Source organism: Imperialibacter sp. (genome assembly GCF_040222385.1).
In the GTDB taxonomy this organism is placed as follows: Bacteria; Bacteroidota; Bacteroidia; order Cytophagales; family Cyclobacteriaceae; genus Imperialibacter.
In genome coordinates this window covers 1-115,343 of the sequence record NZ_JAVKDF010000027.1, presented here as the reverse complement: position 1 = coordinate 115,343, position 115,343 = coordinate 1, and the positions used below count along the sequence as shown (strand labels likewise).

Annotated in this window: 73 protein-coding genes (1 of these 73 running past the window's edge); 41 read left to right on the top strand and 32 right to left on the bottom strand. The window is 46.8% G+C overall.

Translation table 11 applies throughout. The features are described from left to right. The 7 genes from RIG68_RS13575 to RIG68_RS13545 form a co-directional block, all read left to right on the top strand. Nucleotides 1-33, top strand: the 3' portion of a protein-coding gene (locus RIG68_RS13575; RefSeq protein WP_350123063.1) for a LamG-like jellyroll fold domain-containing protein. Its footprint begins 17,754 nt before the window's first position; 33 of the gene's 17,787 nt are visible here — the last part of the coding sequence; its start codon lies beyond the left edge, outside the window; the stop codon is at nucleotides 31-33. 131 nt (nucleotides 34-164) lie between these two features. Then, nucleotides 165-4,151, top strand: a complete 3,987-nt coding sequence (locus tag RIG68_RS13570) for an ATP-binding protein (RefSeq protein ID WP_350123060.1) — start codon at nucleotides 165-167, stop codon at nucleotides 4,149-4,151. 151 nt (nucleotides 4,152-4,302) lie between these two features. Further along, entirely contained in the window at nucleotides 4,303-5,436 is a 1,134-nt protein-coding gene (locus tag RIG68_RS13565) for a hypothetical protein (RefSeq protein WP_350123057.1), read from the top strand. A 21-nt stretch (nucleotides 5,437-5,457) separates the two neighbouring features. Next, complete coding sequence (locus RIG68_RS13560) at nucleotides 5,458-10,896, top strand: T9SS type A sorting domain-containing protein (protein ID WP_350123054.1); 5,439 nt, start codon at nucleotides 5,458-5,460, stop codon at nucleotides 10,894-10,896. A 169-nt stretch (nucleotides 10,897-11,065) separates the two neighbouring features. Then, the gene (locus tag RIG68_RS13555) at nucleotides 11,066-15,658 is read left to right on the top strand and encodes a beta strand repeat-containing protein (protein WP_350123051.1); all 4,593 of its coding nucleotides are present in this window, start codon (nucleotides 11,066-11,068) and stop codon (nucleotides 15,656-15,658) included. Between the two features lie 11 nt (nucleotides 15,659-15,669). Further along, nucleotides 15,670-18,177 (top strand): T9SS type A sorting domain-containing protein, encoded by a 2,508-nt coding sequence (locus RIG68_RS13550; RefSeq protein ID WP_350123049.1) that lies wholly within the window; start codon nucleotides 15,670-15,672, stop codon nucleotides 18,175-18,177. Between the two features lie 37 nt (nucleotides 18,178-18,214). Then, nucleotides 18,215-18,799: a nitroreductase family protein gene (locus tag RIG68_RS13545; RefSeq protein WP_350123047.1), complete on the top strand. Its 585-nt coding sequence runs from the start codon at nucleotides 18,215-18,217 to the stop codon at nucleotides 18,797-18,799. 4 nt (nucleotides 18,800-18,803) lie between these two features. Here RIG68_RS13545 and RIG68_RS13540 read toward each other — a convergent pair whose 3' ends face one another. The 3 genes from RIG68_RS13540 to RIG68_RS13530 are packed head-to-tail and all read right to left on the bottom strand — an operon-like array spanning nucleotide 18,804 to nucleotide 21,552. Continuing rightward, nucleotides 18,804-19,712, bottom strand: coding sequence for a cation diffusion facilitator family transporter (locus RIG68_RS13540; protein ID WP_350123044.1), 909 nt, complete (start codon nucleotides 19,710-19,712; stop codon nucleotides 18,804-18,806). 9 nt (nucleotides 19,713-19,721) lie between these two features. Further along, nucleotides 19,722-20,435 (bottom strand): methyltransferase domain-containing protein, encoded by a 714-nt coding sequence (locus tag RIG68_RS13535; protein ID WP_350123041.1) that lies wholly within the window; start codon nucleotides 20,433-20,435, stop codon nucleotides 19,722-19,724. Continuing rightward, nucleotides 20,428-21,552 carry a type III polyketide synthase gene (locus RIG68_RS13530; RefSeq protein WP_350123038.1) on the bottom strand — a complete coding sequence of 375 codons (1,125 nt, stop codon included), beginning with the start codon at nucleotides 21,550-21,552 and terminating at the stop codon, nucleotides 20,428-20,430. The genes RIG68_RS13535 and RIG68_RS13530 overlap by 8 nt, the downstream gene beginning before the upstream one ends. A gap of 54 nt (nucleotides 21,553-21,606) precedes the next feature. Here RIG68_RS13530 and RIG68_RS13525 point away from each other — a divergent pair, with 54 nt between their 5' ends. Further along, the gene (locus tag RIG68_RS13525; protein WP_350123035.1) at nucleotides 21,607-22,473 is read left to right on the top strand and encodes a UbiA family prenyltransferase; all 867 of its coding nucleotides are present in this window, start codon (nucleotides 21,607-21,609) and stop codon (nucleotides 22,471-22,473) included. Here the strand turns inward: RIG68_RS13525 and RIG68_RS13520 are convergent. Then, nucleotides 22,470-23,585, bottom strand: a complete 1,116-nt coding sequence (locus tag RIG68_RS13520) for an NAD(P)/FAD-dependent oxidoreductase (protein ID WP_350123032.1) — start codon at nucleotides 23,583-23,585, stop codon at nucleotides 22,470-22,472. The two genes, RIG68_RS13525 and RIG68_RS13520, sit on opposite strands and share 4 nt — an antisense overlap. A gap of 131 nt (nucleotides 23,586-23,716) precedes the next feature. Here RIG68_RS13520 and RIG68_RS13515 point away from each other — a divergent pair, with 131 nt between their 5' ends. The 3 genes from RIG68_RS13515 to RIG68_RS13505 all read left to right on the top strand — a co-directional run bounded on the left by RIG68_RS13515 (nucleotide 23,717) and on the right by RIG68_RS13505 (nucleotide 28,314). Next, entirely contained in the window at nucleotides 23,717-26,143 is a 2,427-nt protein-coding gene (locus tag RIG68_RS13515) for a heavy metal translocating P-type ATPase (RefSeq protein ID WP_350123029.1), read from the top strand. Nucleotides 26,144-26,146: 3 nt separating this feature from the next. Further along, entirely contained in the window at nucleotides 26,147-26,317 is a 171-nt protein-coding gene (ccoS, locus tag RIG68_RS13510; protein ID WP_152001522.1) for a cbb3-type cytochrome oxidase assembly protein CcoS, read from the top strand. A gap of 77 nt (nucleotides 26,318-26,394) precedes the next feature. Then, nucleotides 26,395-28,314 carry an LTA synthase family protein gene (locus tag RIG68_RS13505; RefSeq protein ID WP_350123026.1) on the top strand — a complete coding sequence of 640 codons (1,920 nt, stop codon included), beginning with the start codon at nucleotides 26,395-26,397 and terminating at the stop codon, nucleotides 28,312-28,314. On the opposite strand, the gene RIG68_RS13500 is transcribed toward RIG68_RS13505, so the two are convergent. After that, nucleotides 28,311-29,552 (bottom strand): aspartyl protease family protein, encoded by a 1,242-nt coding sequence (locus RIG68_RS13500; RefSeq protein ID WP_350123023.1) that lies wholly within the window; start codon nucleotides 29,550-29,552, stop codon nucleotides 28,311-28,313. The genes RIG68_RS13505 and RIG68_RS13500 overlap by 4 nt on opposite strands. A gap of 199 nt (nucleotides 29,553-29,751) precedes the next feature. On the opposite strand from RIG68_RS13500, the gene ccoN reads away from it, so the two are divergent. The 6 genes from ccoN (at nucleotide 29,752) to RIG68_RS13470 (ending at nucleotide 36,248) form a co-directional block, all read left to right on the top strand. After that, entirely contained in the window at nucleotides 29,752-31,902 is a 2,151-nt protein-coding gene (gene ccoN / locus RIG68_RS13495; protein WP_350123020.1) for a cytochrome-c oxidase, cbb3-type subunit I, read from the top strand. 189 nt (nucleotides 31,903-32,091) lie between these two features. Next, nucleotides 32,092-33,021 (top strand): cbb3-type cytochrome c oxidase N-terminal domain-containing protein, encoded by a 930-nt coding sequence (locus RIG68_RS13490; RefSeq protein WP_350123017.1) that lies wholly within the window; start codon nucleotides 32,092-32,094, stop codon nucleotides 33,019-33,021. A 28-nt stretch (nucleotides 33,022-33,049) separates the two neighbouring features. After that, nucleotides 33,050-34,480 carry a cytochrome c oxidase accessory protein CcoG gene (gene ccoG / locus RIG68_RS13485; protein WP_350123014.1) on the top strand — a complete coding sequence of 477 codons (1,431 nt, stop codon included), beginning with the start codon at nucleotides 33,050-33,052 and terminating at the stop codon, nucleotides 34,478-34,480. After that, nucleotides 34,477-34,911 (top strand): FixH family protein, encoded by a 435-nt coding sequence (locus RIG68_RS13480; RefSeq protein ID WP_152001528.1) that lies wholly within the window; start codon nucleotides 34,477-34,479, stop codon nucleotides 34,909-34,911. Before ccoG ends, RIG68_RS13480 begins: the two co-directional genes overlap by 4 nt. Nucleotide 34,912: 1 nt before the next feature. Next, entirely contained in the window at nucleotides 34,913-35,617 is a 705-nt protein-coding gene (locus tag RIG68_RS13475) for a sulfite exporter TauE/SafE family protein (protein WP_350123011.1), read from the top strand. A gap of 52 nt (nucleotides 35,618-35,669) precedes the next feature. Continuing rightward, nucleotides 35,670-36,248, top strand: a complete 579-nt coding sequence (locus tag RIG68_RS13470) for a Uma2 family endonuclease (RefSeq protein WP_350123008.1) — start codon at nucleotides 35,670-35,672, stop codon at nucleotides 36,246-36,248. Between the two features lie 6 nt (nucleotides 36,249-36,254). Here the strand turns inward: RIG68_RS13470 and RIG68_RS13465 are convergent, their stop codons facing one another. Further along, on the bottom strand, nucleotides 36,255-38,648 hold the full coding sequence (locus RIG68_RS13465; protein WP_350123005.1) for an ABC transporter permease: 2,394 nt from the start codon (nucleotides 38,646-38,648) through the stop codon (nucleotides 36,255-36,257). Nucleotides 38,649-38,884: 236 nt separating this feature from the next. Here RIG68_RS13465 and RIG68_RS13460 point away from each other — a divergent pair, with 236 nt between their 5' ends. Beyond that, a complete protein-coding gene (locus tag RIG68_RS13460) occupies nucleotides 38,885-48,841 on the top strand; it encodes a leucine-rich repeat domain-containing protein (protein ID WP_350123002.1) in 9,957 nt (3,318 codons plus the stop codon). Nucleotides 48,842-48,937: 96 nt separating this feature from the next. On the opposite strand, the gene RIG68_RS13455 is transcribed toward RIG68_RS13460, so the two are convergent. Then, nucleotides 48,938-51,835: a PAS domain S-box protein gene (locus RIG68_RS13455; protein WP_350122999.1), complete on the bottom strand. Its 2,898-nt coding sequence runs from the start codon at nucleotides 51,833-51,835 to the stop codon at nucleotides 48,938-48,940. A gap of 231 nt (nucleotides 51,836-52,066) precedes the next feature. On the opposite strand from RIG68_RS13455, the gene RIG68_RS13450 reads away from it, so the two are divergent. After that, nucleotides 52,067-52,783, top strand: a complete 717-nt coding sequence (locus RIG68_RS13450) for a hypothetical protein (RefSeq protein WP_350122996.1) — start codon at nucleotides 52,067-52,069, stop codon at nucleotides 52,781-52,783. A 10-nt stretch (nucleotides 52,784-52,793) separates the two neighbouring features. Further along, on the top strand, nucleotides 52,794-53,720 hold the full coding sequence (locus RIG68_RS13445; protein ID WP_350122994.1) for a carbon-nitrogen hydrolase family protein: 927 nt from the start codon (nucleotides 52,794-52,796) through the stop codon (nucleotides 53,718-53,720). Between the two features lie 3 nt (nucleotides 53,721-53,723). Here RIG68_RS13445 and RIG68_RS13440 read toward each other — a convergent pair whose 3' ends face one another. Continuing rightward, complete coding sequence (locus RIG68_RS13440) at nucleotides 53,724-54,050, bottom strand: DUF6249 domain-containing protein (RefSeq protein ID WP_152001535.1); 327 nt, start codon at nucleotides 54,048-54,050, stop codon at nucleotides 53,724-53,726. Between the two features lie 114 nt (nucleotides 54,051-54,164). Between RIG68_RS13440 and RIG68_RS13435 the strand changes: the two genes are divergently transcribed. After that, nucleotides 54,165-54,740 carry an RNA polymerase sigma factor gene (locus RIG68_RS13435; RefSeq protein WP_350122991.1) on the top strand — a complete coding sequence of 192 codons (576 nt, stop codon included), beginning with the start codon at nucleotides 54,165-54,167 and terminating at the stop codon, nucleotides 54,738-54,740. Nucleotides 54,741-54,761: 21 nt separating this feature from the next. Beyond that, nucleotides 54,762-55,265, top strand: a complete 504-nt coding sequence (locus tag RIG68_RS13430) for a hypothetical protein (protein WP_350122988.1) — start codon at nucleotides 54,762-54,764, stop codon at nucleotides 55,263-55,265. A gap of 56 nt (nucleotides 55,266-55,321) precedes the next feature. Here the strand turns inward: RIG68_RS13430 and RIG68_RS13425 are convergent, their stop codons facing one another. The 4 genes from RIG68_RS13425 to rbfA all read right to left on the bottom strand — a co-directional run bounded on the left by RIG68_RS13425 (nucleotide 55,322) and on the right by rbfA (nucleotide 60,273). Then, entirely contained in the window at nucleotides 55,322-55,498 is a 177-nt protein-coding gene (locus RIG68_RS13425; protein ID WP_193218038.1) for a hypothetical protein, read from the bottom strand. A gap of 12 nt (nucleotides 55,499-55,510) precedes the next feature. Then, on the bottom strand, nucleotides 55,511-58,456 hold the full coding sequence (locus RIG68_RS13420; protein ID WP_350122985.1) for a DEAD/DEAH box helicase: 2,946 nt from the start codon (nucleotides 58,454-58,456) through the stop codon (nucleotides 55,511-55,513). A 197-nt stretch (nucleotides 58,457-58,653) separates the two neighbouring features. Further along, the gene (locus RIG68_RS13415; RefSeq protein WP_350122982.1) at nucleotides 58,654-59,877 is read right to left on the bottom strand and encodes an FtsX-like permease family protein; all 1,224 of its coding nucleotides are present in this window, start codon (nucleotides 59,875-59,877) and stop codon (nucleotides 58,654-58,656) included. A gap of 12 nt (nucleotides 59,878-59,889) precedes the next feature. Then, nucleotides 59,890-60,273, bottom strand: coding sequence for a 30S ribosome-binding factor RbfA (rbfA, locus tag RIG68_RS13410; RefSeq protein WP_350078819.1), 384 nt, complete (start codon nucleotides 60,271-60,273; stop codon nucleotides 59,890-59,892). Between the two features lie 130 nt (nucleotides 60,274-60,403). Between rbfA and RIG68_RS13405 the strand changes: the two genes are divergently transcribed. Next, the gene (locus tag RIG68_RS13405) at nucleotides 60,404-61,768 is read left to right on the top strand and encodes a hypothetical protein (protein ID WP_350122979.1); all 1,365 of its coding nucleotides are present in this window, start codon (nucleotides 60,404-60,406) and stop codon (nucleotides 61,766-61,768) included. Here RIG68_RS13405 and rpiB read toward each other — a convergent pair whose 3' ends face one another. Genes rpiB through glyA form a run of 3 tightly spaced genes read right to left on the bottom strand, consistent with a single transcriptional unit; the run spans nucleotide 61,769 to nucleotide 64,318 of the window. Then, nucleotides 61,769-62,203 carry a ribose 5-phosphate isomerase B gene (rpiB, locus tag RIG68_RS13400; protein ID WP_350122976.1) on the bottom strand — a complete coding sequence of 145 codons (435 nt, stop codon included), beginning with the start codon at nucleotides 62,201-62,203 and terminating at the stop codon, nucleotides 61,769-61,771. Further along, entirely contained in the window at nucleotides 62,200-63,006 is an 807-nt protein-coding gene (gene tatC / locus RIG68_RS13395; protein WP_350123380.1) for a twin-arginine translocase subunit TatC, read from the bottom strand. Before tatC ends, rpiB begins: the two co-directional genes overlap by 4 nt. Nucleotides 63,007-63,046: 40 nt before the next feature. Further along, entirely contained in the window at nucleotides 63,047-64,318 is a 1,272-nt protein-coding gene (glyA, locus tag RIG68_RS13390; protein WP_350122973.1) for a serine hydroxymethyltransferase, read from the bottom strand. A 263-nt stretch (nucleotides 64,319-64,581) separates the two neighbouring features. Here glyA and pheA point away from each other — a divergent pair, with 263 nt between their 5' ends. Together pheA and RIG68_RS13380 are read left to right on the top strand one after the other, a co-directional pair. Continuing rightward, nucleotides 64,582-65,646, top strand: a complete 1,065-nt coding sequence (pheA, locus tag RIG68_RS13385; RefSeq protein WP_152001544.1) for a prephenate dehydratase — start codon at nucleotides 64,582-64,584, stop codon at nucleotides 65,644-65,646. Nucleotides 65,647-65,788: 142 nt separating this feature from the next. Further along, nucleotides 65,789-66,304 (top strand): hypothetical protein, encoded by a 516-nt coding sequence (locus tag RIG68_RS13380; RefSeq protein ID WP_350122970.1) that lies wholly within the window; start codon nucleotides 65,789-65,791, stop codon nucleotides 66,302-66,304. Between the two features lie 47 nt (nucleotides 66,305-66,351). Here RIG68_RS13380 and RIG68_RS13375 read toward each other — a convergent pair whose 3' ends face one another. From RIG68_RS13375 to RIG68_RS13350, 6 genes are all read right to left on the bottom strand, one after another. Beyond that, nucleotides 66,352-67,878, bottom strand: coding sequence for a GH3 auxin-responsive promoter family protein (locus RIG68_RS13375; protein ID WP_350122967.1), 1,527 nt, complete (start codon nucleotides 67,876-67,878; stop codon nucleotides 66,352-66,354). A 12-nt stretch (nucleotides 67,879-67,890) separates the two neighbouring features. Beyond that, nucleotides 67,891-68,622, bottom strand: a complete 732-nt coding sequence (gene lptB / locus RIG68_RS13370) for an LPS export ABC transporter ATP-binding protein (RefSeq protein WP_317488809.1) — start codon at nucleotides 68,620-68,622, stop codon at nucleotides 67,891-67,893. Nucleotides 68,623-68,637: 15 nt separating this feature from the next. After that, on the bottom strand, nucleotides 68,638-70,338 hold the full coding sequence (gene recJ / locus RIG68_RS13365) for a single-stranded-DNA-specific exonuclease RecJ (RefSeq protein ID WP_350122964.1): 1,701 nt from the start codon (nucleotides 70,336-70,338) through the stop codon (nucleotides 68,638-68,640). A 160-nt stretch (nucleotides 70,339-70,498) separates the two neighbouring features. Beyond that, nucleotides 70,499-70,720, bottom strand: coding sequence for a hypothetical protein (locus RIG68_RS13360; protein ID WP_350078804.1), 222 nt, complete (start codon nucleotides 70,718-70,720; stop codon nucleotides 70,499-70,501). A 142-nt stretch (nucleotides 70,721-70,862) separates the two neighbouring features. Then, nucleotides 70,863-71,978 carry an SO2930 family diheme c-type cytochrome gene (locus RIG68_RS13355; protein ID WP_350122961.1) on the bottom strand — a complete coding sequence of 372 codons (1,116 nt, stop codon included), beginning with the start codon at nucleotides 71,976-71,978 and terminating at the stop codon, nucleotides 70,863-70,865. Beyond that, on the bottom strand, nucleotides 71,975-73,258 hold the full coding sequence (locus RIG68_RS13350) for a parallel beta-helix domain-containing protein (RefSeq protein WP_350122958.1): 1,284 nt from the start codon (nucleotides 73,256-73,258) through the stop codon (nucleotides 71,975-71,977). The genes RIG68_RS13355 and RIG68_RS13350 overlap by 4 nt, the downstream gene beginning before the upstream one ends. A gap of 132 nt (nucleotides 73,259-73,390) precedes the next feature. Here RIG68_RS13350 and RIG68_RS13345 point away from each other — a divergent pair, with 132 nt between their 5' ends. Further along, a complete protein-coding gene (locus RIG68_RS13345) occupies nucleotides 73,391-74,071 on the top strand; it encodes a hypothetical protein (RefSeq protein WP_350122955.1) in 681 nt (226 codons plus the stop codon). 46 nt (nucleotides 74,072-74,117) lie between these two features. Here RIG68_RS13345 and RIG68_RS13340 read toward each other — a convergent pair whose 3' ends face one another. Beyond that, nucleotides 74,118-74,537 (bottom strand): MOSC domain-containing protein, encoded by a 420-nt coding sequence (locus RIG68_RS13340; protein WP_350122952.1) that lies wholly within the window; start codon nucleotides 74,535-74,537, stop codon nucleotides 74,118-74,120. Nucleotides 74,538-74,696: 159 nt separating this feature from the next. Between RIG68_RS13340 and RIG68_RS13335 the strand changes: the two genes are divergently transcribed. After that, nucleotides 74,697-75,170 (top strand): hypothetical protein, encoded by a 474-nt coding sequence (locus tag RIG68_RS13335; protein WP_350122949.1) that lies wholly within the window; start codon nucleotides 74,697-74,699, stop codon nucleotides 75,168-75,170. Continuing rightward, nucleotides 75,170-75,949, top strand: coding sequence for an alpha/beta fold hydrolase (locus tag RIG68_RS13330; protein WP_350122946.1), 780 nt, complete (start codon nucleotides 75,170-75,172; stop codon nucleotides 75,947-75,949). The genes RIG68_RS13335 and RIG68_RS13330 overlap by 1 nt, the downstream gene beginning before the upstream one ends. On the opposite strand, the gene RIG68_RS13325 is transcribed toward RIG68_RS13330, so the two are convergent. After that, nucleotides 75,933-79,055 carry a tetratricopeptide repeat protein gene (locus RIG68_RS13325; protein WP_350122943.1) on the bottom strand — a complete coding sequence of 1,041 codons (3,123 nt, stop codon included), beginning with the start codon at nucleotides 79,053-79,055 and terminating at the stop codon, nucleotides 75,933-75,935. The two genes, RIG68_RS13330 and RIG68_RS13325, sit on opposite strands and share 17 nt — an antisense overlap. Further along, nucleotides 79,048-80,256: an ATP-binding protein gene (locus RIG68_RS13320; protein WP_350122940.1), complete on the bottom strand. Its 1,209-nt coding sequence runs from the start codon at nucleotides 80,254-80,256 to the stop codon at nucleotides 79,048-79,050. Before RIG68_RS13320 ends, RIG68_RS13325 begins: the two co-directional genes overlap by 8 nt. Before the next feature lie 210 nt (nucleotides 80,257-80,466). On the opposite strand from RIG68_RS13320, the gene RIG68_RS13315 reads away from it, so the two are divergent. Then, nucleotides 80,467-81,030 (top strand): YqaA family protein, encoded by a 564-nt coding sequence (locus RIG68_RS13315; protein WP_350122937.1) that lies wholly within the window; start codon nucleotides 80,467-80,469, stop codon nucleotides 81,028-81,030. Between the two features lie 7 nt (nucleotides 81,031-81,037). On the opposite strand, the gene RIG68_RS13310 is transcribed toward RIG68_RS13315, so the two are convergent. Continuing rightward, a complete protein-coding gene (locus tag RIG68_RS13310) occupies nucleotides 81,038-81,808 on the bottom strand; it encodes a hypothetical protein (RefSeq protein ID WP_152001559.1) in 771 nt (256 codons plus the stop codon). Nucleotides 81,809-81,890: 82 nt separating this feature from the next. Here RIG68_RS13310 and hemH point away from each other — a divergent pair, with 82 nt between their 5' ends. Further along, nucleotides 81,891-82,934, top strand: a complete 1,044-nt coding sequence (gene hemH, locus RIG68_RS13305; protein ID WP_152001560.1) for a ferrochelatase — start codon at nucleotides 81,891-81,893, stop codon at nucleotides 82,932-82,934. Here hemH and RIG68_RS13300 read toward each other — a convergent pair. The 3 genes from RIG68_RS13300 to RIG68_RS13290 form a co-directional block, all read right to left on the bottom strand. Further along, nucleotides 82,924-84,066, bottom strand: a complete 1,143-nt coding sequence (locus tag RIG68_RS13300; RefSeq protein WP_350122929.1) for a cysteine desulfurase family protein — start codon at nucleotides 84,064-84,066, stop codon at nucleotides 82,924-82,926. The genes hemH and RIG68_RS13300 overlap by 11 nt on opposite strands. Nucleotides 84,067-84,070: 4 nt before the next feature. Then, nucleotides 84,071-85,462, bottom strand: a complete 1,392-nt coding sequence (gene glmM / locus RIG68_RS13295; protein ID WP_350122926.1) for a phosphoglucosamine mutase — start codon at nucleotides 85,460-85,462, stop codon at nucleotides 84,071-84,073. A gap of 120 nt (nucleotides 85,463-85,582) precedes the next feature. After that, nucleotides 85,583-85,825, bottom strand: coding sequence for a hypothetical protein (locus RIG68_RS13290; RefSeq protein WP_350122924.1), 243 nt, complete (start codon nucleotides 85,823-85,825; stop codon nucleotides 85,583-85,585). Between the two features lie 99 nt (nucleotides 85,826-85,924). On the opposite strand from RIG68_RS13290, the gene mazG reads away from it, so the two are divergent. The 4 genes from mazG (at nucleotide 85,925) to RIG68_RS13270 (ending at nucleotide 88,455) form a co-directional block, all read left to right on the top strand. Next, nucleotides 85,925-86,737, top strand: coding sequence for a nucleoside triphosphate pyrophosphohydrolase (gene mazG / locus RIG68_RS13285; protein ID WP_350122921.1), 813 nt, complete (start codon nucleotides 85,925-85,927; stop codon nucleotides 86,735-86,737). 52 nt (nucleotides 86,738-86,789) lie between these two features. Then, nucleotides 86,790-87,203: a DUF1761 domain-containing protein gene (locus RIG68_RS13280; RefSeq protein WP_350090084.1), complete on the top strand. Its 414-nt coding sequence runs from the start codon at nucleotides 86,790-86,792 to the stop codon at nucleotides 87,201-87,203. Between the two features lie 9 nt (nucleotides 87,204-87,212). After that, nucleotides 87,213-87,980: an AraC family transcriptional regulator gene (locus RIG68_RS13275; RefSeq protein WP_350122918.1), complete on the top strand. Its 768-nt coding sequence runs from the start codon at nucleotides 87,213-87,215 to the stop codon at nucleotides 87,978-87,980. 79 nt (nucleotides 87,981-88,059) lie between these two features. Further along, complete coding sequence (locus RIG68_RS13270) at nucleotides 88,060-88,455, top strand: VOC family protein (RefSeq protein WP_350122915.1); 396 nt, start codon at nucleotides 88,060-88,062, stop codon at nucleotides 88,453-88,455. Between the two features lie 3 nt (nucleotides 88,456-88,458). On the opposite strand, the gene RIG68_RS13265 is transcribed toward RIG68_RS13270, so the two are convergent. After that, nucleotides 88,459-90,726, bottom strand: coding sequence for a xanthine dehydrogenase family protein molybdopterin-binding subunit (locus RIG68_RS13265; protein ID WP_350122912.1), 2,268 nt, complete (start codon nucleotides 90,724-90,726; stop codon nucleotides 88,459-88,461). A gap of 341 nt (nucleotides 90,727-91,067) precedes the next feature. Here RIG68_RS13265 and RIG68_RS13260 point away from each other — a divergent pair, with 341 nt between their 5' ends. The 7 genes from RIG68_RS13260 (at nucleotide 91,068) to RIG68_RS13230 (ending at nucleotide 104,937) form a co-directional block, all read left to right on the top strand. Beyond that, complete coding sequence (locus tag RIG68_RS13260; RefSeq protein ID WP_350122910.1) at nucleotides 91,068-91,652, top strand: RNA polymerase sigma-70 factor; 585 nt, start codon at nucleotides 91,068-91,070, stop codon at nucleotides 91,650-91,652. 175 nt (nucleotides 91,653-91,827) lie between these two features. Beyond that, entirely contained in the window at nucleotides 91,828-92,871 is a 1,044-nt protein-coding gene (locus tag RIG68_RS13255) for a FecR family protein (RefSeq protein WP_350122908.1), read from the top strand. Nucleotides 92,872-93,015: 144 nt separating this feature from the next. Then, nucleotides 93,016-96,552 carry a TonB-dependent receptor gene (locus RIG68_RS13250; protein WP_350122906.1) on the top strand — a complete coding sequence of 1,179 codons (3,537 nt, stop codon included), beginning with the start codon at nucleotides 93,016-93,018 and terminating at the stop codon, nucleotides 96,550-96,552. A gap of 11 nt (nucleotides 96,553-96,563) precedes the next feature. Continuing rightward, nucleotides 96,564-98,426, top strand: a complete 1,863-nt coding sequence (locus RIG68_RS13245; RefSeq protein ID WP_502880642.1) for a RagB/SusD family nutrient uptake outer membrane protein — start codon at nucleotides 96,564-96,566, stop codon at nucleotides 98,424-98,426. A gap of 88 nt (nucleotides 98,427-98,514) precedes the next feature. Continuing rightward, complete coding sequence (locus RIG68_RS13240; protein ID WP_350122904.1) at nucleotides 98,515-101,871, top strand: VCBS repeat-containing protein; 3,357 nt, start codon at nucleotides 98,515-98,517, stop codon at nucleotides 101,869-101,871. A 16-nt stretch (nucleotides 101,872-101,887) separates the two neighbouring features. Next, nucleotides 101,888-103,237, top strand: a complete 1,350-nt coding sequence (locus RIG68_RS13235; protein WP_350122902.1) for a vanadium-dependent haloperoxidase — start codon at nucleotides 101,888-101,890, stop codon at nucleotides 103,235-103,237. Beyond that, nucleotides 103,222-104,937: a CRTAC1 family protein gene (locus RIG68_RS13230; RefSeq protein ID WP_350122900.1), complete on the top strand. Its 1,716-nt coding sequence runs from the start codon at nucleotides 103,222-103,224 to the stop codon at nucleotides 104,935-104,937. Before RIG68_RS13235 ends, RIG68_RS13230 begins: the two co-directional genes overlap by 16 nt. A gap of 202 nt (nucleotides 104,938-105,139) precedes the next feature. On the opposite strand, the gene RIG68_RS13225 is transcribed toward RIG68_RS13230, so the two are convergent. From RIG68_RS13225 to RIG68_RS13215, 3 genes are all read right to left on the bottom strand, one after another. Further along, nucleotides 105,140-109,639 (bottom strand): T9SS type A sorting domain-containing protein, encoded by a 4,500-nt coding sequence (locus RIG68_RS13225; protein ID WP_350122897.1) that lies wholly within the window; start codon nucleotides 109,637-109,639, stop codon nucleotides 105,140-105,142. Next, the gene (locus tag RIG68_RS13220; protein ID WP_350122894.1) at nucleotides 109,599-114,353 is read right to left on the bottom strand and encodes a T9SS type A sorting domain-containing protein; all 4,755 of its coding nucleotides are present in this window, start codon (nucleotides 114,351-114,353) and stop codon (nucleotides 109,599-109,601) included. The genes RIG68_RS13225 and RIG68_RS13220 overlap by 41 nt, the downstream gene beginning before the upstream one ends. 182 nt (nucleotides 114,354-114,535) lie before the next feature. Then, on the bottom strand, nucleotides 114,536-115,343 hold an 808-nt coding region (locus RIG68_RS13215), incomplete at its 5' end, for a T9SS type A sorting domain-containing protein (RefSeq protein WP_350122891.1).

Here is a 115,343-nt window from a genome sequence, read left to right as displayed (position 1 = left end):
ATAGCCTCATTCAGGTTGATCGTGAAGAAATAGCCCGCCACTCTGATTGGCACGTAAAAAGAGGTGTTAGCAAATAATTGTATTTCAACAGATTATGCGTTAATTTCTAAGCTTTTATAGTCGCTCCGTCTACAATTTGCACCTACAGCCTAACCTTCGATCATATGAAACTTGCTTTCAGAGGTCTCATGGTACTCATCATTTTTTTTAGCTGGCAAAACCTATTTGGGCAAAGCCGCAATGAGATAGGAACACCACTAACAAAGAACTTTAGCCATAAAGAAACAGAAGGGCACGCTCAAAACTGGGCCACGATTCAGGACGAAAACGGAGTGCTATACTTCGCCAACACTAATGGAATTCTGGAATATGATGGGGTGAGGTGGAGGTTGATCGAATCAAAGACTGGTCTGTTTTTCTCTTTGGCAAAAGACGACAGCAACAGAATTTTTGCTGGAGGGTACGATGAAATTGGCTACCTGGCACCAGATTCAATCGGGCAAATGCAGTTTGTGTCCCTCAAGTCCAAAGTGGGGGAGGAAAATGAGGACTTTCGAAACATGAGAAGAGCTTTCTCGACTCCCGAAGGGGTTTATTTTGGTGGGTACAGTCACATTTTCCGATGGAATGGATCGAAAATGAAGGCCTGGCAGTCAGGCGAAAACACATTTGGCATTTCATTTTTTATAAACAATGATTTCTATGTGCAGCAGCGAAATGTCGGTCTTCTTAAGCTTGTCGCAGACTCTTTGCAGGTTGTACCAGGGAGTGAGAAACTGAAGGGCAAGCGATTCTATTTCATGCTGGAGGATAAGGCTGGCAGTGGCCTGGTCATTGGGACAGCAAATGATGGTCTTTACCACTTCGACGGGACAGAATTTTCAGCGTTTCCCACTGAAGTAGACACTTTTCTTAAGGAAAGCCTCCTTTATCATGGCATTAGGCTTGATGATGGAAGCTTTATGCTAAGCACCATTATGGGGGGAGCCGTAGTAATTACGGGCGGCGGTGAGTTAAAATACAGACTTAATTCTGGGAATGGGCTTCAAAATGACGCAGTTCACGCTGCATTTCTTGATAGTGGTAGTGCCGTATGGCTGGCGCTCGACAACGGAATAAGTAAGGTTGACATTGCCTCTCCAATTACTCGTTTTGACCGAAAAAATGGTGTTCGTGGCATTGTGAATTCCATTACTAGGTATGATGATGAACTCTATGTGGCAACGGGCCATGAAGTCTCAAGACTGCGGCGAGATCAGGATGGTTTAATGTTCAAGGGTGTTGAGGGTGCCAATAGTGCCTGGTCTTTTTTAACGATCGATAGTTCTTTAGTAGTTGCCACCGACTTTGGCCTTAAGGTATTGACTAAAAGTGGCTTCGAGCAGGTACCAGGAGCCCCTCAGGGGTATCGTCAACTTTATCAGTCCCCGCAAAACCCAGGCATTGTTTATGGCGGCACCACGGATGGCGTAGCGGTGTTCGAAGTGAGGAGAGGAAAATGGGAGAACCTGGGTAAGTTACCTGAAGTTGGAGGGGAAATCCGCCGTATGTTAGTCGAGGATAGTGTTCTTTGGCTAAGCACCTTTCATCGTGGTATTTATCGACTGAAAACGGATCCAAATTCCCCACTTGAGATTCAAGAGGCAGCGCTGTATGATACGCTGGGAGGCCTTCCCTCCATGGTTGAAAATTTCGTTTATCCATTCGGTGGAGGTAAAGTCATTGTCACCCACCGAGGTATTTTTCAGTTTGATAGCGGGCTGAATAAATTTCGACCTGATTCTACTTTTGGAGACATGCTGGCCAACGGTTCTCATGCCGCCTATAGCTTTGAGGAAGGGGCTGATGGTAGAGCTTGGATACACCTATACAATCGTGATAAGAAGGTTCGGGATACTGGCTATGCAAAAAAAGTGGAAGGTGGAAAGTATGCCTGGGTGAATAGCGCCTTTGCTGGATTGGAAGACATCAACCTTTTTTATATTTATTCTGAGTCAAATGGTATTACCTGGCTGGGCGGCAACGATCTTTTACTGAGGCATGACAATAGCGTCGAAATTGACTATAACAGACCATTCAATACACTCATAAGGAAGGTTATCAGCAAAAATGATTCCTTGATTTTTGGAGGTAACCAGGCTGAACACACAATGATGGTTCCCGAATTGGAGTTTCCGAACAACTTCATACGGTTTCAATTTGCGGCAACTAGCTTCAATTTCGCTGAAAAGAACGAATATCAGACAAAGCTTGAGGGTTATGATGAAGACTGGTCGGCATGGACAACGGAGACACAAAAAGACTTTACAAACCTATCTGAGGGGACTTATTCTTTTTATGTACGAGGGAGAAACATTTATGGTGTACAGGGCAAGACAGACTCCTATACTTTTTTGATTCTTCCACCGTGGTACCGCACCTGGTGGGCATTTATCATTTATCTCGTGTTGTTTGTGGGAACGATCCAAGGGGTTATTCGTTGGCGCTCCAAACAACTTAAGGAGGAAAAACTAGTGCTTGAGCGTCTGGTTGCACAGCGCACACAAGAAATCGAGCAAAAGAATGCACAGCTTGAGGTGCAAGCCAACCAACTTCAGGAAATGGACAAAGTAAAATCTAACTTCTTTGCTAATATTTCGCATGAATTTAGAACCCCGCTCACTCTGATACTGGGGCCGCTAAACGACCGAGCGGATGGAAAGGATGCAGTGATGCCGAGTAGCTTGCTAAGCATGATGAAGTCGAACGCAGATCGACTTTTGCGCTTGATCAACCAGCTTTTGGATCTTTCGAAGCTGGAAACTGGCTCGCTGAAGATAGAGGCTGGAAAACATGATTTTGTATCGTTTGTGAAAGGGTTGACCCGATCATTTGAATCGCTGGCGGAGAACAGGGGATTAAAGCTCTCTATTTACTCGGAGGTAGATTCTCTGGACATTTTTTTTGATACCGATAAAATTGAAAAGGTCTTTTTTAATCTCATCGCTAACGCAATTAAGTTCACAGAAGACGGTGGAACCATCAGTTTGACCATAAGAGACTTACAAGAATCCGTCGAAATTGATGTGGCTGATTCAGGCATAGGAATTCAGGAAGATCAACTGACAAATATTTTTGAAAGGTTTTATCAGGTAGATAGCTCAACAACAAGATTTCAGGAGGGTTCTGGGATCGGGTTGGCCCTGACCCGGGAGCTTGTTGAACTTCATCATGGGTCAATTAGAGTGAAAAGCGCAAGAGACAAGGGTACAGTCTTTACGGTGACGCTGCTTAAAGGAAGCGCTCATTTCGGGGCAGGCGACATTGCGACGGAAAAAGTGACCATCGATGTTGCCACGAAGCCAGTCAAAGCCAAAGTTTTGACTGAAAATAGCATAGTGGCTGACGATGACCGCCTCGTCGTGCTGGTAGTTGAAGACAACCCGGATGTGAGAGCCTATATCAAAAGTCAACTCGAGCGACAGTTTAGAATTATTGAAGCAGGCGACGGAGAAGAGGGGTTTGCTATGTCCAGAGAACAGGTACCCGATTTAATCATCAGCGATGTAATGATGCCAGTCATGGATGGGTATACGTTGACGAAGAAATTGAAGGAACATGTTGGCACTTCACATATTCCCGTTGTGCTTTTGACCGCCCGGGCCGACAGTAAAGATAAAATTGAAGGGCTAGTAACAGGAGCTGACGACTATTTAACCAAGCCATTTGACGGGAAGGAGCTGGCCGTGCGGATTGACAACCTAATTAGTATCAGGCAGAAGCTGAGGGAAAGAATTCGCCAACAGGTCTTGTTGGAGCCGAGTTCAGCAGAAGCCATGTCGATGGACGAAGCTTTCATTAAAAAGGCGGTGGCGTTAGTGGAGAATCATTTGGCAGATTCCGAATTAAACGTTGAATGGCTGAGTGAAGAAATGGCCATGAGCCGGATGCACCTCCACCGTAAATTGAAGGCACTTACTGACCAATCGCCCAGCGAGTTCATCAGATCTATCCGATTGAAGCGAGCTCACCAGCTCATCGGGCAGAGGAGCGCCACCGTGACAGAAATTGCCTTTGAGGTGGGCTTCAATAACCTTTCTTATTTTTCGAAATGCTTCAAAGAAGAGTATGGTCTGCTGCCCTCGGAACTTGAGGAAAAATCAAGCAACTAGGAACTCCTGAGATTTTTTAGGCAATATGTTACACCTGTGTGAGTCCGAGTTACATGGCTGTTAGCATGCCGGTACCTAAGGGTCGAACTTGTAGTTGTGAAAGGCCGAAAGGTTGATCATCAGCTCAAATGTTTAACTAACTCTCAGGATCATGAAAACATTTTTTAATCAAAAAAATAGGCTTGCCTTTCTTTTGGCAATGCTTGTGACGCACTACGGAACTGCGCAAAATATTTTAACAGCCGATAGAAACCCAGGGGCAGTCGCTGTTGCTGGTTCCGTTTTTGTTGGAGCAACGGCTTTACAGGACGCCATTGCGGCGGCAGTGGATGATGACATTATTCACGTAATACGGAGCTCTACCAGTTATGGAGCAATCATTGTTGACAAGCGGCTTAACATTTTTGGAATTGGGCTTTTTCCAGACACTGATGGCTCCAACAGATCCTACGTAACCACGGTCGAGATAGCCGATCCGGTAGCAAGCGGCACCCGGATATCGGGAATGGTTATTTCCACCTCAGTTACCCTTGGCGGCATCGCTGGCGCACTTAATAATTTGCTCATCGAAAACAGCCAGATACTAAGAATTCAGCATGAAGGAAGCACAACTACACTCAACAACATCATAATTAGAAATAATTTGCTAGGCAATGGAATTGGCGCTTCAACCGAGGAAACAATAGATTTTTTGGTTGGGTATGTTTCCAACGTGGTTATTGCAAACAATGTCATTTATGGCTCAAGTGCTCTCGCTGATTGTTGTAACGCATCACAAGGAACTCTGACGACAGATTTCAGTACCATAGAAAACAATTTGTTCATACACACGGACGTGGTTTCTGGTGGGTGGTTTGCTTTCGAAGAGCTAAGAAACAGCATAGTGAAAAACAACATTTTTTACGGCATTGGCCCAAGGGGAAAGTTGGTACTTTCCAACAACACTTTTGAAAACAACTTGAGTTTTACCAGCAAGCCTACTCAAGGGTTTCTCACTACAGGCGGCAACACAAGCGTCAATAATATTACCGGTCAGAATCCTCTTTTTGTTAATGTGTCATTTGGAACCGGGGTTCCCTCTCTTTCAACGTTTGACCCTACCCTGGATACGGGCTCACCTGCTCTTGGCTCAGGCACCAGTGGCACCGATATGGGCGTGTATGGAGGCCCAATCCCTTTTAATTTGGAAGGCACATTAATACCCACCATTCAAGTGCTCGACGTTCCTTCTATGGTGATTGAAGGCAATGACCTGAATGTGCACATCCAGGCCAAAGGAAACTAGTACAGCTCATCTAAAAAAAGGATGAAAAGGCTTCTTTCCTTTCTGGGGTTGATGTGCTGTGCGCAATTTGGGCTGGCACAAGCGCCGCAAATAGCGGCCATGGAATACTATGTGGATACCGATCCAGGTTTTGGGGGAGGTACCAGCATTGTCTTCACACCTGGCACTCAGGTGGATTTTAACTTCACCGTGCCCACTGGCTCGCTTACGACAGGCATGCACACCTTGTACGTTCGCTCAATGGATGAGAACAACGTATGGAGTCATTTTGAAAGAAGAGCTTTTTTTATCAGTCAATCCACAACCGAAACTCGCAACAACATAGTAAGTATGGAGTATTACCTTGACACTGATCCTGGCCAAGGTAATGGGACGCCGGTGGCGGTGACGCCGTCTACTGATGTCGATGTTTTTGAGCTGATCCCCACGGCGTCCCTTAGCTCCGGCTTTCATAGCATCTATTTCAGAGTGCAGGACGCATCTGGTCAGTGGAGTGCGGCCGAGCATCGGCCATTTTTCATCAGCCAGTCTACCACCGAGGTTCGCAATGACATTGATGCTGTAGAGTATTTTATAGATATCGACCCGGGTCAGGGCAATGGCGTGGCTGTCCCTGTAACGCCGTCAACAGATGTGAACCTACTAGAACAGATTCCAACGGCTTCGTTAAGTGCTGGCTTTCATACAGTATATTTCAGGGTGCGAGATGCTTCTGGTCAGTGGAGTGCGGCCGAGCATCGGCCATTTTTCATCAGCCAGTCTACCACCGAGGTTCGCAATGACATTGATGCGGTAGAATATTTTATAGATGTTGATCCGGGTCAGGGCAACGGCGTGGCTGTACCAGTAACGCCGTCCACAGATGTAGACCTACTGGAGCAGATCCCAACGACTTCCCTAAGTGCTGGCTTTCACACGGTCTATTTCAGGGTGCGTGATGCCTCCGGTCAGTGGAGTGCGGCAGAGCATCGGCCATTTTTCATCAGCCAGTCTACCACCGAGGTTCGAAATGACATTGATGTTGTTGAGTACTTTATAGATGTTGATCCCGGACAGGGCAATGGTGTTTCTGTAGCAGTTACTCCATCCACAGACGTAGACTTACTAGAGCAGATTCCAACGGCTTCGTTAAGTGCTGGCTTTCACACGGTCTATTTCAGAGTGCGTGATGCCTCCGGCCAGTGGAGTGCGATAGAGCGCAAGCCATTTTTTATCTCCACTTCGAGTGTTGAGGGCCAAAATACCATTACCTCGTTGGAATACTTTTTCGACGTGGATCCAGGGTTTGGAAATGGGTTGGCGTTGGCTATTTCTCCGGGAACCCAGGTTGATGCTGCTGTTCCCATACCCATTGGATCGCTTTCTCCCGGGATGCATACGCTTCATATCAGGGCTCTGGATGATAGGGGACAGTGGAGCCATATTGAATCAAGGCCCTTTTTTAGAGACGGGGCAAGGCTGATTACTACTGTTGAATACGCTATAGATACAGACCCCGGTGTGGGGCAGGCCACCCAGGTGGTTGTGGCCTCTCCCCAAAATCCCATTGATGAAAACGTCGGCATACCTATTGCGGTCAATTCGTTAAGTAGTGGCAGCCACAATCTCTTAGCGAGGGTAAAAGATGGAAATGGGGCGTGGAGCCTAACAAATTCTACGGCCTTCGAGCTGTTAAGCTTTTCTCTTATGATAGACAGCGTGGCCCTTGATTCTATTTACAGGAAAACGGCTGGCGGACGTTGGGTAAATAGCGCCAATTGGTACAATGTGGATCTCAACACCTGGTACGGGATAGACACATTGGGAGGCAGGGTGCAAGCGTTGAGCTTGAGCAGTAATAATTTGGAGGGCGGTTTCCCCTATGAATTGGCCTACTTATCTGAAGCAGCCAGTATCGATCTGTCTGGTAACTTTCTGACAGATAGTGTCCCTGGGCAGATAGTGAATTTGCAGGCGCTGACCAGTTTTAATATCAGCAACAACGAACTGACCCACTTGCCCGACATGAGCTCACTCGGCTTGCTCTCCTCGTTTGATGTGAGCAATAATCGATTCACCTTTGAAGATTTAGAGCCAAACGTAGGCATTATCACCGTCAATGCAGGGCAGAGGCCATTCGGGCTGACCCAAACAATCGGCCTAAATGCTGGAGATAATCAAACATTGGCTTTTGCAGTCGGCGGAATAAACAACGAATACCAGTGGGAGAAGGACGGGGAGGACATTGTCGGTGCCACAACTGACACGTACGAAATAGCAAGTTTTGCTGCGCTGGATCTCGGTGTATATAGATTGCGGGTAACCAACACTGTGGTTGTGGGGTTGACCCTCTTAAGTGAGCCAATCACCATTACATCTCCAGCGTCGGTACTTTCTATTACGCAAAAAGATGCCAATCCAAATAACCTTTCGGCAGTTAGCTGGACTGTCGCCTTCGACCAGCCGGTGACCGGGGTTTCCGAAGCAAATTTCTCACTCGTCGAATCCGGCGTAACTAGTCCAGTCTTAACAACAGTATCAGATGTGGATGGGGCCAACTGGCTGGTTGCAGCAGAATTTGGCGCAGCCGGGGGCACGCTGGGGCTGGATTTCACAGACAACACTGGAGTTTTGCCAGCCGTTATCAGCATCCCCTTCACTGGGGAGGTATATAGCATCGACAATATTCCAGCCACTGCTGACACGGTGATTGTGCAAAGCGGGCCCGTGAATCTTGATTCACAGTTATTAACGTTCGATATATTAAATGGGGAAATAGGAGCGTCTTTTGACTATTTCATAAATAGCGAGGCGGACAGCAGTGCCCTGACAATAAGCGGCAGTAGCACTATTTCCTCCGACCCAGAGCGCCTTACCGAAATAGATTTGGCCAGCTTGGCCGACGGTATTATCAGCGTTAAAGTTGTTTTAACGGATAGTCTTGGCAATCGGGGCGATACAATTGGCACCGAAGGGCTCAAAGACATTGTGCCCCCTACAGCCACTTTGATTCACAGCCTGCCGCAGCCAGCAATAACAGGTGTCATATCTGTTGACGTCCAATTTTCAGAAGCAGTCACCAATCTGACAAGCCAGGATTTTGAGGTGCTCAATGGTGTCGTGGATACAATTGCCCAAATCAACGCCTCAAATTATCAGCTTATCTTGTTGGTCAACGCAGACATTGCGTTGTTGGAGGTAAATCTTCAGCCGACAAGTGTGACGGACTTGGCAGGAAATCTCGCAGAAAATAGCAGTGTGCTTGAAATCCAGAAGATCAAGGATGGAGTCATCGCATCTGATTCCCTGGCTCTTGTACGCCTATATGAATCTCTTGACGGAGCTAATTGGGTCAATAATACTAATTGGCTTGCACCTGGCCAGAAAATTGAGAACTGGTTTGGAGTAACGGCATCCCTGTCAAGGATAACAGGCATTGATTTGTCTGCAAACGGCCTCAGAGGAGCCGTGCCCGATGATATTCTTGTGCTTGATTCATTGAGAACCCTCAATGTCAGCAATAATCAGATTACCGGTTTACCCAACCTGAAATCACTGACACTTTCTACCACCAACGTTGCTGGTAATGTTCTTGATTTTGCCTCACTGGAACCCAATATAGGGCTAGCCTCTTTCACGTTTTCGCCACAGGCTCCACTTCTTACCCAGGTTGATACGCTTCAGGAGAGAGGGGAAAGCCTGACCTTGGATCGCCAGGTCGGCGGCAGCGCAAACAATTATCAGTGGTTTAAAAATGAAATCTCAATCGGGGATGCTGCCGGGGTCAATCATACAATCGATTTTCCAACATTTGCCGACGAGGGCAACTACTATGTAGAAGTTACCAGTAGTATCGTTCCGGGGCTGACGTTAACAACTATGCCTGTAGCACTCAGGGTGAGCTCTCTCGAGCGTGACAGGTTATTGTTGGAGGAACTGTATAACTCAACCAGTGGGGACAACTGGATAAATAATTCGGGATGGAACACGGCCGATTTATCTTCCTGGTTTGGTATAACAGTTACCAGAGATAGAGTAAGCGGGATTGACTTAGCGGCAAACAACCTTTCAGGTGACTTGCCGGGATTCCTGGGCGATATGAGGAAGCTAACGAGCATCGATTTATCGGCAAATGAAATCACCAGCCTCCCTGTTCTGGCAAATATCATACAGCTTACCCTACTCAATGTCTCGGACAACAGGCTACAGTTTGATGACCTCGAGCCAAACATCAACATTTCCAGTCTGGTATATAGTCCACAAAAATTGGCGGGAGTAATGTTGGAAGAGCTGGTGCCGGTGGGTGCTGATTACATTCTTGGCGTATCGATTGGTGGCACAGCTAATAGCTATCAGTGGTTCAGGGGTGGTGTGGAGGTAGAGGGAGGAGATGTGGCGGAGTACACTATTGCTGGAATAGACTTCAATAAGATGGGCGACTACCAACTGGAAGTGACCAATTCTAAGGTGCCTGGCCTGACTATCAAAAGTAGGGTGCAACGAGTTTTAGCTACAGCCAGCCTTTCGGGTAGGATAACAGACAAAAGCGAACTTCCGATAAGTGATGCTCTTGGCGCACTACTTATAGTCAAGTCAGGTGCCTACGATACCACAGGGCACTTTAGAAGCGAGCCAAACGGCACATTTTTCATCGAAGATGTTGTTCTGGGGGACTATCTGCTTTATGCTGAGCAGGATATAGAGGCCTTTTTACCAAGCTTTTACAAAAGCACCATCGATTGGGCCTTTGCCGATCTTCTTCAGCTCCGTGGCAATGTTGGTGAACTGGTGCTTACGATGGAGGGTGTTTTGCCTGTATTGACCCCGGCAGACGGCGACAATACATTCAGCGGGTTGTTTGAGTCAGATTTTGGAGATGCTGACGGGAGGGTATTTGACAGAAAGAGAGTGAAAGGAGCGGGAGTAAGCGTGAGTCGTTCACGATTTAGGGCGAAGGATAATGACGAGGACTACGAGCTAATAGCCTATGTGCAAACCGACGCAAATGGTGAATTTGAAATGAACAATTTGCCCGACGGAGATTACCGGCTCAACATTCAATATCCGGGTATTCCAATGGATCCGACATCTTTTGTTGATTTTCAGCTGGGCGGGGGAACTGGGGTAGAACAAAATAGCATAAAGGTAAATGCATTTGCCAGCCCAGAATCTATCGTGGTAACAAAAGTTGAAGAAACAGGCATCTATCTGGATTACTTCAAAGGGCTGACTGTATATCCTAACCCTGCCGACAAATTCTTAACAATCCGTTATGAGAAATTGGTGAAGGGAGAAGTAATTGCTGACTTGATGGACTTGACAGGCCAGACGATAAGAAGTGCCAGCCTGGAGCAGGGCCTTAGCAAAGAGATTCTTCTTAATGTAGAAGACGTGAGAGCTGGTATTTATATTTTGCGGTTTTACGACACAAATCAAAATGGGCAACACATTCTCTCCCTGAGGATAATTGTAACGAGATAGTTAGTTATAGGTGAGCAAGGTTCCAATTTTACCACTTAAGTAGTTTAAGTGATATTTTATATTGAAAAATTCTTATCTTGTGTCGCTGCCTATAGCCCAGTTTACGGGCCTTTTTTACAACTATTGTATTTTCTTGAGCCGTATATAGGCTCAACCGATCTAATCGAACATGAAATTTAAAATTTTGGTGTTCTCAATTGCACTGGTATGTGCTATTCAGAACTTGTATGCTCAAAACTCAGTTGGCATTGGCACCGAAACGCCAAATCAAAATGCTGTCCTCGAGTTAATTGCTATTAATGGAAATCAAGGCTTTCTTGCTCCCCGACTAACCGCCGCTGAGCGAACCGCCTTCGCAGCCAATCTGACGGCTACCGACAATGGCATGTTGGTTTTCGATAGCGATGATGGGACATTGTATGTTTGGTACAACGCTGGCTGGAACGCAATTGGACTCTCTCAGTTTGTAGCTGGTGACGGTATTTCAATTGTCGGTCAGGAAATTACCAACTCAGGCGATATCGATGCAACAGATGATGTGACCATCACAACAGCATCTGCCGGCGATGTGTTGGGCAGGTTCGATTCTCTAGTGGTTTCAGGGCTCAAAGGACTACCGCTGGACAGCATCGCACCATCAACGGGTTTTAGCCTCGTTTGGAATGGAAGTCTTTGGAAATTTGCCCTGGATTCGGCGTCTAATCAGACGGTCATTCCCAATGCAAACCTATTGGCCACCAATACTCAGGCTGCGCTCGAAGAACTACAGGTAGAGATATTATCAATCACCACGGGCCCAAACAGCATTGGCAGCGCTGAGATAATAGATGGATCAATTGTTGACACAGACATAAGTGCGACGGCCGCCATAGCAGGAACAAAGGTTAACCCAAACTTTGGCACACAAAACGTCATAACCACAGGCACAGTAACCGGCGCATCTTTTTCCGGTGATGGAAGCGGGTTGACCAATATCCCAGCTACCCCAGGGCCAAATACGGTTGGCAGCCCGGAAGTTATTGATGGATCGATTGCAGATGCGGACGTCAACGCTGCCGCAGCAATTGCTGGTACCAAGGTTACCCCAGATTTTGGTGCACAGAACATTTCGACCACAGGATCAGTGACGGCGAGCTCCTTTTCGGGCGATGGAAGCGGTTTAACGAACATTCCCGCTACCCCAGGCCCGAATACTGTCAGCAGCGCAGAAGTTATAGATGGCTCGATCGCATTCTCCGACTTGAACACCGCTGTAGTGGATGGAGTTACACTGGCGTCGAACGGCTCTTCGTTTGAGGTGCGTGACAATGGAGTGACAACGGCAAAGCTGGTGAATGGGTCGGTGACAGACGCCAAGGTAAGCGACGTAGCACCGGCAAAGATTACCCAGTCAGGAGCAACAAATGGTCAGGTATTAAAATGGACTGGCAGCGCCTGGGCGCCTGCGGCTGATGTTACGGGTTTGGCTTCGCTTACCAATGGCACGTTGCTGATTGGAGACGGCACCAATACTCCTCAGGAGCAGGTAATTACTGGCCATATCACTGTTGATAACACAGGAATAGCTCAAATCCAGTCGGCAGTTATTACGCACGACATGGTCAACGACCTGTCCTTCGTGGATGGTATTACATTGGTGTCGAATGGGTCAACGTTTGAAGTTCCGGCTGGTGGGATTTCCAGCCTGGAAATACTTGATGGAACAATTTCAGACAATGACATCAGTGATGTTGATGCAGGAAAGATAATAGGTCTGGGAACTGCGGCCACACTTAATGTTGGCACAGGGACTAGCAACATTGTTCAGCTAGACGGAACGGGTGCGCTTCCGGCGGTTGATGGATCTAATCTGACAGGAGTTGTTGTAGGAGCTGGTTCTATCACTACGGCGGCACTGGCCAATAATGCCGTTACCAACACAAAAATCGCCACTGACGCAGTAAGCAGTGATAAGATAGTTAATGGCTCAGTCATTACCGAAGATTTGGCTGATGGTAACGTGACCAATATAAAGATTGCAAATAATGCTGTGACTAGTGACAAAATATCGGATGGTGCGATCGTGGATGCAGATATTGCAGATGTGTCTGCGGCAAAGGTTACCGGTCTGGGAACAGCCGCTACACTTGATGCCGGAGTGACCACGAATGACCTAGTTCAACTACCCTCGGATGGTACACTGCCTGCACTGGACGGATCTGCACTGGTAAACATGTCCGCTGCCCAGATTTCGGGCCTGGGAACAGCCGCCGCCCTAAATGTAGGTACTGCTGCTAATAATGTGGTGCAGCTTGACGGAGGTGCCAAATTGCCAGCTGTTGAAGGCTCGCAGTTGACCAATGTAACCGCAGTCAATTTTACAGGGGCACTGGCTGGCGACGTGGCGGGTGGCCAGGGAACAACCATCATATCAAATGGTGCCGTCAGCGGTGGCACAGGCGGAAAAATAGCAGATAATACCATCACCGACGATGACATTAATAGTATTAGCACAGCCGTTATTACAGGGCTAGGCACGGCGGCTGGACTCAACGTGGGGGTATCCCCCGGTAATGTTGTGCAGCTCGACGCTACCGGTTTGCCGGCCGTTGACGGTTCACAACTCACAAATGTTACCGCCACTGGTTTTACGGGCTCCCTCGCTGGTGACGTAACTGGCACTCAGGGAGCTACGCTGATAGCAAACAATGCCGTAACAGATGCAAAGCTAGACAAATCCAATATCCCACTTAGTGGGTTTGGAAACCCGGCGTCTTCAGTTAATATGGGTGGACAGTTGGCAACAAACTTAGGCACGCCGGTTAGCTCAACCGATGCGGCTACCAAGGGTTATGTCGATTTAAGTACCGTTGTTTTTGAGGATGCTCCTACTGGCACACTGAAGGCAGGAGTGCTTTCCGGGGATCTCCTAACTTCTGGTCAGGGCAACGTGCTTTACGGCAGAGCATCGGGCGGTAACCTGACAACGGAATCACACAACACAATAATGGGGTGGCTTGCCGGGGCGACAGCTACATCGTCGAATAATTCATTTTACGGATACAGGGCCGGTGTAATCACATCAACTGGTGCCGACAATACCTATTTAGGCTACGAGGCTGGTGACAACAATGTTTCAGGATCAGACAATGTAGCGATTGGGTCTGGTGCCGGGTCAACGGGAGGCACATTTTCAGGAACAGTGGCTATAGGGGCGTCGTCGATAACAATTCAGGATGACGCTATTGCTGTTGGAACAAATGCGATCGCCAGTGCGACGAACGCTATAGCCATCGGAGCAAACACTACTGCGGCGAATGCAAATACAATGATTTTGGGTAATGGTGTAAATGTTGGTATTGGTGCACCGAATCCAGCTGAATTACTAGAAGTAAACGGTGGTGTCAAAATCGGCAACACGGCGGGAACCAATGCTGGGACATTAAGGTGGACTGGAAGTGAATTTCAGGGCTATGACGGCAGCGGTTGGTTGAAGCTCGATGCCACAGGGATTGACGGTAGCATAAGTCAGGATATTACCTTCGACCAGGGAAATGACCGGGAGATTTCAATTGCGTCGGCGGCCTCGGGAGTGGGCAACGACTTGATATTGACCGCCGGCGACGGGGCTACCAATAGTGATGTGGGTGGTGACATTGTTCTCAATCCGGGTATTCAGCCAGGTTTTTTAACCCCCTCTAATGTCCTTGTAAATGGTAAAATTTATTTTAACGGGCCATCTGGTTCCCCGGTAGCTTATGCTAATGGCGATTTCCAATTGGAACAGGGTGCCAACCGTGCAATTCAGGTGGGGAATGCAGTTGCTGGAAACGGTAACAATTTGACGGTTAGTGCCGGCGGCGGGCAGCAATTTGGCGGCGCTACAAACGGTGGAAACCTGACGTTAAAAGCGGGTAGTCCATGGAGCGGCGGGCTGTTTGGCGATATTTTTTTACAGGGAAACAGGGTTTCCTATGGTGCTGCTGACGGCACCTATAAAGTAGAGTTTAGCGATGGAACAGCTAACGGATCTGTTTTTAGCATGCTTTCATTGACCAACAATAATCTCGGTGGCATCGGCACCGGCGTTGCACTTTCTTTTAGGGGATCAACCAATGGATCTAATAGATTTGATCTGGGTAAAATTTCAGCACTAAAGACGACAGCTTCAGCCGGAGGAATGAGATTCTCTGTGCTAACTAATACTGCCGGGCCAACCTATGTGGATGCTATGGCAATTGACGGTTTTGGTCGAGTCGGTATTGGCACAACTACGCCGGGTGAAGTGCTTGAAGTAAACGGGAATATCCAAGCCACTGAATATTTCTACCCGTCGGCAGTGACCAAAATCCTTTCTGTCTCTAATAAATCTTTTACTCCTGAGAGTAACGAACCGTTGGCCACACAAGGAGGCACGCTGGGAAAATACATCGTCAATGGAACTGCTACTGTTAACGCAACAATGTCGGCAGGCATTGAACTGCCCAACGGTGCGACAGTAACGCAAGTAGACGCCTTCGTAATTGATAATGATGCAACATACAATGTTACTGTGCAACTCGCCAGAGGAACCCATACCGCCACGGGGGGTATCGCAATGACAAACGTGACAAGCGCAGGCCAAAATCCTGCCGTGCAAAATCTTTCGGAGACGTTCATCAATGCTCCATTGATTGACAATGATCTGTATTTCTATTACTTGAGCTTCCAGACTAAACAGGCAAATTCAAACTTGGCGCTACTGAGCTTCAGAATTTACTATACCGTTCAGAAGGTTGATTAACTGACAAAGGGATGAGATATATAGTAATAGTCTTTTTGTTTTTGGGAGCGATGATCAGAGGTAACTCCTCGCTGGCCCAGTTTACTACCAGCCCAGGCACCACGATAGGTATTACTGTTGCCACCAAGGTTGGTGTGCAAGCCAATGCGATCAACCAAGGTACTATTTCTAATAATGGCACGCTTTATCTCTACAACGACTGGAGTAACTCAGGCACCTACGGAGGTTTGGGTATTGTGAATTTGACAGGGACAAGCCAAACATTTGCTCACAATGGGCAGCAATTGGCCTCGTTGTTTGTTAACGGGGGAGGCTCGAAGCAAATTTCATCCAATGTTTTAATTACTGAAGGGCTTGTGCTCACGGACGGGCTGATAGATGTAAACCCATCGGCCAACTTTGTTGTGAAAAGTACTGCCAGTATTTCCGGCGCATCTTTGTCGAGTTATGTCCGGGGGAAAATGCAAATTTCAGGGCAGGGCAATCAATACTTTCCCATTGGCACTGGCTCCACCTTCACTCCAGTTGAGCTAATAAAAGTAAAAGGCAATGCTCCGGTGGTTGCCATGGAGGCGAAAGAACCTCACCCGGTCGGCCAAGGTGGCCTGGGGGTTGTCGAAATCTCACAGGCTAGATATTGGGAGAGAACAGTTGTTTCGGGCGAAATGACTGAGGGGAAAATTACCTTGCCGACAATCAATGAAAGCTTCATAGGCACGATGAACAATGCCTCAATAGTGGCATCAGATGAACTTGGCGGTACTTACGAAAGCCTGGGCCAGCAGTCTACCAGTGGCACGGTTGACAACGGCACGGTTACCAGTTTTGAAGACGCACTTTTTAACTTTTATGCCTTGGCCAGCGAAATCAATAACAGCAGGGAAGCCGACTCCATCGCTTTGGTAAAGCTTTATGCAAGAGCAAATGGAGACGACTGGATCAACAAAACAGATTGGTTAACTGCCCCGATAGATACCTGGCACGGCGTCAGCGTCCAGGGAGGAAGGGTAGTGGGCATCAACCTGGCTGACAATAACCTCACAGGCCGCCTCACAGCTGACCTTAGAAAGTTGTCTTTGGCGGCCAGTCTGAACCTTTCAAATAACCAAATCGGACAGGGCGTACCTGCTTCGGCAGCACAGCTTACCAACCTTCAAACGCTCAACCTGGCGAGCAACAGGCTGGAAAGCCTTCCCAACCTTTCAACGTTGCCTAATATTCAGTTGATCGATGTTTCTGGTAACCTTTTACAATTTGATGACCTTGAACCGAACATCGGACTCTCTAATTTTAACTATGCTAACCAGGGCAAATTTGGAACGGCGCTGGATTCCCTACAGCCGGTTCATACCTCTTTTGTTCATGATTTGTCGGTCGGCGGATCTGCCAACGAATACCAATGGTTTCGGAATGGTGAATCGGTTGCTCAGGCCAACTCGTCTACCTATGCCATCGATGATTTGATTTATGACAACATGGGAGAATACGAACTCCGTGCTACGAGTTCACTAGTTCCTGACCTTATTCTGGCCAGCAATACTCAGAAGATCAGGGCGACAGCCAGCGTGCAAGGGCGAGTAACGAACGCAGATGGAGCCAATGTTGCCAATGCCACTGGTGCTACGCTGGGCATTAGACCTGGGCGTTACGACACCCTGGGTAGTTATACCGGGGGAGCCAACGGTTTGTTTTTTATTTCTCAACTTGTGTTAGGAGACTATCTGCTCTATGCCAGCCAAAACAACAACGTTTATATTCCCACCTATCATAAAAGGACGATAGATTGGGCATTTGCCGACGTCGTAAACTTGAGGGAAAACACTACTGGCGCCGACATTACGATGGAGTATCTTCCAAGAGAGTTGACACCAGATGATGGCGACAACGTTGTGTTGGGTTTTTTGGATGAAGATTTCGGCAGTGGCAAAGTGTTGGACCGCAAACGGGTGAAGGGAGCAGGGGTAAGCATTAGTCGTTCAAGGTTCAGAGCAAAGGGAAACGAAGACGACTATGAATTGGTGGTGTACATACAGACCGATGAAAACGGTGAGTTTGAAATTAGCAACCTGGCTGACGGCGATTATAGGATCAATATTCAGTACCCCGGCATTCCAATAGACCCAGCCTCTTTTATCGACTTCCAGCTTGGAGGCGGAGCAGGCCTGGAGCAAAACAGGATCTCACTCGAAGCATTGGTGACGGAAGAGTCGCTCCTTATTACGAAGGTGAAGGAAACAGGCATTTATTTGAGCTATTTTAAAGACCTTGAAGTGTATCCTAACCCGGCTGACAAATTCGTTACCATCAAATATGAACAGCTGGTTAAAGGAAACGTTGTGGCTGAGTTGATGGACCTGAACGGAAACAGCCTGAAAACTATGGCGCTGAAAAACGAGAAGAACAGCACACAATTAATGGATGTTACGGCTTTCAACAATGGGATATACGTCCTTCGTTTTCATGATCAACTGGTTCCCGGCAGGCCAATAATTACCTACAGAATAATTATTTCCCGGTAATTTTTGTTGACTAGCTTTACAGGGAAAAAGCAGCAAAATGTTCAATACAGAGGAATTCAACAGACTCATTAAGCACAGGAGATCAATTTACACAGGGCAATTTACCGGGGAGAAGGTGGACGAAGCTGTTATTCACCAAATGCTGGAAAATGCCAATTGGGCACCCACTCATGGGCTTACCGAGCCCTGGCGATTTACCGTTTTCACTGGTGATGGCATTCAAAGATTGGCAGCCTTTCAGGCAGAGTTATTCAAGAAAGTAACCACTGCCCAGGGCAACTTTAATGAGGGTAAATACGAGGGACTTAAAACCAAGCCACTGTCGGCATCTCACATTATCGGCATAGGAATGAAAAGGGATGAAAAAGGAAAGATCCCGGAAATTGAAGAAATTGAGGCGGTTTCATGCGCTGTGGAGAACATGTACCTGACGGCTGCTGCTTACGGAGTTGGTTGTTATTGGGGCTCTGGAGGAATCACTTATATGGAAGAGGCAAAATCATTTTTTGGCCTTGGCAAGAATGACAAGTTTCTGGGATTCCTTTTTGTTGGTGTGGCAGGCTCAAAATGGCCGGAAGGAAAACGAGGATCAGTGAAAGAGAAGACAACCTGGGTGCGTTAGCCTTTTAACAATCTTCATATTCGCATACATCCTTCGTGGTCTCCACCTCAAAGGTCTGGTGGTTGATGCCAAAAGAGGTGGCAACTTTGCGGGCGTCCCTTTTGACAGCGGCGACAACTTGAGATGAAGCGTCATCTTCCACTACCAGGTGGCACGAAAGCACATTATACTGTCCGTCCATTGTCCACACATGAATATCATGAACGTCACTTACGTGGTCAATCGTCATCAACTGATCGTGGATTACCTTCACGGATACATCGTCTGGCACAGCCTGCAGAAATATGGTGATGGTTTCGCTCAATGTGCGATATACACCAAACAAGATGAAAACTGCTATGCCTATCGACAGCAAGGGATCGATAAAATACCAATCGGTAAAATGTATGACGATGGAGCCGATCAGTACTGCCACCCAGCCAAGCACGTCTTCCAGCAGGTGCCATTTTACCACTTTTTCGTTGGCGGTTTTTCCGCCCCACATTTTCCACGCAGCAGCACCGTTAACCAGGATACCCAACACAGAAAAAATCAGCATACCAAAAGTTTGTACTGGCTCTGGGTTCCAGAAACGTGGAACTGCTTCAATGATGATAATGACAGAACCGGCAAAAAGAATGAGGCCGCTAATGGTAGCCGAAATGAGTGAGAACCGCTTGTAACCATAGCTAAAATTTTTGTCCCGTTTTTTTCTGGAAATCCGCTCAAAAATCCAGCTGAGCCCTATGGCCATGGAGTCACCCAAATCGTGGAGGGCGTCCGATAAAATAGCCATGGAATTTGTCAGCAGCCCACCTATCAGCTCGAGGATGGCAAAGATCAGATTGATGAAAAAAACAGCCCGAAGCTTTCCCGAGCTGTCGTGCTCGTGATGATGGTGATGCCCCTGATGATGTCCATGCTGATGCGCCATGCTCAAATATCAGGCATATATGACTAATTCCCAACGGAAGGCCCATTTCCATTGAATATCGTAAGATTGAATCTTGGCTTTGTAGAGTATATCCTCCAGCTCGGGCTTGAGGAATGACCTGAGCACGGATAGCCGGGCATCGTATTTGACCATGGGTGAACGGGAGAACAGTCTTGTTAGCCAATCAATAGAATGATAGGCAAACCAGTGGCGGTGCAGGTCATTGTTGATAATGCCCATGTTCACCTGCCCGACCCACTGCGAGTAGAAGGCAATGAGCTCGGACTCGGGGAAATGATGCGTGAACAAGCTGGTGTGGATAATGTCAAACTTTAGCCTGGAAAACGCCTTCGAGTAAATATCAATCTGCTCAAACCTGATTTCAGGAAAATCTTTCGTGTTCTCCCGGGCATATTCCAGCACATGAGGATTGGCATCAATGCCTATCAACTCCAATTGTAGATTGTTTTTTCTACCCCAGCCAGCAAGCAGCTTCATGATATCACCACCGCCGCAGCCAATATCGGCGATCACTATTTTCTCTTTTCGTTTTTCGGGATAGCGGCTGAGCAGTTTTTTCAGGCCACTCAGGCTGATACTGTTGCCGCCAAGTAATCTGTTAATTGTGTCGAGCTCTTTAAGAGTTTGGACAATAATGTCTCCCGAGGAGCTAAGATCATCCATCCATTCCAATGCTGCCGATCGCTGGGAAAAATCAGGCATTACTTCCGACATTGATTTCGAGCAGCATACTTTCGAGCGTTAGGCCAGGCCCAAAGGCGAAACTAAGCACCTTTTTCCCTTCATCTTTTTCCGACAGGCTTTCTATGATCCTTTTTAGAACGAATAACACGGTGGGTGACGACATATTGCCGAATTCACGGAGTATTTCGTAAGCAGCCCAGTTTTGCGCCTTTTCTATGCCAATAGCCTCTTCGATGGATTCAAGTATTCGCTTGCCTCCCGGGTGGATGGCAAAGTAGTCGACAGCGGCTACAGAGCCCCCGTGTTGCCTCAGAAGTTTTTCAGTTAGTCTTCCGATGCCACCCTTTACAATGTCGGGCACATAGGCTGAAAGTTTCATCTCAAAACCGAAGTCGCCAATTTGCCAGGCCATGTCAGTTTCTCCCGTTGTGTCGACATCACAGTGGAAGTTTGCAAGCTTAAGGTTGACTCCGTTCTTCTTTTTTCCAGCAATAAGCATGGCTACAGCACCATCTGCGAAAAGGGCATTGGCCAGGAGGTTGTCTTCTGTTGGCTTGTTCTGAAAGTGCAAGGTGCACAGCTCCACGCAAACGACAAGCACTTGTGCACCGTTGTGCGAGCGACAGATGTTGTCGGCCACTTTCATGGCATTGAATGCAGCGTAGCAACCCATAAAGTTGATGGCTGTGCGTTGCACATCACCTGCCAGACCGAGCTGTTGCAGCAACTCGAGGTCAAGCCCGGGAGCATACATACCCGTGCAGCTAACAGTGACAAGGTGCGTTACCTCGTTTTGCCAGTTTGGCGTCAGCCCGATAGCCTTCTCGAGATCGCTTACAGCTTTTTGGCAAAGAGGAAGTGCCTCCTGTCTGTACCGCTCCATTCTTGAGCTGATGGTTGGAAATGGCTCCAGGCGCTCGTTTTTGGGGTAGAAAATGAAGTCATCTACTGCCGCACCATAGTCGTCGAGCACCGAATGGCGGTATCGAATACCGGAAGCCCGATAAAGTGCCTCCAATCTGTTGGCATCTTTCCCGGTCAGCCCGTGCGCTTTAATCATAAACCCCAAAATCTCGCTTTGACTAAAGCGATGAGCGGGGGTAGCGGTGCCTATTCCGAGAATATTAGATTCCATAGATGGTATAATAAGCTAAATTTAGCCTTACTTGTTCAAACACTTGGCTATTATATGTTACAAAAGGCTACCTGGCTTCATCTTCGCATACCCTTTTCCTTCTACTTATTACCGGTATTTGTGTTTGCCTGTGCGACTGTAAAGCCTGATGGTCTTTTATTGACCGGGATTATTTTCTTAATACTTCACCTTTTCCTTTACCCTGCCAGCAACGGGTTTAACTCATATTTTGATAAAGATGAAGAAAGCATTGGTGGTTTGGAGCGTCCACCAAAAGTATCTGAAGAACTTTACTGGACGTCACTGATCTTCGATGCCGTAGCGCTTGTCGCTGGTTTTATGATTAATTGGGTATTTGCACTGATGCTTTTTGGCTATGGACTGGCGTCGAAAGCCTACAGCCACCCGCTTACCCGCTGGAAAAAGAAGCCATTGCTTGGCTGGCTTGTGGCTGGCTTCTTTCAAGGGTATTTCACGTTTATGCTGGTAGCAGTAGGCTTGAAAGACTTTTCCCCTGAGCTATTTCTGAATGCCAAATATTTCGTGCCGGCTTTTTTATCCTCCGCCCTGCTTTGGGGTTCGTATCCTATGACCCAGGTGTATCAACACGAGGAGGACGGAAGAAGAGGAGATGAGACGCTGAGCCGTAAGCTCGGTGTTTTGGGCACTTTTCATTTTACGGCCATCTGTTTCACGGCGGCAAGCGGCGGATTTTTCTACTATTTTTTGACGAGCTATGAAATGACAACAGCATTGGCTTTTTTAATAGCCATGGGGCCGGTGCTCGCCTACTTTCTCTGGTGGTATGCCACGGTGCGAAACGATAGAAAGCAGGCAAACTTTAGAAACACCATGCGGCTGAACTTCTATTCTGCCGTCTGCCTCAACCTGTTTTTTTCCTGGCTTTGGCTGTTTACTTAGAAAGGTTGGCCATGTGTTTGAGCGATAATACGTTTGGCTAAAAATGGCAAGCCACCCACCAGCCCCACGCCAATATTGGATGTAAAATGAGTGCCAAACAGATTTTGCGACTGGCGGCCTACCCACAGGCGGCGGGCAAATTGCTGCTTCCACTTCTGAGCATATTCTTTTTCAATGGCCGCCAGGTCAAAGGCATTATTCCGGCGGTGGGAAGTAATTATTTCTGCCAAAATTTTAGCGGAATGAATGGCCATAGCCATACCGTTGCCACACAAGGGAGTGATCAGTCCAGCCGAGTCGCCCGACATCAGGATACCGTTGTTGGTAGTCTCCTTTTTCTCAAAAGATACTTCGTTGATCACCTCAGGGCCATCGAACAGGAAGTCGGAATTTTCAAAAAGCTCCTTCAGCCTCGGGTTTTGGTAAAGCACAGCCTTTTCCATTTCTGCGATGCCTCCGGAGCTTTTCAGGTTTTCGGTGCGGCTCAGGTAGCAAACATTGTAGGTGTCATTTTCAACCTTACTAATGCCGCAATATCCTCCTGGAAAATTGTGAAGGGCTATTAAATCCTTTGGGAAATCGGTTTTCACATGGTACTTCACACCAACAAAGGGTGACCTTTTTTTCATAAAAGGCCTGTTGAGCTGCTTGTCAATTTTAGATCGTTTGCCGTGCGCCCCAATCACCAGCCTGCTGCTGGCCGATTGACCGTTGCCATAACTTACCACAAAACTTTGATCCTCCTTTAAAATGTCATCAACAGATTGATTGAGGGCAAACTGCACACCGCTTTCAAGAGCTTTCCCATAAAGAAACTGATCGAATTGAAACCGGCTGATGCCAAAGCCACCCATAGAAAGGGACACAGACGCCTGCTTGCCAGAAATGGACGATAGGCTGAATCGATTGATGGTGGCGGGTTCGAAATCGTCGGGATAGAGCCCGTTGCGCCGCAAAAAAGGCTCCACCTCATTCGAAATGTATTCTCCGCATACCCGATGAAAGGGGTAGCTTTTTTTTTCGACCAGCAGCACATGGAGCCCGTTTCTAGCCAGCAATATGCTGTTGACCAGACCGGCTAGCCCACCACCGATAATCACCACGTCTTTCATGAAAGAGAAATATAAGGTAAAATCAGACGCCGGGGTGTTTTGTTTAGGAGTTTGTCACTTAATGACAAAAGTCAGTAGAAATAAATCCCAATATCATAACTTAGAGGAGTATTCTCGCTGAATTTTGGAACATGCAGACAACCCTCCCAAAGAAGCCTGTTGCAGAGAAAACTTATTGCTATCACTGTGGTGATGAGTGCCTCATTGAGCCTATTTTGGGCCACGAAAAGCACTTTTGCTGTGAGGGCTGCAAAACTGTATATGAGTTGCTACAGGACAACGGCCTTTGCGACTACTACGAACTGGAGAAAACCCCTGGGTTGAGCTTGAAGCAGCCAAAATCCAGTGAGGCCTACGAATTTCTTGACGAGGAGGTAATCAGTAAAAAACTGATTGATTTCACTGACGGCAAGACCACAAAAGTGACCTTTTATATTCCCGCTATTCACTGCAGCTCTTGCCTTTGGCTACTGGAAAACCTCCCAAGGTTGGAGAGTTCGGTGACAAGCTCCAGGGTCAACTTTGTGAAAAAGGAGCTTACGATAGCCTTTCAGCAGGACAATGTAAGCCTAAGAAAAATCGTAGAGTTACTGGCTTCTATTGGCTATGCCCCGCTCATTACACTCGAAGACGAAGCAAAAGAACAGAAGAAAGCTTCCTCACCCAACCGGAAGCTCTATGCACAACTCGGTGTAGCGGGTTTTTGCTTTGGAAATATTATGTTGCTAAGCTTTCCTGAATACCTCGGCTTCGATGGTGACGAGGATTATCTCAAACAATTTGTTGGCTATCTGAATTTCCTTTTGGCACTTCCTGTCGTGTTCTATTCTGCGCAGGACTATTTCGTTTCTGCTTTTAAGAGCCTGCGAAAGAAGTTTGTCAATATAGACGTGCCCATTTCTCTTGGTATTGCTGCCCTTTTTTTGCGGAGCACCTATGAGGTGTTTTTAGGAGGAGAGGCGGGCTATTTCGATTCGCTTGCGGGCCTGCTGTTCTTCTTGCTTATTGGCAAGTGGTTTCAGAGCAAGAGCTACGACCATCTTTCATTTGAACGAAATTATACCTCCTACTTCCCCCTGGCGGTGCTCAAATGGGTTGACGGTGCAACCAGAAACATCCCCGTTTCTGACATTAAGAAAGGCGATATTTTGCTGATTAGAAACAAAGAACTGATACCAGCTGATGGCATTCTCATCAGCCCTTCGGCCTCGGTAGACTACAGCTTTGTTACTGGCGAAAGCGACCCTGTAAAAAGGACACAGAATGACTTGCTGTATGCCGGCGGGCGCCAGCAGGGCGCTTCCATTAAGGTGCTGATAGAAAAGGATGTGTCGCAGAGCTACCTTACCCAGCTTTGGAACCATAGCTCCTTTGTAAAGGAAAATGAGGAACAGTACCAGCAGCTGATCAATGTAATCGCCAGGTATTTTACTATGGCTGTCATGGTACTGGCCACCGGAGCCTTTATTTTTTGGTGGCAGCAATCGCCTACACTGGCGGTAAATGCATTTACCGCTGTGCTTATTGTTGCGTGCCCCTGTGCGCTGGCATTGGCCACACCATTTACGCTGGGCAATGCTATGGTGATGATGGGCAAAGCTGGGCTCTATTTAAAAAATACGCATATCATTGAGAAAATAGCCACCATCAATCGCCTGGTTTTTGACAAAACAGGAACCCTTACCTATGCAAAGGACGGGGAAGTGATGTTGGGCGGGCGCTACTCGGACGACGAGCTTCAAGCCATTTTTTCGGTGACCAGCCACTCCACCCACCCACTAAGCCGTAAACTGCACGAGCACCTTTCGCAACGCTTTGCTCAAAAGCTGCCGGTTGATAAGTTTAAGGAAATTGAGAACAAAGGTATTGAAGCAGCCGTCAACGGGAAGGCGTATCGCATTGGCTCTCCATCATTTTGCTTTGAAGAGGCCCGGGTGTCAATCACTGAGGGTAATATGGTTTATTTGGCCATTGATGGAATTACCCGGGGTCACTTTTCCATTCGCACAAAAACGAGAGGTGGGCTGAAGCAAGTAATTCAAAAGCTCGGAGCCAGTTTCAAAACTACGCTGCTTTCCGGCGACAGATCTACCGAACAGACGTTGATGAAGGAGGTTTTTCCCGACGAAACGCCCATGTATTTCAATCAGACACCGGAAATGAAGCTGGAATATGTGGCTGCTTGTCAGGCAAGTGGTGAAAAAGTGATGATGCTGGGCGATGGCCTGAATGATGCGGGGGCACTTCAGCAGGCCGATGTGGGCATGGCCATCAGCGAAGATGTGGCCAGCTTTTCGCCAGCCAGCGATGCTATTTTGGATGCCAAAAGCTTCGAGCGGCTTCCAACGTTTCTGTTGTTCGCCAGACGAGCCAGACAAATTATTTTTATTTGCTTTGGTGTATCATTTGCCTACAATATTGTGGGTTTAAGTTTTGCCATGACAGGCATGCTCACCCCCCTGCTGGCTGCTATTCTTATGCCCGTGAGCAGCATCACCATTGTGGCGCTTAGCACGATCTTAATCCGATTAGTTGCAGGTCACCTTAAACTCACGTAAGACATGAAAATTATTATCCTTCTTATCAGCATCAGTGTAGTTGTGGCGATCGTTTTTCTTATCGCATTTCTTTGGGCAATGAAAAGCGGCCAGTACGAAGACACCTACGGGCCATCTGTCAGAATGCTGTTCGACGACAACATCAAAAAAGACGAGAACAAAACCGAAAAATAGCCGTAAGGTAATCGTTAACTAAAAGTTACCTTTGCGCAACCAAGAGGTTAACGATAGACACTTTAGCAGACGGATAAATGTTGTTTTCACCTGAGGGGAGCACCCCGGTTAAGAGTTTTCTGAACATTGGAGCCTTTGTTCTCAGAGTGCTGGGATTTTTCTTCCTCCTCTTCTTTTTCGAGCGGTTGCTGTTTGTTGCCTTCTATTTTCCGGAGATATGGGGCGAAGCTGGATTCCAGGAAACGCTCCGGGCCTTCTATATGCCCTTCAGGCTTGACCTTTCTGCGGCTGCTTATTTTACCGTTATCCCCTTTTTGCTAAGCCTGGCCTTTCTCTTTGTCGGGCATCAGCGGGCGAGAACCGTGCTGACTAAAGTCGTCACCGTGCTGATTCTGCTATTTGCAGCCCTAACGATTCTTATTCATGTAGGTGAAACGGTTACGTACCAGGAGTGGAAGTCGAAGCTTTCTTCACGGGTCTTTGTGCACCTTGCCCACCCTACCGAGGTGGTTCGCACAGCGACTCCCGCTTACATGGTTGAGTTTGCTCTGATGGTGCTGGTATTGGGGCTTGTTGTATGGCTGCTCTACCGCAGGCTTTTGAAGAGGGCAGCTCCCGTAGCTGCGCAAGGTTCCTGGCTCCAGCGTTTTGCCATTGGCCTTCCAGTGCTTCTTTTTTATGCCTTTCTGCTTATTGTGGCTATAAGAGGGGGTTTGGGCAGGTATCCGTTAGGCATATCTAATGGCTATTTTTCTAACTATCACATCGTCAACGATGCCTCGGTCAACACCATCTGGAACTTTGGAGACAAATGGCTGCGATACCGCAAGGGCAACCTTGATCAGTTCTTCGGTAAATATCCACAGGAGAAGGCCAACGATATTACAAGGGCCTTGTTGAGTGACCACGACAGCCTGACTACAAAGGTGCTTAAAAAGGACACTTTCAATATTGTGTTCATTGTGCTCGAAAGCTGGTCGGCCCAAATGGTGGAGGCGCTTGGTGGGGTGGGTGCACCAAGTGTCTCGAAACTGGCCAGCGAAGGCATTCTTTTTGAGCGGGTATATGCGGCGTCATGGACGTCGCAAAAAGGTAACGCATCCATTTTTAGCGGCTATCCGGCCTTGCCTCGCAGCCCCATCAATCAGCAGGACGAGAAAATACGCAGCCTGCCTTCTTTGCCCCGGAGCCTTGGTGACTACAATTCGGAATACCACTACGGCGGCGACCTCGATTTTGGAAATATCGGTGGCTATCTGGTGAATGCCGGGTTCAACAAATTGTTCGATGAAGACTCGCTTAGCATTTTGCAACCACGGGGCCGACTGGGGGCACACGATGAAGCTACCCTGCCTTATTTTTACGATCAATTGGAGCGAGCAGGCAACCGAGACAAACCTTTCTTCTATTCACTTTTTACACTAAGCAGCCATTCACCTTACGACATACCCGGACTGACCGACTGGCCAACCGGTGGAGAGTGGGCTGCCTATGCTGCTACTATTGCCTATGCCGACGAGCATTTGGGTAAGTTTTTTGAAAAGGTCAGGCGTTCACCTATTTACGACAAGACCTTGTTTGTGTTGATAGCAGATCATGGTCGCACCAACGAATACAACCCCTTTCCTTACAATGATAAGATGTACCACATTCCCATGATTTGGTGGGGAGGAGTGATCAAAGAGGACTTTCGGGGAGCCAAAGTGGATAAAATAGGTGCTCAATACGACCTTGCCAAAACGCTATTAAGTCAAATGGATCGGGGTGTTTCCGGCTATCGGTTCAGTAAAGATTTGCTCAACGAAGGGTCGGGGGGCTTTGCTATGTACGAGCACCACAATGGCTATGGTTGGGTGGACGCCAATGGCTATTTCGCTTTCGACTTCGACAGGAACAAAGTGGTAGAAAGTGAATTTACTGACGAATCTGCTTTTGCTACCGCCTACGAAAATAGCAGAGCCTTCATCACGGCGGTGTACAGGGATTTTCTTTTCTAGATCATTCGTTCCAGGCGGAAAGTGACCTTTACCTCTTCTGCGTTTCGCAGCAGCCTCAGCGTAACTTTTTTCCCTTTTTTAAGCCGCATGAGCGTGGTAAGAAAGTTGAGGCTTGTATTCGTTATGGTCAGGCCGTTCACCGTTTTGATAATATCGCCTTCCATCACACCAGCCCTTTTTGCTGGCGAGTTTTCCCTCACATTAACAACCCTGATGCGATTGAGCTCTGTGCCATGCGCCACCACTTCCAGCCCGCTCATATCGTACTCAAACTTCTTTTGGTACTCAACGCTTTTTGAGAGATAAAGCGTTTGGCTGAAGTAGTCGTAAATATGATTGAACCTGCTGAGGATTTCACCTCCTACTGTGCCATTCCTTCGCTCAGCTTCTTCCGGAACGAGGCCATACGAACCTTCATTCGGGTAGGAAGCGATCACATCGTCAAAGCTGTATTTACCGATCTTCACCTTGTCGACTCTGGCCACTACGCCTTCTATATCACCACCAAGGCCTTTGCCCAGGCTCGCCTCAAGGTTCTTTTCTGGCAGATGAATCAGCGAACTGGTGCTCTGATCAAGTAAAATTGCGTGACTGGCGCCGCTATCAACCATCAGGGCCACGTTCATTTTGGTTCCATTTTTTTGAGTGATTTCGGCAGCCATATAGGGCTTGGTACCACGAACAATGAGTGGCACTTTTTCATAATATTTTTTTGGGTTGAAAAAATTAGGCTCGTAGAATTTTACCACCTTCTTGTCATAATTGACTTCGATGATAAACCGGCTGAACAGCTCATACCCGATGATGCCGAATACCTCGGTGCCAAGCTGATTGCTTAGGTTGAGGTAGTCCTGATCAAGCACCAGCATGGAGATGCCTTGTCCTTCAATGCCGGGGAGCTTAAGCTGCACATTTTTGGCCACGTGCGCCAAAATGCTGTCCGCTTGCCCCGGAGCAGTAAAGGTGATGGTGCGGTCGTAGGTAAGGTTGAGGAGAGAGGCGACAAGGGGCTCCGTCAGAATACAGTTTTGAACACCGCTGTCGAGAATGAACTTGACAGTAATCCTGCCATTGATAGTTACCGGGATAATAATCAGGTTATTGTATCGCTCGAAAGGAAACTCGATCACCTTGGCACCTGTGCTCATTCGAAAGCCCAAAAATTGAGCATGGGACTGGAGGGTAAGAATTATGACAAAGAGGAAGGCAAGGCATTTGGAAAAGGTCGTCCTCTTCATTATTTTGAATCGGTTAGAAATATCAGGTGGTTGTTTTACGTAATGTAAACATTTCTGTTTTTCATTACACTTACTTTGAGCCTCTTATTTGCCTGATTGAATATGACAAAAGTCAGTATTGCAAATGGCATTCGTCATTAGCCTGGCCTGTGCTTTCAAATAGTTTTGCCGTGTTTCCATTTGCTAACCCTCTATAAATATGGAATTAGAAAAATTCAGCTACGACAACAAAATAGTAAAGTACTTTGCTATTGCCACAGTTGTCTTTGGTATCGTGGGTATGCTGGTAGGCCTTACTGCAGCCATTCAGCTTTTTTACCCGATATTCAATTTTGACCTGCAGTACACCACATTTGGTAGAATCAGGCCGCTGCACACCAATGCGGTGATTTTTGCATTTGTGGGCAACGCTATGTTTGCCGGTGTGTATTACTCCTTGCAACGGCTGCTAAAAGCCAGAATGCTGAGCGACGCCTTAAGCTGGATTCACTTCTGGGGCTGGCAACTCATTATTGTGGCTGCGGCCATCACATTGCCGCTTGGTTTCACGTCCTCTAAGGAGTATGCCGAGCTGGAATGGCCGATCGACATTGCCATCGCCCTCATTTGGGTCGTTTTCGGCATCAACATGATAGGCACCATCCTCAAGAGGCGGGAGAGGCACATGTATGTGGCCATTTGGTTTTACATTGCCACATTCGTCACCGTTGCAGTGCTTCATATTTTCAACTCGTTTGCATGGCCGGTAAGCCTGTTCAAAAGCTATTCAGCCTTTGCTGGAGTGCAGGATGCACTGGTTCAGTGGTGGTATGGTCACAACGCCGTGGCTTTTTTCCTTACCACCCCCTTCCTTGGCTTGATGTACTATTACCTGCCCAAGGCGGCTAACAGACCAGTTTACTCTTATAAGCTGTCTATTATTCACTTCTGGTCTTTGATATTTATTTACATCTGGGCAGGCCCTCACCACTTGCTCTATACCTCTTTGCCCAATTGGGCTCAGTCACTCGGTGTTGTCTTCTCCATCATGCTCCTGGCTCCTTCGTGGGGTGGTATGCTCAATGGCCTGCTAACGCTTCGTGGTGCCTGGGACAGGGTGCGTGAAGATGCAGTATTGAAATTTATGGTGGTGGCAGTTACCGCCTACGGTATGTCAACATTCGAGGGGCCTATGCTTTCACTGAAAAATGTGAATGCCATTGCTCACTTCACCGACTGGATCATTGCCCACGTGCACATAGGTGGCCTGGGCTGGAATGGCTTCCTTACTTTCGGCATGCTCTACTGGATGATCCCACGGATTTATGGGACAAAGCTTTTCTCCGATAAGCTCGCCAATTTCCATTTCTGGATTGGCACCCTTGGTATCATTTTCTATGCCTTGCCACTCTATTGGGCAGGCATCACCCAAAGCTTGATGTGGAAACAATTCACAGAAGACGGTTTCTTGCAGTATCCTAACTTCCTTGAAACTGTCACTCAGATTGTGCCCATGTACATGTTGAGGGCTGTTGGTGGCTTGCTTTACATCATTGGAGTGCTGGTAATGGCTTACAACCTTGTGAAAACAGCCTATGCTGGTAAGCTGATTGCCAATGAGCCAGCGGAAGCGCCAGCGCTTGAAAAGAGGGAAATTGTTGGGGGACATTGGCACGCCGTATTGGAGCGCAAGCCGATCATTTTTACCAGTCTGGCACTTGTTGCCATTTTAATCGGCGGGGTGATTGAGTTTGTGCCGGCATTTTTGATCAAATCCAATGTGCCCACTATCGCCAGCGTGAAACCTTACACACCATTGGAATTGCACGGCCGAGATATTTATATCCGGGAGGGCTGCAATACTTGCCATTCTCAAATGGTGCGCCCATTCAGGGAGGAAACGGAGCGCTATGGAGAATATTCTAAGGCAGGAGAGTTTGTGTATGACCATCCATTCCTGTGGGGCTCTAAACGTACCGGGCCCGATTTGCACCGGGTAGGTGCCAAGTACCCCGATTCATGGCATTTCAATCACATGCTTGACCCCACATCCATGTCGCCTGGCTCGATAATGCCCCGCTATCCTTGGTTGTTTGAGCAACAGGTTGATGCCGACCTAACTCCGGCCATGATCAGTGCATTACGCAATGTAGGGGTGCCTTATGAGGAAGGGTTTGAGGATCAGGCCAATGCGCTTATGAGTAAACAAGCGGCATTGATAGCCATAAATCTGAAAAAGGATGGCATAGAGATCGCCCCGGAGGCGGAGATCATCGCACTTATAGCCTATTTGCAACGCCTGGGCACCGACATCAAAGTGAAGGGAGTTGCCAATCAAAATGTATCGTCAACCCAGGAAGGAGGAAACTAGCCATGTATAAGGAAGTATTAAGATCAATCACAGGTATAGAGATTTGGCCACTTGTTTCACTGGCTATCTTCTTCGCCTTCTTTGTCGGGCTATTACTTTGGGTTTGGTTGGCAGACAAAGACTATATAGATGAAATGAGCCACCTCCCTATGGATAGCGATCAAAGTTCCACACCTAACCAGTTGAATCATGACACACTTAAATAGACTTTTGGCCTTATTAAAGAAAAAGCCGAAAACGTGGTTAACGCTTTTTGGATTGCTGATGCCTGCAGTGGGCTTTGGCCAGGATGCAAACGCTACGCCAACCACCTCCGATAGCCCTGAATTGTTGCTCTATACCGCCATGGCACTAGTTGTCATTGTGGCCGTTCTTGTACTTGTGGTGGCGCTCTATACCCTCACCATTATCAAAGTGATTATCAGGAAAGAAAAAGTGAGCGAGTTAGCTGACCAGGGCCTGACGTATGAAGAGGGACCCGGCTTCTGGGCAAGGTTTAATCAAAAAATGACGGATGCTGTGCCACTTGAAAAGGAGGACGCCGTATTGCTCGATCACAACTACGATGGCATCAGAGAACTTGACAATCACTTGCCGCCATGGTGGAAGTACATGTTTTATTTGTCGATAGTTTTTGCTGTGGTTTATCTGCTTGCCTACCATGTTTTCGATACACTTCCACTTCAGGAGGAGGAATATCAAAACGAATTGGCGGTGGCCAGTGAGGAAGCTGAGGCCAGAAAGCTGCTCGCTGTAAATGAGCTGGATGAGAACAGTGTGGAAGCAACGGCTGTTGAAGCTGAACTTGTCAATGGAAAAGACATCTTCGACAAGAGTTGCGCCGTGTGCCACGCTGCTGATGGCGGAGGTGGCGTGGGCCCCAACCTGACCGATAAATACTGGATTCACGGCGGCTCCATCAACGACGTATTTAAAACCATCAAGTACGGTGTGCCTCAGAAGGGTATGATTGCCTGGCAGGCTACTTTGAAGCCAACAGACATCAGAGACGTTGCGAGTTACATCCTGACTATGCAGGGCACTACGCCTGCAAGCCCCAAAGAACCTCAGGGAGATCCATATGAACCGGGAGCCGCAGGGCAGGAATCTGGAAACTAGAGACATGAAGTAAGCATCCCAAAAAGCGATGGAAGATTTATATGAATATGATGAACTGTACCGTGACACAATTGCCACTGTAGATGAACAGGGCAAGCGAGTGTGGATTAACCCCAAAAAACCCAAAGGGAGGTATCACACTTACAGGATAGCAGTAACAGTGCTTTTGTTAGGTTTATTATTTGGTGCTCCCTTCCTTTCCTGGAGGGGACACCCAATGTTCCTCTTCAATATTTTCGAGCGCAAGTTTATTCTATTCGGCACGGTATTCTGGCCTCAGGATTTTATCATTTTTGGGATAGGCATGATCGCCTTCTTTGTGTTTGTGATTCTTTTTACCGTAGTATTTGGCCGTATTTGGTGTGGCTGGATGTGCCCTCAGACTATCTTCATGGAGATGGTCTTTCGGAAAATCGAGTACTGGATCGAGGGTGACGCTAATCAGCAGCGTAAACTGGCGAGACAGGACTGGAATTTTGAGAAAATTTGGAAGAAGGGTCTCAAGCTTTCCATCTTTTTGGGGATTTCGGCGCTTATCGCCCACACGCTTATGGCCTATCTGATAGGGGTTGATGAGGTGGTTACCATTATATCGCAGCCGCCCACAGCACACATGGCGGGGTTTATTGGGCTTGTTGCATTTACAGGCATCTTCTTTTGGGTTTTTGCCTATTTTAGAGAGCAAGCTTGTATTGCTGTTTGCCCTTATGGCCGTTTGCAGGGCGTGCTTCTCGACAAAGAATCAATCGTTGTGGCTTATAACTGGTTGCGTGGCGAACCCAGAGGAAAAATAAAGAAAGAAGTAGCCGGAGCGAAAGCTGAGCCACCTAAGGGCGATTGCATCGACTGCAAGCTTTGTGTGCACGTGTGCCCAACCGGAATTGATATCAGAAACGGCACTCAGCTGGAGTGCGTCAACTGCACAGCCTGCATAGACGCATGCGATGAGGTAATGACGAAGGTTGACCGCCCAACGGGCCTCATTGGTTACTACAGTCACAGCATGGTCAGTGAGGGGGAGAAGTTTTCTTTTAACACCAGAATAGCTGCCTACACCGCAGTCCTTGTGGGAATTTTGGGGCTATTGGCCTTTCTGCTTACCACCCGAACAGACGTGGAAGCTACCATGCTGCGTGTTCCGGGAATGCTTTATCAGGAGAAGGAAAACGGAATGATCTCCAATCTTTACAATATTCAGTTTGTGAACAAAACCTATGAGGATATTCACATAGAAGTGAAGCTGAAAGACGCCAACGGAGGCACGATTGACCGGGTAGGGGGCGAAGGCCTGGTGATACCGGCAGCCAGCAACCTGGAGTCCGTTTACTTTATTGATCTGCCACGAGAGAATGTGACCGAAACCAGTAATAAGCTGGTGATACAACTCTATAGAGACGGAGAGTTGCTTGATGAGATAAAGACAAACTTTCTAGGGCCCTTTAAACAGAAAAAGCCATGAACTTCGGAAGCTGGATTACAGTAGCCTTTGTACTATTTGCAGGTCTTATTATCAGCCTTGTGGTGGTGTGCGTGCGGCAGGATGTGTCGCTGGTTTCAGCAGACTACTACCAGCAGGAAATCAAGTACCAATCGAGGATCGATGACATTTCCAACGCCCAGGAATCATCGACAAAAGTTGAGGTAACCCGCACGCCCGGTGAGAACCGGCTGGAGCTTTCATTCGGTGAACAAGGAGCTGCACTGACTGGCGAAGTCGTTATGTTTCGTCCATCTGATGCCAAACTTGATAAGAAGTTTTTGCTGAAGCTGGACGATACAGGAAGTTTTCAAATGGACACCTCTCAGCTAAAAAAGGGACTTTGGAAAATGAAAATTTCCTGGCAACAAGGAGGACAGACTTTCTTTGAAGAGAAAACTATAGTGATCTGATATGCCGCTTTGGTCAGCTTTTGTGCTTGGACTATTTGGCAGCCTACACTGTGCAGGCATGTGTGGCCCGCTTGTTTTTGCCCTTCACAAAGGAGGTAGCGGCTATGGAAAAATCACCTACCACACGGGTAGAATTCTTACCTACGCTCTGTTGGGCCTTACACTGGGTGGTCTTGGTTTTGCCGCCCAACTTGCAGGTTTGCAAAAGTGGTTTTCTCTCCTGCTTGGTATTGGGCTGCTTGCGTCAGTGATATTTCCCTTGATTTCTTCCCGATTTCATAGTCATTACCTTACCGCAAAAACAACTGGATGGCTATCAGGCCATGTCAGAAAATGGATGAGCAAGGCAGTGGCTTCGAGTGGCCCGTTTCGCCAACTTTGGCTTGGCGGATTGAACGGCCTGCTGCCTTGCGGCATGGTCTACATTGCCATAGCCGGTTCATTGTCCATGGCCAACTACTTTCAAAGTAGCTTATACATGATCTTCTTTGGTCTGGGCACCTTGCCCATGTTGTTGGCTATTTCCTATGGCAGTGGGTTAGCCAATCATGTCAGCTGGCTGAGCGTAAGAAGGCTGGCTCCCATTTTTATTGCGTGTCTTGGCCTGTTGCTCATTTGGCGTGGGCTCAATCTTCACATTGAGTATATGCCGGGGGCGCCTGGCAGCAGTCCTTTTGCTGGAATTACAATCTGTACGACTCCCTGATACTTCTACAAGCATATCTGCAGATTTACTATCTTTGAGTAAAAGGCAAGAAATGGACTCTTTCGAACTCAAATTTCCGGATAAAGTACTTGACTCCTTTACAGAGGAGGAGTTTTATATGTTTTGCCAGCAAAACAGAGACTTGAAGTTTGAACGAACTTTTGATAAAAGAATTATCATTATGACACCAAGCGGGGGGTTAATTGGTAATAAGGGAATGCGCATTGGTGCGAGGCTTGATGCGTGGAATGAGCAAACCAACCTTGGATATACGTTTGATTCGTCTACCGGATTCACGCTTCCAAATGCAGCTGTTCGCTCCCCCGATGCATCATGGGTTGCAAAAGCCAGATGGGAGGCACTTTCACTTGCAGAGCAAGAAAGGTTTCCGCCAATTTGTCCCGACTTTATCATTGAACTGATGTCTCCTTCTGATCGGCTTTCCGAGTTACACAAGAAAATGGAAGAGTATCAAAGCAATGGTTGTCGTCTTGGCTGGTTGATCGACTCCGCAAAGAGGGTGACATACATTTATCGCTCTGAAGGAATGATTGAAACTCCATTCAACAAGGTTCTTGACGGCGAAATGGTGCTGCCAGGTTTTAGCCTAAATCTGACAAAGATATTTTAATGGGCCTCACTGGTCTTTCAATGAGGCCACAGGATTACCTGTAGCTGCTACCAGGCTGTGGTAACCGACTGTGAGCAGCGTGACAATCAGGATGAGGCCAGCCGAAGAAATAAAAGTAATTGGGCTGGGACTGATCCGGAATTCAAACTCCTGAAGCCAATTGCTCATGGCATAATAGGCGATAGGGAAGGCGATCAAAATAGAAACGCCAACCAGCTTCAAAAAGTCCTTCGAAATCAATAGCATGATGCTCGAAACCGAGGCACCGATCACTTTTCTCAGACCGATTTCTTTTTTCCTTTGCTCTGCCGTGTACGAAGCAAGGCCAAACAAACCCATGCAGGCAATAACAATGGTAAAAATGGAGAACGTGGCAAAAACCTGGCCTTTCGACTCATCTGCCTGGTATTTCTCGTAGAAGTCCTGCTCAAGAAAGGAATACTGTAGTGGCCTGTTGGTAATAATATCTTTCCAGGTCTTGTCAATAAAACTTAACACATCGCCAGTGTTAGCCGTGTTAATCCTCACCAGCAAAATGCCGTTTTGAACACTGTTGTGAATAATCATCGGCATGATAGGCTCCTGAAGTGCTCTCTGATGAAAATTTTTAATAACACCTACCACTTTCACTTCCCTGGTTTGCATGCCCTCGCCAATCATCACCTTGAAACGCTTTCCAATGGGTTCGGTCCATGCCATCTCTCTGGCCAGCTCCTGATTGACGATAACCGCATTGGAGGTATCACTTTTCGTGCTTTCTGAAAAATTGCGTCCGTCAACTAGCTCAATTTCAAGTGTTGGAAGGTAGCCTGCATCCACCTGACAGCTCATAAATCCCTTTTCGGTAAAACCACCCTGTTCCGTCTCCACAAATATACCGTTCAGGTTGAAGTCGCCTCCTGGTGTAGTCCATCCGGATCCTACGCTGTAAATATCCGGGCTAGCCAAAAGCGCCTGTTTGAGCACATCGAGTTTTTTGCGTGCTTCTTGCCCTTCCAGCGGAATACGGATGACCTGGGCTTTGTTGAAGCCCAGGTTCTTTTCTTTCATAAAGTTGAGCTGGTCGTATACCACCCACGTGCAGATCACCATTATGATCGAAATGGAAAACTGGAAAACCACCAGGGCTTTCCTGAGTGCCGGATTACCCGATTTGGAGGAGACCCTGCCCTTTAGTACCTGCGCCGACTGGAACCGGGATAGGTAGAAAGCCGGGTAGCTTCCCGACACCAAACCTAAAAACACCAAAACCCCACTCAAAGCAAGCAGAATAAAGGGATCCTTGTAGAAATCTCGGGTGATTGCCTTGTCAGCAAGATCATTAAAATAGGGCAGAAGGAAGAATGCTAAAACCACGCTTAACACGACAGAAAGAAGTGTCACCACTACGGCCTCTACGGTGAACTGGATCATGAGTTGCTTGCGATAAGAGCCAAGCACTTTTCTGATGCCCACTTCCTTGGCCCGCATGGTGCCACGTGCAGTGGCCAGGTTCATATAGTTAATGGAGGCAATAAGCAGTATAAAAATAGCTACGATAGAGAAAACATAAATATAGGTGATGTCTCCGGCTGGCTCAATTTGTCCTTCATTTTTAGAGTAGAGGTGAATGTTGGCGAGCGGTTCAAGGTAAAAGTCGGCTTTTGCATTGAACTGGCGGAAGAGGTCACCGGTATACTTTTCCATAAACACCGGGGATCGGGCTTCCAGCACTTTTGGGTTAGTGCCAGCAGCAAGCTGAAGATATACCCAATCGTTGATATTGCCCCATGCAGAGGGGCCCTGAACGGGTAAGGTACTATAGGAAACAAGTGCTCTGGGTTGAAAGTGGGAGTTGGCTGGGGCATCCTTCATCACCCCCGTGACAATTCGTTGCCACTCTTCAGACCCTGTTTTGATCACTTTGCCTATGGGCTCGTCGTCTCCAAAGTACTTTTTTGCTACGCTTTCGGTGAGCACAATTGAATTGGGCTCAACAAGTGCCTTTTGAGGATCTCCTTTGAGTAGTTGAAAACTAAAAATGGAAAAGAAAGAAGAATCGGCGAAATAGAATTTCTCCTCGTAGAATTGCTGATCATCTTTTGTCACCAATTCCCTGCCAGGGTAGTTGATCCGAACAAAGTTTTCGACTTCCGGAAAATCTGTCTTCATGGTAGGCCCAATGGGCGACATGGCCTGGCAAATATCTAGCTTCGTATCTTGAATAGAGGCATGCATGCCCACACGGTATATTTGATCAGCTTTTTCGTTGAAAGAGTCGAAGCTCAGCTCGTCTTTGATATAGAGCAAAAGAAACAGGCTGGAAAGCACGCCGGCTGTTAAACCAAAAATATTGATGAAGCTATAAAAGCCCTGGCGGCGCAAATTTCTAATAGCTACAACTATATAACTTCTTAGCATAAAGAGAAAATTTATATAAAACCAGCAACAAGTTACGTACCTGTTTATTTATCTACTTGATTAACAGCAATTTATAAAAATACTCAATTAGGAGTATTGTTTAATTGTACGCTTATGAGTCAATTAGCTGTTCGACAGTGTACACATTTTGCCTCTTGCTCAATGTTTGATGACTTTTTGGTAAATAGTTTATATTGTTACATGTTTTAAATTGTATTAGCGCTAGCCTGTTCATTATGCTGACCAAACCAAACACTCCCAAGACTAAGTATGCCTTTCTGGCAGTAGTATCCGCAGTTTTCTTCTTATTGCTGATATCCAAACCGTCACAAGTCAAGGCCCAGGTGCTGGCGGCTGACTCCCTGGCGCTGGTGGATCTTTATAATGCCACCAATGGTGCAAGTTGGGGTAATAACATTAACTGGACCACTGGGGCTGTTCCTACCTGGAATGGAATTACGGTCGTTGGAAACAGAGTGACACAGGTTGACCTAAATACAAACAACTTGGTTGGCACAATACCAACTTCTATTGGCGACCTAACGGCACTTACTAACCTGAACTTAGGAGGAAATATGCTAAGCGGCTCCCTCCCTACTGAAATCGGTACCCTCACAGCATTGGTGGATTTTCAGTTGTGGGATAACCAGTTATCCGGATCATTGCCAACTTCGATTGGCAACCTGACCAATTTGACGTATTTGGATTTGGCACCAAATCAGTTCTCAGGAACCATCCCAACGGAAATAGGCAATTTGGTAAATCTCGGGACATTGTGGTTAAATCATAACCAGTTTGTCGGGGCAGTTCCGGGATCGCTGGTGAATCTTACAGCGCTCACCGCACTGTATTTGCAGGAAAATTCATTAACTGATTTGCCGGATTTATCTGCTTTGGTTGGCTTAACGACATTTGAAGTAGATGGAAACATATTTACTTTCGAAGACTTGGAGCCAAATAGTGCAATCATTACTGGTTCTCCTACTCAGCAGGAGTTTGGTATTACCCAATATATTCACTTACAAACCGGCAGCCCATTGCTATTTGATCCACCTCTGCCCGGAGCTGGCGCAAGTGATGCTTATCAATGGCAAAGGATTATTGATATTCCGGGTGCTAACGCTGCCACATATAGTATTCCTAGCGCCACTGTTGGTGATGGTGGCACTTACGTTTTGAATGTTACTAATTCTGTTTTTCCCGGGCTTACCATCTCCAGTAAACCAATAATTGTTTATCAATCTGTCAATGCAGCAGATTCTTTGGCACTGGTTGATTTGTACAATTCGACAGACGGGGGAAATTGGATAAATAATGCCAATTGGCTGACAGGGGACGTGGCAACATGGTATGGCGTTACAGTAGCCGGTGATCGAGTTACCCAGATCAGCTTAAATGCCAATAATATAATTGGTCTTTTGCCTCCATCTATTGGAGACCTTTCCGCTCTTCTTGATCTTTATTTGGAAGGCAATGGGATTTATGGATCACTGCCAGTAGAAATAGCTAATTTGGTAACAATAACAACATTTGACCTTTCAAATAACAGCCTTTCAGGTTCGTTAATACCTGTGGGCTCTTTATTCACTGTAGCAATACTCGATATAGCCAGCAATAATTTTGAAGGGGCGGTTCCGGCAGAAATTGGTGATTTGACAGGATTAACTTATCTGGACATCTCTGATAACAACTTGTCGGGGGTGCTTCCCGACGAGCTTGGCAATATTGGCAGTAGCCTGGCAAACCTATATCTTAATCACAATAGCTTTTCAGGCAGTGTGCCAGCTGCTTGGTCTTCGCTAACAGGTCTTGTGAATGTGGCGCTGAATGCCAATGATTTTGACGCTTTGCCAGATTTTACTCTCGATTGGATAAGCATAGGCACTCTGGATGTTACGCAGAATAAGCTTCAGTTCGGGGATCTTGAACCATATGAGCCGTTGGGGCCTGGCTTTAGCTATGACCCACAGCAAAATCTCGGCACGGTAAACCCCACAGAATTTTTTCTTCAGGATGGTGATCCGTTTACTTTCACCGTGCCTGTACAGTCTGGAACAGGAGTTACCTACCAATGGACCCTGGATGGAGTTGACATCCCTGGAGCCAATAGCAACACATATTCGATCGGTGCTTTTACAACAGCTACAGATGCCGGAGAATATATTGTTAATATTGATCATCCCACTTTAGCTGTTACCATTTCTTCCTTTCCGAAAACGCTTAGATCCAAGGCAGAGACTCTTTTCTTCTTGGATGAGACCAACACTATCTTTGCTGATTCAATTCCAAACGAGACATATGCCCAGGCGTGGGCAGATTTTGATCAGGATGGCGATGAGGACTTGTTTATTGGCGCAGGATTTACTGGTCCGGGCACTCCAAATAGACTCTACCAAAACAATGGTGATGGCACCTTCACCTCTATTAGTGCGGGAGATTTAACTACAGACTTACTCGATCCTCGTTCGGCTAGCTGGGGCGATATTAATAATGATGGGTACCCGGATATTTTTGTAGGCGATTTGGGGTATAGATCAGACGCTCCTCCAACCATAGATGTGAAAGTGTATTTGAATAATCAAAACAACACTTTTACCGGCCTCACGCTTCCTGCGGTAGCCAATCTTGACAATACGGAGGGTGGTGTTTGGGGTGACTACGACGGTGATGGTTTTATTGATTTGGCTGTTTGGGGGAGTGCCAATGTGTCAAGTCCCATTACTCTATTCAAAAACAACGGCAACAACACTTTTACAGAAGTTGTCGGTGCGTTTGGGGTTAATTTGGCTCAACTAGCCACTGCTTCGTGGGAGGACGTTGACAATAATGGAACTCTGGACTTTTTTATTAGCTACCTCACTGGAAGGCTTTATTTTCAGAACAATGGCGATGGCACGTTTACCCAGAATCTTAGCAGTCCTATTGTAACTCAGCCAGTGTTAGGAACCAGAGGCCATAGCTGGGGTGATATAGATAATGATGGGGATCAAGACCTTTTCCTTTTTGGTGGTCAGGGAGCAGGCGACACCCAACTATTTACAAATAATGGCGCCGGTAACTTTACAGTTTCCGATGACTTTACATTTGCTGGCCTTGATATCAATACCCGGGGAGCAACGCTTGGGGATATTGACAATGATGGGGATCTGGATTTGATTACTTTGACACCGGCAATAGAGCCCCCAGTTTTTTTAAATAATGGCGCCGGTAGCTTTACAAAACTCGATGCTCTTCAGCAAACACTGTATAAATATTACCAGTTTTACGCCGTTACTTTGGCAGATTTTAACAACGACGGCTTCCTTGACATGCTGAATATTGACCGCAATGTTGGTTCAGATGGGCAATTGGAAACCAATATCCCTCGAGGTTATCTTAATGTTGGGAATGCCAACAACTGGCTAAAGGTGAAGTTGGCTGGAAGCATCTCCAATGCCGAAGGAATTGGTGCTAAGATAACTTTGCAATACTCTGCGGGTGCGCAGAGTAGAGTCGTTAAAACAGGATCTGGTTATGCTGGTCAAAACAGCGTGATCCAGCATTTCGGCTTAGGAGCTCAAACTGCAATCACTTCGGTTACAGTGAACTGGCCATCTGGAAACACCGACGTTATACTCAATCCTGGAGTAAATCAATTGCTGACGGTGACCGAAAATAGCACTGTACCAAAGGGGCTATTGGCGGGAACGAAGTCGGAAAATAGCATTGAACTGAAATGGACACCTTATCAATTTGCTAATGGAGGCTCTCTCTATTTAGAACGTGCAACCAGTGATGCCGGCCCTTTTCTGACCGTTGGCATACTTAGCGATACCATAACAAGCTATTCGGACGTTGGTCTGTTTGCCAACACGGTGTACTATTACCGGCTCAAGCATGAAAATGGACTAACAGTATCTGCGTATTCTCCCACTATTGTTACAGCCACTTTCAGCACTGGCTTGCCCGACACCTGGAATATTCAACAAGCATTTACAACTCCCGGCAGGCTAACCCTTCTCGACATGGCGGTGGACAGCCTGGGCAACACCTACCTGGCCGGTAATTTTGCGGGCACTTTATTCTTAAATGGTGATAGTATCTATTCCAACGGCGCTAACGATGCCATTGTCATTAAAGTGAATAGTACCAAAACCATTGATTGGATAAAAACATTTGGAGGCCTGGCCGTGGATCTTGCGGTCGATGTGGCCATAGGCCCTGGAGGAAGTATTTATGTGGGGGGCTACCATCGAGGTGCCTTTACGGTTGACAGCCAGTCGGCACCGGCACCGGTCGGTGGGGCACAGGATGGCTATGTTGCCCGCCTTTCGCCGGATGGAACGGTTACGTGGATCACAACGCTGGGCTCCCCTGGGGACGCCATAGTTAACAAGCTGGCTGTGGATGCGGCTGGTAACGCCTACCTGGCGGGGTATTTCAATGGTGATTTCACCTTTGGCGGTACGGCCCTCACAGGTGGTGGGCCAGGGCTTTTCAAGGTTGGATCTGACGGCAGTAAGATTTTCGCACGGTTTGGTACGCTTGTGGGAAATACCCGATTTGTCAACGACTTCCTTTCCGTGTCGGTAAGTGGAAGTAACGTTTATGTTACTGGCCAAGTAGACGGCCAGTGGTCTTTTGAAGGCACGCCTATTACCCCCAATGCTCTCCGAGATGCGGTGCTGGTTAACTATGGTACCGACGGCTCTCTCAAATGGGTAAAAACCATGGCTGGGCCGGGAGAAGACTTTGGCAACGAAGTGGTTGTTGATGCTGCCGGAAATGTATTTTGGACTGGAGATTTTGACGGAGCCACAGCTACGGTCGACGCTGTAAGTGTTACTAATTCGGGAACTGGATATGATATTTATCTGGCCAAGGTGAATGGCTCGGATGGAACAGTGCTATGGGGCAAAAGTGCCGGAACGCCCAATGAAAACGACATTCCCTATAGTCTGGCCACGGATGGGAATAGCGCATTTGTTGCAGGTACAATGGGCTATGGCGCCACCAGCTTCGATGCTTCCACTCTCAGCAATGGAAAGCTTTTCATAGCTTCCTACGGAACCGATGGTGCGGTGCGATGGGTAGATAAATCAGAAGGATCGTTTGGCCTTCCCTGGGGGCTGGAATATTCGCCTGTCGATCAGGGGATTGTAATGACGGGTTCTTTCGAATACACTCAGCGTTTTGGTGTCACTGATTTAATTGATAATGGCAATAGAAATGGGTTTTTAGTTTTTCATAACGATTCTGGTTTGCCGATTCCGGCAGCACCAGGCGCCTTTCAGGCATTTGCCACCTTCGATGATTCGATTAGCGCAAAGTGGGCCGCCGTGCCGGGTATAGCAAGTTATAGCCTGGAGCGAGCGGATGATTTCATTGGCCCATATAGCCAAATTGCATCTTTGCCTGATTCGGTGTTGACCTATTCCGATCCGTCAGTGGCTTCGGGAGAGACCTATTACTACCGATTGCGATCTCTGCAAGGTGTCTATTCCGACTATACTTATACAGAAGAAGTATTCACGTTTTCAAATTCTTTGGCCGATTCCTGGGACAATACGAAGTTTTTTAAGGGAAGGGGCAGGGAGAACTTTCTTGATGTTGTCACTGACGCATCGGGTTCTTCCTATTTGGTTGGTTATGCCACAGACACAACCACATTTGGTGCCCTGCAAGTCACCAGCAAAGGAGCACATGACCTTTTGGCTGTCAAACTTGATTCTTTAGGTAGCCCAGTTTGGGCAAAAAGTTTCGGCAGCACAGGAACCGACATTTTAGAGGGAGTTCAGATTGACGGGCAGGGAAGTGTGTATGTGACTGGTTATTATAACGGTGCGATGACCATTGGAGCGGATTCACTCCCTGCTCTGGGTCATACTGATATGATAACTATTAAGCTCAATGCAGCAAATGGCGATGTTATTTGGGCTAAGCCGGCAGGAGGAACTGGCGATTCAGGGGGGTTATCGGTCGCCGTCGATTCAGCAGGAAATGTGTTTGTCGCTGGCTACTTCAATGGCAGCCTTACCCATGGTGCGACAACTTTGACAGGAGGGGGTCATGCACTATTGAAATATGATGCCACTGGCGCACCGCTGCTGGCTTTGCAAGGGGCCCTGGTCTCCGCTCAAACGGACTTTGTTAACCAGTTTCAAAGAGTAAAAGCAAATAACTCCGGAGTGTATGTTCTGGGGCAGTACAGCAACGACTGGACATTTGGGGGACTTCCTGCCACTGGCATTGGCGGAACAGACCTTTTTGTAGCTCACTATGACCTTGCCGGAAATATACGATGGCTTAGATCCATTGGTGGCACAGGCGACGATGAGGCCAGAGACATTGCCCTTGATGCGAATGGAGATGTGTTGGTGCTAGCTTTTCCCAAAAGCACCTCGATTTCGATAGACACGATAACTGTAAGCCAAAATGGACAATTGAACCTGATTGCCAAGTTGAACGGTAATACAGGTGCTGGTATATGGGGGAAAACGTTTGGAACGCCACAAGGAAGTGACTACCCTTATAAAATAGCCGCTGACCCCACAGGCTTTTTTGTAGCCGGTGCAATGGATATTGAGCCGACACAGTTTGGAGGCCCGGTCGTCAATGGAGGTCTTTTATACCTTGCCTCGTTTGATACCAACGGCACCATTAAATGGGCAGATGCCGGTGAGGGAGAGCTATATTCCTGGGCAATGAACTATTCAGCCTATCATAATGCGGCCGTTGTGGCGGGCGGGGTGCATTTTAATGCGCAAATTGGATCGGCAAAATTTGAAGGTGTTGAGGAAAGGGATTTATTCTTCAGTATGCACGGTCAGTCAGCTACGCCGTTGGCCCCTGCCATCAGCAGGGCTGTCGCCGCAAATACCACGTCTGCTTATATCGAGTGGACGCCAGTGGTTGATGCCTCTTCGTACCTTGTACAGGCCAAGCTTTCGGGTGCAACTGCTTTTTCAAATATCAAGGTGGTACCCTCCGATACATCACAGGTGCTTATAAAAAGCCTTTTGCCGGACAGTGTTTACAACGTGAGGGTGGTCGCCTATGGTCAAAGTGTTAGTCAGTCTGCAGTGTCAGCGTCGGCAAATGTGACAATGTCCTGTGGAGCGCTTCCTTTAACGGATGGAGATTATCTGGTGAAGTATGGTGCAAGAAAACGAGACGGGGTAGTCATACCAAGTGAGGAGTCGTATGCGGCCATTTATTCCACAGCGCCTGGCACCTATGTTATCAATGGATTAACGGGCGGCTACTACAAAAAGTACTTCGGCTCGGCGACAGTTATTGACACACTGAGCAGGGCATGCAACGTGGTGTCAAAACCTTCACTGACAGACCCTACGGGTATTTTGGCGTCTGTGTCCTCAGTTGTTTATGCTCCCGATACGTTGTGGATGGAGTACAAAACAGCAAGCGGCGATTGGCTTAACTTGCGCTTTTTCAAGACAGCCAGCCAAATGGACTCAGCGGATTTGGCTGCTATAGTTAAGTTGTATGATACTACCGGCGGCGATACCTGGACGGACAAAACCAATTGGAAGTCAGCTTTGCCTGTTGGTTTCTGGCATGGCATAAAGACCTCCAATGGCAGAGTAGTAGAAATCGATCTTCCCGGAAACAATTTGATAGGGGAGCTGCCCGCCGAGCTATTTGACATGGACTCTCTGCGTATATTGAACCTGGGAGCCAACCAATTGACCGGAACAATTCCTTCAAGCATTACAGGGATGAAAGGGCTCGAAATGCTGTACTTGAATGACAACCAGTTAAGTGGTGAGATACCAGATGACATAGGTCTGCTTCAGTCACTCAATGCCCTCGATTTGGGGCGAAATCAGCTAATCGGGGGCCTGCCAGAATCAATTGGCAACCTCACCAAGCTGGAATCTATTTTCGGAGTGATGGGGAACCAATTGGAGGGAATAATTCCACCTACAATCGGGAACCTCAATAAGCTGAAGATTCTCGCCCTTGACGCCAATCAATTTGACGGATCGGTGCCGGCAGAAATTGGTAATATGACCTCCCTGGAGGCGCTATATCTACATCAGAATAAGCTCACAGGCTCATTGCCTGACTCCATTGCAAAGCTTAAAAGTTTAAAGTCACTTTACCTCTTCGACAATCAACTTGAAGGGTCGGTGCCAGCTAGCGTGGCCACCATGGACAGCCTGCAGATTCTTATTTTGCAGCAGAACCAGTTCACGTTCGTACCCAACCTCACTGGGTTGGCCAGCCTCGACACATTAAACATCTCAAATAACAAGGTGGGCTTTGGCTCCATTGAGCCGAACCTGGCGGTGAATGGCTTTGTATACAGCCCGCAAGGAAGGTTTGGGCTCCCACTCGATACGCTGCATAGCGCAGGCGATGCATTCCTGTTTGAGTTAGAAATGGGAGGATCCACGAACAGCTACCAGTGGTTCAAAGATGATGCTGAGATTGCTGGTGCAGTAGAACAAGACTATTTTATTGCGAGTACGACGGAGGACAGTGAGGGAACCTATTTTGCCCGTGTGGCCAATGCATCGGTGCCCGACCTTGTGCTGGACACAGATGAGTACGTGTTGAAGATCTCGTCACGAAAAAGAGATAGTTTGGCGCTCGTGGCGATCTATGAAGGAACCGATGGGCCAAACTGGGTAAACAAGACCAACTGGCTCCAGGGAGAGTTGTCTACCTGGGGCGGGGTAACGCTCAAGAATGGACGAGTGAGCCAGCTCAATTTGCCAAATAACCGCATGGTTGGCCCTATGTCGGCAGCCATCAGAGACATTGGCGAGCTAGCCGTTATTAATCTTTCTAATTCAGCTCCTTCGTTCGACCCGGCAATAGACAACCAGATCAGGTTCCTTCCTGATCTTAAGCGATTGGACAGCTTAACCTCTGTGGATTTAACGAGAAACAGACTCGGTTTTGTCAGCATCGAAACAAACCTGGCTGCTCTTGGCGACAAGTTCTTATTCAGTCCTCAGCGCAGGTTTGGTGAAACCCGATACGACAGCGTGCCTGTCGGGCAGGCTCATAAGGTAGCCATTGAGGTCAGCGGTCTTACCAACAACTACCAATGGTACTTTAACGATCAGCCTATTGAAGGCGCAACAAGGCGATTCCACATTATCGACAACGTGACCTATGACAAGATGGGTGCTTATTTCGTGGAGGTAAAGAGCCCGAAAGTGCCTGATTTCAGTATTCGAAACAGGAATCAGAATGTGTTGGCTACAACAACTATCTCTGGTTCGATAAACTCAGCTTTCGATCAGAGTCCATTGACTAGCGGCGTGGCTATCGTATACAAGATCAAAGACGGCCCCTACGATTCCATCGCAGCTGCACAAGTGTCACCTGAGGGGGCATTTATAGCTGAAAAAATTGTACTTGGTGATTACATCATTATCGCCAAACCGGACTTAGAGTTGTTCCCCGACGCTCTGCAAACCTATTATTCAAGCACCATAGACTGGGTACAAGCGGATACTTTGCGAGTCAGGAATCCGGTTTCAGGGTTGGCCATTGGTCTTCTCGGTACACCACCACCACTCAACGGCGATGGTGTGATAACAGGAGGAGTTGACTCTGACTTACCAGACAGCGTATTCACTGATGAAGAGGCTCGAATTCTTGACAGAAAACGTGTGGCTGGGGCCGGAGTGAGCTTGAGTCGCCAGCGGTTTAGGGCAAAGGGCAATGAGTTTGACTATGATTTTGTGGCATATACTGTGACTGATGAAGAAGGGAATTTTAGTTTTGGCACTTTGCCAGACGACACCTATCTCATAAATATTCAGTACCCGGGTGTTCCAATGGATCAGAGTTCTGATATTTTGCTAACACTAGGCACAGAGACGGATCTCAACGAGATTTCAGTAGCCGCACTTGTAACGCCCGAAGGAATTGTAGTGGACAAAGTAGCAGTAAAGGGGATTGCAGCTCCGTTTATTCGTGACCTTAATGTGTACCCTAACCCCGGCGAGGATATTATTAGTCTCGATTATTTCGTCAGAAGAAAGGTTGAGAGTCTTAACTTGAGGGTGACGGACGTGACTGGAAGAGAGCTGATGTTACAAGCACTTCCGTTTAGTCATGGGCCCCAAAGAACAGCGATGGATATTTCTGGACTTACGCCTGGAATGTACATTCTCGTAATTTCTGATGAAGCAGGAAGCTTCACTGAGACATGGAGGATTCAGAAAAAATAGAGGAAAAATTGTAGACAGCTGTTTGCATGCGGACAACGGTATAGGTTGCTGTGAGATATCATCAACAAGAAAGACCACGCTTAGTGGTCTTTCTTGTTATGCCACATGATGCAAAGTTCTGATCGGCATGGTGTAGTCCATCAGCAATTGATGCAGGTGGGTAGGATTGAAGGGCTTCATCATTACGTCATTCATGCCGGCAGCATACACATTGCCCTCCACTTCTTTTCTCGTAGAGGCAGTCAGAGCAATGATAGGGGTGTCGCTGTTGAAATTACTTGTTTCTCTGATTTCTCTACTTGCTTGATACCCATCGATAACCGGCATTTCAAGGTCCATGAGAACAATGTCAAACTTCTCCTTGTTCGCTAGTTCAATGGCCTCTTTACCATTGCTTGCTTGTTTGAAGCTAACATTCCATTTTTTCAAAAAACGATCAAGTACTAATTGGTTGATCTGATTGTCATCAACAGTAAGTACACGGATTTCTTCCAGGGATTCAAGTAGATGTGTCATATGCTGGTCGCTTTTAATTGTTTGATTTGTGGTTTTTAAAGGGATATCGAAGTAGAAAGTTGAGCCTTGATTGTTTTTGCTTTCAACCCATATTTTGCCGCCCTGCTGTTCTACTATCATTTTGCAAATGGCCAGGCCGAGGCCCGTTCCACCATACTTTCTTGAAGTTGAGGCATCAGCCTGGCTGAACTTTTCAAAGATGATTTGAAGCTTGTCTTTGCTCAGCCCAATACCATTGTCGGCGACTGAGAACCTAACCCAAAGTTTGTTGTTGTCTTGACGAAGCAGTTTTGTAGCTACTTTGATCTTTCCTTTTTCAGTAAATTTGGTGGCATTGCCTATGAGGTTATTGAGCACTTGAACAATCCTGTGAAGGTCGCCCTCGAGCAGCGTCGGGAGCTTAGAATCCCCATCGAATTCAATAGTGTTGCCTCGTTCCTGCACTTTAAACTTCATCGAGTGAACCGCCTTGTTTATTTCTTCATTGAACTTGAAGGGGATGTTTTCAAACTGAATGTTTTCCGAAGAGATTTTTGAAAAATCAAGTATATCGTTGATCAGGGTAAGCAGGTTTTCGGCGGAGTAGTGGAGTGTCTGTAGTAGCTCAAGCTGATCTTTGCGTGGTTCCTCATCCATAAGAATTTTACTCATGCCTATTACAGCGTTCAATGGAGTCCGTATTTCGTGGGTCATGGTAGACAGGAATCTTTCCTTTGCCACAGATCCTTCTTCAGCATTTTTCTTCGCCTCCAGCAGTTGGCTTTCTGCAGCTTTTCTTTCACTCACATTGTTTTCAATAGAGATGAATTTTATTAGCTCACCATGTTGGCTGAAAACGGGGTTTATTTGCGTTTCAACCCAGTAGGCCTCGCCCTCCTTGTTGTAACTGATTATTTCTCCTCGGAAGCTAGTGCCTGAGTCAAGCGCCTCACACATGGCCTTTCTAACCTGCACATCAGAATCCGGTCCCTGAAGAACAGTAGCCGGCCTTTTTCCTTTAATTTCCTCAAGGCTGTAACCCGACATTTTGATGAATGCCTCATTGACCCACTCCACTAGTCCGTTCTTGTCGCTTATGATGGTACCTGAGCTTGAATATTGCGCAACCATTGCCAACTCCCTGAGCGCTTGTTCGTTTTTCTTTCTTTCCGTAATGTCTATAAGGCTGCCAATAACTTTGTGTAGTCGGCCATTTTCAGTTTTTGGCTCAACTACAATCCTCACCCAGCTTGTCTCACTCCCGGGAACTTCCAGCTCAGCCTCTATATCAAAGCCAACACTTGCTTCGAAGACCTGCGCATAAGCCCCACCAATTTTTTCCGCTGATGTTTTGCTAAACCTCGTTAGAACTTCACTCAGGGCTGGAATTTCACCGCTTTTAAATTGCAGCAACTCGGCCAAACTGTCTGTATAAGTACTTCTTCCCGACACTACATCGGTTTCCCAGCCACCAATGCGGGCCAGCTGTGTTGTTTGCTTTAGCACTTCGTTCAGCCACTTTTGCTCGGTTACGTCTCTAAGAATGGCTTGAGTTTGAATGTGTTGCCCTTCGTCGTTAAATATTTTTTGCGCAGTAGCTTCCAGCCATACGAAGTTGCCAGCCTTCGTTCTCACAGAGAAGTCATTATTTGTGCCGTCTTGTGTCAGTCCATTAGTGCTTGGGTCGATAAACATCTTAATGTTTTTACCAATTACTTCTGAGGGTTGGTAACCAAGGATGGTCGCCACAGCGGGCGAGATGTATGTAATGTCGCCTTGTTTTGAACAAAGGAGAATAATGTCTTTCGAATGGGTGGCAAGCAGCTTATAAACTCCTTCTTTCTCAGTGATGTCGTTTTTTATCAGCTCAAGATTGGTGGATGAAAGGCTGGAGAACGAATTTTTTTCCTTTGAAGAAGACCGTAGCAAGGCATCTAGTATGGTTTGTACCTGACGAACCTTAATAATGGTAGAGCCAAGACCAAATGCTATGGCAAATATGCCCACGCAGATCAGGAGGATATTAAGGGAAAGGTGTGATTTGCTGATTTCGCCGAAGGTAACCGAGGAGAGTGAGGTGATGGTGAGGAATAGAAATGGAATGGAGAACCAGAGCACCAACGATTTTTTCTCTTTGTTTCCGAAAAGCAGCGCCGATATTCCAGTCAGTAGCGTAAAGAACAGTATTTGAATAGGCAGCATGCCGTCAAAAGCATATCCCAGGAGTATTGTGAACAAACTGGCGTTGGCCAGTGTACAGTATCTCTTCCAGAAACCTTTGTGACTGTTGGTATATAGTGTAAGAGAAAAGTGGGTTAGGCTGATCAGAGCAAAAGTAAACGGTGCATCGATGTTATAGCTGCGGAAGAGTGAAAATGCAACGATAGCGTTAAGTGCGCCAAAGAAGTAATTGATAATATTGGTGGTTACAAAGGCCTTTGAATCCTTCGCAGCCATCGGGCCTTTTTTCTCGTAACCGTTTAAAATTTCAACTAACATAACCAGAGAGAGTAAAGTATGATTCAAAACTAAAGGGTAGGCATCTCTCAGTTTTCGGAAGCTACCTCACACCCTTACATGTATGTTTTTTTCTGCTATTCAATCGAAAAGCAAGCCCACTATGCAGTCATATGGTCACTATTCGGGCCATATATTGGACTAATTCAATATTATATATGATTTAAGCAACAGCATGAAATGTTTGGTTTTTGCTACTTTTGGCATATAACTATGAGAAAACTTCTTTTTGCGCATGAAAATCTTCCCGGGCCGGTTGTGGCGGGGTTTGTATTGACCTTGGTTTTCTTTGTCCACACCACGCTGTTCGCACAAAATCAGGTAGTTGAAAAACACTTTCGTATGATCGGGGAGGCAAGTCTTCAGCAGCTTCGCACGGCTTGCATCAAGGGGCGGTACGTGCCACTAACGATGGAGCCAATCTCATTCGTGGCTTATCTGAAGTTTCCGGATAAGATAAAGATTGAGTGGACACAAGGGAGAGTGAAGTGGACGGATACCTATGCCAATGGGAGGGCTGTAAGCAGACAAGGCGGCATCACCACAGAGTTGGAAGGAAAGGAGTCGTTCGACCTGCTTTGGATGCTTAGATCAACATCGCCTTTGAGGGCTACGGGGGACGGCCACTTCAGTTTGTCCTCCGAAAAATGGAACAACAGGGAATTTTACAAGCTGGCACTTGACACTGAAGAGTCGCAATTGGAATTTTTACTTGACAAGGGCAGCTACGAGATAGTACTGGAAAGAATTATCAGCGTTTCAAAGTCATCAAAAAAAGACGTGCAGGAAATCAGGTACCTCAGATACATGGATCTCGGAGGCGTGAAAGTGCCAGCCGTGTTTGTGATGGACACTGAAGAAGGCAGTGCCGACTTAATCTATGACGAGGTGCTTTTGGGTTATCCTCTCAACGACAGCTTTTTTAACTGACAGCATCCAAATGAAAGTAGCCATTATTCAACATGCTCCCGAATACCTTGACAAGAAGAGGAGTTTGGAAAAAGCCCTTGCGCTGATAAAGGAGGCGGCTAGTGGTGGCAATGTGCTGGCGGTTTTTGGGGAAAGCTGGCTAAGTGGCTACCCGGCCTGGCTCGACTACTGCCCCGGAGCTGCTCTTTGGAACCACGAGCCAACAAAGGAGGTCTTCGCAAAAACCTATGAAAATGCGATTGTGATCGACGGGCCTGAAATGGCGGCTTTACAGCAGGAAGCTGCCGAACTTGGTATAGCTGTTTGCATTGGAATCAATGAGAAAAAAGGCAGCGGAAATGCCAGTGGAACGTTGTTTAACTCAATGGCCCTAATCAACTCGGCTGGTGAGCTAGTGGTGCATCACCGAAAGCTGATGCCGACTTTCACAGAAAAATTGATCTATGGTGTCGGTGATGGAAACGGATTGCGGTCAGCGGAAGTGGCCGGTGCTAGAGTAGGTGGGCTCATTTGCTGGGAGCATTGGATGCCTCTGACCCGGCAAGCTATGCACGAAACCGGCGAGCAGGTTCATATTTCGTTGTGGCCCACGGTACACGAAATGCACCAGGTAGCCAGCCGTCAATACGCTTTTGAGGGCCGGTGTTTTGTGCTGGCCGTTGGGCAGATACTGAGAGCGAAAGACATACCCTCAGTGCTGGGGTTACCCGATGACCTAAAAGCTAACCCCGAAAGCTTTCTTTTAAAAGGCGGAAGCTGTGTGGTAGCACCGGACGGGTTTTACCTCCAGGAACCTATGTTCGATTCTGAAACTATACTTGAAGTCCAGTTGCCGTTACGGGAAACTATAAAGGAAAAAATGACCCTTGATGTAACGGGTCATTATAAAAGGACTGATATTTTTGACTTCCAGGTAAATAGCAAGAGGAACCAATAAATTCTATTGATTCTCCTTCTGTTCCATTTTGTGTGAGATAAAAAGTCCTGCGCCTCCGAAGATGAAAATCATGGAAAAATAGGCCACCTCTTCATCTCTGAAAAAGCCTTCAATAAGACCTCCAAATAAAATTCCGCAGCCTACACCAATAAACAGCAAGCCAAATTTAAGTGCAATGCTATTGGTTGACTTCCCTCTGAAAACATTGGGGTCGGCACCCTTCTCGATGGCAGCTAGTCTTTCTTCGTTAAGAAACTTCCTCCAAAAGATGATGGTGATGGCAATGGAGGTAAACAGCGCTAATGGGATTAATACTTCTGGTCCGTGCATGATATTTTAAGTTTTGATTTGCCCCTATGACGCCCGGCTTCCTGCGGCGGTTACAAATGAAACTTTATTATTTTTTTCGGTAACTTCTGTGTCTAAACGTGCGTCATAGGGCCGGTGTCAAAAACTAGTTATACTGAAGAGGAGCTAATCACCTTTATTAAAAAGGGGGAATCTGCCTACTTTCGCCATTTGGTAGACAGGCACAAAAGCTATGTTTACACGCTTGCCCTCAGGGTGGTTTGCTCGCATGAAGATGCTCAGGAGGTCGCACAGGACTCTTTTGTTAAGGCCTATAACAATATTTCGTCGTTCAAAGGCGACGCTAAATTCAGCACATGGCTTTATAGAATTGTTTTTAACACTGCTATAAGTAAAAAGAGAAAAAAGAGGTTGCCTGAAACAGATATTGATAAGGCTTCTGGCGTTTTAGATGCGGACGGCATGAACTCCAGTGAGCTGCTTTCTCAAAAGGAAAGGAGGGCCTGGATCAACAAAGCGATTGAAAGGTTGCCTGAGGATGATGCGTTTTTGATTACACTCTATTACTTTCAGGAGCTAACGCTGGAGGAGATAGAAAAAATTACTGGGTTTGCCCCCAACAATGTTAAAGTAAAAATTTTCAGGGCACGAAAAAAGCTGGCCGAATGGCTGGGAAAGTGCTTGAAAGAGGAAATAACCTCATTGACCTAAAAAGAAAAGGCAATGGAAAACATGGAACAAAAATTATTCGACTATTTAGAAGATAAACTTCCAGCTGGTGAGAGGAAGGAGCTGGAGAAGCAAATAAGCAAGGACAACATTTTGCAAAAGCAGTTGATAAGCATGCAAAATGCTGACAAGCTAATGGCTGAACATAACATGATGGAATTCGATGATATGCTTTTCACCGATAACATTATGAATAGGATAGAGGCCGGAAGAGCCAGGGCCAGTAAGAGCAACCGACTTCTTTGGATGGCACTGGGGATTTTTGCAGCTATGTTTGCTGGGGTACTTAGCATATTGCCTTTATTTCAGGAAACGGCGCCGCCCCCAACCGTAGAGCCCAATTACCTTCCTGAACTCCCAGCGTTCGACTTTGCTCCCATGCTCGAAACAATCGACAATCCAGCGCTTATTCAGCTTGTGGTTATTGCCACGGCCATTGCTGTCTTGCTGGTGGCTGACAAATTTTTAGGTGGGAAGTTCAAACCTAACCTGCCGTCTCTCTTTTAGCTTCGAGATAGCGGTTGCGGAGGGGCAGGTCAGAAAATATTACCGAAGGGTATTCATTAGCTCCCACAGCCCACGCACTCAAATTCAGAGTTGCTCGGGCGGACTCCCTCAAGTGTCATTTTGAGGTTATGGATTTTATCCCTGATCTCCATGTCTTGAAACATGTCGCCGGTAAGCTTGCCTTCCAGTGTTGCGATTTCGCCTTCAACGGTGGTTTTTTCCTGATCAGTCATTACTAGTGGTTTTTAGGTTAATAGATTCTGGATATCTTCTTTCGAAAGATTTTTTACAAAACTCTCTTCGGTGCTAATTAATTCCGTAGCCAGCTTCATTTTTGACTGCTGAAGTGCCAATATTTTCTCCTCTACAGTGTTCTTCGTGATGAATTTGTAGGTAAAAACCTTGTTTTCCTGCCCAATTCTGTGCGCTCTGTCCACGGCCTGTGCCTCCACGGCCGGGTTCCACCAGGGGTCGAGGAGGAACACATAATCGGCCTTGGTTAAGTTTAGTCCTAAACCTCCTGCTTTCAGAGAGATTAGGAACACCTTAATAGAGGGATCATTTTGAAACTTCTCTACCTGTGCCTGGCGGTCCTTGGTGGAGCCGTCGAGATAGCAATAGGTAATTCTGTTTTCCTTCAGGTAATTTTCCAGCAAAGCCAAATGCTTCACAAACTGGCTAAAAACCAAGATTTTGTGATCTTTTCCGACAGCTGTTGCCAGCATGTGGGTCACGTCCTCCATCTTTCCTGAGTCGCCACCATAGTCGGGATCAACGAGCTTGGGGTGGTTGGCTATCTGCCGGAGCTTTGTCAGGCCCTGTAGCAAAATCATGTGCGACTTGTTGACGCCATCCGTTTCTATCTGATCCATGATTTTGTTTCTGAACAGCGACTTGGCTGTTTCATACTCCTCTTCCTGCATGGCAGTCATGGTGCAATACTGAACGTTCTCAACCTTCTCGGGCAGCTCAGTAGCCACCTGGTTTTTCTTCCTCCGCAGAATAAACGGTTTTATAATGGCGTAAAGCTTCTGAACCTTCTTTTCGTCGTTCTTTTTTTCAATCGGGTTAAGAAACTCATTTTTGAAAAATGCCTGATTTCCCAAAAGTCCAGGATTGATAAAGCTCATTTGCGACCACAAGTCCAGCGTGGTGTTTTCGACTGGTGTTCCCGTCAGAATAAGTTTGTGCTTCGATCGAAGTTTCTTCACCGACTTGGCAATATTGGACGATGGGTTCTTAATGGCTTGCGACTCATCGAGGATAATGTAATTGAAGTAAAATTTTTCCAACAAGTCGACGTCAAGCCGCACAATGCCGTAGCTGGTAAGCACCAGGTCGTAGTCGGCAAATTTGGTCACATCTTTCTCTCTCTGTGTGCCTGTGTAGTTCAGCACTTTGAGGCCGGGAGTAAACTTGATTGCCTCTTTTTCCCAATTGTAGATAAGCGATGTAGGCATAACAAGCAAGCTGGTGCCGGTGTTGCCGTTTTGTTCTTCTTTCACAGCTTGAAGCATCGCTAGCGTCTGCACTGTTTTCCCCAGGCCCATGTCGTCCGCCAGGCAGCCACCAAAGTTGTAGCTGTTGAGGAACCTTAGCCAATTGAACCCCGCCTTCTGATAGGGTCTTAGAGTGCCCTTAAAATGCAATGGTGCCGGGAAGTCTTCGATCTCCTCAAAGCCACGCAACTTCTCCAGTTTTCTGCTGAGTGTCACGGTAGCCAGGTCGCTATTGCTCAACTCCTTAACCAGCGCCAGGTGATGTTTTTTGAGTGAAACGGCACTTCCATCAGCTTTGCCATCTTCGGCAAAATTGAAAAGCTCTGAATATTCCGTAAACCAGGCTTCAGGGATAACGGCGATTTCCCCATTGGGGAGTGTAATTTCCCTTTGCTTCCGAATGATATGCTTGCGGATGGTTTGAAATGGAATTTCAAACTCCCCGAACCGAACCGTGGCAAAAATGTCGAACCAGTCAATATTTTCTCGAACCTCAATCGAGATTTGGGACGTGCCTATAAAGTACCGTTTGTCTCCCTTCTGATTTTGCTGAAGTTTGACCCCAAGCTCAGCCAGCTTAGGGGCGGTAAAAGACATCCAACTGAATGCTTCCCCTTTGTTCAGGGTAGCTTTTGCATGCTTCAACTCCAGGCCCGACTCTTTCAGTATGGCAATAATTTCCCGCTCTCTTGCCAGGTCACGATTGACCCTGTGAAATGTGTAATCGTCTCCGTTTTGCTCTACCGAAACACTCACTTCTGTCAGATTTTCAGCTTTGAACTTGTACGGGCCGTATTGAAAAACGAGCTCAAAAAGCATTTTTTCATCGTTGGGATCGCCCGCCACAGCCACATTGCCCTCGTCGGAAAAGAGTGATAGCTCTTTTGTTGATGCAAGCTCAGAAAAAGTGATAACAGCCTTTGGGGGGAAGCTAACAGTGTTGATGGTAAAGCCTTTGGCATATACGTCAAAAGCTGCAACGAGAGGAGCGACGAATTTCCTGTAGTAAGTATCCTCCACCGACTTGGGGATCACAATAAACTTCTTGTTCAAAAACGGCATTAGCTTATGGCCGTCTACTTCTTTTTTGAAGGTGAACAGCATATTGTCCATCACCATCCAGGCCGGCTTTTTACTTACGATGTAGGCCCCCTTGTTGTTGAACTCAAGCTTTTCGCCGTTCAGTTTTAGCGTTGGGAAGTAATGAGTGTTGTCTTCATTTCGCCTGAAGTGGAAGAGAACAGTGGCTGGTTCGTTCTGCCATTCCAACTTTTTCCAGGCAGGGTCACCATCTCGTCCCATTTCGTAAACCTCCTTGTTCACCATCAAGGGCAGTAGTTTTCCTCTCCTTCTTTCCAGGTATTGCTCAATTTCCTGCTGTAGCAGCTTGTTTCCCTTTTCGCTGTCGTAGGTTTTCAAAAAGAACTCAGCTGGCTTGATCTTTTTTTTATGAAAGTGACTCACTACCGCATCCTGCTGCATCGAGTCCATCGTCTTTATGATCTCGTAGTCGACTTCGTCCAGCCCGGCAGCAAACTCCTGTGCGTTCTTGAAGGAAATATTTTGAGAAGCCAAAGAAAGCCTGCCTTTTTCATCTACTTGTACAACGAACGATTCCGCCAAATACCCGAGGTACTCGTGCTGGAACAGAGAATAAATTAATTTGAATGGTTTTGCTGGCGAAACGTTCATTAATAGATTCTAAAAATTTTCAAACCTGAAAACTAACCATTATCGGTCAAATAAGCATTAAAATTCTGTAATCTGTTAGACTTTAAAATCAAGGAAGTTTCGCCAATCAGTTGAAAACTAAAACATTGATAGTGTTATTGGTGGAGCACCCGAGGGCGATTCATTTTATATACGGCAAAAATGAACCGCCGGTGGGTTCACAAGTCGCCGATAAACTTTGATTTGCTGGCCAGGTAGGCGGGTCTGTAGGAGGCAAGCAAGGTGACCAGGATAGAAAGCACAGCGGTAATGGCAACGTCCAGGGGATCGATGAGCACAGGATAGGCGTCTACAATGGAGCTTTGCATACCCAAAGAAATGACTCCAAACTGCTGTTGAAGATAGCTTATGGTAAGGCCCAGCACCAGGCCGACTGAGGCGCCAATGAGCCCGATAAGTGCACCTTCCGACACGAAAATCCTTCTGATGAGCTTGTCTGTGGCACCAAGCGCATAGAGGATTGCCACATCCTTTTTCTTTTCAAGGGCAAGCATGGAAAGCGAGAAGAAGATGTTAAATGAGGCGATAGCTACAATAAACGAGAAGGTCAGAAATACGAAAAACTTCTCCCACTTCAGTATTTTGAAGAGATCAGAATGTTGCTCTTCTGAAGTTTGGATTTTGAATTGGTCGCCCAGTAGTTTTTGCAATGTCGGCTTGACAGCTTCTGGGGTGAAACCCTCTTGTAGTTGCAGCTCCAGGCTTGTCCTTTTGTTGCCAAACTCAGTTAATGTGACGGCAAAATCAAGTGGGACGAAGATGTAGGTCTCGTCGTACTGCTTCTCAAGAGCAAAAAAGCCACCTGGCATAATGCTTTGCTTGTTGAAATAGCTGGATGGGCTTAACGAGCCTGGGTTCACATTTTTAGGGTAATGAAGCTGTAGTGCGAGGAAATCGTTGTTGGCCGAAATTGAAAGGGCGTACTGAATGCCACGCCCAATAATGGCCCTTGGCATTTTGTCTTTCTTAAGAAGGAGTTCTCCCTGAACAAGGTGCTCTTCAAAGCGGTGGTTGCTGATGAAATTGTCGCTAACACCCTTTATTTTCGCCACCATGTCGGTGTCGTTGTAGGAAATGAGCACAAAGTCTTCGATTACTTCAGACACAATCGACACACCCGGAACAGCCGCTATTGAATCAATCAGGCTTTTGTTGGCTGCAAAAGTTTTCCCCTTTGAAGCCTCTACTTTTATCTGCGAGTCAAATGTGCCGTACAGGTTTCTGAGAATATCCTCCAGCCCATTGAAAAATGAGAGCCCAATGATCAATGCCATGGTGCCAACGGCAACCCCTACCATGGAGATGATGGAAATAACGTTGATGAAGTTTTTCTTTTTCTTGGAGACGAAATACTTCCTGGCGATGAATAGAGGTAGATTCAAAGTAGTAGTTCGTTAACCTTCTGTCTCTTCATTTTCCTCGTCCGCCGGTGGAATATCTAGGCTGTTGATCAAACTATCCATTTTGTGTGCGTGATCCTCAGTATCATCAATAAAGAAAGCAATTTCAGGAATTATTCTTACCTGCTTGCCTATCCTTTGGCCAAGAAGTTTTCGAACCTGGCTCTTGCGCTCGTTAATCTGCGCAAGCATTTCATCTCTGTCCTCCGCCATAAAAATGCTGAGATATACCTTTGCGAAGCCAAGATCCGGGCTCATTTTCACCAGCGTAATGGTGATAAAGGCCTTTCCAAACATGTGTTTTGTGTCACGCTGGAAAATCTCCCCTAATTCTTTCTGTATTAAGCGGGCGTATTTTTGTTGTCTGGTGCTCTCCATAAGATGGCAAATATCCGCATTATTTTGCACAATCGGCGTTATAACACGTATTTTCGTGGCAAGACAATAACCTTGAGAAAATCCGTTGCTATCTTTTTTTAGAATAAACGACCCTTACCGCCTCATTTTTGTGCTGCTACTTTTGGTGCTGATAAGGCTGCCATTTTACATTTGGGGAATTCCACTCACGTTGCCGGAGCTGCACTGGAGACTTGTTGGGGAAGCAATGGCTCAGGGTGACCACCTTTATCTCGATATTTGGGACGACATCGGGCCGCTGTCGGGCGTTATGTATCAGGTGATCTTTTACCTGTTTGGCGACTCCCGCTGGCCTTACTACGTCATCTCTGCTTTGCTGGTGATCATTCAGGCGGGCCTATTCAACCAGGTACTGCTGCGGAACAAGGCCTACAAAGAAAACACCTACGCACCTGCGTTGTTCTACATGATGTACATGAATCTTTCATTCGATTTCATCACGCTGTCGCCAATTCTGTTCAGTATCACGTTCATCTTATTAGCGATCAACAATATTTTCCGGCGCATAGACAACAATACCCGGGACGAGCTTTTCCTCTACACAGGCCTTTATTTGGGTGTTGCAGTATTGTTCTATCTGCCGCTGCTTCCGTTCCTTCTTACCACAGCATTGTCGCTGGCGCTTTTTACCGGATCCATTCCACGGCGGTACATTCTGCTCTTTTTTGGCTTTTCGGTGGTGATTTCTGTCAGCTATGCTTACTACTATTGGCTCGACGCAGTGGATGAGTTCCACACACAGTTTATGAAAGGACTTTGGAGAACCAGGAAACATTATTTGATGTCCTCTTTTCAGCTTTTGGTTATCGGCGGTGCCTCACTGTTGATTCTTGTGGTTTCTCTATTTCGGATTTACACGAAAGCAAGGTTTGCCAACTATCAGGTGAAGTTTCAGCAGGTAATGTTCATCAATATTATTGCCGGGTTCATCACGCTGGCTATTTCGAATCAAATCGTTCCTCACCTGCTCCTTATTTTCGTGCCGCCGCTCGCTTTCTTCACCGCTCACTATATATTGGAAATGAGGCGGAGAATTTGGGCTGAAATATTTACTACTTTGGTTTTTGTTTTAGTGCTAGGGTGGAGCTATACAATATTTAGAGTGCCCCCAAAGCTCAATGAGACAATTACTTACGATGCATATTTCGCTCAAAAGGAGTTGTTGCCTGTTAGCTACGCAGGCAAGAAAATATGGGTAATTGGTGATAATGAAAGCTACTACGAAAGCAGCGCATTGGGCAGCAAATACCTTAACTGGGACCTGAGCGAGGAGGAGGTAACGCAACTCGATTTTTACCGGAATGTTGAAAACGTTTTCAACAATATCAATCAAACCCAGCCGGAAGTAATCGTAGACCTTGAAGGCCTGATGCCTAAGCTAATAGACCGGGCACCCGCTATAGGCGAAAGATATGAGAGTGTAGAGGGGACTAACTTCTATATAAGAAGGGAGTAGTCAACAGCTTATTTTGCCCACCCTTCGTTCGTGCCTGCCTCCCTCGAATTCAACTGAAAGAAAAGCCTTGACCATTTTTTCAGCTTCTTCATAGTCGACAAATCGCTCCGGCATGCACAATACGTTGGCATTGTTGTGCTGTCTGGCGAGCGCAGCTAGTTCTTCTTTCCAGCAAAGGGCCGCTCGTATTTGCTGGTGTTTATTGGCTGTCATGGCCACACCATTGCCACTGCCACAAATAAGAATACCAAAATCAGATTCATGATTTTCGACTGATGTGGCTACAGGATGAGCGAAGTCTGCATAGTCTATCGAATCAGCACTGTGGGCGCCAAAATCCTTTACCACGTAACCTTCATCCTGCAAAAAGGCTCGTATTTTTTCTTTGTAACCGAAGCCCGCATGATCAGCTCCCAAAGCTATTTTTAAACTCATGACTTAGCGTTTCGTTTCAATTCTTCTTTTGCTTCCCTGCGTTTAATTCTCTTCGAAATGTAAATACTCACCTCATATAACCCCACGATAGGCAGAGAAACAAGCATTTGGCTGAAAGGGTCTGGCGGAGTGATCACGGCACCAACGATAAAGATAACGACGATAGCGTGTTTTCTATAGGTGATCAGGAATTCCGGTGTGACGATTCCGGCCTTGGTCAGGAAGTACATTACGATCGGAAGCTGGAAAATCAGCCCGCTTGATAACACCAGCGTGACTACCGTGGAAACATAAGAAATAATATCAAACTCGTTGAGAATGGATGGATCTAATTGATAGTTGGCCAGAAAGTAAACTGACACAGGCGTCACTATAAAGTAGCCGAACAGCACGCCGATCATGAAAAGGAAGCTTACGAAAAAGGTGGCGCCACGGGTCAAATTTCGTTCATGTGAGTAAAGTCCCGGCGCAACAAATCGCCAAATTTCCCAAAAGGCATAAGGGAAGGCGCAAATTAGCCCCACCACCAGTGAGGAGGTGATGTGCATAGTGAACTGTCCGGTAAGCTGTCGGCTTTGGATAATGAAGGGAAGCTCGTTGATGCACAGCGCATCTATTCCAACTACTTCTGAGAGCTTGCAAAGCATTCTGTAAGACCAGAAGTCAGTTTTGGATGGGCCAAGAATCAGTACCCCAAAAATGAAGCCCTTGGAAACAAAAGCAGCCACGGAAAAAACTAATACTGATGCTACTGAACGTACCAAATGCCACCTGAGCTCCTCCAGGTGGTCGATAAACGACATTTCTTTCTCTTCACTCTCCGCCACGGCCGATATAGTTTAATTATTTGTAAAGTGGGAAGTTGCTCATCCAGCTATTTACCTCCTTCTTGATAGCGGAAAGTTTGGACTCATTCTCGTGGTTCATCAATGCGTCGTCCACCAGTTCGGCGATTTTCAGCATGTCCTTTTCTTTGAGTCCTCTTGTGGTCATGGCCGCAGTTCCGAGCCTCATGCCTGAGGTTACAAACGGAGACTTGTCGTCGAAGGGAACCATATTTTTGTTGATGGTAATATCCGCTTTTATAAGGCCATTTTCTGCCTGTTTGCCACTAAGGTTTTTGGGGCGCAGGTCAATCAGCATCATGTGGTTGTCGGTACCATCCGAAATCACTTTGTAGCCTTTATCCACAAACGCCTGCGACATTACCTTCGCATTTTTTTGTACCTGAAGCACGTAGTTCATGTAGTCATCCGACAAAGCTTCCTGGAAAGCAATGGCTTTGGCTGCAATCACATGCTCCAGTGGGCCGCCTTGCGTGCCAGGGAAAACACCGCCGTCCAGCAGCGACGTCATCATTCTCAAGTCACCTTTTGGCGTCTTAAGTCCAAACGGATTCTCAAAATCCTCCCTCATCATGATCATGCCACCCCTTGGGCCCCGCAGTGTTTTGTGCGTGGTGGTGGTTACTATGTGGCAATAGTCAAGCGGATCGTTGAGCAAACCCCGGGCAATGAGCCCCGCAGGGTGAGATACATCTGCCAGCAATAGGGCCCCTACTTCATCGGCAATGGCCCTGAGCCTTTCGTAGTCCCAGTCTCTGCTGTAAGCTGAAGCACCACAAATCATCAACTTAGGTTTTTCTTTCTTTGCTGTAGCTTCTACCACGTCATAGTTGATGACGCCGGTTTCCTTTTCAACGCCATAAAAATTGGCCCGGTACAGCTTGCCTGAAAAGTTGACGGGGGATCCGTGAGTTAAATGTCCACCATGTGAAAGGTCAAACCCAAGGATAGCGTCACCGGCATTAAGCACTGCGAGCATCACAGCGGCATTTGCCTGAGCCCCTGAGTGAGGTTGTACGTTGGCCCACGTGGCACCAAACAATTCCTTTGCACGCTCAATCGCAAGAGTTTCTATCTCATCAACTACTTCACACCCACCATAGTATCTTTTACCAGGCAGCCCCTCGGCGTATTTGTTGGTTAACACGGTACCCATTGCCTCGATTACCTGCGGAGAAGCAAAGTTCTCGGAGGCTATCAACTCAATGCCGTCTTCTTGTCTTTTCTTCTCTTTTTGGATGAGGTCAAAAATCAATGTATCTCTCTGCATTTCAGGAATTGTTTGCGGCCAAAGTTAGCGCAAGCAGTAGAATTTACCAATTGAAATACCAGACGTATTACAATGCCTTTTCTAGCGTGCGACAACCGACAGGAATATGCCTTGGCGAAGCCCGCCGTTTCTGCCAACTGACACAGCTGCTATATGTTGTTTTACCCAAAAAAAACGTACATTTTTGTTCCCATTTCAAAATAAAGGCAACATCCGCACAGCGCACACCTGTTGGATCAGGAAATAATTATAAGGGAAAGGACATGGCACTAGAAGAATACCGGAAGCAGATAGATGACCTGGACAACAGGATTTTGGACTTATTGGCTCAGAGGATGGAAGTGGTGAAGCAGGTCGGTGACCTGAAGAGAAAGACCAATGCCACGATTTACCGTCCCGAAAGAGAAAAGGCTATCATCGACAGGCTTGACAAAATGAACAAAGGCTTGCTCAACAGGGCGGCCATTGAGGCCATCTTTCTTGAGATTTTCGCAGTAGCGAGAAACCTGGAGCTGCCCGAACGAGTGGCCTACCTGGGTCCGGAAGGAAGTTTTACCCACCAGGCGGCAGAAAGCCGGTATGGGGCAATGAGCACTTACACCTCTCTTAACTCCATTGAAGCGGTGTTTGAAACCGTTAAGAGCGATAGGGCGAGGTTTGGCGTGGTGCCTATTGAGAATAATCAGGAGGGAGTGGTGCAGGAAACCATTGACCTGCTTGGCCGGTACGACCTCAACATCATTGCCGAGCTGCCTTTGGCCATCCACTTCGCTTTTGCCACTGAGGAAGAAAACCTGAAAAGCATTAAGAAAATTTATTCTAAAGACATTGCTTTCAGGCAGTGTAGTGCATTCATCGAGGATCACTTTGATAAAGGGGTAGAACTGGTGCCGGTAAACTCTACTAGCACGGCCGTAAAAATCGCCAAGGAAGAAAAGGGTGCGGCGGCCATTTGTGCGCACATCGCTGCCAAGGAATATGACCTTCCGATATTGTTTGAGAACATTGAAGATTCCGGGGAAAACTCTACCCGCTTCATCATTCTTTGCAAGGGCCATTTTAACGAGCCAAGCAACAACGATAAGACTTCCATTTTAGCACGCCTGGAAGACAAGCCGGGAGCTTTGGTTACGTTTCTGCAAGAATTTCACAAAGCCAAGATCAATCTTTGCAAAGTTGAGAGTCGGCCAGCCAAAGAAGGCTCTAACTTTAAGTATATTTTTTATATAGACTTCGATGGGCATTTCAATGACAGGCGGGTCCAAAAGGTGGTGAAGAACTACTGGCACAACATTAAGTGGTTGGGCAGCTACGTGAAGCTGGTTTAGTCAAAAAAATAATTCCATTGCAAAGAACGAAACGTACTTTTGGATCGTTTTAAACTCATCTGGGAAATATTTGAGGCCTCAAATTCCAAAGCGTGACAAACAGCCACGCTTGCCTGGAAAAGAACACAAAAAAACCATCAAAATGAAAAAGTTATCAATGCTGGCCGCAGTGGCTATAGCTTTTGGAATTGTGGTTGAGGCCAATGCTCAACAAATTGAAATAGGCAAGAACACAAAAATTGAGAGGAGCGAAGTGCCCATTCGAATCCTCAAAAGCCTGGAGAATGAATTTCCGGAAACGAGCAATTTTCAGGATCAAACGTGGTACCTGCACTACATGGAAGGCAAGGGCAGTTTGACAGCAAAAGTGTATAAGGTAGTCATCGAAAACAGTGATCTGGATTTTACAGCGTACTACAAACCCGATGGGGAGTTTGAAAAGGCTAATGAAATAAAGAAGCATGCTCAATTGCCCGAGGCAGTGGAAGCAACGATACACTCGCAGTATAGCAATTGGAAGGTGGTTGATCGAAATGAAATAATCTCTGTTGGCAGGTTCAACCGTGATAGGTTTGAGATACAGCTGGAAAAAGGCAACCTGGAGCGCCTGATTGTGATATCGCCCGATGGCAAGGTGATCCGGGACAGGCATTCATGATGAGGCGAAAAAATCAGTACAATAAAGGGGGCAAATAGCTCCCTTTTTTATGCCGTAACGTTCATCATTTCCAGCAGGTCGTCAATATACTCTCGGGAATTGGAAAGCCGTGGCACTTTGTTTTGGCCGCCAAGCCTCCCTCTTTTTTTCATCCACTGATAGAAAGTGCCTTCTTCCACCACGTAGAGCACCGGCGCTTCGAGGGCAAGGCCTTTATATCGTTTGGCATCGTAGTCTGAATTAATTTTTCGAAGCGTGGTGTCCAGAACCTCTATGAACCGGGTTCTGTCGTTTGGAGGTTTAATGAACTCCATCACCCATTCGTGAGCTCCCTTTTGACCACCCTCCAGGTAGCGTGGTGCCGCCGTAAAATTGCTGATCACTGCCGAGGTTTCCCTGCATGCTTCAGTAATCGCCGTTTCTGCATTCTCGATAATCAGCTCTTCACCGAAGGCATTGATAAAATGCTTTGTCCGGCCACTGATTTTGACCCGGAAAGGGCTGATAGAGGTAAACTTAACCGTGTCACCAATTCTGTACCTCCAGAGCCCAGCGTTGGTGGTAATGATCATCGCATAATTGACGCCAATTTCCACCTGTTCCAGCGTGAGTGCTTTGGGGCTATCGTTGCCAATTTCTTCAAAAGGGACAAACTCATAAAAGATGCCGTAATCGAGCATCAGGAGCATCTCGTCTGAGTTCCTTTGGTCTTGTATGCCAAAAAAGCCCTCGGACGCATTGTAGGTTTCCATGTAGCGCATGCCATCTGAGGGGATGAGCGCCTTGAAGAGGTCTTTGTAGGGAGGGAAAGCTACCGCACCATGGAAGAATACTTCCAGGTTTGGCCAAACCTCCAGGATATTGGTTTTGCCAGTTAGTTCCAGTATCCGTTGTAGCAATACCACCGTCCATGTGGGCACGCCACTAATGCTGGTCACATTTTCCTCCAGGGTGGTGGTGGCCATCATCTCAATTTTTTCTTCCCACTCGTCCATCAGCGCAATTTCCATGCTTGGTGTGCGCACGAACTGAACCCAAAGAGGAAGGTTCTTGATGATAACAGCGGAAACGTCGCCATAATAAGAGTTGGCGTTTTTGTCGAACTGATTGATCTGCTGGCTGCCGCCAATGGTGAGACCCTTGCCTGTAAAAAGCTTGGATTCAGGGTAGTTGTTGACGTAGATGGAAATGAGATCTTTGCCCCCTTTGAAATGGCAGTCTTCAAGCGCTTCTGGGGAAACAGGGATGAATTTGCTGCGGGCATTGGTAGTGCCCGACGACTTGGCGAACCACTTTACCTCACTTGGCCAGAGCACATTTTGCTCGCCCTTCATCAAGCGGTCAATGTAGGGCGCCAGTTCTTCATAGGAAACAATGGGTACCCGCTTTTGAAAGTCTTCGTGATTTCGAAAATCTACAAAGCCGTATTTGTTTCCGTATTCTGTGTCCTTGCCCCGCTGAATCAGCCTCTGGAAAAGCTCTTCCTGCACCTCAAAGGGATATTTCATGAAAAGCTCAATCTGGTGGATGCGCTTTTTCATGACCCAGGTCATTATCGAATTGAGAATTTCCATTGGTGTTGTTTACTAAACTTTTCTCTTCAACTCAAAGTGCTTGCCCAGGTACACCCTTCTTACCTGTTCGTCAGCAGCCAACTCTTCGGCAGTCCCTGATTTTAGCAGTTTTCCTTCAAACATCAAATAGGCCCTGTCAGTTATCGACAGCGTTTCATTCACATTGTGATCCGTAATAAGGATTCCAATGTCCTTTTTCTTAAGCTGGGCCACAATAGTTTGAATTTCTTCGACGGCGATTGGATCTACCCCTGCAAAAGGCTCATCTAATAATACGAAATTGGGATCAACCGCCAAAGCCCTGGCAATCTCCGTTCTTCTTCTCTCTCCTCCCGAAAGCACCATCCCGAGGTTTTTACGCACATGCCCGAGGCTAAATTCCTCCAGCAGGCTTTCCAGCTTTTCCTTTTGCTCAGCCTTCGGAATATTTCTCATTTCGAGAACAGCCATGATATTTTCTTCCACACTTAATTTTCTGAACACGGAAGCTTCCTGTGCCAAATAACCAATGCCAAGTTTGGCTCTCCGATACATCGGTAGATCAGTGATGTTCTGATCATCCAGAAAAATTTCCCCGTCGTTGGGCTTTATCAGGCCCACAATCATGTAAAAGGAAGTTGTTTTTCCAGCGCCGTTAGGACCAAGCAAGCCGACAATTTCTCCTTGCGAAACCTCAACTGACACATTGTTGACAACGCTTCTTCCTTTATATTTTTTTATCAGGTTGTGTGCACTTAGTTTCATTGATCCTTCCCGGTATTAATCAAGCTTCAAATCTTTGATGTGTAGTTGCATGGTTTTGTTTCCCATAAAGTCATTCTCTTCAATGGTATACGCCACATTAAAAGGTGCGCCATTAGCAATAGCATCGTAGTACTCGCCAAATCCAAAAGCAATAGCTTCAAGCGAAGCTTTGGAGCCTTCCTGGCTCAAAAACATTTTCAGGTGTATGTCTTTCAGCTGCTTTACCGATTTGGCAACTACGTTGGTGGAGACAAACACCGGTTGCATGTTGCCTGGCCCAAAAGGAGCCATTTGCCTTAATATATTGAAAAACTTGTGGTTGATACCCTCTATTGGAATTGCCAGGTCGATGTCAATGATTGGCTCCAGCATTTCTGGCGTGATTCTTCTGGCCACCACCTCTTCGAACCGTTCCTTAAAGGCCTCAACCTTGTCCAGATTCATCGTTAGCCCGGCTGCGTACTTATGACCACCGTACTGGTCGAGTAAGTCAGCACACTCTGCTATGGCTTCGTACACATCGAAGCCCACCACTGACCGGGCACTGCCGGTTGCTTTGCTATTTGACTCTGTAAGTATAATAGTAGGCCGATAGAATTTTTCTATGCAACGGGACGCTACAATGCCTATAACGCCCTTGTGCCAATTTTCTCTATACAGCACAGTCGAAAAAGATTTCTTGAGTTGATCTTCCTCTTCAATTATTGCCAGGGCTTCTTTGGTAATATTTTCATCAAAGCCTTTTCTGAGGTCGTTTTTTATGTCAAGCTGGGCTGCCAGCTCTTCGGCTTCTTCCTCCGTTCTTGCCAGCAACAGCTCCACTGCCGCACCCGCATGATCAATACGTCCTGCAGCATTGATGCGTGGCCCGATACCGAAAACTACCCGGGTCACTGTCACGTCTCCCCGAATACCCGAAAGATTCTTCAAGGCTTTCAGGCCAGGCAAAGGCGATTTATTAAGCTTCTGCAAGCCAAAATAGGCCAGCACCCTGTTTTCGCCTACAACAGGCACAATGTCGGAGGCAATGCTGACAGCCACCAGATCGAGGTAAAGATAAAGCTCCTGGATATCGACCGTGTTTTGTATCGCAAAGGCCTGCATGAGCTTGAAACCGACTCCACAGCCGCTGAGCCCATCAAATGGGTAATCGCAATCGAGGCGTTTTGGGTCAAGCACGGCAAATGCCTTGGGCAGTTCCGGGCCGGGAAGGTGGTGGTCGCAAATGATGAAATCGACCCCCAGGGAGTTGGCCAGCTCGACTTTCGAAACCGCTTTTATGCCACAGTCCAGCGCAATGACGAGTGTAAAGCCATGCTCGGCTGCCCAGCGAACGCCAGTTTCCGAAATGCCGTAACCCTCATCGTAACGGTCAGGTATATAATAGTCGATGTTGGAATGATACTTACGGAGAAACCCATAAGCCAGTGCCACAGAAGTGGTGCCATCCACGTCGTAGTCTCCATAAATAAGAATTTTCTCTTTTTTGAAAATGGCCTCGCTCAACCTGTTCACCGCCTTTTCCATGTCTTTCATCAGAAATGGATCGTGTAGCTGACCCAAGTGTGGCCTGAAAAAGGCACGGGTTTCTTCGAAAGTGGAATAGCCTCTTTGAACCAGCAATGCTGCCAGGGTATCACTTACCTTGATGCCTGAAGCGAGCGAATGCACTGTTTCGGGATCAGGTAGGTCTTTGTATACCCATCTTTTGCTCATTTATTGCTGCGATTGAAGTACTTGGGAAATATGAAAAACAGGTTATTTCCAAAAATACAAATTCAATCGATTGATGAGCGATAGTCTGTAAAGAAATGAGGAGAATAAGGTGACATGCCCGAAGGAAGCGTCGGGTGGCAATATTCTATTTGAAAAAATATCAAAAGTCCAGCTCGAACTCCCTCTTCTTGAAGTATGTATCGAACCAATATTCATAATTGGAATAATCGATACAATCGTCAAGCTCAACGCCGTCGTTGATCAGGCGCATGATACTTTTACCTGGCAGCCACGACAGCAAAGCGTTGGCCTGCCGCATTGGCAACTGAGAAAGTTGAATGAACTTTTTACCGTTAAGGTAGATGGGTTTTAACTTAAACATGACCCTTTTAATTTATTATGCAAGCATACTATTTTATTTTTCCTAGGACGTTAAAATCATGTTAAAGGTTGGTTAATTTTAACGTGTACTCTCCTGAAAGACAAGAAATTATAGGGAAGCCCCTAAAACCCGCAAAAATAAACTAGAGTGATGGTGCATTTGCCTCCAATTCGGCTACCCACTGACGGATAAGCGCCACCCCTTCTTTGTGGGGCAAAGACCTGCCAAGTTCTGGCATCATTATACCAGGATTAGTAGACTCCATTCTGAAAACAATTATAGACTCGTCCGGTTTGCCTGGCACTATTCCGTAAAGCCGCCCGCCTGATCCCTTGCCTGCCGCTACGGGTTTTTTCATAATGCCATACTTGGTTCTGTCGGTAACGTCAAAGGTTAGGAATAGCCCCGACGTGTTGGCGGAGCCTTCGGGGTGATGGCAGGAACCACAGTTGGCATCGAGATAGGCCCTGGCCGCCAAACTGACGTTGGTGTGTGCAGAACTCCAATCAGGAAATTTTCCGATTGTGGAGGGCTCTTCTTTCAGGTCAAGGATGCCCTTGCTTTGCCAGTAGCTCAATTGATTTTGCGTTGTGCCTTCGGGGTAGTTGTAGTCTCTATTCAGCTGTGAGAGTTTTGGACCCAGGGGAATCACAGCGTTGGATCGGCCGTGGCAAGTTTTGCATTGATTAACATCTGGCACAGAGTAGCTTACTTTTTGCAGCACGCCATTATGCTCCAGTTCAACATCGATATTTCCGCCAGCTACCTCAAGAAAAGCCTCCGTTTGCTCATCGTTCCAAATGTAGGTCAGTGCCTTCCATTCTTTGTCTGTCTTTTCTATCACTCTTGTTTCCATCAGCTTTCTGCCAGCCTCGTTTTTAGCCGGGTAGTGGAAAGTTTTGATGAGCCTGGTGCCAACAGGGAAATCAAGGGAACCATCGTCTAACACGTTGATTACTTTCTCGGGAGGCACGGCTACAAATCTGGCTTTGTCGGCATAGTCAGAGAACAACGGCATGTTCAGGTCGTAGGGCACAATGCCTTTGGCAGGCACCAGTTCCGATAGCTTTCCGTCGAAAAAGCCGAACTCAGACAGCTTGTCGGGGCCAAGCGAAAGAGGTTGCCTGTTTTGCCGGATATTGTCGTTGTTGGTTCTTAAAGTAGCAGGGGCAGGTTTTTGGTTTGCTTCTTTTTTCCGACCTGAGTCACAGGCAGCAAAAGCAGCAAAAAGGAAGAGGGCAGGAACAAAAAACCTCATAGCGACGCAACTGCTTTCTCCAAAACAACAGCCGGAAGCACAGTTCCAGAACATGTGTGTGCATCAATGTCCCGGTTGCTGTTTTCAAAATCATTGGCTGCGTCCATATTAGCGAAGGATGCGTCACCATTGTCTTGCACGCAGATTACCTTGTCACCTGGCGCAGCCGTAATGCCATCCCACATAATGTCCGGAACGGAGAGCCCGAACTGCCATACCAGCAGATAGCCGATATCACTTTTGAGGGAGGGCAAAGTAAAGCTGTTGCTAATGCTGTTGTCGTGAATAAAGATGCTGGACGGGATAGAGTTGTAATTTTCGTCGGCCTTGTAAGCGGCTTCATTCTGCGAAATCTGGGCTTCGCCGCTGTTCGATTCGTCCATTGCTGCTGCGGCCATCACAAAGTCGTAGCTGATGACAGACACCCCTGCAGTTCTGTTTTCAGATACCTGGTTGTTGAAAATTTCCACCGATGTCATTGCCAATACCATCACGCCGGTGCCAGGCGGCACGGAGGCCACAATATTCCCTTTTGGAGCGAAGTTTCGGAAGTTGTTACTAGTTACTTTATTGTCAAACACCCTCACATTTCCGCCTAATTGAGTGAGGCCCGGCAGGTCGAAAACAAGGATGCCACCAGTGTTGTCGTAGGCCTCATTGTTAAAAACGTCGGCGCTTGTTGTATTCTCAATTTCGATACCGGCCACGTTATTATAGGCTATAGAGTTGCTCACGATCACGTTGTGCGATTGCCCCACATAAATGCCAGCGTCGGAGGCACCGATAGCCACACATCCATCAATCAAAACATTTTTGCACATCACAGGGTAGATTGCATAAGCCCCGTTGGTTTCTTCGGGCTCACCTGTCCACTCCGATTTCACGTTGATCAGCTCCAGCCCGTTGATGTCTTGTATCTTGATGTTGTCGCCAACTGCGTCTCTGATCGTCAAGTCCTTGAGCACAATCTTGTTTCCGTTTTGGATCCTCAAACCCTCAGCTCCCTCTGTTTGCTCGTGAAAGGAAAGAATGGTTTTGTCCATTCCGGCACCCATAATGGTGATGCTGTCCTTTCCCTCTAAAGTAAGACTCCTCTTAAACACGTAATGACCCGATGCTATAATAATAGTATCACCGGCTTCGGCCATGATGAGTTGTGTTTGCAGGTCTTGAGAAATATCCGTGTAGTCGGCTTCCTCAAATGGGATGGCCCTGGTAACAGGCTCGCTGCAAGCGGCCACCAACAGGGTAAATAAAGCCAAAGGAAAAAAGTACTTCATAAGTCAGTGTTGTTCAAAATGTTAATGTCGCAAAGTAAAAATAAAAAACATCAGCAAAATTGACACGGCTATGGTAATGAATGAAGCCCCACTTTTTTCTTTTTGCTTACCTTCCTATCTTTCCAAATGCCTATGAAGCTTGATTTTGGTGAGATATGGCCTTTTCTGAAAATTGTTGGGGAGGAGGCCCCTAAGTGGTCTTTCAATCTGGTAGCGGGAAATTTTGTAAGCGAGAAGGTTCCTCTGACGCTAATTCGCCAACTGGAGAGTGACTCCTATTATGATGCAGAGATGCTTCCCAATTTGTTTACGTTCAGGGAAGTATTTTGGCAACCCAATGTGTACCCGACCTTGAATGCCTGCCTGACCGGACTAAAGCTGGTGGCTAACTACAGCAATGAGCTGACCGAGGAGTATGCAAACTCTACTCAGAAAACGCAGCAATTGTACGTCAGTTTAGTGAAACATATCGGAGACCTCGCCCGGCAGACAAATAAGCAATTGGCAGGCAGCGAGCAGGCAAGTGACCGGATTCCTTCGGTTTTGGGAGAGTTTAGAAAGCAGTCTTTTCCGGTGATCATGCTGTTTATTCACCACCCGATGAACAGGATCGACTACAAGGAAGACGCCTTGCGAAGGATCAATTTTATGGTGAAAACGCTGATAGAGCAGTATCAGCTCAGATTCAACGACCTGCTGCTGCCTCACTGGGAGCTGGACAGGCTTCCTGACTCGAAAAAAACAGACAGCAAACAGACTAACGATCAGCCACCCGAATCGCCTTCAGAAGCAAGCACTGAATCTCCTACCTGAATCAGCCCTTCCTGAATTACTTTTGCTGTGATGCCGCCATGGCCTCTCATGGCGTTGTAGCCACCAAAGCCCAATGCCTTTCCATTTTTGAGCATGGGTGGCACAAGCCGGTCATTTCCAGAACAGCAGTGCCGATGGCAAAGGTTTTATCCTTTAGCGCCAGCAGATTGATGCCCTGCACCACAATATTTCTCCTTAACAACCCCGGGTCAACACTTTCTTTGTTCATCATCGAAGCCACAGCTGCCAGATGCTCAGCCTGAATAAGCGTCACTTGCCTGGGGCTGTTGGCCGATCCTTTGAACCGATCGCCCTCCAACCCGTTTCCAGGTGTTGCTTTCACATTTTTGACCGGTAAAACGGCTTCGTTTCTTGCCGGACGAACGCCAATCCATGCGACGGTGCCTTTTTGGCCGAAGTGTCTCATCAGCTCAGCCATCGGCGTATTTTCATTTAGCTCTTTCACGGGAGGGTGGGTAAGGTGAAACGAAGTGGCTCAAACTATTCCAACTAAATTCAATGAAAGACTTTGAATGATAGTAGAATACCGCTTTTGATCGGTAAATTTATGCAATAGAGTTCTATTTTTGTAGTGAGGAAAACATTGAAAAACTTGTTGAATAAGATGAAGAGAGTGATTCTGGTTGTAGTTCTATCAATGGCGTTATCCTGTTTTACCAACGCACAAACGGCCCCGCCCATCCCCCCATTCCAGCATGTGAGTGTCGAAACAATTGACTACTCGGGCATCAAGGATATGTTTCAGGTGAGTTTGTACGCCAGAAGATGGCTTACCATAGAGCAGTTTCACCTGATTGGAGATACCCGGGAGAATTGGGATGCCGAGATCAGGCAGGACTCCTGCAGTGTAATGACATTCAAACTTGAGACACACGAACGGATAAGTGGAAAATACCATACGTCGTTGTACCTGGTAGACTGCAAAAGTGACACTGTTTATCAGAGCGATGGCAAGGCGATGGGCTCTTCACCGGCACAAGGCTTCCAGTATGCGGCGGATGCTGCCCTGAAAGACTTTAAGAAGGATTGGGAAAAAGGTCAGGAGCCGACAAAAAAGTCGAAGAAAAGGAAGAATTAATGTCCGTTATTCATTTTGCTCACTCTAATGGGTTTACAGCGCTCACTTACCGCTATTTCCTTGAGCAGCTAGCGCCGCACAATGTGCAATATTTGGAGAAGTTTGGGCACGACAAGAGGTTCGAGCCCAGGTTTTCATGGGCACCACTAACCAATCAGCTCATTGAATCAATTGAAAAGCAAAGGAAACCAGTCATTGGCCTTGGCCACTCCCTTGGGGCCGTGGTTACACTGAACGCCTATTATAAGCGACCTGACTTGTTCAAAGGGTTGATCATGATGGATCCGCCATTTTTTGGTCAAAAAATGCGCTTCCTGTTATTAGGCGCCAGGGTTGTGGGCGTTTCCGGCAAACTTGTGCCGCCGGCTGTAAAAGCAAAAAAGAGAAAGTGGGAATGGGAGAGTAAGGCGGCGGTAGCCGAAAGCTTCAGAAATAAGCCACTGTTCAAGAATTTTCACCCCGAGGCTTTTAAAGACTATATTGAGCACGGTCTTGTAGAGACGGAGCAGGGCAGGGCGAAACTAGATTTTTCAACGAAAGAAGAGTACAGGATTTTTAAGCACACACCATTCTCATTGGGAAGCGGGAAGATTGATGTGCCAAGTTTTTATCTCTACTCCAACCGCTTTGAGATTGGTTCTGCAGCTTCCATTGAGGAGCACAAAAGGAGGTTCAAACAAACTGAGTTTATCGCTGTGGATGCTGGTCATATGTTTCCCATGGAGCAGCCAGAAAAAACGGCGCAGCTCGTAAAAGAGCTTATCAGACAGGCAATGTAATAGTGAAGCGACTGCCGTTGTCAGGTTTGCTCATCACTTCAATGCTACCACCGTGTCGTTCAATAATGCCAAACGTGATAGACAGACCCAACCCGGTGCCTTTTCCATAGCCTTTGGTGGTGAAGAAGGGTTCAAATATTTTGTTCTGAATATCGTCCGACATGCCGCAGCCGTCGTCTTCCACATAAACCTTTACCTTATCGGCGAAACCTTCGGTTCTGATGGTTACGACGCCTTTTTCGGCCACTGCGTCCAGAGCGTTCGAGATAAGGTTCATAAATACCTGATTGATTTGGCCGGGGAAACATTCAACGGGCTTCATCGAATCTCCGTACTCTTTTTTTATCCGCACCCTCTTTTCCTTGATCTTGGGCGAAAGCAGTACCAATGAATTGTCGATACCTATATGCAGGTTAGTTAGCTGCTTATCGCCCTTGTCGTTCATGGAAAAGGTTCGCAGCCCGTGGACAATTTGCGACGTTCTAACGGCCCCCTCACGAATCGCTTCCACCACCTGGAACATGCCCTCTTTGGTTTCATTGAAGTACAGCTCCTCTTTAAGGGCGGTTATTTCCTTCAAAAAGGCTGGCGAAATATTTGGCTCGTCTGACTCCTCCAGCTCAGCGTACTTGTTGAGCACGGTAATAAGATCTTGCAGGGAATTCTTAAGGCCATCCACGCCTGCGTAGACAAAGTTGACAGGGTTGTTGATCTCATGCGCAATGCCAGCAGTAAGCTCACCCAGGGAAGCCATTTTCTCAGCTTGAATAAGTTTCGCCTGTGCAGCCTTCAACTCCATCAGCGCTTTTTCAAGGTTGTGGGTCTTTTCAGCAATTTGTTGGTAAGCAGAAGCATTCTCAAGAGCAATGGCTACGTGCAACGCCAGGCTTCTCAAGATATTGATCTGATAGGTTTGGTATTGCTCGGCTTCCAGGTGCTGCACTGTTAACACACCTATGCGCTTATTCTTCACCACAAGTGGGAGATAAATCACCGACCTGTAAACCGAATGGTTGGTAGAAAATCCCACAAAATCGGGTTGCAAGGTGGTATCGAAGAAAATTTCTTCCCTTGAGTTTTCAAGACAAGCGATCGCCGGGTGATCACCCTTTTTATGCAACACATTTATCTTTTCTATTGATGCGGAGCCTTTGCTTATTACTTGGAATCGTAGCTTGTGGCTGTCTTCTTCAAAGAGACCCACGCCGACAATTGAGTAGTCCATCAGGCCATGAATATACCTGAACACAATTTGGACGATATCGCTCACCGAAAGGTGGGAGTTGATTTCTTTGGCCACCTCACTTAGGCGCTTAATATCGTTGTACGACTCTTCCAGCTTGTCTTTCTGAGTTTCAATTTCCTCTTTTTGGTAGTTGATTTCTTCGTTCTGGCCCTGCAGCAGTTTCTTAGCCCGTGCGTTGATGCGGTAGCTCCTCAGAATAAGGAACAAAATGACCAATACCAGGGAGGTGACGCCGATGAAGAAATTTCTCAGGCTTTTGATTTTGGTCAGCTCAAGATCCTGAATGGCCTGCTCCTGAAGGAGAATTTCGATCTCTTTCTGGTTTTCTTTTTCTTCCAGCTCCTTTTTCTTGAGCGCAAGGTCTTGAATGAACTTGTTTTTTTGCAACAACTCTATGTCATTGTCTTTGTTTTGCGCCTCTAGTCTGGCCTGCTCCAGTTTAAGCTTTTGCTCTTCCTGGATTTTCTCTGCGAGCTGTTTCCCCAGAATGATCCGCTGGATTTCATTGTCACGTTGCAGCAAGTCAATATCCCTTTGCTTTTCCTGAGATTCGAGCTGAAGCTCTTTCAATGCCAAGTCTTTAATTTCCTTTTCTACCATCAGCAGCCTGATCTCGTTCTCTTTTTTGTCCAGCGTAAGTAGCTGATTGAGCTGAGACTTGGCATGTCGTTGTCGGTCAGTGGAAATGGAATCGGACAACCAGGCAAATTTTTTGAAGTATCCCAGAGACTGTTTGTAATCGCCAAGATGTTCGTGAATGTCGGAAAGGCGTTTATAGGTGACAATAAGGTCTTCGGACTTTTGTGGGAGCTTCTCGCCAATTTGAATGGCAGTTTCAGCAAATGTTCTTGCTTTTTCCCACTGATCCATTTTCATGTAGGTGGCAACTACCTCGTTGTATAGCGGAAGTGTTTTTGAGGGAGTCTTTCTTGCTTCATTCGATTTGATGGCTTCGAAGAAGTAGTTCAGCGCTCTGGAATTGTCGCCCATATCATGGTAAATGCTCCCGATATTTGCCAGCAGCACCATGTCGCCCACATAGAATGGATCATTGCTATGATGCTTCAGGTCGAGTTCGAGCGACTCTTTGAAGTATTCCAGCGCCAGCATTTTTTCATCGAGGTACTGATAGAGGTAACCGATATTGTTCAGAGAGGCGATGATGCCGGGCGTATCCTTTGTAGCTTGGTAAATGGACAACACCTGCAGGTCGTAAGCCAGGGCCAGGGTGTGCTTCTTTTCGTCGATATGCAGAAGGGCAAGCCTGCGTAATAGCGTCAACTCAGCTTGCTTGTCGTCGCTGCTAATCAGGTGAAGCATGAGTTGGTAGTTCTCAATCGCTTTCTGGTTGTTGCCAGCCAGTTCAAAGGCCCTGGCAGCCTTTCCCAGGCTATATTTCATGCCCAGTGTGTCGCTGATCTCTTTTTTCTCCTCATAGGCCTTCATGAAATACACCCAGGCTTTTTGGGGCACTTTCCATTCATCGTATAGCTCACCGATAAGGTCGTTGCTTTGCGATGCTTCCATTTGTTTGCCAAGGAGTTCAAACTCCCTGAGGGCGACGAGATAATGATTGAGCGAGGAGGCGAATTGTTCTTTTTGCTTGTAGCTGTCGCCGATCACTATATTGCTTCTGGCTATGAGGCATCGGATGGCCCTCGATTCCGCCATGGCGAGTGCATTGTTCCCATAAACAATCGCTGAGTCCAGTCTCTTTTCGGAGAGGGCTATTTCTGCTTTTAGCAAGAAGGAAGTCGCCTTCAGGCTGTCTTCTGTATAGGGATAGGGAGTTTCCTGTGAGAAAGCAGTTTCCCACACAAGAAAGATAAGAATGAGCAGTATGTAGGCTTTCTTAAGCAATTTCTTTTTGGGTTACAACCTCATACAGAGGAAGGTATACTTTTACTTTGGTTCCCTTATTCACGCTGCTATCGATAATAAGCTGTCCATGCATTTTTTCTATGAACTCTTTGCCAAGCCTGAGCCCCAGGCCAGCACCTTTTTCGTTCATCGTGCCCCTTCTTGGCTCACTCCACGTATTTCCTTTCAGCTTTTCGATCAGCTCTTGCGGAATACCCACGCCAGCATCAACAATTGAAATGATGACAACATCTTTGTCCCTCTTGAATGACAAGTGAATTTCTCCCTTTTCGTGAGAGTATTTGATAGCGTTGCTGATCAGGTTTCGCAGCACCAGGCTTACCATATTTTCGTCTACCATGGACCATAGCGGATTTCCGTCAGTTTCCATGACGATGCGGATGTCTTTCTGTGAGGCCAGAAAATCGAATAAGTCCACCTGGCCTTTAGCCACTTTCACGAGATCCGTCTTTTTATTGCTGATTTTTATGTCGCCTGTTTGCGACAGTGACCAGTGAAGTAGATTGTCGAGCAGTTGGGTAACGTGTTGGAGGTATTCCTTTGCTTTTTCGCCCAGGTCATGCACTTTTTGCTCATCAAGCTGATGCTTAAAGCTGAGCATAATTTCGAGCAGGATGTTTAGTGAAGCGATAGGCAGTTTCAGATCATGAGAGATGATCGAAAAAAATTTGTCCTTGACTTCATTGAGAGTGGAGAGCTCTTTGTTTTTTGTGGCCAGCTCCTGGGTGCGTTCAATTACCTTTTGCTCCAGATTAGCTTTGGCCTTGCCCAGGTCGTCAATCAGGGCTTTGTTTTGATTGCTGAGTTCGTATTTCTGTATGGCGTTGTTGAGGGTAAGTAGCAAGTGGTTGGAATCCCACGGCTTGAGTATGAACTGGTAAATACCTACCTCATTGACCGCTTTGAGTATCACATCAATATCGCTGTAGGCGGTGAGTATCATCTTGATGGAATCGGGCGATATCTGGTTAGCTTTCGACAGGAAATCGATGCCAGTCATGCCAGGCATTCTTTGGTCAGAAATGATCACCTGAACCACCTCAGTCTTCAAAATAGACAGGGCCTCCTCCGCTGAATTGGACGTGATTACCTTGAAATTCCTGAAAAAGGCATTGCGAAATACGATGAGGTTGTTCGACTCATCGTCTACATATAAAATAGAATACTTTTTTTCTTGCAAGGTGGTTTGATTAGGTAGTTGCTAAGTATTAAACATTCAGACGGAAAAGAACCCCCATATTGTTACAAAACTTTAGGTTCACTACCGTCTTTCTTGTGTTTGGTTACCCTATGCGCTCACATTTTTTAAGCTGTAGGTACTTTTTTTTGGCAATGTTGACAATAATGGACAAACTAACTTTTATGTTTGCCCGGGAAGAATTGACCAAGTATGAACAGACAAAGTTTTCTGCTACAGAATCTTTTAAAGGGCCTGGCGTGGTTTGCTCTTTTGGTGATAGCTTACCTTGTAGTGAAACGTTATGTGGATGTTGACTACCTGGATTGGCTGTCTCCCATATACGAAAAGCCGCTGTACGTATTTTCCATATTCACAGTCTCCGAGGTTGTGGTGGGCATCATTCCACCCGAGGTATTTATGATCTGGTCGCTCAGAGAAGGAGTGGCAGCCGTTTATATCTCTAACGTTTTGATTTTGGCGACGCTTTCCTATGCTGCAGGAGTGATCGGGTACTTTATTGGCTCCTACCTCAATCAGACCCAGTTCTACAAAACCCTCGAGAAAAACTTTTTTGGTAAGTACACCACCTACCTGGACGAATATGGCGGCTTTTTGATCATTGTCGCTGCGCTCACACCACTACCTTTTTCAGGCATTTGCATGCTAGTGGGCGCCTTGAAATATTCGTTCAAAAAGATGTTGCTATTCTCCCTTACCCGGTTCATACGCTTTAGTGCGTATGCTTATATTATCTGGGCCGCCCACTATTTTTAATTAACTTCTACTTCATCGAGTTAATTTTATTGATTATCGCCACATAGTCTTCAACATCCTTGGGCTTGATCTTATTGGCCTTGGCATACGCTTTTAATTCATTTTCTTTTCCAGGCAAAAGTGAGAACACATTGGAGTTCTTGCCTTTGCTTAGCTCAATAGCTTTGCCATTTACGATGGAGAGATAAACCGGTTTCTTCAGAATTTGATCATTCTTGTTGCCGACATTCAGGGCTATGTTGTAGTCCGCCTTCTTGATTGTGATCTTTTCGTAAGAATAAAGCGGCACAGCTCCGTCAACGATTACCTCCAGAAAAATATTGGCGGGCATATCGTCGCCGCTGCCCTTTAGCTGATTCACGTTGACATACCTTTGGTACTTATTGGTGGAACTCTTCAGGTCAAAATATTTTACTTTATTTCCGTCCAATCCTCTCACACCATCATCATAGTTGATCTCAATAAGGTTGCTTCTCAAGTCATACCTTATAACCAAACCCTCATAAACTTTTGGAGCCATAGTCAACTCAAATTTGCCTTCCCTGAATTCGGAATCCAGATAGAAGTCTCCTTCGAGCGATGCCGGCGGCAGGGGTATTCCGAAAGTGGCCGTGTTGGGGTTGACAACGGCAAGGCGGTCAACAGCATTTTGCTTTTGCAGGTATTCGTTGCCTGATGTGGAGGCTGTACTTCCAACATTTGAGCCCTGGGCGAAGGATGAAGAAATTGCTGTAGAAAATAAAAGTGATAGCGTTATTTGAGCTACGTGTTTTCTCATGATTGCATTTTGTTTAACTAAATTAATTAAAAGAATTCGACAACCATCCTTAAAAAATCCTGTTAGTCTATAAATTTGAAATATGAATAACAAGAAAGGGAAAAAGGGAGTGTTGCTGGTCAATTTAGGAACACCAGATCAGCCAGATACCCCTAATGTAAGGAAATACCTGAGAGAATTTTTAATGGACGGTCGGGTAATTGATATTCCTTTTGTACAAAGGTGGATGCTTATTAACTTTATCATTGCTCCCTTTCGTGCGCCTAAGTCAGCGGCAGAGTATCAAAAGCTGTGGGATGAGCGTGGTTCGCCGCTTAAATATTATGGGGAAGACGTCAGGGACTTACTTCAGAAAGAATTGACCAATGATTACGTGGTTGCACTGGCAATGCGGTATCAAAACCCTAGCATAGCATCAGGGCTGGAAGAGTTAAAGAAAGCTCACGTGAGCGAAATAATTGTGGTGCCACTTTTTCCACAATATGCCTCTGCCAGCACAGGCTCGGTTGCTGACAAAGTAATGGAGCTTGTTCGGAAATGGCAGATCATACCAAATATTCGTTTCATCAATCAGTTTGCCGACGACCCACTGTTCATAGAAGTGATTGCTCAGCGGGCAAAAAAATGGATGGAGCAGCATGACTACGATCACTACTTATTCAGCTATCATGGATTGCCCGAAAGGCAGATTCTCAAAGGATCGGTTGGTTCCCAGTGCCAGCTGGGCAAGTGTTGCAATAGCTTCCACGACAAGAACCGGTATTGCTACCGGGCCCAGTGTTTTCTTACCTCACGGTTGATTGCTGAAAGCTTGGGTATTCCTGAAGACAAATATACCGTTGCTTTTCAAAGCAGGCTGGGCAAAACTCCCTGGATACAGCCCTACACTGACGAGAAGCTGGTAGAGTTTGCTGAAAAAGGCTACAAAAAAGTGCTCGCCTTTTCTCCGGCTTTTGTATCGGATTGCCTCGAAACAACTGTTGAAGTCGGCGAGACCTACCATGAGCAATTTCTGGAGGCCGGCGGGGAACGTTGGGACTTGGTAGAAAGCCTCAACGATCATCCGCTTTGGATACAATGCCTGAAAAACCTGGTGTTAGAAAAAGCTTCCGAGGTCAGGCCCTGACGGCCACAAGCTCAGTCAGTTTTTGAACGGTGAAGTCGATATCCTGCTGGGTGGTGAAGCGGGAGAAAGAAAACCGGATATTTCCCCGCATGGGATCTACTCCCAAAGCACCCAGCACATGCGAGCCTACATTTGAACCGCTGGAGCAAGCGCTGCCACCAGATGCCGAGACTCCTTCTATATCAAGGCTGAAAAGAAGCATGTCGTTGTCTTCGTTGGGAGGAAGACTGATGCTGAGCACGGTGTAAAGGCTATTAGCCAAATTGGCGGAGTCGCCGTTAAAGGTGATGCCCTCAACGCTGGCGGATAGCTGGCGGATCATGCTCTCTTTCAGGCTTTCCATGTGCTTCCGGTGCTCGTCCATGTGCTCGTAGGCAAGCTCCAACGCCTTGGCTAAGCCGATGATACCCGGAACGTTTTCAGTGCCTCCCCGCATATTTCTTTCCTGCGCTCCACCATGGATAAAGGGGTGAATCTTGCTGTTGTGGTTGATATGCAGGAAGCCAACGCCTTTCGGCCCATGAAATTTGTGGGCGGCGCCTACCATCATGTTCAGGTTAAGCGCTTGTAGGTCGTGCCGGTAGTGTCCAACTGCCTGCACAGTGTCGGTGTGAAAAACAGCCTTGTACTCCTTAGCTAGCTGACCTATTTTCTCAATATCATTCAGGTTACCAATTTCATTGTTGGCATGCATCAGGCTGACCAATGCCTTGCCGGGATGGTCTTTCAGAAATGCCTCCAGGTGATCAAGGTTCACATGGCCTTTTTCGTCAAGCTCCACATAGGTCAGGGCAATTTTGCCCTGCTCGTGCAGGTACTCAAGTGTGTGAAGCACAGCGTGATGCTCAATTTTTGACGTGATGACATGAGTAAGCCCGTACGCTTCTATCGATTTCACCAGGGCAGTATTATCCGCCTCAGTACCACCGGATGTAAAAAAGATTTCTGAGGGCGAGGTATTCAGTAACTCAGCTACTTTTTTCCTTGACCTTTCTATCGCCGACCTCACCAGCCTACCGTGCCCATGTATAGAGCTGGGGTTGCCGAAGTGCTCGGTCAGGTAGGGTAGCATGGCCTCCAGCACTTCTTTGTCGAGTGGTGTGGTGGCAGCATTGTCAAGGTATACTCGCATGGCTTCAGATTTTTTCTGAAATAATCTCTTTGATGTCCATCATGATTTTGTGGGCCAGGTGCTCGGCTGTAGCCTGACTTTCTGACTCAGAATAAATCCGGATGATGGGCTCGGTGTTCGATTTACGAAGATGCACCCATTCTTTGTCAAATTCAATTTTGACACCATCCACAGTATTGATTGGCTGCCGCTGGTATTTGTCTTTTATTTCGTGCAATACGAGATCAACATCCATTTCCGGCGAAAGCTCAATCTTGTTTTTTGAGATATGGTAGTTTGGATATTTTGACCGAAGCATCGACACGCTTTTCCCGAACTTGGCCAGGTGGGTAAGAAAAAGGGCGATCCCCACGAGTGCATCCCGGCCATAGTGAAGCTCAGGAAGGATTACGCCTCCGTTACCCTCTCCGCCTATTACAGCACCGATAGCTTTCATTTTTTCAACCACATTTACTTCGCCTACGGCAGCCGCTTCGTATTTCTGACCATACTTCTCAGTCACATCTCTTAGCGCTCTGGTGGACGAGAGGTTTGAAACCGTTGCCCCAGGCTTTTGCGACAGCACGTAGTCGGCAATAGCCACCAATGTATATTCTTCTCCAAAAGTATTGCCGTCTTCACAAATCAGGGCCAGGCGATCCACGTCCGGATCCACCACAATACCCAAATCAAACTGCCCATTTTCTATTTCACCGCAAATGTGGGTAAGGTTCTCAGGCAGTGGTTCAGGGTTGTGAGGGAAATGGCCATTGGGTTCGCCGTAGAAAACTTCGACACGGTCTACTCCCAATTTCTTCAGCAGCATTGGTACTGCTATGCCTCCTGTGGAATTCACTGCATCCACAGCAACGGAGAAGTTGCGTAGCCTGATGGCTTCAACATCTACCATCGGCAGCGCAAGAATTTTTTCGATGTGTTTTTCTATGGTGCCTTCTCTGAAGGTGTAGCTACCAAGTTTTTTAACGTCAACGAAGTCGAAAGCCTCTTCATCCGCTATGGATAAGATGCTTTCGCCGTCACTTCCAGAGAGAAACTCTCCCTTACTGTTAAGCAGTTTAAGCGCATTCCATTGTATCGGGTTGTGGCTGGCAGTGATGATGATTCCACCCCCTGCGTCTTCTTCCACCACCATCATTTCAACGGTCGGTGTAGTTGAAAGCCCGAGATCAATTACATCGATGCCAAGCGACTGTAATGTAGACGCCACGAGGCTGGAGACGATTTCGCCGGAAATCCGTGCATCTCGCCCGATCACCACCATTGGATGAGCCTTTTGTGTCAATAGCCACTGGCCATAGGCTGCTGCAAACTTAACAGTATCCAGAGGAGTCAAGCCGTCACCAACTTTGCCGCCGATCGTCCCTCTGATTCCAGATATTGATTTAATTAAAGTCACTTTTCCAGGTTTAGTTACTTGCGGGCGCAAATTTACTGAAAAAATACCGTGATAGAATGGTAGAATTCAAAGATAGTGCCTTTTTACTGGGTAGATGTTGTCGTTAATCGATTTAACGCCTTAAAATTTCGACAAAACTTTATTGACTTCGGATTCCGGATTGCCTCCTGCCGGATCAGCGCAGGCATCTCCGGGCTGTAGGTTCTTGCCGCAATAACCGCATGTCACACCCTCCTTATTTAGAAACGGGCTCTGCGAGGCACAAGTGCCTTTGAACTCTCCATTTTTTAAAAATATCAGCCGTACCGACATCAAAATGAAGAACAGTGCTATAAATCCAATTCCCAATAATACTGTTACCATGGCATTCTATATCTTTATGCAAAGAAAAATGAGCGGCTTTACAATACCTAATCACCCGCCTGTTTGTTCAACAAGTCGCCACAAAGGAAAATTCATTTGATGGAAAAAATACCAGCCCCGGACTTACGGAGAGAAGAAAAATTGAAAGCCTTTGACAGGCTGCTTACGATTATGGACGAGCTGCGTGAAAACTGCCCCTGGGACAAAAAGCAGACCTTTGAAACGCTTCGCCACCTGACTATAGAGGAAACCTATGAACTGTCGGATGCCATTCTGGAGGGAGATAAAGATGAAATCAAAAAGGAGGTGGGTGATTTAATGCTTCACCTGGTATTTTATTCAAGAATCGGCTCGGAAACGGGCAGCTTTGATATCTCCGATGTTATCAACTCTTTATGTGAAAAATTGATCAACCGGCATCCGCATATTTATGGCGATGTGGTGGCTGAGAATGAAGAAGTTGTCAAGCAAAACTGGGAGAAGATTAAGCTAAAAGAAAAGGGCAATAAGTCTGTATTGGGCGGTGTGCCCAAAACATTGCCAGCGCTGGTGAAAGCAATAAGAATTCAGGACAAAGCCAGGGGAGTTGGTTTTGACTGGGAAGAGAAGCAGCAGGTGTGGGAGAAGGTAGAAGAGGAAATGCAGGAATTCAAAGAAGAATTCAATGTGAGCGGTGAAAAGGAAATTGACAGGGAGAAAGCACAGAGTGAATTTGGCGATTTACTTTTTTCGCTCGTCAACTATGCAAGGTTCATGGATATTGATCCTGAGGAGGCTCTTGAGCGAACCAATAAGAAGTTCATTAAGAGGTTTCAGTACCTCGAACAGGAGTCGGCCAAAGACGGTAAGAGCCTCGGAGAAATGACGCTGGCAGAAATGGATAAGTATTGGAACCGGGCGAAGAAATTGTGATCCGGTTAAAAATGGTTAATTTGATATAGCTTATCACACTAACCTACTTACTATGAAAACACTTAAAATCAATCACTGGGCCATTTTGGTCATTGTTGTGCTTGGTCAGGTTATTCCTGCCCTCTGGTATGGGATGTTTGCAGAAACCTGGATGCGGCTTAATAATCTTACCGAGGCCGATGTGATGTCGGGTGGTTCCACCCCCTACATTTCGAGTGTAATTACAGCCGTCGTTTTTGCCTATGTGCTGGCATGGCTTTTCAAAAGAATGAATGTTGAGTCGGCCGTCGATGGTGCTAAAACGGCTTTTGTCATGGCCATTTCGTTTTCGCTGCTCATGCACATGACAGTAAATTTCTTTTCGATGAGACCCTACGGTTTAGCCTGGGTCGACGGCGGAGCGGATCTTATAGTTTGGACACTAGCAGGCACTATTTTGGGTGGCTGGCGAAAGTACGAAAACTAGCTTCCAGGAATGTTGCTACAGCCTGATATGCCCTATACCGAGTTTCGTCCGGACTTCAGGCTGCAACAGTTTGTAGAGTGCTACTGGTGTGTCAAAAGTACCACGCAGCATAGCAGCTTCAGGCCGGTGTTTCCAGATGCCTGCTCCGACATTATTTTCAACTTCTCAGTCCCACTTCTCTACGATGAGCATGGCACAATTTCTCTTAACACGTTTCAGTCCTTTTATGTAGGCATCCAAACCGCACCTATTTTCACTAAGGCAGGGGGTGTCACAGACTTATTAGGCATTCGGTTTAAAAACCAGGGAGCCTGGAGGTTTCTGAGGCGTCCCCTGGCGGAATTTAGCAACAGGACTGCCTCACTCAAGGAACTGGATGAGGGTGATTTGCATAACCTGACAGAGCAGTTGGCATTTTTGTCGGTTTCAGAAAGGATCAAAATAATTGGACTTCGTTTGCTTGCGAGGTTGGGAAATGAGCCCGGGTGGGACATGGCGGATCAGTTCTTCAGCAGCCCCTCAGGTTCGATCCAAGGATTTTGCAGGGCAAATAACCTGAGCGAGAGAACGCTGGAAAGAAGATCACGGGAAAGGCTAGGTGTGTCTCCAAAAATGTACCAGCGCATCGTTCGCTTCAGAAGGGCCTCCGGGAAGCTTTCAGGCTTCGATGGGTCGTTGATGGAATTTGCCTGGGATATGGGCTATTACGACCATGCCCACCTTGCCAAAGATTTCCGGGAATTTGGGCATTTTTTGCCTTCCAGTCTTATACATTAATTTGTCAATTGTCGGGTTTTTACAAAAGTTGATGAGCTGGCTAGCCCTAACTTGTGGCCACATTAAAAACCATTAGAATATGCAAAAATTTCAACAGCTTTCACCAAACATGATGGTCGCAAGTGTGGAGGAGTCCATGGCTTACTATTCGACAATTTTTGGCTTTACGGAGGGACCGAGCGTGCCTGCCCCGAGCGGAGGCCTTCAATGGGGCATGGTGATGCATGGAGCAGTACAGCTCATGTTTCAGACCGCTGAAAGCATTGGCGAAGATCTACCGGGTTTCAATACTGAAAAAACCGGCGGCAGTCTGTCGCTATTCATAGAGGTGGACGATGCCGCTGCACTGTTTCGGGAGGTAGAGGGAAAGGTGGAGCTTTTTATGCCACTAAAAGACACCTTCTATGGCAAACGGGAATTTGGCATCCGTGACCTCAACGGATACCTGTTGGTGTTTGCGAGCGATATCAAGTAACTGCTAGCTCATTTTGATGGGCAGCTCTTTGCTTCTCTTTCCTGTAGCCGCAAAAACGGCATTGGCTAAGGCAGGGGCGAAAGGAGGCACCGGCGGCTCACCTACACCTGTTGGTTTTTCGTCACTTTCTACCAGGTGAACAAATATCTCTTTGGCGGCGTCCTGCATGCGGGCTACTTCAAATTGGTCGAAGTTTTTAGCGATTGTTTGGCCATTTTTGAAAGCAATACCCCCTTTCAGGGCAAGGCTGGAGGCAAACGTTCCGCCGCCTTCAAACTGGTTTTTCACGGAGTTTTGGTTCACGACAATGCCGCAGTCAACAGCGAAGTGAACTTCCGGAATGGTGAGCTTGCCGGCATCGTCAACCGCCACATGCACCACGCAGGCCACATAGGTAAGGAAGCTGCGGTGTGCACAAATGCCCATGCCGTGGCCTTTGGGCAGTTCTTTGCCCCACCCCGATTTTTCGGCAGCCAGCTTAACCACGTTTTTGAGGCGTGCTGTTTTCATCGGAAACTTCTCTACTGGTTCGCCATAGTTGCCAAAGCCTTCCATCAGTTTGTCAAACGGGATTTCCCTGTCCGACCCTATCAAATCCAGGAGGTTCTCTACCGGATCCATTTGCCTGGCCGTGGCAATTTCATCCACCATGCTGCCAATGGCAAAGGCGTGTTGTATGTTGCTAACTGATCGAAGCCAGCCGATACGGGTCATGGCTTTTGCCTCGTGCGACTGGCAGGAAATGTTGGGAATATCAAAAGGCATGTCTACCATGCCCAGCTGGAGCTCATCAAAACTTGGGCCTGAGGCTTCAGGGGAGAAAGTACCACCAATGGGTGGGAAAACACTGTGATGCTCCCATCCGGTCACTTTCTTGTTATCGTCAATCGCTACCTTGATCCGCTGAACGCTACAGGCGTGGAAGAAGTCGTGCTGAATATCGTCTTCTCTTGTCCAAATGATTTTGACTGGAAAGCCACTCATTTGGGAGGCCAGTGCGGCTTCCACGATAAAGTCAGGCTTTGATTTCCGACCAAAACCGCCCCCAAGTAATGTGACATTTACTGTGACATTGGCTTTGTCTATTTTCAACGCCTCAGCCAGGGCATCGTTGGCTCCCTGAGGGTTTTGGGTGGGAGCCCACACTTCGCACTTTCCATCTTTAAAATGCGCCACGGCACACGGCGGCTCCATGGGTGCATGAGAAAGATGGGGTATCAGGTAGGTTGAATCTATGGTTTTCGCCGCATTTTTAAAGGATGCCTCTACCGAGCCTTCCTCTCTGTGCACCTGGCCTTTGCTTTTGACCCTGCCCAGCATATCTTTAAAATAGTCGGCTGTGCTGTATTTGGCATTGGGGCCAAAGTCCCATTCTACTTCCAGCGCATCTCGTCCTTTGATGGCCGCCCAGGTGTTGTCCGCAACCACGAGCAGTCCACCTAATGGAGCGTTTATGCCACCGGGAAAAGCAGTAAAAGGCATTTCAAATACCTTTTGCACACCGGCTACCTGCATGGCTTTGTCTGCATTGAAGGTTTTTACCTTTCCTCCAGCCACAGGGCAACGGAGGACCGTGGCGTATTTCATGCCAGCCACCTTTTTATCCAGGCCAAACCCACCTTTGCCACTAATAATGTCTTCAATGTCTACTATTGGTGTGGACTTGCCGATGTATTTCCACTCTGACTTTTTCTTCAGGGTGATTTTGTCTTCGGCTGGCATTTCCAGTTTTGAGGCTGCTTCTGTTAACTCGCCAAAGCCCAACTTTTTGCCACTACCTTCATGCGTAACTTCGCCGTTTTTTGCCTTACATTCCCCAACAGGCACCCCCCACTCGTTGGCGGCGGCCTGTTCCAGCATCATTCGGGCTGAGGCTCCTGCTTTGCGCATTGGCTCAAAAAACATTCGCACCGAAAACGACCCGTCCGTATTTTGGTTCCCGTACCGGGCTTCGTCTCCTATGGCCTGCACCACCTTCACTTTGCTCCAGTCGGCTTCCAGCTCGTCGGCGACAATAAGAGGCAATCCCGTACGAATACCGGTTCCCATCTCCGACCTGTGCGCCACGATAGTCACAGTGCCATCGCTGTTCACCGTCAGGTAAACATTCGGCGAGAACGGCACTCCGCTATCTTTCTTTTTCGAAGGAGAGCACCCTATCTGCATTCCTATAATGATGCCTGTGGCACTGAGGCCGCTAATTTTCAGAAAAGAGCGACGATCAACTTTTTTAATGATGGACGCTTCCAGGGGAGTGCTTAGGGGCTTCATAGACAGTGTTTTTGGGAATAATAAAGCTAGTTAAAATATGGTGAAAAGATGAAGGGCGTGCGAATATTTCTGGGAGAGGCTCTTCAACCCAAACCAGATCAAGGAATTTCTTCTTTGAATATCATTCAGTTTTTTAGGAACCAAAGGCGAGCGTAATAGAACTTTTAAATGAGGAGGGGCGAGTATTTTCCCAAATTTTTGCCAGAAGTACAATAAACATTTATGCTCCATGACGCTTACATTTCACTACCATATTTGTTATATTTAATCTAGTCTTGGACTGCCCAAACTTGGATTTATAACCAGTTTTACTAACATTGCAGAGTTCTACCTACTTGAAAATGAAAGTGCTTTCGTCTAACTATGCCAATGATAACGAACTTCTGGAGGCTTTCCAGAGGGGAGAAAAAGACGCATTCATCGTCATATACGAACGGTTTTGGAATAGGATTTTTTTAATAGCCTACAAAAGCACACGAAACAAGGAGGTGTCTGAAGACCTTGTTCAGAACCTGTTTCTTAAACTTTGGGACAAAAGAGATTTGCTGCATATAAAGCAGATCGAAGCTTATTTGCACTCTTCCATTCGGAACAGCGCAATCGACTATATCCATAGCCAGGTAGTAAGGAATAAATATCTCGACTACCTTAAAGTTTCGCCTCCTGTCAACGAGAATAACACAGATCGCATGATGGCGGTCAGTGATCTTTCGAAGCAGATAGAAGAAGGGCTTACTCAGCTGCCCGAAAAGTCAAGATGTATTTTTAGGATGAATCGGCTTGATCATTCACCTGTGGAAGAAATTGCACAAAAACTCAAAATTTCGGAAAAGGCAGTTCAGTACCACCTGACAAAATCTCTGAAGGTCATGCGTCTCTATTTGAAGAGTATTATTTTTAGTCTGCTGCTTATTTTTCTGGGCTAGGTTTTGCCAGAGAACTCACCCCATTATTGCGACTTCATCCAGCGAACACAATAAATCTCAATTATTTTCCCCTCCCTTTTAGGAAAAACAGGGAGTTGCCCGTCTAGTTGGTAGGCGTGGACAATATTTAAACAATTAGTATATCCTTTTTTGATGCCGGGCGTGCGCCATGAAAATGAAACAAAAAGAACTTGAACAATTGCTAAAACGCTATTTGAAAGACAGTAGCTCTGAGGTTGAAAGGCTTGAAGTAGAAAGATGGTTTGAAGATATAAGTAGTGACGACATTGATTTGAGCGAATCTGAGAAAATTGAAATAAAGGACAGAATGCTTGCGAGAATTCTGGAGGCCAGGGAACAGGGAGGGAGCGAGTCTGCCTTTCGGGGTCGGCAGTTGATATTCAGAGTGGCTGCTTCGCTTCTGTTGATGATCGCCTCTTTTGTTGCCTACCAACAGCTGTCTCAGGGAGAACCTGAAACTATTGCTGTCGCTACTCCACCCCTTAGTGATGAGGTTGTAGTTGAGAATAATTCGAAAGGTACCAGGGAGGTTTGGCTTCCAGATGGCACCCAGGTGATACTAAAAGGAGAAAGCAAGATCAGCTACGCCAGGCAATTTTCGGGAAAGAAGAGGGAGGTAAACCTTGTAGGCGAGGCTTTTTTTGATGTGATAAGAAACCCTGACCGACCGTTTTTTGTATACAGCGGCAATATCGTTACCAGGGTGCTGGGCACAAGTTTCAGCATGGTGGCACCTGAAAATGCCTCTACAATCGAAGTAAATGTGGTGTCGGGAAGAGTGTCGGTTTACGAGTCGGAAGAAGACGAAACCGATGAGGCCGACCAGAAGAAGGTGAAGAAAGGTGTTATCCTCACCAGAAACCAAAAGGCGACCTTCTTTGTCAAAGAAACTCATCTGGTTACCTCACTGGTTGAACAACCCAGGCCGGTAAAAGTGCCAACAAGAGAAAACAAGTTATTGGTATTTGAAGACAATACCCTGAGCGAGATCGCCTCCAAACTTGAGGAGAATTACTCGATAGAGTTTGTGATGGAAAATGCATCAATCAGCAACTGTACTTTCACAGGAGACCTGTCTGACATGTCTCTGTACGATTTATTATCTGTGATTGGGAAGTCGGTTGGTGTTGAGTACGAAGTGATGGGCACTAAAATCCTGCTAAACGGACAAGGCTGCCAGAAACCAATTATTAACTAAAAAGATAAATTATATGAAACAGAAATCTACATAGAAAATGACCTCTGGTACCACGAGTACCTTTGGAGCCAGCCCCTTTTTGAGGAACCGTGAGGTAAAGAAAAGGGCTAAAAAAAGTGCACTACCCTACAAACTTAAATACTTATGAAACTACTAAACCTACTTCATGCAAGGAGAAAGTACTTTTCTCAGGGCATGAAGATATTTGTTACCCAAATGGTTGTCGTTGCATTGTCAACATCCATTTCGTCGGCCAATGAGCTCATTGGCCAGGCACTGTTGGACAAGGAGGTATCTCTCAAAGCTGAGGATGTCGAACTTAAAAGTGCCATTTCAGAAATTGAAAGAATTGCCAACGTAAAATTCGCTTACAGCCCCAAGCGAATCAAAGACAGGCAAAAGGTGTCCGTTGATGTTGAGAACAAGAAGTTGAGTGAAGTACTTGACGGAATGCTCCAGCCGCTCGACATTTCCTACGAAGTTATTTCAGATAGGATCTCTCTCTATAAGCCTGAAACAAATAGGGGCCCAGAGAAGGCATCTGCTGAAAATGAAATTCTGAACCCTGAATTCACTGTATCAGGTGCTGTGAAGGACGAAAATGGCCAATCACTTCCCGGTGTGAACGTTGTCGAGAAAGGAACCACCAACGGTACTATCACGGACGCTGACGGCGGATACAGGTTGAGCGTTACAGACGAAAATTCAGTTCTGGTGTTTTCTTTTATTGGCTTTGCGACGCAAGAAGTAATCGTAGGTGGCAGGTCGTCCATTGCAGTAACCCTGGCTACCGACACCAAAACACTTGGCGAGGTAGTAGTTGTTGGCTACGGAGAACAAAAGAAGGTAACTGTTACCGGATCAGTCGTTTCTGCCAAAGGAGTTGACCTTGTAAAGTCGCCTGCTGTTGATCTTTCGAACTCTCTTTCTGGTCGTCTACCGGGTTTGGTAGTGATTCAGACAAGTGGTGAGCCTGGTAATGATGGCGCTCAGATCAATATCAGGGGCATCAACACCTTAGGAAACAGTTCTCCCCTCATCGTTATTGATGGTATTCCTGACAGGGATGGTGGACTGGGTCGCCTGTCACCTCAGGATGTCGAATCCATTACTGTGTTGAAAGATGCAGCCGCCGCAATTTACGGTGCAAGAGCTGCCAATGGTGCCATTATAGTCACTACAAAAAGGGGTACAACCGGGAAACCAACGGTTTCTTATGACTTTAACCAGGGCTGGGCGCAGCCCACAGTAATTCCCGACATGTCGAATGCCCCGGAATATGCCGAAATCATGAACCAGCTGCCCATCTACAAGTCGATTCCGGCAAGTGAATGGGAGGCCGCATGGCAAGGAATTCAGCAGAGTGGGACTTTTACTTCCCCGTCTACCGGCACGTCGCTAAGTGCTCAGTTTAGCCCATCTGATGTGCAGAAGTATAAGGACGGCTCTGACCCCTGGGGTCACCCTGACACCGATTGGTTTGGCGATGCGTTTAGAACATGGACTCCTCAGAACAGACACAACTTACAGGTTAGCGGTGGCACTGAAAATGTGAAGTATCTGTCGTCTATTGGAGTAGTGAAACAGGACGCCTATTATAAAAACTCCGCTACTAACTATCAGCAGTACAACCTCAGGCTGAATTTGGATGCCAAAATCAATAAGTATATCAACACACAAACAGGCATTATGTTCAGAGAGGAAGTGAGGAACTTCCCAACGGAGAGCGCAGGATCTATCTTCAGGATGCTGATGAGGGGTCGACCTACAGAACCTGAAATATGGCCTAATGGGCTTCCGGGCCCTGATATTGAGAATGGTCAAAACCCTTATGTAATAACTACCAACGCCACTGGTTATATGAAAAACCCTACGGACTATATTCAGACCAATAGCCGGGTAGACATTACCAACCCTTGGGTCGATGGCTTGACCTTCACATTGCAAGGATCGGTGGATAAGAAGATAGACCGCTTCAAAAGATGGCAAACACCCTGGTATTTGTATACCTGGGATGGCACAGGAACAGGACCCAATGCGTCTAATTTACAAAAGTCGCTTAGATCTACTTTTTCAGATCCACGATTGGAAATGGCGGAAGAATCATATCTCAACACCAACATCACGGGTATGCTGGCGTATGAAAAAACGTTTGCTGACGACCATACCATCAACCTGATGGCAGGTGTAACCAGAGAAACGTTTAAAGGAGAGTGGTTTGGCGCTTACAGAAGAAACTTTATTTCTCCAGCTCTTGATCAACTCTTTGTTGGTGGTACGGACGGCCAGAACACAAGTGGCGGAGGATATGAAAGAGCTCGTTTGGGTAACTACGGTAGAGCAGCCTACAACTACAGAGAGAAATATCTGGCAGAATTTATCTGGAGATATGATGGGTCGTACATCTTCCCAGAGGCAGACAGATTTGGTTTCTTCCCGGGAATATTGGCTGGGTGGAATATCTCTAATGAAGACTTTTTCGCCAATAACGTAAGCTTTGTGAACTTCCTGAAGATTCGTGGTTCGTACGGTCAAATGGGTAATGACCAGGTATACTTCAATGACCAACTGCAAGAATATGCTTACCTGGCGTCATACGGGTTTGGTGAATATCCAATCAACAGCTCAGTTGTTAAAACCCTAGTTGAGAGACAGCTGTCAAACCCTAGCTTTACATGGGAGAGAGCCAACAACCTGAACATCGGACTTGATGGAACCATGCTAAACGGAGCTCTGACTTTTGCGTTTGAGTATTTCTACAATAAGAGGGATCAGATTTTGATTCAGAAAACCGGCTCAACCCCGGCCTCTTCTGGCATCAGCTCATTGTTGCCTCCTGTAAATGCTGGGAAAATAGATAACAAAGGGTTTGAGTACACAGTCGGGTACAACAACGTAGCAGGTGGACTAACGTATTCGTTTGGCATCAATGGCGGTTACTCACGAAACAAGGTGGTATTCATGGACGAAATCCCAGGAGCACCTGCTTATCAACTGCAAGAGGGAAAACCATATAACGCCTATTTAGTCTATGAGTCTGATGGAGTCTTTAAAGATTTGAGTGAAATCAATGACAATACCCTCGACTATAGTGCTGTAACTCCTAACCTGATCCCGGGTGACATGAAGTTCAAAGACATCAACGGTGACGGCAAAATCGACGGAGACGACCAAACGAGACTGGATAAAACAAATACTCCGACCTTCAACTTTGGGGCAACAATGAATTTCCAGTACAGGAACTTCGACCTGTCTCTTTTGTTTCAGGGAGCCATGGGAGCGATGCTAAGGTTGTCTACAGAATCAGGAGATATTGGTAACTACCTGAAATATAGCTATGACAACCGCTGGTCAATCGACAATCCAAGCAGTACAGATCCAAGGCTGGCGAGTAGAGGGGACACCTATTTTACTGGTGGAAATTACGGTAACAACACTTACTTTTTGCTCAACAAGAACTACCTGAGGCTTAAGAATATCGAGCTTGGGTACAATTTCCCAGCAAGCATTGGTGAAAGGATTGGCATCAGCAATTTCCGATTGTATGTGAACGGCCTCAACCTGATTACTTTTGGGTATCTGAGCAAAAACGGAATCTTTGACCCTGAATCAACCAATCAGGCGGGGACCTATTATCCCCAGGCAAGGGTAATCAACACGGGACTTCGTTTAACCTTTTAATGAGAATGATGATGAAAAGAATAACGATAACAATATGGGTGTTTGCTGTGGGCATGATGCTTCCAATGGCCTGCAACACCGATTTCTTGAATACCGAACCGCTAGACAGAATTTCCAGTGACCTTACATGGAGTGATGGAGCTTTATCCGAGGCGTTTGTTTACAACGTCTATTCTTCTCTGGGATATGGCGGATTTGAAGAGCAAATGCTTGCAGCCTACACTGATGAGGCGATGTTTACCCACGCCGGAAGGAATATTGATCCATTCACACAGGGGGCGGAAAGTCCTGCCAACCTGGCCTGGATGAGTCCTACCTACGAGTGGAACAGTATGTACCTGGCCATCAGAAAGGCAAATGTGGCGATTGAAAACCTCCCAAACTCTACATTCGATGATGATGATTTGAGAGACAGGCTCCTTGGAGAAGCGTACTTTTTGAGAGCCTACTATTACCATCAATTGCTGAGATTTTACGGTGGGGTTCCTATCGTGGACAAGCCTTACGGGCTAGACGAGGACTATACTATTGCCAGAAATACCTTTGGTGAGTGTGTTGACTTCATTGTAGGCGATCTCAACCAAGCGGTTACACTGCTTGATGGCAAGCCAGAAACACCCGGAAGAACATCTAAAATTGCTTCGATGGCTTTAAAGGCCAGGGTGTTGCTCTATGCTGCCAGCGATTTGCATGATATTCCAACAGCCTCTGCTTCCGTATCAGGGCTTACGGATCTTCATGGTTATACCAGTGGAGATCAAACTGCCAGATGGACAGCGGCGAGAGCGGCGGCCAAAGCAGTGATGGATGCAGGAAGCGGTTACAAACTAGACCTTACTGCGCCTGTTTCTGCTGATCAGGGAAAAGCGAACTATGTAGCCCTTTCTTACGGTGGCGGTAGTGCCGTGGCAGATGCGGGTGCAGCAGTGGAACTTCTTTTCCAAAGAACGCAGACTCCTTTGTACACTGTCGAAAACAACTGGCCGCTGGGTGGCATCCATTTTGGCATCAATAATGGCCCGAACGGCTACCACAACTGGGCCGGTAACACCCCAATTCAGCAGCTGGTAGATGACTATGAAATGATGGACGGCTCTAAGTTTGACTGGAATAATGCTGCCCATGCAAGCGCTCCCTACGACGACCGTGACCCGAGATTGTATGCCACTGTTTTGTACGACGGAGCGGGCTGGAAGCCGAGACCATCCGACGTAGCCGGCATTGACCCGGTGGATCAGATTCAGACAGGTTACTATGATGATGGTGATGGTGGAATTATCAACGGAGTGGATACCAGAGAGTCTCCAATCGAGAACTGGAATGGTAGCCGTACTCACTACTACGTAAGAAAGTTTATCGATTCTGATCCGGCAGTGGTTGACAACCAGTCTGGTGCTCAGGTAGTTCCATGGCCATTTATCAGGTACACCGAAATGGTGCTAAACTATATTGAAGCGTCTATAGAGTTGGGTGATGAGGCTGAAGCCAGGAACTGGCTCAACAAAATACGTTTCAGAGTAGGCATGCCAGCCGTGACCGACACAGGTGATGCTCTGAGAGATCGGTATCGGAACGAAAGGCGGGTAGAACTTGCCTATGAGGAACACAGGTATCATGACGCCAGAAGGTGGTTGATTGCACCAACGACGCTTGGTAGGGGTATCAAGGACATCCAGGTGGAGGCAACCCTGAAACCAGGGGCTACACCCCATGTGCCGTATCGTTACGACCCGGCGGTGTATGACTACACATATACTCCGCAGGACAATACAGAAAATGAAACCCGTGCCTGGGTGGATAAGATGTATTTCCGCCCGATAAGCAGGGGAGAAATCAACCGAAATGATAAACTAGTTCAGAATCCGGGATACTAAAGTTTCAGTAAGTTGTATCTAAGTTTTAAAAACCTATGCCGGAGTATTTCGGTGTAGGTTTTTATATTTTTGTTTAAGACCGATCCACATGCTTAACAACTCCACTCTATTTCTATTGGCGATTTTTACTGTAGCAATCCAGGGCTGCAAAAACGAAGTAAAGGAGGAGGCAAGGGAGCCAATAACGCTTGACAGCCCCCCTCTCTTCAAATTGCTTCCCCAGCAGGAAACAGGAGTAAATTTTACCAACCAGCTTGAGGAAGGATTAAATACCAACATCCTCATGTACGAATACTTCTACAACGGGGGTGGCGTAGCGGCGGGCGACATCAATGGTGACGACTTGATTGACCTTTATTTCACCTCTAATATGGGAGAAAGCAAGCTTTACCTGAATGAGGGAGGTATGCGCTTCAAAGACATTACTACTGAGGCGGGCGTTGGCGGAAGGTCCGGGCCCTGGAAGACGGGCGTAGCCATGGCTGATGTGAATGGCGATGGCAAGCTGGATATTCATGTTTCTTACTCGGGCCAAATGAAAGAAGAAAGTCGGCAAAACCAGTTGTTCATCAATGTGGGCAACGATGCTAACGGAATGCCCACGTTCGAAGACCAGGCGAAGGAGCTTGGACTGGCCAGTGCAGGCTACAGCAACCAGATTTACTTTTTCGACTACGACAGGGATGGTGACCTTGATGCATTGTTGCTCAACCACAACCCGAGTTCCATGCCTGTTCTCAATGAAGTGAAGACGGCCGAAATCTTAAAAGTAGACGATGAGCTGAGGGGAGTAAGGCTTTTCAGGCAAACCAACGGCCATTTTGATGATGTGACTGCCACGGCAGGCATCAGCAGCTCGGCACTCACATATGGGCTGGGCGTTGGCATTTCCGACATCAACAACGATGGTTGGCCAGATATCTATATTTCCAACGACTATGCAGTTCCCGATTTCCTTTACATAAACAGTGGAAACGGAACCTTTACCGATAAGCTGAAGGAAAGCGTGGGTCACAACAGTCAGTTTTCGATGGGCAACGATGTGGCCGATATTAATAACGACGGCTGGAATGATATCGTGACGCTCGATATGCTGCCTGAAGACAATTTTCGCCAGAAGCTGCTGCTCGCTCCTGACAACTACTCCAAGTTTGAATTGAATATCAGGTCGGGTTTTCACTATCAGTACATGCGCAACATGCTACAGTTGAGCAATGGAAACGACCTTACAGGGAACCCCACTTTTAGCGAGGTGGGGCAAATTGCGGGCATTTCCAATACCGACTGGAGTTGGGCAGCCCTCCTGGCCGATTTTGACAACAACGGCTGGAAAGATCTTCATGTGACCAACGGGTATTTCAGGGACTATACCAATCTGGATTTCATCAAATACATGGACGACTTTGTGAAGAGCAAGGGCAGACTGCAGCGGGAGGATGTGCTGGAAATCATCAGCCACATGCCAGCTTCCAATGTGGTCAACTACATTTTTTCAAACGTTGATGGGCTGAATTTCACTAACCAGACGCAAGCATGGGGATTGAACCGGCCTTCCAACAGCAACGGCGCTGCGTATGCGGACCTTGATAACGATGGCGACCTCGACATCATCGTTAACAATATCAACCAGCCGGCATTTATTTATCGAAATGAAGCTGACAAAGACCCTGACAACCATTACCTCGACATCAAGCTCCTGGGCGAAACGCCAAACACCCAGGGATTAGGCGCAAAAGTGACCGTTTCCATCAAGGGCAAACAGCAGTCGGTGGAGCAAATAACTGCCAGGGGCTATCTGTCGTCTGTGTCGCCCGTTCTTCATTTTGGACTCGGGGAAGCTGCCAATGTCGATACGCTGATTGTGCGATGGCCCGAAGGAAAGACGCAGGTGCTTGCCAACATTGCAGGCAATCAGGTGTTGGCTTTGTCGGAAAGCGATGCCTCGGAAGCTTCGATGCCGGCCAAAGCCATAAAACCACTTTTTGTGGAGACCGCCTCTCCAATCAATCACCACGACAAGCCACTTATTGCTAATGACTTTAAAAGGCAAACACTTCTGATCAATCAGCTGTCTTTTGGAGGGCCTGCTATGGCCAAAGGTGACATAAATGGCGATGGCCTTGAGGACGTATATGTAGGAGGCGGCGTAGGTCAGCCAGGCGAATTGTGGCTGCAAAGCGCAGGCGGTAATTTTCGCAAAAGTGCGCAGGCCGCTTTCGTCCTTGACAGTGCCAGCATGGATGCAGATGCAGTGATGTTTGACGCAAACAATGACGGCCATATTGATATTTATGTGGCCAGTGGAGGCTATCACACCTTCACATCAAATAATGTAGAACTCCTGGATCGGTTGTACTTAAACGATGGAAAGGGCAATTTCAGAAAAGACAAAGATGCCCTGCCCCAGGTAGGCGGCAGCAATGCAACTGTGGCAGCGGCTGACGTGAACGGAGACGGATCCAATGATATTTTTGTCGGGGGGCGTGTGGTGCCCGGAAGGTATCCGGAGGCTCCGCAAAGCTATCTGCTGATCAATAACGGGGCAGGTAAGTTTTCTGATCAGACAGCCTCGCTCGCACCGGGCATCGAAAGATTGGGTATGGTGACCGATGCCACCTGGGTTGACATTAACAGCGACGGCAGGCAGGATTTAATCATTGTGGGTGAATGGATGCCCATCACGGTATTTGAAAATACTGCCAATGGCTTTTTGCTTGCAACGGAGAAGTACTTTGACAAACCATACCAAGGGTGGTGGAATACCCTCTCTGTTGCAGACATTAACGGTGACGAGGTTGCCGATTTGCTGGTGGGTAACCTCGGAATAAACACGCAGTTTGGCATCTCCGAAACCACGCCAGCAGAGATTTACTTCGACGACTTTGACAATAACGGATCTGTCGATCCCATTTTTTGCTACTTCGTGCAGGGCAAAAGCTACCCAAGTGCTACCAGAGATGAGTTGCTCGATCAGCTCAGCTCATTTCGCCGAAAATTCAATAGTTATAAGAGCTATGCTGGTGTCACGTTGGCTGACATTTTCTCGCCGGAAGAGATTGAGAATGCCGGTCATATGCAGGCCAACTTTGCCAAGACCTCTGCCTTTATCCGGCAATCTGGTGGCAAGTTTATCGAGAAAGCTTTGCCCATCGAGGCGCAATACTCACCCGTTCACACTATCACCGTGTTCGACTATGACGCTGATGGAAAGAAAGACATTTTACTTTGTGGCAACAACAGCTACAGCAAGCTGAGGGTAGGGAAATTTGACGCCAATTACGGTGCGCTGTTCAAAGGCAAGGGAAATGGTGAATTTGCCTATGTGAGCCAGCCGGGTTCTGGTTTCAATCTGAAGGGCGATGTGCGCAGCGTAGTGCAAGTTGACAAGTTCCTGCTGTTTGGGGTTTGCCAGGGAAAAATGAAAGCTTATACTTTTAATGACTAAAAACCATTGAAGACTTATGGAGCGCAAGAATAACCTATTTTTAAAACTTTGCTTTTTAGCAATAATCACATTTGCTTTTGCCTGTACCCCCGGTAATAAGAAAGTTTTTGCGCCGCAGGAAGTGGCAACGGGGTGGGCCGATTTATCGATTTACATTACAAAAAACACTCCCTCCAACTCACCTACTTACGCCTCACGGTGCTTTGGCTATATAGGGTTAACGATGTATGAGTCCGTTGTGAACGGCTACCCGTCTTATCACAGCATGGCTGGTCAGTTGAATGGTTTGGAAGCATTGCCGATTCCCGAGACAGGGCTGGAATATAATTGGCTCATTGCTCTCAATGCCGGACAGGCATCTATCATCAAACGCATTTATAACCAGACCTCCGACGAAAACAAATCAAAAGTTGATTCTCTTGAGGCGTTATTTTTTGAGCAGATTTCTGACCAAGTCGACAGCGAAGTAGCAGACCGCTCGGTCATGTACGGAAAAAGTGTGGCCGACGCTATCTTTGAGTGGTCAACAACCGACGGCGGGCACCGGGGCTACCTGAAAAACTTCGATAAAAATCTTAAGCTGCCCACAGGTGAAGGGCGCTGGGAGCCGCCATTGTATGCACAGTCGATAAGCCACTATCCACTGCATCCACACTGGGGTGATAATCGCACCTTTGTAGCAAAAAACAGCCTTATTCCGACCCCAGAATTGATTCCGCACGATACAACACCGGGCTCTCCCTACTACACACAATTCATAGAGGTATACGAAAAGGACAAAGCGCTGACACAGGAGGAAAAGGAAGCGGCACTATGGTGGGGCGACGATCCGGCCGATACATTCACGCCACCTGGGCACTCTTATTATATAGCTACTGCGGTGATCAAGGCTAAAAACCCCGAACTGATCAAATGCGCTGAAACCTACGCCAAAATGGGTATTGCTGTAGCCGACGCATTCATTGAATGCTGGAAGTGGAAGTACGAGCATGTGTCGGAACGGCCGTCAAGTTTTCTTAACCACCACGTGGAGCCCGGCTGGGTGTCATTTTGGCCGGATCCTCCGTTTCCTGCGTTTCCATCGGGGCATGCTACCAATGCCGGAACCGCTGCCACTATTCTCATTTATCAGTTTGGTGAGAGGTTTTCATTTACCGACAGTTCTCATGTCGGTCGCAAGCGGGATGAAGTTAGAAACGTGGACTTTAAGCCACGTCGCTTTGACTCGTTTTGGGAGGTTGCCGAGGAGACTGCCAACTCAAGGTTTTATGGTGGCATCCATTCTCATTATGACAATGAAGTTGGGCTAACTGAGGGGGCCAGAATCGCTGAGAATGTGAATGCACTGATTTGGAAAAACGAATAGAGTCGCCTGTGAACACAATAGTAAATAACTTGAAGGTTATCTGGTTGGTTTGCCTTGCTCTGGCGTCTTTTGCAGCACAGGCTCAGCTGAGCTTCAAGGACGTAACAGACGAGGCTGGCATCGGCCATCATCAGTTTGTGGTATATGAAGGGATGTTTGGAGGAGGTATTTGTGTGTTTGATTTCAACAACGACGGCTGGGATGATTTTTTTATCACCAGCGGAATGGAAACTGATCGCCTTTACCTGAACAACGGAGACGGCACTTTCAGGGACGTTTACGCCTCATCCGGTCTGGTTGTTACGGGTGCTTACGTGACCCAGGGAGCCGCAAGCGCCGACGTGAACAGAGACGGGTGGGTAGATCTTTTGGTAACGACCATTACTTTAAAAGACAGTTCGCAACAAATTCCCCGGGCGGAGAACCTTTTGTTTCTTAACAACGGCAACTCGACCTTTCGGGATGCTACTGAGGAATACGGGCTAAAGGACCTGCAGTCATTTAGCACTGGCGCCAGCTTTGGAGACTTCAATCTGGATGGCTTTCCTGATATTTACATCGGCAACTACTTCCTGGCCTATGAGGGAAAATTGAGTGCTATCAACGACGCTACGATTGTGAATGCCAGCTCTACAGCAGAGGGGTACCTGCTTGTCAACCACGAGGGCAAATACTTTGCTAATGAGTATGAGGACTATGGATTGAAATTCAGAGGCTTTGGCTTTGGTGGAGTTTTTACCGACTATGACAACGATCACGACCCGGATATTGTCGTTAACCACGACTTTGGCTACAAAGCCACGCCGGACGTGCTGCTGAACAACCAATACCCCGACGACGAGTTTGTGGATGTGGCCGAGGAAACAGGCATGGACTTGAAAATCAATTCGATGGGAATTGCCGTTGGGGACTATGACAACAATGGCCTGCTCGACTACTATGTCACCAATATTCGGTTCAACAGGTTTATGGTGAATCAGGGGCCTGGTAAGCCATTTGTTGACAAGGCCCGGGAGCTTGGGATGGGCTTCGTGAGCATCAGCTGGGGGGCCAACTTTGCTGATTTTGATCATGACATGGACGTGGATTTGTTTGTGACCAATGGCGATCTCAATCCAAACGACGTGCCCATGGCGAACTTCTTTTTTGAAAACGACAAAGGGGCGTTCACCGACAAGGCCCATTTGCTCGGCCTCAACGACTACGGCGTGGGCAGGGGGTCGGTGGTGTTCGACATGGACAACGACGGAGACCTCGATATTTTGTATGTAAGCCAAAAACCAGTGTTGGACTTCCCGGTGGAGTCTCGCACTAGACTTTTTCGAAACGATAGCAAGGGCGGCAACTGGCTCAAGATTGCGCTTAAAGGAACAGACTCCGAATTAAATGGCCTCGGATCGAGGGTGGAGGTAGTAGCAGGAGGAGTAAAGATGATGAGGGAAATAGATGGAGGTTCCAGCCATTTGTCGCAGAATGCATTGCACGCCCACTTTGGTTTGGGCACCCACTCAATAGCCGACTCTGTGATTGTGACTTGGCTGGGTGGCGAACGACAAGTTTTGTTGAATCAGCCGACCAACCAGTTACTTGTGGTCACAGAGCCGGAGAGCAAAGGCCTTGGCTGGCCGATGACCGTCGGCTTTGGTTTTGTAACTGCCCTGGTTGCCGCCTGGGCGGTAAGGAGATTTACTTCAAAATAGCGCTCGCCCAAAAAGATAGCTATGTTTTACCCTAAACATAGTTAACATTCATCCCAAACATAGCCATCTTTGGGTCTAAACATAGCTATGTTTGGGAAGGATTATAGCTATAAATGAAGTCGATGATAGCTATGATTTTGGAACGGCGCCTTGAGAGCAATAAATCACTCTTTTTTTGGCCATAAGCTGGCCTGCATATTGCCTAGTTCTTAATGATTCTCCATGTGCTGGATAGCTCTCCATTTGTAAGGGTAAGCAGGTAGGTTCCAGCCGACATTCCATCAAACGGGATTTCAACTTTTCCTTGCTGGCTCGTCAAACGTCCTTCCTTGACCTTTTGACCGGTAGTAAGTGTCAGGGTATAAGACACCTCGGTGATGCTTCCTGACAGTTCTATCGCAATAAAGCTCTCCGTAGGGTTGGGATACACCTTGATTTGCGCAGTTAGCTCATTCCCCAACCCCGTCACCTCTTCCACCACCAGGGCTCTTGTTATCTCCGCTGCCGCCAGGTAGTTCTCATCGCCTCCCTGGGTGGCTGTTATGGAGGTAGTACCACTTCCAGTTATGGTCAAAGTTGCCCCTTCCATAGTGGCAATTGTCTCATCCTCAGATTGGAAGGCGACAGGCAAGCCAGAAGAAGCCTCAGCTACCAGCTCTATTGGTTCGTCGTCGGATTGCAGGGTTGGCAGCTCATCGAAAGTGATGGTTTGTGACGCTTTGGCAACAGTTATTGTTTGCTCGGCAGAAGCGGTGTTGTAATTATCGTTGCCAGCTTGAGACGCTGTGATGGTCACTGCCCCCGCTTTTACTATCGACGCCGAATTACCTTCAACACTAACCACAGCAGGGTCGGACGACGAGAAAGCAATGGGCAAACCAATAGAGGAAATAGCTGAAAGTTCGAAAGGAGGGTCTCCATATGTTTTAGCGGCCAGTGGTTCAAAGGAAATGGTTTGACCAGCTTTGTTGACAACAAGCGACTGCTCCACAGAAGTGGCAGCCAGGTAGTTGTCGCTTCCAGCCTGGGAAGCGGTGATAGTGGCTGAACCTGGCTTGAGGAGGCTGACATTTGTTCCATCCACTTTAGCCACGGTTGCGTCACTTGAGGCGTAGGCCACCACAAGTCCTGAAGTACTTGAAGCCGCAAGCACAAAAGGTTCGTCACCAAATGTCTTTGCTTGTATGGCGCCAAACGTGATGGTTTGGGCTGCTTTGTCGATGGTCAGCGTTTGTGTGGCAGTGGCACTGGAATAATTGTCGTTGCCGGCTTGAGAGGCGGTGATGGTGGCAGAACCCGCTTTTAAGATGGTGACCGTGACCCCCTCAACGGAGGCTACAGCTGCATCGCTTGAGGAAAAGGTTACGTCGAGGCCGGAGCTGGCCGTGGCGGATAATTCAAAGGGAGTATCGCCGAATGTTTTTTCAGGAAGTGGTTCGAAGGTGATGGTTTGGGAAAGTCCTTCGATGGTAAGTGTTTGCTCCTTAGAAGCCCCATAGTAAAAATCTGTTGCTTCAACTGAGGCAGTTATATTGACTTCACCGATCTTATGAATAGTCACAGTTGCCCCGTCCACACTGGCAATTTCCGGGTTTGATGAAGAGAAGGAAATTTCCTGATCTGTATCTACGGAGGCCACGAGATCGAAGGGTTCATCTAAGATAGATTTTGTTGGCAACTCGGCGAAGGAAATTGTAGGATCAGCTTTTGTGCCAGAGCCAGTCAAAGCAATTTCAATCAATGGATTCTCCTCGTCATTGGTCAAAATGAGCAATGTTGCTGAACGTGTGCCGATGCCTTTCGGGGTGAATGTTATTCCTATCTCCCCAGACTTGTTTGGATTGATTTTATTGGAAATGCCTGATAAATCCAGTTCAAAATCTTCATGATTAGGTCCGGCAAGGTCAAACGTAACCGAGCCAGTGAATTTAAGTGCGGTATAGCCGGCGTTAGAAACTTTTATCGTCTGCTTCTCTGACTGACTATTAAAACCGGTTTGCTCGAAGCCAACGGGAAAGCTTGATGATTGCGGTGCCCCAGCAAACTCAAGTCCAAGGGAAGGAAACAATATAGGGAGGCGCCAGGGGGTCCGAACATTGTTTTTTTGAGCCTCCAGGTATAGGTTTTTCCCCCGCTGGGTTAGATTTGTTACATAATAAAGCCCTCCTCCGTCTACATTGTAATCATAGATTGGGTCGAATGAATTTGTTGAACCGTCAGTTCTGTATAGATAGTTATCTATAGACAAGTACACCAGGTCATCGATGATAAGTGACGAGTTTATATTATGATAGCTTGGCCCGTTGTGGATAACATCATACGTGCCATCCTCTCGAAAAGAATAATAGTTAATTTCATTCCCTTCTACTCTCACGTGAAGAGCCCTTTCGCCAAATCCGATAAACGGATAATGAACTGGGTAGAGAACATCAGTTTCAAAAACAAGCTCGGTATTTTCTGCCGTTCCATCGGTTTTGAAAAGCCCGTAGGTGTGATCTTCGAAGGCGACAGAAAGGAATAGTGTTTGTGCAATTTGGTAGTGCTTGATATGGAGGGCGTTTTTTTCAAACTCAACAAGCTCGTAGGTTCCCCCTGACGAGCCGTCAGAAAACCATATGGAAGATTTGTTTGATGCGTTTTCACCCAGGAATAGTAGTTTTGAGTCGAATATTTTAAAGTCCCTCGGTTTCGAGCTGTTAGCACCGGGATTAATATCTTTTATCAGAGTGGTGCCTTCAACAGTGAGGTCACTGACCCAGAGCTCATAGCCATTTGATTGATCATTTGCTGAGAAGAAGTACTTTTCGTTGAATTTTTCAATGTGGAAGTCGTCATCGTCTGTGTCGAGGGCATCGTCTCGGCCAGGGGCAATATCAGTTACTTCATAAGTTCCCTCAGTAGTTCCGTCCGATACCCATAATTCACGACCATTCCCAATCAATGAAGTAGCTGGAAAAAGCAGTTTATCGCCAACGTTCCTTAGGCTAATTCCCAAATTGATATGTTTTACGATATTTAAGCCGCTTTCAGTGTAGGTTGCTAATCCAAGATATGTGTTGCCTTCGAGCCCAAAGCCTTTTAAAAAAATGAATGGAGAATCATTGTAGCTAACGAAATTTGAAAACTCAGCTAGAACAGGTGCGCCATTTTCAAGGCTTAGTTGTTCTAGAAAGTCTTCGGAATTTACCTTATAGAGGTTTGGTTTACCCTGAGAGTTGATTCCCGATGTAAAGAAAACTCCTTCACTTGTCACAGCAGTGGATTCTATTAAAATATTCTCCAGACGTGTGTTTGCATCAAAAAGCAATGTTGTTCCAGATTCGGTACCGTTGGTTTTCCATAGTTCAGTTCCGTGCTTCCCATCTGAAGCAGTGAAGAATATTTCGTCATTATAAGTGATTGGGAACAAAGGATAGCTTGAGACAATCCCTGGGTAGATATCCTTCAAGACTGCCGTGCCACCTTCGGTTCCATCTGTTTTCCAAATCTCATAACCGTGTTCTACATCGCTTGCGAAGAAAATAATCTCTCCATTTGGCATTTCATAGCCACCAATGGTGCCCCTGATGTTTCCATCTACGGTTTTTACAAGCTCCGTTCCAGAGAGTGTGCCGTCTGTTTTCCAAAGATCGTCGTCTAGAGAAAAATAAATGATACCGGAAATAGTTGGCATTACCTGGGCCACATAGTCATTGTCGATAGACCAAATCATTTCAGCAGCATCCGAGAGAGGATTCTCTTTCAGTATTCCAGAGTAGTTGAAGCCGGATGTGTACCAATTTCCAATAATGAACAGATCACTATCTATGGATCGAATGTGGAAACTGCTGAATTCCTCTTCTGTTGACTGAACAGTGCCTGGTTCTGTCCCGTTTGTTTCCCATAGAGTGGCCTTCCCGCTTGTAGCGTTGAACACTCGGAAATAGAGTTTTCCGTTCAGGCTGATGGCTTCACCTGCATCGAATTGAATAGATCCAATGCCTGTAAAATCTTTTACTAAAATTGTTCCGGCTGCGGTTCCGTCGGTTTTCCAGACTTCTTTGGTGTCGATTATTATAAATAAGTCAGAACCTACTTGCATATGGAAAAAATTGGTTATTCCCGATGCCCCTTCGTTTGTATCTTTTAAAAGACTAGTACCTCCTTCCGTCCCGTCCGTTATCCATAGTTCATTTCCATTCACGCCGTCGTTCGCTAAAAAGAGAGCCTGCTCATTGAACTCACAAATTGGATAGGAATTAGACCCCTGGTTATTGACCAAATTTATGTCTTTTAGGATCGTCAGACTTTGATCCATTGGATCAAAAATAGCAGGCTCAGTGTAGATGGAATGATCATCGGTCGGGCTGAAGTAATAGTTAAAAACAAGCAATTTGCTTCCGAAGGGCAATAGCCCATTGACATTCCCTGCAGATCCAGTAGGGTTGTCAAATATTACTTCCTCTGTGCCTCCTGTAGTTCCATCTGTTTTAAAAAGAGTGTTGCTACCGTTCTTATAGGCCAAATAGTAGCCAAGGCCATCGAGTTCGACAAAGTTTGAGCCACCCCCATTAGCAGTGGGATGGTTTTCCAATAATAACTGCACTGGCTGTGGCTGAGCAACGGCTATAACGCCCAAAAAGAAGAGCGAACTAAAGACGAAGGCTATTAGGCCTCCTCGGTTAATTCTCTTTAATAACCCTAAAGGTAATTTTAGTGCCATCGTTTGAAATAGTTAGTAGGTAGATGCCGTCTTTTAAATTGCTGGTGCGAATAGCTGTCGACCCAGCCTTGTCTAAGTAGCCGTTGGAAATCACTTCTCCACTAATCGAGGTGAGAGCAAATTCACCGTTCAAATCAGCGTTGTGTTTGATAAAAAGCAACTCTTGCACCGGGTTTGGGAACACCTCAAGTAGCCCAGCCAGGCCATCCTTCAACCCCGTCACCTCTTCCACCACCAGCGTCCTCGCCACCTCCGCCGCCGTCAGGTAGTTTTCATCGCCTCCCTGGGTGGCTGTTATAGAGGTTGTTCCACTTCCGGTTATGGTCAAAGTTGCCCCTTCTATAGTGGCAATTGTCTCATCTTCAGATTGGAAGGCGACAGGCAAGCCAGAAGATGCCTCGGCTGCCAGCTCTATTGGTTCGTCGTCGGATTGCAGGGTTGGCAGCTCATCAAAAGTGATGGTTTGTGACGCTTTGGCAATAGTTAATGTTTGCTCAGCAGAAGCGGCGTTATAGTTATCATTCCCGGCTTGAGAGGCTGTGATGGTTACTGCCCCGGCTTTTACTATCGACGCCGAATTACCTTCAACGCTAACCACAGCTGGGTCTGACGAGGAGAAAGCAACTGGCAAACCAATAGAGGAAGAAGCTGAAAGTTCGAAAGCAGGGTCTCCATATGTTTTAGCGGCCAATGGTTCAAAAGTAATGGTTTGACCAGCCTTGTTGACAGCAAGTGACTGCTCCACAGAAGCGGCGGCCAGGTAGTTTTCATTCCCGGTTTGGGAGGCGGTGATAGTGGCTGAACCTGGCTTGAGGAGGCTGACATTTGTTCCTTCCACTTTGGCCACGGTTGCGTCACTTGAGGCGTAGACCACCACAAGCCCTGAAGTACTTGAAGCCGCAAGCTCGAAAGGGGCATCACCTAATGTCTTTGCCGGGAGCGCTTCAAATGTAATGGTTTGGGCTGCTTTGTTAATGGTCAACGCTTGTGTGTCAGTGGCACTGGAATAGTTATCGTTGCCAGCCTGTGATGCAGTGATGGTGACAGAACCCGCTTTTAAGATGGAGACAGTGACCCCCTCAACGGAGGCTATTGATGCATCACTTGAGGAAAAGGTTACGTTGAGGCCGGAGCTGGCCGTGGCGGATAGCTCAAAGGGAGCATCACCATAGGTTTTTTCGGGGAGGGGACCGAAGGTGATGGTTTGTTCAACTCCGTTGATTGTTAATGACTGTTGCTTTGACGCTGCGTTGTACAGTTCGGTTGCCACCACCGAAGCAGTTATTGTGACGGTGCCTGCTTTGTGTATTGTTACCGTCTTTCCTTCGATGCTGGCCACTTCGGGGTTGGAGGATGAGAAGGAGATCTCCTGGTCTGTGTCTACTGAAGCCATGAGGTCGAAGGGTGCGTCGCCATAGGTTTTTTCAGGAAGAGGTTCGAAAATAATTGTTTGAGGCAGCCCCTCAATTGTCAGCGTTTGTTCCAAAGATGCAGCGTTGTATACGTCTGTTGCTTCGACGGAGGCAGTTATTGTCGCCGCACCCACCTTGTGAATTGTCACCAGCGTCCCATCGGTGCTGGCAATTTCCGGGTTTGATGAAGAGAAGGAAATGTCCTGATCCGTATCAACCGATGCCACGAGGTCGAAGGGCTCGGCGACGACAGATTTAACTGGCAGGTCGGCAAAGGAAACTATGGGATCAGCTTTTGTGCCAGTACCAGTCAACACAATTTCAATTAAAGGAGCGTTCTCATCATTGGTCAAGATGAGTAAAGCAGCAGAGCGAGAACCTACACCTTTTGGCGTAAAAGTAATGCCAATTTCGCCAGAGCTATTTGGATTTACTTTATCTGAAATCGAAGAAAGGTCGAGCTCAAAATCTTCCGGATTAGCGCCTGCCAGGTCAAACTTGAACGAGCCAGTGAATTTTAGGGGGATGTAGCCCATGTTGGAGATGGTTATCACTTCTATTTCGCTGGCTTGATTGTAAACAGCATCATCAAAGCTTATTTCGAAACCTGAGCTCTGCTGCGTTCCCTTGTATTCTACTTCGGCAGAAGAATGCAATATGGGTAGTCTGTAAATTGAAGTTATGCCGTCTTTTTCCCCTTGAAAAACAAGGTCTGACTTAAAGTTGAATGGATTATCTATTCTCTTGACACCGGAACTTTCAGTTAGGTCATAAAGAAGTGTAGTACCTTCTGCGCTGCCATCTGTCCCAAGCATAGTGCTATTAAGCAAGTTGTCCCCCTCCCAAAACAATAGGTAGTCGTCGACTACCGTATAGCCTCCGAGATAGCCTGTTTCTGAATGATATATTTGTTCGTTGTTTTCAGCTGATAAGCTAAAATAGTCGTAGCCATAGCCCTCACTTTTCTTTATATAAATGAGAGTTTCATTTAGCGGTATAAATGGATCTTCATTGGCTATATAAAACTGTCCCAAAGTTTCAACTAGCTCCGTGCCCTCTGAGGTGCCATCTGTTTTCCAGAGCTCGTAGAAGAAACTGTTGTTTCGGATAACATAGTACAACCAGTCTCCCAAGGTATGGTACTCAATAGCCCCAATTGTATTGGAATGATCGAAAAGACGTTGTGTGCCGATTTCAGTTCCATCAGTAACCCAAATCTCGTGTACTGCTGTCTCCTTTTCTGTTAAAAAAAACAGCATATCTTTGAATACATAGAAGTTTGAAGGAAGAGAACCCCATGGGCCGACCCTGATGTCTTTCAGCATACTGGTTCCCTCGTCTGTAAGATCACTTTTCCAAAGTTCCGGCCCATGTATACGATCATTTGCTGTAAAAAAGTAGCCTGTACCAGGGACGTATTCAACGCTTAAACCACTGCCTTCATAAGTGCCTGATGAAGTTCCACTGGCAATATCCTTGATCATTTTTACCGACTCAGTCGTCCCATCACTCATCCACAACTCCCCTCCATATGCGGCCTCATCGTTCGAGAAAAAAGCGACACCATTCGCTATGCTAATATTAGTTGGGGAGATGGAAAGCTCGGCCACGCTTTCAAGGGTGCCGTCTTTAAAAAGAAAAAGATTTGTATGAATAGCGTTGTTTGTGACCTCATGTGCTTTGAAAATTATGGATTCTCCTAGAACCTCAAGGCTTGCAGTATAGTTAGTGAGGTAGGTATATGAGCCATTTCTTCCAATGGCTTTTAAGGTGTTTTCATCCGTTACATTCACTAGATTGGGGGCTTGGTTATTATCGAAGTCCCTTCCCAAATACAGAACGAGATCGTTGCCGACCGTTTCAGCATCCTTAATCGTCAAGCTTTCAGGGACAGTTCGTAAATCCCCTACAGAAATTGTCGTTTCGGGACTGCCCTGGGTGGCCCAAAGCTCTCTGCCTTTTTGTCCATCGTTTAGGGAAATGAAAGAGAAGGATTCTGAGGAAGATAAAAACTCGGGTCGGCTGGCTTCCAGACCAGGGTTAAAGTCCCTCAAAATGGACGTGCCCTCAGTTGTTCCATCCGATACCCAGATCTCGTGTCCAGATGCGTTACCAATAAATGTAAAAAGAAAACGGTTGTTGACAAAAGCGTAATTCCAGTTGTATCCAGAGGAGTTACTGGCTTCCAGGTCAGCAATTTTTATTGTACCTGGTTCGGTACCATCTGTTTTCCAAAGTTCATTCCCACCCTCGAAGAATATGCTCCCGTCAACCTCGGTTGAAATATTATGAAGGTACTGAATTGGAATTGTTGCAACCAATTCAAGTTCGGCTGTCATGGTATTAACCTTGTAAAGGCAAGATTGTGTGGTGTTACATCTTTGCACGAATAATAGCTCATTGTTCAGCGTCCTTAGGTTGCTGCTTTGCAGGTTTTCAATTACTACCCCAGTACCATCTGGTGTGCCGTCTGTCTTCCAGATACTGTAACCACTACTTCCAACGATAAAAAAAACCTCATTACTAACAACATGAATCTCACGATCGGAATACCCTACAATTGCGTTGAACGGGGTAAAGTCTTTTATTAGAGTGGTTCCATCAGGGGTACCATCAGTTTTCCAAAACTGTTTGTTGTCGATGAAAAAGAAGAGGTTGTCTCCGACAGGCAAAAATTTGATGTTGTTGGAAACTCCTACAGCTCCGGGGTTTATGTCCACAAGGAGGTTTGTACCTTCACCCGTGCCGTCAGTTACCCAAATTTCTTGACCATGAATTCCATCGTTGGCAAGAAAGAAGACCTTTTCACCAATGGAGATAGGCTGTATTGATTGTGAAGAAGCCCATTGGCCCTGGTTAATATTTGCTAAAGGACTCATGGTCAGTGAAGTCAAGTCTAATATCGCTGGCTCATCACCTAGGATGATGTCTGATTCAAACACGATAAAGTCGAAGCCAAAAAGAAGGAGCTTTCCATCTACTGACGACATAGCCCTGATTCTTCTGATTCCACCGCCTACTTGCTGCCATCCGCCTGAAGGCAAAGTAAATTCAAGTCTAGATGTCCCCTCAGGTGTCCCATCTGTCTGCCAAATTTCATCGTCGTTAGCCACGAAATAATGCATCCCATCGATTTCCACCATGTCTCGTGGGTCGCTTGAAGCAGTTGGGTGATTTTCCAGCAATAGCTGTACAGGCTGAGGTTGAGCAAAAGCTTTATGGCTTCCGGCCAGAAACAAACAGAGTATAAATATTAATTTAAGCGACATGAAAAGGTCGCCGACTAAATTATTTGGGTGCATTGTGTCAACAATTAGGTGCGCATTATAAATATGGGCTTAATTGTGACAAAGGAAATGTTTTAAGTTGATAAATAATAGAAATAAAGAGGTCGCTGGTCAGTTTATAGGCCCTCTGTATATCCCTGCAATAAAAAAGGGCCTTGAAACCGGCCCTTTTTTACTCAATAATGTGTTGTGTGGTTTTAGTTTTTAATTACCCGGAAAACTTCAGCGTAACTTTCACCGCTGATGTTGAGCAGGTACACGCCAGGGCCTATGTCTTCCACGAGGATGTTCGTTTTGGATTGATCCAGATTTAGGTCACCATATTTCACCACTTGCCCGCTTATTTGCGTAAGCCTGTAGCTGGCTTTGGTGATATTATTGGGTAGTTCAATTTCAATATAGCTCTGTGCCGGATTGGGGTACACCTGCACTTTATCAGCTAAGTCGTCACCAACACCAGTTACGGCCGGGGCTACTACCAGCGTATAGCTTACATTCTCTGCGGCCAGGTAATTGGCGTTCCCAGTTTGCCTGGCAGTAATTTCTACTTCGCCGGCTGCCAGCACCTCAAGGGTAGTTCCAGTTACTTTGGCAATATCAGGATTGCTCGACACAAAGGTTACTGCCAGGCCAGAGGTAGCTTCGGCCACAAGTTCGACAGCACCATCGCCAGACTCTACATCAGGCACATCAAAAGAGATTGTTTGAGCGGCTTTGTTGATCGTTAACACGTGCTCGACACTAGCCGCCGAGCTATAATTATCATTTCCGGGCTGGCTTGCTTTCAGTGTTACTGTTCCGGCACCCAGTATGGTCACAGTCGATCCTTCGATCATGGCAACGCCAGGCTTGGAGCTGGTTAGCGTCACCGGCAAACCTGAGCTTGCCGTGGCTGCCAGGTCAAACGCTTCGGCTCCAAACGTTTTGCCCTCTGGCGCTTCAAAGGTTATGGTTTGAACACCTTTAGATATGGTAAGCAGCCTGGTCACTGAGGTGGCAGCATCG

Bases quoted from the DNA above. Each gene is read 5' to 3' on its own strand.
- RIG68_RS13570 (WP_350123060.1), top strand. From the start codon at position 165: ATGAAACTTGCTTTCAGAGGTCTCATGGTACTCATCATTTTTTTTAGC.
- RIG68_RS13565 (WP_350123057.1), top strand. From the start codon at position 4,303: ATGAAAACATTTTTTAATCAAAAAAATAGGCTTGCCTTTCTTTTGGCA.
- RIG68_RS13560 (WP_350123054.1), top strand. From the start codon at position 5,458: ATGAAAAGGCTTCTTTCCTTTCTGGGGTTGATGTGCTGTGCGCAATTT.
- RIG68_RS13555 (WP_350123051.1), top strand. From the start codon at position 11,066: ATGAAATTTAAAATTTTGGTGTTCTCAATTGCACTGGTATGTGCTATT.
- RIG68_RS13550 (WP_350123049.1), top strand. From the start codon at position 15,670: ATGAGATATATAGTAATAGTCTTTTTGTTTTTGGGAGCGATGATCAGA.
- RIG68_RS13545 (WP_350123047.1), top strand. From the start codon at position 18,215: ATGTTCAATACAGAGGAATTCAACAGACTCATTAAGCACAGGAGATCA.
- RIG68_RS13540 (WP_350123044.1), bottom strand. From the start codon at position 19,712: ATGGCGCATCAGCATGGACATCATCAGGGGCATCACCATCATCACGAG.
- RIG68_RS13535 (WP_350123041.1), bottom strand. From the start codon at position 20,435: ATGCCTGATTTTTCCCAGCGATCGGCAGCATTGGAATGGATGGATGAT.
- RIG68_RS13530 (WP_350123038.1), bottom strand. From the start codon at position 21,552: ATGGAATCTAATATTCTCGGAATAGGCACCGCTACCCCCGCTCATCGC.
- RIG68_RS13525 (WP_350123035.1), top strand. From the start codon at position 21,607: ATGTTACAAAAGGCTACCTGGCTTCATCTTCGCATACCCTTTTCCTTC.
- RIG68_RS13520 (WP_350123032.1), bottom strand. From the start codon at position 23,585: ATGAAAGACGTGGTGATTATCGGTGGTGGGCTAGCCGGTCTGGTCAAC.
- RIG68_RS13515 (WP_350123029.1), top strand. From the start codon at position 23,717: ATGCAGACAACCCTCCCAAAGAAGCCTGTTGCAGAGAAAACTTATTGC.
- ccoS (WP_152001522.1), top strand. From the start codon at position 26,147: ATGAAAATTATTATCCTTCTTATCAGCATCAGTGTAGTTGTGGCGATC.
- RIG68_RS13505 (WP_350123026.1), top strand. From the start codon at position 26,395: ATGTTGTTTTCACCTGAGGGGAGCACCCCGGTTAAGAGTTTTCTGAAC.
- RIG68_RS13500 (WP_350123023.1), bottom strand. From the start codon at position 29,552: ATGAAGAGGACGACCTTTTCCAAATGCCTTGCCTTCCTCTTTGTCATA.
- ccoN (WP_350123020.1), top strand. From the start codon at position 29,752: ATGGAATTAGAAAAATTCAGCTACGACAACAAAATAGTAAAGTACTTT.
- RIG68_RS13490 (WP_350123017.1), top strand. From the start codon at position 32,092: ATGACACACTTAAATAGACTTTTGGCCTTATTAAAGAAAAAGCCGAAA.
- ccoG (WP_350123014.1), top strand. From the start codon at position 33,050: ATGGAAGATTTATATGAATATGATGAACTGTACCGTGACACAATTGCC.
- RIG68_RS13480 (WP_152001528.1), top strand. From the start codon at position 34,477: ATGAACTTCGGAAGCTGGATTACAGTAGCCTTTGTACTATTTGCAGGT.
- RIG68_RS13475 (WP_350123011.1), top strand. From the start codon at position 34,913: ATGCCGCTTTGGTCAGCTTTTGTGCTTGGACTATTTGGCAGCCTACAC.
- RIG68_RS13470 (WP_350123008.1), top strand. From the start codon at position 35,670: ATGGACTCTTTCGAACTCAAATTTCCGGATAAAGTACTTGACTCCTTT.
- RIG68_RS13465 (WP_350123005.1), bottom strand. From the start codon at position 38,648: ATGCTAAGAAGTTATATAGTTGTAGCTATTAGAAATTTGCGCCGCCAG.
- RIG68_RS13460 (WP_350123002.1), top strand. From the start codon at position 38,885: ATGCTGACCAAACCAAACACTCCCAAGACTAAGTATGCCTTTCTGGCA.
- RIG68_RS13455 (WP_350122999.1), bottom strand. From the start codon at position 51,835: ATGTTAGTTGAAATTTTAAACGGTTACGAGAAAAAAGGCCCGATGGCT.
- RIG68_RS13450 (WP_350122996.1), top strand. From the start codon at position 52,067: ATGAGAAAACTTCTTTTTGCGCATGAAAATCTTCCCGGGCCGGTTGTG.
- RIG68_RS13445 (WP_350122994.1), top strand. From the start codon at position 52,794: ATGAAAGTAGCCATTATTCAACATGCTCCCGAATACCTTGACAAGAAG.
- RIG68_RS13440 (WP_152001535.1), bottom strand. From the start codon at position 54,050: ATGCACGGACCAGAAGTATTAATCCCATTAGCGCTGTTTACCTCCATT.
- RIG68_RS13430 (WP_350122988.1), top strand. From the start codon at position 54,762: ATGGAACAAAAATTATTCGACTATTTAGAAGATAAACTTCCAGCTGGT.
- RIG68_RS13425 (WP_193218038.1), bottom strand. From the start codon at position 55,498: ATGACTGATCAGGAAAAAACCACCGTTGAAGGCGAAATCGCAACACTG.
- RIG68_RS13420 (WP_350122985.1), bottom strand. From the start codon at position 58,456: ATGAACGTTTCGCCAGCAAAACCATTCAAATTAATTTATTCTCTGTTC.
- rbfA (WP_350078819.1), bottom strand. From the start codon at position 60,273: ATGGAGAGCACCAGACAACAAAAATACGCCCGCTTAATACAGAAAGAA.
- rpiB (WP_350122976.1), bottom strand. From the start codon at position 62,203: ATGAGTTTAAAAATAGCTTTGGGAGCTGATCATGCGGGCTTCGGTTAC.
- tatC (WP_350123380.1), bottom strand. From the start codon at position 63,006: ATGTCGTTTATCGACCACCTGGAGGAGCTCAGGTGGCATTTGGTACGT.
- glyA (WP_350122973.1), bottom strand. From the start codon at position 64,318: ATGCAGAGAGATACATTGATTTTTGACCTCATCCAAAAAGAGAAGAAA.
- pheA (WP_152001544.1), top strand. From the start codon at position 64,582: ATGGCACTAGAAGAATACCGGAAGCAGATAGATGACCTGGACAACAGG.
- RIG68_RS13380 (WP_350122970.1), top strand. From the start codon at position 65,789: ATGAAAAAGTTATCAATGCTGGCCGCAGTGGCTATAGCTTTTGGAATT.
- RIG68_RS13375 (WP_350122967.1), bottom strand. From the start codon at position 67,878: ATGGAAATTCTCAATTCGATAATGACCTGGGTCATGAAAAAGCGCATC.
- lptB (WP_317488809.1), bottom strand. From the start codon at position 68,622: ATGAAACTAAGTGCACACAACCTGATAAAAAAATATAAAGGAAGAAGC.
- recJ (WP_350122964.1), bottom strand. From the start codon at position 70,338: ATGAGCAAAAGATGGGTATACAAAGACCTACCTGATCCCGAAACAGTG.
- RIG68_RS13360 (WP_350078804.1), bottom strand. From the start codon at position 70,720: ATGTTTAAGTTAAAACCCATCTACCTTAACGGTAAAAAGTTCATTCAA.
- RIG68_RS13355 (WP_350122961.1), bottom strand. From the start codon at position 71,978: ATGAGGTTTTTTGTTCCTGCCCTCTTCCTTTTTGCTGCTTTTGCTGCC.
- RIG68_RS13350 (WP_350122958.1), bottom strand. From the start codon at position 73,258: ATGAAGTACTTTTTTCCTTTGGCTTTATTTACCCTGTTGGTGGCCGCT.
- RIG68_RS13345 (WP_350122955.1), top strand. From the start codon at position 73,391: ATGAAGCTTGATTTTGGTGAGATATGGCCTTTTCTGAAAATTGTTGGG.
- RIG68_RS13335 (WP_350122949.1), top strand. From the start codon at position 74,697: ATGAAGAGAGTGATTCTGGTTGTAGTTCTATCAATGGCGTTATCCTGT.
- RIG68_RS13330 (WP_350122946.1), top strand. From the start codon at position 75,170: ATGTCCGTTATTCATTTTGCTCACTCTAATGGGTTTACAGCGCTCACT.
- RIG68_RS13315 (WP_350122937.1), top strand. From the start codon at position 80,467: ATGAACAGACAAAGTTTTCTGCTACAGAATCTTTTAAAGGGCCTGGCG.
- RIG68_RS13310 (WP_152001559.1), bottom strand. From the start codon at position 81,808: ATGAGAAAACACGTAGCTCAAATAACGCTATCACTTTTATTTTCTACA.
- hemH (WP_152001560.1), top strand. From the start codon at position 81,891: ATGAATAACAAGAAAGGGAAAAAGGGAGTGTTGCTGGTCAATTTAGGA.
- RIG68_RS13300 (WP_350122929.1), bottom strand. From the start codon at position 84,066: ATGCGAGTATACCTTGACAATGCTGCCACCACACCACTCGACAAAGAA.
- RIG68_RS13290 (WP_350122924.1), bottom strand. From the start codon at position 85,825: ATGGTAACAGTATTATTGGGAATTGGATTTATAGCACTGTTCTTCATT.
- mazG (WP_350122921.1), top strand. From the start codon at position 85,925: ATGGAAAAAATACCAGCCCCGGACTTACGGAGAGAAGAAAAATTGAAA.
- RIG68_RS13280 (WP_350090084.1), top strand. From the start codon at position 86,790: ATGAAAACACTTAAAATCAATCACTGGGCCATTTTGGTCATTGTTGTG.
- RIG68_RS13275 (WP_350122918.1), top strand. From the start codon at position 87,213: ATGTTGCTACAGCCTGATATGCCCTATACCGAGTTTCGTCCGGACTTC.
- RIG68_RS13270 (WP_350122915.1), top strand. From the start codon at position 88,060: ATGCAAAAATTTCAACAGCTTTCACCAAACATGATGGTCGCAAGTGTG.
- RIG68_RS13265 (WP_350122912.1), bottom strand. From the start codon at position 90,726: ATGAAGCCCCTAAGCACTCCCCTGGAAGCGTCCATCATTAAAAAAGTT.
- RIG68_RS13260 (WP_350122910.1), top strand. From the start codon at position 91,068: ATGAAAGTGCTTTCGTCTAACTATGCCAATGATAACGAACTTCTGGAG.
- RIG68_RS13255 (WP_350122908.1), top strand. From the start codon at position 91,828: ATGAAACAAAAAGAACTTGAACAATTGCTAAAACGCTATTTGAAAGAC.
- RIG68_RS13250 (WP_350122906.1), top strand. From the start codon at position 93,016: ATGAAACTACTAAACCTACTTCATGCAAGGAGAAAGTACTTTTCTCAG.
- RIG68_RS13245 (WP_502880642.1), top strand. From the start codon at position 96,564: ATGAAAAGAATAACGATAACAATATGGGTGTTTGCTGTGGGCATGATG.
- RIG68_RS13240 (WP_350122904.1), top strand. From the start codon at position 98,515: ATGCTTAACAACTCCACTCTATTTCTATTGGCGATTTTTACTGTAGCA.
- RIG68_RS13235 (WP_350122902.1), top strand. From the start codon at position 101,888: ATGGAGCGCAAGAATAACCTATTTTTAAAACTTTGCTTTTTAGCAATA.
- RIG68_RS13225 (WP_350122897.1), bottom strand. From the start codon at position 109,639: ATGGCACTAAAATTACCTTTAGGGTTATTAAAGAGAATTAACCGAGGA.
- RIG68_RS13220 (WP_350122894.1), bottom strand. From the start codon at position 114,353: ATGCACCCAAATAATTTAGTCGGCGACCTTTTCATGTCGCTTAAATTA.